The following is a 115,343-nucleotide window of genomic DNA, read 5'->3' as shown; positions in this document are numbered from 1 at the left end:
GGATAATCTTCTAACCCCAATCAACCCGAACGTACTCCCCCGTATTTTCGACCTTTCCCACATAATAACTAGGCCATAGCCGAACAATAGTGAAAAAAGCGTATAAAAGCTTGCCTGTACAAAAATATCAATAAACGTATATATTGCCTGGTCTGCAGTACCGCTCCACCATTCATATGGATCAAAATTAGGGAACGGAGAGTGAAATGTTAGCATATTAACAAGAAAAATCCCCAAAATCGCAAAGCCTCTCATAATATCCAACGAAATAATTCTTTCCTGTTCAGAAATTGAATGTAATGATTGATTCATCAAATCCCCCTTTTCTAAATATTGCCATTTAACTTATCATAGGTGATTGCTCTTTATCTTGTCTAGTTTTTCTCAGCATCACTTGAACTTTTATTGGGCTTTATTATCACATTCTTTTATTAGGCACATAGGATAAAGAAAAGCGATGTCTATTTTTTAATGGGATTTCTTTTTGGAACAAGATAATCATTTTATTTGAAGGGTGTCATGTATGCCAGCTATTGTTGGAGTTGCACAGGTTATATCTGTCGGTAGCAGTTCTATTTTCAACATCGGGGATGTTTATAAAATGATGCCAATTTCTAATGCAAAAACTTTTTCTGGTGCTGGTTCTTTCAATACAGGCGATGGGATGAATGTATATAATCATTTAAGCACTACGAACACATATGATTCGGATAATATTGATCAAGGAATTTGGTTAAATGCATAATATAAAAGGTGATGTTTATGAATTATTATATTCAGCAATCCATTCATATCAATTTAATTAGAATCGAAGGAATTTCAAACTCTTCCGTTTTGCAAATTGGCAGTTCAGGTATTATCAAGCCTGCCTCTTATCTTTATAACACAGGTGGCTTCACAGAACCTGCACCTGAAGCGGAAGTTCCAACCCCAGGAGAATTAGCAGCTACTCCAGCCGTACCATTAATTGCTCCTTCCATTACTTAACTGTCCTCTTCTCGTGGACAGTTTAAGGATATTTATCCACGAGAAGAGGACATATTTAAACAAAGGGGGGTGGTGTATTTGAGTCAGGAATTTTATTCTTATCTTCAAGGAATGCATTCCTTTATTGAAGCACAGGAAAGAAGAATTCAAAGCCTAGAAAAAATAATTAGTGAACTGCAAAAAGAAATGAAATCCCTTAAAGAGAGGCCTCCTATAAATATTGAAAGAATTGATTACAAGTTTGATCAGCTCAAGGTTGAAACATTAGAGGGAACACTTAACATTGGTTTGAATCCGAATGATTTGGAAAATATCGATGATTTTGCAGTTGATAACCAGAAAATTAATGCACCAGTCTCTCCAAAAAATTTCATGAAAAAAGCAATGGAAATTGAAGATGAAATGTATCGCTATTTAGAAAGTGATTTACCAAATATCATTGCTGAGGTACAGATGAGCTTAAATGTGCCAGCGGATGAATCCTATATTTCATTCATTAAAGAAGATATAAAAAAACAGCTGCCAAACAGAATTGATTACTATCTAAAACAATTTGATGACCCCTCCAATCAAAATCATGGGCAGGATCGCAGTTTGAATGACGAAGTGATCAATCAGCTTAAGATAGAAATCCGCAATGGTGTTCATGCCTTTATCAGCCATTTGCCTGAACATGTGAAAGGAATGAAGAAGGAATGAATTTTCAAGTATACAATAGAGACTTGTGTGTCGGAGATATTCGTGTAATTGGTGTAGCTAGTTCATCTCTACTAATGGTTGGAGATACACAAACGATCCAGCTTGCCTCTATCTTTGATACACCTGCAGAATCATTAATTATCGGACCATTTGTCCCTTTAACCCCGAAGTGACTCTTATGCTGCAGCGAACATCAGTTGTTAATTATTTAAAAGTAGAAACCTTATCCTTCTCATCTATTCTAGAAATTGGGGATGCAACCTATACTCAGGGATTCTCCCGTGCGATCGCAATACAGAGAGAGGCAGAAGCTTTTTTTGGATATGAGGCGGATTTTAAGTCTTATTCCACCTTCACTGATCCAATCCCTATTCCACCTATTACTGAAACCATCTCAATAAATACATTACAGCTAAATCCTATTATAAAAGTACAAAAAATAGATGTCATTGGTGTGTCTTCTTCCTCCATTTTACAAATCGGCAATGCCAAGCATATTTCAATGGAATCGAGAGTGGATCATATTCGTCATCTTCTATCTAATCACTCCGATGATAAATAGGATTCACAAGACTAAAGCCTACAAAAAAGGATGGTATGCCATGCCAGCAATTACCGGACCGGTGCAAATTATTAATGTTGATAGTGGCATTGTCCAATTTGGGGATGCCGTTTTTATTTCTCCTAAAAGCAGTTCAAAGTCAATTACAGGCTCAGGCGCAGGAAATACTGGGGGATTTATCATTACCAATAACGGTCTCAGTGCAAGCAATGTACTTGATACGAATCTTGTTGATCAGCCTATGGTAGGAAATAACTAAATTGGGTAATTTCAATGGAAAAGACCGGCTGGAAAAAGCGTTCCGCGCCGGTCTTTAAATATATTACATACGTATCACATGTGCGCCATCAAAGAAAAACAAATATTTCTCATTCACTTTTCTTTTCAAAATTTGTTCTAACGCTCTTCCATACATCTCGATCTGAACCCGATATCGTTCCTCGAGAACAGGCTTTGCCTCAGCAAAACCTCCTTTAAAACGGTCTGTTATTCCATCCGTTTTATAATCAAGCAGCACGAGTCCCTTCTCATCCTGAAAAACACAGTCAATGATTCCTTGGATTAGTACAGGCTCATTAGGTCCCTTCCAATCAGGATAAATTTCACTTGCCGGAAAAGCTAAGCTAAAAGGGATTTCTCGATTAATTACATTTGCTCGAGCCATCCGAAGCCCAAGATCTGTTTCAAAAAACATCATAATTTGTTCCGCTTCAATTTCTTCTCGCTGTTCTTCAGTCAAGAGTTCCTTTATGACCATCTCATCCATTTTTGTATGGATAGACTCCACAGTAACCGACTCCCGAAAATCAATATGCTGCATTACCATATGCATAGCTGTTCCACGTTCAGCAGGAGTTAACGACTTTTCCTGCATAAACCTTGGCCGACTTAGCAGTGTCTTTTGAAATTTACGGATCACTTCTGTCCCGCTCTCTTCAGCAGAAAATATTTCCTTTTGCCTCTTTACCTCGGATACAGATTGTTTTGAACGATAGCGTGATGCTGCTAATTCTGGGTATTTCCATGACAGTTGTTCCTCTACCGCACCCTTCCATTCAGATTGCACCGGAACTAGTTCCCCAGCATAAACCTTTTCCAATAAATCTTCCGTTTCAAGACTATCCTCTTCCATAATCATTGCTGCTTCTTGTGAATTTAAAATGGTTATCGCCCAGCATGATGGATGTTCAGTAATATCAGCCGAAACAAGCGAGCCTGCTGGTGATGAATCTAGCCTTAATTGCGTACAATCTTTATGCCTAACAAGGGATGGACCAATCCAATCCAAATAACTATTTACGGAAGCACGTTCATATTCATTTAAAAGCCAGTCCTGATGTTCAGTCATTTTCGCCCATTGTTTCATTTTCTTTGCCACACTTTTCAAGGATGAAACGAGGTATAATTTTTCCTTCGCTCTTGTTAAAGCCACATATAAAACACGCATTTCTTCCGCAAGCATCTCCATTTTCTTTTTCCTCTTGAAAGCTAACTGAGGAAGTGACGGAAAGGAGATTCTTTTCTCTGCGTTTACGTACTTTACTGCCAAGCCATAATCCTTATCAAGCATATAAGCTTTCTTCAGATCCATTGTATTAAAATTACGTGCAAGTCCAGCAATGAACACGAAAGGAAACTCTAGTCCTTTGCTGCTATGAATCGTCATTAAACGGACTACATCCTCTTGTTCGCCAAGCGCACGAGCAGCACCAAGATCATCTCCTCTATCTCGCATGCGTTCAATGAATCTCAAGAAACGAAACAATCCTCTAAATGAGGTGGCCTCGTACTGCCTTGCCCGGTCATAAAGAGCACGCAAATTGGCTTGTCTTTGCTTCCCTCCAGGCATTCCGCCGACAAAGTCGTAAAAATGTGTTTCCCTGAACAGCTGCCAAATAAGCTCCGAAAGAGAACCTTGTCTTGCCAATACACGCCATTCCTTTAATTGGTCAAAGAATGGACGAACCTTTTCAACAATTCCTTCCATTTCAAATGAAGGCTTATTCGTGCAAAAGGCAGTCAATGCTTCATAGAAGGAGCTCTTCTTATTTTGAATTCTTATTTGCGCTAATTCTCCCTCTGTTAGCCCAACAATAGGGGAGCGGAGCACAGCTGCAAGCGGGATATCCTGATATGGATTATCAATAATTTTCAACAGTGACATCATAATTGACACTTCTGTTGCTTCAAAATAACCTGATGAAAGGTTTGCATAAACTGGAATGCCCTGTTGCTTGAATTCCTCCATAATTTGCGGGGCCCATGTCATTGAACGAAGCAAAATAACAATATCCCGATACATCGCAGGGCGCCCTGACTTTGTTTTCGGATTGTATACTTCCTTTCGCTTCCCAATAATTTCTTTTATTTTCGAAGCCATATATCTCGCTTCCAGCTGGGACTGAGCAAGATCTGCAGCATCAAAACCATCCTGATCTAATGCTTCCTCCCTATCCTCCTCCTCTTTTTCTTCCATATCAATAATGGCTAGTTCAATCGGATAAGATTCATCTTCTGGATACGGCGCTCCTTTTACTAGTTCTGCCGCATCATCATAGTCAATTTCCCCAACAGTCGTACCCATAATTTGCCTAAAAATATAATTAGTTCCGTAAAGCACTTCTTTTCGGCTTCGAAAATTTCTTGCCAAATCAATTTTCAAGCCTGTTTCCTCACCAGTTGGAGTAAATCGAGTATACTTTCCTAAAAATAAATTCGGCTCAGCCAGCCGGAAACGATAAATAGACTGCTTCACATCCCCTACCATAAAGAGATTGCCTTCATGTTCTAAATCTTTTGTTACCAATTGAAGGATGGCTTCCTGAACCATATTCGTATCCTGGTATTCATCAACAAATACTTCTTTAAATTGCTCTCTGTAAGCAAGGGCAGCATCTGAAGGACTTATCAAACCTTCTTCATTTTGGAAAGAAAGAATTTCTAAGCAGTAATGTTCTAGGTCTGCAAAATCCACAAGCCCTTTTTCCGCTTTGACTTGCGTAAAACGATTAGAGAAAGCCTTAACTAAATAGACAAGTCCCTCGATATAATTCTTCATCTCCGCCATATCATGTATAAAACTTTCCGGTTTCCGCAAGAAAAGCTCGTCCTTCATATCCTGGATAACTTTTTTCACTTGATCCCTTTGCTTTTTTGCCTGATCGATCAGTTCCGGTTCATATTCATCGCCTTTGCAATTTTTTAGGCGGCCAAAGGAAGCAGCTTGAATAGCTGCATAAAGAGTGGTCCAAGAGTCTTTTTTTGCATCGATAAGAGTTTGGACAACATGAAGGTCATCGATAAAATTCTCAGCTCTTGGAGCAGGACCCCCTGGAAGCTTTGTCATTGCTAACCCTTGTTCTAATAGCTGTTTTGCACCTTGCAGCTGTAATTCAATATCATGCAATAACGACTGAACAAACGGCAGCTCTTCTATATTGGTTGTTTCATCCACATCATACATATGAACAATCGAATCTAAATACTGCTCAGGTGATGGGTTTGCTCTCGCAAAATCATATAGTTCACGGATGATGTCTTGAAGCGCTAAATCACTTCTATCATTTGTAAATGTATCAACAAGTTGAAAGAAGGCATCATTGCCTTCCCGTCCATATTCCTCTTCAAAAAGCTCCTCCAATACTTCATCCCTTAAAAGCTGTGCTTCCGTTTCATCTGCAATTCGGAAACTAGGATCCATATCGATTAAATAGTAATACTTTCGAATCAATTCCAAGCAGAAGGAATGCAAAGTGGAGATGGAAGCTCTATTTAATAGACTTAATTGTTTTCGCAAATGCACGGATTTTGGATTATGATCAATTGCTTTCTCTAGTGCCTCTCCAATTCTGTGCCTCATTTCTGCAGCTGATGCATTAGTAAAAGTTACAACAAGCAGTTCATCAACGTTGAGCGGCTCCTCTTCAGAAAGAATTTTATTGATAATTCTTTCGACCAATACAGCCGTTTTTCCCGAGCCTGCCGCTGCAGCAACTAAAATATCCTGTCCCTTGGCACAAATCGCCTTCCATTGGGGATCCGTCCATGTTGCATCCACCGGTTTAGGCGGGATAACCATTTTAGTCATTGTCCATCCACCTCCTTTTTAATTATGTTAATGAGTTCATCCTTTTGATGTGGGATTAGCAGGCGATATTCATTTGATTCCAGCGATTCATCAAATTGACAAACCGATTTATACGAACAAAATGTACAAGGGGTTTTCTCTTTCATTTTGTAAGGTGCGATATCCACTTGTCCACTTGTAATACGATTTCCAGTTTCCGTATACTTGCTGCGGACAAACTTACGCAAATAATCAAATTCTTGTTTGCTTGCTATCTTCGAACGTTTAGAAATCGATCCATCCTTATTAAAGCCTGCAGATATAATTGGTGAATCTCCTTTATCAAGCGTTTGGTCCATTAATTTGATTACCTTCTCATCGCCAAGCAAGAGCCCATTCATTTTAAACTTTTTAAAAATTTCCTGTTCAATATCCTCAAGTGTCAGCATTTTTGATGTGCTGATCATCGGATTATGAACATGAAAATACAAGACACCGGCTGGATCCGCCTCTACACCGATCAGTTCTTTAGAATGAGCAATGATAATATCCAAATACGTAAGCATTTGGAGAGAAATTCCATAGTAAACTTCATTTATATTTAAATCCTTTGAACTGGATTTATAATCAATGACTCGCAAGAATACACCATGATCATCCTGTGCCTTATCGACACGGTCAATCCTGCCTACAAGCTCCATCTTCGTTCCATTTTTCAGCGGGAAGGCAAGCGATGGAAGATCCCCCTTCGGACCAAATCCAAGCTCCAGACCAATGGGAGAAAATCCGCTTGATCTAGCGTGCTCACTCAGAATAAATGAGGCTCTGCTTATAATTTGCTCTAGTTTTCTTTTTATATAAAAATGGCGGTTTGAGCTTAGCAATATTTCATTCTGCAATTTTGGCGCCAGCATTTCGACTGCTTCTTTTGCTAGAATTTCACATTGTTCTCTTGTTATATCCGTCCATGATTGATTATCTTTTATTACCGTTTCGGCAATATATTTTAAGGCTGCATGGAATAAATCGCCAATATCAGGCGCTTCTAGACGGAAAACCTGACGCTCCCTTAACTTCAGCCCATGCTGAACATAGTGCGAGAATGGACAGCTAGAAAAAAGCTCCATTCTGGATACACTTGCCTGAATGTGATCCCCATATAAATCCATGCTGATTTTTTCATCCAGCCGGCTTGTCCGATTCTCATAATTCAAGCTGGAAAGGACCTTAAGAGCAGGTCTTCGCAAGCTATCATTTTCCAAATAATAATTATAAATATCCCACCAAAAATCATAGATTGGATAATTTTGCTTTTTCAGCTGCAATTGAGATGTTAAATAAGATAGTGCAGTATTTTTATTTGAAGCGTAATGCAGCTGCTCCAGCTCCGGAAGTTCAGCTGGATCTGCCATATAAAAATGCTGGTTTACATTTGGAAAAATATCGCTCATTCGCTTAATATAAGAAGATGGAATCAACGCTTTCCCTTCTTCATTAGCAAGCGGATAGCTGATGTAAAGCGATTCTGACGGTGTCACAAATGCTTTATAGGCAAGAAATTCTTCATCAAGCAGCTTCGTTCGGCTTCCGTAAGCAATTTTCAGACCGATTGACAGAAGCTGTTCCCTGTCCTCATCAGCAAATACACCTTCCTCCGAAAATTTTGCAGGAAGGACACCTTCATTCAGACCAATAACAAATGCAGCCTTTATATTTGAAAGCCGCGACCTTTCTAAATCTGCAACCATTACTTGGTCCATAGCAGGAGGAACTAAGGTGAAGCGCATGGATTCCATCCCGGCATCAAGTACTTCTGCAAACCTCTTAGTCGTTACAGTTTCCTCTCCAATCATTTCTACATATTGATCAAGAAGCTCCATAATCGCATTCCATGCCTGTCCATGTTCTCTAGCTTTAATGAGGTTCCCGCGCTCTTCCTCATATCCTTGCCATGCTTCTAATTTAGCAGGAACATCTAACTCTTCCAGAAGCAAGTAAAGCGCTTCACAATATTGCCGTCCCGTTTCTGCCTTCTTCAAACGCCGCGTGAGTCTCAATAAGGGCGACGTAATCATTTCCCGAAAATCATTGAGCTCCTGCTCCGTTTTCTTTTCACTATCCGTCTGCGCGATGGCTTCAAATTCCAGCCCTCTAATCCTGCGGTAGCTCCATCTATTTTTCCTCGTCCATCGATCCCCTTGGATTCCATAGGCAAGAACGTAATTTTCAAGTCGATCCATTTGTTCACGCAACACACTTGCTTCTAATTTAACTGGAAACAATAACTCCGTCTTTACTGCTCTGAAAATCGGCTCGTATCGCCAATTCCCATTAATAATCTCAAGACTTGAACGAATAAATTCTACCAGTGGATGATTGAGCATCGTCCTCTTTTGGTCAATGAAAAAGGGAATTTCATAATCAGTAAAGATCGTTTCAATCATGTCATTATAATCTTGTACATTCCTTGTAAGAATGGCCATATCTCTATACCGATAGCCTTTTGTACGAACCAACTGATTAATATGTCTTGCCACGCCTTCTATTTCTGCTCTTCTATTCACTGCCTGTCCAATATGAATTGCCGCTTCTCTCTTATAGCTAACTGCAGGGCGAGTATCAAAATTCGCTTCAAGATGTGCCAAAGAGGTGTCTACCCATCTTTTCGGCTCTGTTAGAAACGTTTCTTTTATTTCAAGGCCATTTCGGACCGCCATTTCATATAGTGTCTGACAGTTTTCTCCTGACATGCGAAATAGATGAAGTTCATGTGGAGGAGTATGTGTAAAAGGCTGATCAAGAGTAAGAGATATCGTTACCTTTTTACAAAGCTTCATTAACTGCTCTATGATCAAATATTCCTGTGGGGTGAAGCTATGGAACCCATCAATATACACGACTGCCTTTTTCAAATAATCGGAGTCAGCTGCTTTCTCTATGAATAAACGGAAATAATCCTCTGAATCTACGTATTTACCAAAAAGAGAATCTTCGAATGATTGATAGATTAACTCAAGATCATGCAACTTATCTTGAAGTGCCTTATTCGTTTTCCCTCCAGAGGATAATTGCGCCTGTTTCTCGGCAAGCTCTTCTGGCTGAATACAATAGCGCTTAAACTCTGTCATCATTTGTTCCATTTGCTGAACAAAGCCATTTTTATCGGCTGCACGCTGGAATAACCTTAGTTCATCTTTTTTCTCTTCAATTATTTTTCGAATCAGCATGCTGATCCCAACGCTATTTAAGTGATATCGATTCATTCCACCCGTGTCTTGAAGAATTCGCCAAGCCAGCCGGGTAAAAGAATATACCTGGCTCCTAATCATCCCGCCTAAGTCAGGTGTTGTAATTAATTTATATTCAGATTGAAATGTCATTTGTTCAGGAACTAAATATATGATTGGGTCACCCTCAGGTGCTATTCTCAATTCATCACGAATTTCATTCAAGCAGAATTCTGTTTTCCCGCTGCCTGAGCGTCCAATTATTAAGCGAACGGACATAGTTTTACCTCTCTTCCTCTCCCACAATTCGGACTATCATTTATTTACTATTTTATCATAGAAGGATCGTCTTTTTTTGTTTGGTCTCTTGTTAAAACAATGGAAATAGGTTCTACTAAGAAAAGCGCAAGTGCCTTGATCATCGCCGTACAAACTGGAGGGGCTCTTCCTTTCGATAAAGGAAACACGGTGAGCGTGAGCGAACCGATGTTGACTTATCGTAAGGAGGAGACCTGAAGTTTGATAGGCGATAGGCGCTGGAGCTAGACAGTTCCCAAATTTGAAAAATGTTATTCTTTCTTATTCTTAAATTGAAAAAGGGCTCAAATTGAGCCCTTTTCTGTTTTTTAGAAAGAAATATCCATTTCATCAATTGGCCAATATCTTAAATTTACCTTCCCTACCACTTGATCCATTGAGATGAAGCCAAAGTGGCGGCCATCCCAGCTTTCAAGCCGGTTATCGCCAAGTACAAAAAGCTTTCCCTCAGGCACTGTCTCCTCGCCCCACAACTCAGGCAATGTAAAATCACCCGTTAATTTGCTTCCGAACGCTTCTTCCCGCTGCTTTTCAAGGTAAGGTTCCTCTATCTTCTCTCCATTGATGTAAAGTTCATCATTACGATACTCGACCTTATCGCCAGGAAGCCCAATAATTCTTTTCACAAAATCCTCTTCCTTATTATGATGAAAAACGATCACATCAAAGCGATTCAATTCTCCAATTTGATAGCTGATTTTATTAACAATAAGCTTATTTCCATTTTCAAGTGTCGGCTCCATCGATTTCCCTTCTACAACATAATTGGAAATGAAAAATGTACGAATAAATACAAATATAATTAATCCAATCCCAAATGCCTTGACCCATTCAATGCCTTCTTTTTTCACTGACTCTTTCACGTTTGCATTCACCAACCTTTTTATTTCTCATAATTCCGTCGTTTTTTTGTACTTATATTCATTTTTATTTCTATCCTTTTTCCAACATACCAAAGAATGAATATAATTACTCCTACGATAGCAGTCCGAACGGGCTGTGTAATTAATGACTTAATATCATAACCTACGAAGCTCATCGTAAAAATCATCACCATTTTTCCTGTTAATACAGCTAGCATATACTGGGCAATACTAATTTTTGATAAACCAGCTACAATATTTACAACGGCAGAAGGAGTAAAAGGAAAGCATAATAGGATAAATAATGGACCGAACCCATGTCTCTCTACCCATGCCATGAGCTTTTGCACCTTTGGGCTCTTTTTAAGAAACCGCAGTATTCTTTTCTGCCCATATTTCCGAACGAGCAGAAAGACTAGAAAGGCACCGACCGTTGAACCTATCCATGATAATAAAAATCCGAACCACAATCCAAACGCATTTGCATTTGCCATGACAAATATAAAGAGTGGAAGAAAAGGCAAAAATGCTTCAAGCATTGGAAGCAAGAGCCCTGGCAACGGACCAAAAGAACGATATTTTTCGATTAAATCCATAATATTTTCAAGTGTAAACAAATCTTTAAATAATTCGTAATCCATGTAGAATCTCCTTGAATAGAGCTAGACAATATTTAAAGTTATATTTCTAATATCTTGGCTTACCTCTTGTCCTCTTATTGTACACCTAATTTCTGAAAAAGAATTTTATTTAGTGAAAAATTCACGAATTGCTTGTTTATTTTCTTCAAAGTCTACTGCCAACACAGAACCGACCCCGCTTATTCTCTTATCTTGATAGGATCCATCTACCGGAATCCGCATTGTTTCAATGTCACGATTCTTCGCAGAAATAAATTCTTTACCAATATATAGAATATCCTTTGTAGCCATATTCGTATTGACAAACGGCGTCATCACACCTACTAATTTAGGGAGCTTCGCCACTGTTTGAAAACTCATCAATTGATCAGCCAAAGCTTGCATTGTCTTTTGCTGGCGTTCAACCCTGCCGAAATCACCAATGGCATCATGACGAAAACGGACATAGCCAAGAAGATGCTTCCCATCAAGCCTTTGTAATCCAGGCTCAAGCTGCACCCCGATTTTAGCTGACATGGCCTTCTCAACTTCAATTTCTACCCCTTTAGGAAATGCCTCATCTATAAGATGTATGAATCCCTCAAAGTCGATAATGGAATAGTATTGAAGGTCAATATCAAAATTCTCTTTGATCGTTTGCCTTAATAGCTCAGGCCCGCCTAAAGCAAAGGCTGCATTAATCTTATCTTTGCCATGACCAGGAATGTCAACATATGTGTCCCTCATAATAGATAGTATTTTATATGTCCCTCTATCCGGATGATATTGGGCAACCATAATTGTATCTGCTCTTGAATTTCCTTTTCCGGGATCGTCACTTCCTAAGAGAAGAATACTTGTCCCTCCATACGGATCTTTATCACCGTTAAATTCATATTCTATTGCTTGAGTGTCTACTTTATCTTTTGATTGTGAGACTCCTTGTTTAAACTGATAATACGAATAGGCTAGGGTCCCTGCAAATAATAGAAATAGAATAAGGACGAATGTCTTCCATTTCTTCCTTTTCGATTTTTTATGTTGATATCTTTTATCTCTCATATTAAAAATTCCTTCCTGTTTTTTTCAGTTTATAACCTTCAACAATATATGACTACTTATTTAGTAAAAAAGTTTCTTTTTGTTTACTGGTATTTCTTGTATACCTCATTATCGCCATAAATATCCAATAATTGCAATTGAAGAAATAAAAGAAATGCGGAAGCACCTTGCTCACCCCCGACAAGCACAAGACAAGCCTCACGGAAAGGTTGTTCTTTACCTTTCTGGGGGGCTTGTCTTGTGACCTCGAGGGGGTAGGCGCTGAAGCTAGACAGAAATAATACCGCAAACCTATTAAAGGCTTGCGGTATTATTTCTAGTTCAAATATTCATTAAACCAGCCAGCAATGTAATTTAAACGGCTGATTCGCAGATTGGGTTTTCCACTTCTTGAAAGTTCATGATTTGCTTCAGGAAAACGGATTAATTTAGCTGCTTTCTTCCGGTCTTTTAAGGCAATAAATAACTGTTCTGCCTGTTCAATCGGACAGCGGTAATCCTTTTCACTATGAAGGATAAGGAGCGGTGTTTCCATCTTATCCACATAGGCAAGCGGTGAATGCTTCCATAGTGTTTCAATATCATTCAAGCCACTCTTAATTTGCCAATCAGTAAAATAATAGCCAATATCACTTACACCATAAAAGCTAATCCAGTTCGAAATGGAACGCTGAGTCACGGCAGCCTTAAAGCGGTTCGTATGTCCAATAATCCAGTTTGTCATAAAGCCGCCATAGCTGCCGCCTGTTACGCCTAAGCGATTTTCATCAATAAAATCAAAATTTGCTATCGCATAGTCCACCGCATCCATAAGATCCTCGTAGTCTTTTCCGCCATAATCCCCTCGTACTGCATCAACAAACTGCTGGCCATACCCATGGCTTCCCCTTGGGTTTATATACAATACAGCATATCCTTGAGCGGCTAGACATTGAAACTCGTGAAAGTACGTATTCGCATACATTGCATGTGGGCCACCGTGAATTTCAAGAATTAACGGAACCTTGTCCCCTTCTTTGAAATGAACTGGTTTCATGATCCAGCCGTGCAAGTCCCACTGATCCGAAGATGTAAATTCAATCGGCTCTGCATTAGCAAGCACTGTCTCCTGTAAAAATGCTTCATTAACGTTTGTCAGCTGCTCTAATTCACCTGATGTCACATGCAGGACAAATAGATCTCCCGGGTGCGAAGGCTTGCTTAAGGCTACGACCGCCCGATCAACTTTTCCGCCAGTGGAGAGACCATATACATGCTGAGCATCGAGCAAAGCCGGGTATAGCTCTCCTTCTAATGTTCCATAATAAACAACCGTATTGCCATGATCTGTAGCTAAGAAATAGAAGCTGTGATTATCCTCTCCCCACAGAATGCCTAGCGTGACTGCCCCCTGCTGGAAATCACCAATAGCATAATCACCAATTAGCAAATCAGAATCCTTTGTTAAGCAATCAAGCTTTTCAGCTTCCATGTCATAAATCCAAATTTTTGAGAGTGTCGCATTTTTATATTCCCTTTCATGTCCTAACATCCCAATGTATTTGCCATTAGGAGACCATGTTGCACTCCCGAAGTATCCTGTACTTTCTGTCAGCTTTCTAGCTTCTTTTGTTTCTGCATTGATGAGGTAGACATCACTCAAGAAGGACTGATCCTTTTCCTCACTTAAATCAGCGGTAACCGTCACATATTTTCCGTCAGGCGACCATGATTGCAGCTGATAGTCGTGTTCGCCTGAGGTGAGCAGACCCGTTTCCTCTGTTTGAATATCTACGAATGCGACCTGAGTGTAGTTTCCTTCCCAAAATCCATTAGCATCTGATTTATATTTCATTTTATCTACTTCAAGAGGAACAGGCCTTTTATCTTTCTTTTCTTCACTTTTATTAGATGATGATAAAGATTCACCATTTTTCAATGCCACATTAAAGGCAATTTTTGTCCCATCAGGCGACCATACAGGGTTTGATGCACCATTTGGGCATGTGGTTAATTGCCGGGCTTCCCCCCCTTTTACATCTAAGACATAAATTTGACCCTTCTGGCTTCGATCTGATACAAACGCTACCCTCTGCCCATCTGGAGACCATCTAGGTGAGTGGTTTCGAGCTTCACCAAATGTCCATTGAACTGGCTTATTTTTTTCGCTTACATTTATATAATATAAATGTGAAGAGTATTTATTCTCTTCTTCCAGCATCACTGTTTCAATAAATACACAATCCCTTCCGTTGCTAGCCAGCTGGGGATCTGCTACTGATTTTAATTGGTAAAGATCTTCCGCTTGTATGGTCCGTTTTTCTGTCATTTTACAACACCCTCCTTATACATGTTCTTTTTTATTTCGACAATAGAATTAATTTCCCTGCTTCTCTTTTATTTTCATTTAAAGTATTGGTAAATCCGACAAAGAATGCCTCTTGCAATCGGAATAGATTATCTGTAAAATTAGAACAAGTGTTCTTGTTTTGTTTTTGAATTTATGAAGGAGGAAGGGAATATGACAAGAATTCCTGAGGAAGATCGCAACATACTGGAGCAGGCTATTTATTTACCAATGGTGCTGACGATTTTAAATCGTGATCTGACTGTCATAAATAAAAGCTCTTTCAAACTCCCACAGCCTTATTTAAATTTAGTTGAGGAAACAATGAAGGTCATTCAAAAAGAATTGTCCGCAGTCAAACTTTATATGAGTAAAAATAAGCTTAAGGTACAGCAGCTAAAGCGGGATGAAGCTTTCACGATGTTCCTATTTCTTTATAAAGGTTATGAAGAACAGCACAATTACTTCAACCCACGTATTCGCAACAAAGTACAAGAGCTGATGGATTATTATTTATATAAACGGCATATAAGCAACTACACAAAGAGCCCGAAAAACTAAAGGTGAAGGAAGAGCACAAAAAATTAGGCCGCCTCAGCCCTTAAAACCTCTAATCCGATAATTGCTTGCCCTTTCTAATGCACTTATACTTCTTTTCCCATTAAAAAAATACAGTGCTTTCCGTTCTGATTCCTCAATTCTGCTGATTAGCGTTGTTCTTAAAAGAGCGGTTCTTAAAACCTGATTATTGAAGGAATTGAAGGATACCGGGATAATTTTTGACTGTTTATTTTTGAATTTCACCTCCGTATTGCCTCTATCGAAACGGTGGTAAGAAAGAATATGCTCCGATGAAATCCATATGCATTGTGAGTTGCTCGCTGAAGTAGTTGGAAAAAAATAAATGAAGTTTGTGGGGTCAATAGTAATTGGTGCTTTGTGGGTAATTCCAGTTAATTGACGGGTTCCTTCTTTGCGACCTTCATAGCTAGAACCAAAAAATGTACAGCTCTTTTTAATAATATCAATTGGTTTAAATGGTGATATAAACTCATCCTCTAGCTCCCAAATTTGCGAATAAATTTTTGAACCGTATGCCAGTGGCATGACAACCATCGTATTCGGGTTAATTTCATATTCATCAATTAAAGAGGATATTTCTTGGCCATTCATTTCTTCAACTCCCCTATATAATGTTTCGCCTCCATCATATCAGGTTTACAGTAAAATAATTCATTTTTTTCTAAATGTTACTAATTTGTTCAAATTCTCCATAAAAATATTTTCAAAAAATTCAAAATCAAGTTGAATAAATCGAAGTAACTCCATATAATAGTAAAAAGCATTGAGGTGATTTTCATGAATGAAAAATCATACACAGAGCTGATGAAAAAAAGCGCCATGAAGAAGAAGCACCTAAAAGAGTCTTTTGTATTAGATCTCTACATTGATATGCTGCTTTCAGAAATTTTACTCAAGAAAGAAAAAGCAAAGCTGATGGAAAAAATCGATGAAGCCATTGATACAAATAATAAACGAGCATTTAATCATCTATCTAAACAATATCAGGAACTTACTAGACGTTTCGGTAATTAGCTGCTATCGATTCATCCCCCGTCAATTACGACGGGGGATTTGTTTTTTTCAAGTACGCTGTAAGCAAAAAAACGAGCAGCAGCAAGCGGCCTACTCGTTTTCCTTTACTTTATGATTGATTTCATATTCCTCAAGCATCGAGATGCGTTCGAGCATCGTTGGGTGTCCATAACGGAAAATTTTCACGAGCAGCGGCGGGTTCACTTGACTTAATCCTGCTCGGGTCAATTCTTGAAATGTACCGATCGCTGCATCTGTATTCTTCGTCATTTCGATTGCATATTTATCTGCACGTGATTCCTGATATCGGGAGACGAAATTGGACAATGGGCTTGAAATAAATAATAGCATGGAAAGAATCATTAGAAACAACGGAAGAGAACGAATGTCATTTACCGCTGGAATCTTAAGCACTTTCCCCCATCTGCCAATTACATATTCCATGATCCTTGCAGTTAAATAAAGCCCAACGAGTGATAGCAGCAAATAACCGGCAATTCCGAAGTAAATATGTTTTTCAACATAATGAGCCATTTCATGCGCCATAATAAATAAAATTTGATCATCATTCAATCGGTTTAACGTTGTATCCCAAAGAACAATTCTCGAATTAGAACCAATTCCATTTACATATGCATTAAGGGAATTCGTCTTTTCCGCCATATTCACTTCAAATACATGTTCAGCAGGAATGTTCGCTTTAGCGGCCAATTCTAAAATTTTTGCTTCAAGCTCTTTGTTTTTCAATGGATAAAAATCATTGTAAAGCGGGTCGATAACAACGGGCTGAAGAAACATCATGAACAATGTAAAGGGGACAGACAGCAGCCAGGCATAGAGCCACCATCTTTTCCGGCTTTTATTAATGAGCCAGTAAAGAACGCCAACAATAATGATCATCATCCCAAAGTTAATCCAGAAATCAATAAGCTCATCCTTCATCCAGCTGCTAAAGCTTTGCGTTGAAATATTATAGCTTTTCGAAAGAGAATAGCTAATGTAACTTAACGGAGCTGTCGCAGCAAACGCAAAGAGCGAAAGCCAGAAGAGATAAATAGCAGACTGAACAAACTTCAATTTAGTAGACTGCCCTGCCCACTTTTTAAAGGCATTCCCCAGTCCAAGCAGCAGGACAAATAAGTAAAATAACCATTCAAAAGGCGTCGAAAGGAAAAATAATAAATTTCTTATTTTTGAATATTCCTCACTTAGCATAAGCTCTCTTCCGTTTAAAAAGGTAGCAGGATCGGCCCTTGTGCCTTCATACTCAAACTGCAGACTTGTATCTGCAAAATGAAATAAATACCAATAAAAAAATAGCCCATATATGACATAAGCTAGAATCCCGTAAAAGCCAATTTTTCTCGCCATTCCACTCCCCCCAATTTGTACAGCCTTTCCATATTTAGTTTAGTATAAAAAATCATATTTAGAACTACTTGTCTACCGAAATCTATCGCTCACTTTATAGTTTGTACGATTTTTACATAGCAAAACCGGTTTTCGCGAAAACCGGCCTTTGCATTACATAATAAATGAGTAGACAGATAATACAGCTATTGCCCCCAGTACGACGACAATCACATTCGCACCTAGATAAGCAACAAGAAAAGCGGCAGCAGCACCAAGTATTCCAAACCAAATATCTTCTTGGATGAATAATACTCCAGGAAAAATAAGGGCACCTAATGTAGCAGATGGTACATTCTTTAATACACCTTGAAGAAAAGGGGGCAGTTCCTTCCCTTTAAAAAGGACAAACGGAAGCATTCTTGGGATATAGGTAACCGCGCCCATTCCAAGAATCATCCAAACGATTTCACTACTCATGCCCTTCCCCCCTTTGCTTCTTCTTTACTCCTTCAATAAACTCAACCATTACAGCAGATAGCAATGTAGCAGCAACAATGGCCCATCCAGATGATAAGGCATTGGTTAACGTAAAAATTGTATTAAAGCAAGCAGCGAGAGCAGCTAGGTACACGACCTTGATGCTTCTTTTCATGGATGGAACGAGTAAACCGATAAACATCGCATAGAGGGCAACTGACATACTCTCCTGCAGTGTTTGCGGCAAACTAGCGCCAATTAAGAAGCCAATTCCCGAGCAAACGACCCAGCTCACATATGAAATGAGATTCAGCCCAAACATATACCCGGTTGTAACTGTTCCTTCCTTCATCGCCGCAACAGAAAAAGTTTCATCTGTTATCCCAAAAGAATAGATAGCCTTATTAACGAAATGATCCTCTTCACTTTTTTCATTTAATGCCGTTGACATCAGGAAATGTCGAATATTTACAATAAATGTAGTTAAAATGATTTCAAATATCCCCGTTCCGAGCGATAGTAAGCTTAACGAGATATATTGTGAGGCACCGGCAAAAACGACCAAGCTCATGAGTACTGTTTCTCCAATAGAAAGGCCAGTTGTTTTAGCTAACAGCCCAAATGTCAATGCTATCGGAGCATAGCCAATAGCAATGCTAATTCCTGCTTGTAACCCTTTCCTAAATTCTGATGCAGACCTATTTACTGCTAGTTCCGCCATGAAGTCACCGCCTTTTCCATCTGAAATTTCAAATAATTAGTTTTAAAAATATACTATAATAGCTATAATGGATAGTATAAAAGACATTTGAATAATTATAGTATACATATGTGCGTTATAATAAACAACCGTTCCGGAGGAAATAATGGAAAATATTCAAAAAAATATCGGAGTCAACCTAAAGAATATTCGTAAATCAAGAGGGTACAGTTTGGATACTGCTGCAGATATTACTGGCGTCAGCAAGGCCATGCTCGGCCAAATAGAGCGCGGAGAATCCAATCCAACCGTCACAACATTATGGAAAATTGCTACAGGACTTCAAGTCTCTTTTTCTTCCTTAATTAGTGAACAGCCTTCAGAAGTTCTTCATGTTGATTTACAGTCTATTTCACCAATTATCGAATGTAATGGAAATTATCGGGTATATCCCACTTTTCCATTTGATCCGCGAAAAAAGTTTGAAATATTCATTGTAGAAATTGAGCCTGGCTGTCAGCATACAGCCGATAAGCATAATGAAGGCGTGGAAGAGTACGTGACCGTGATGAGTGGCACACTCGAAATGCTAATCGGTGAACAGTATATTCAAATCGCGCAAGGGAACTCGCTTCGCTTCTTAGCAAATAAGGCTCATACGTATAAAAATAGCGTAACAGAGGTTATCAGACTTCAGGTAGTCATGTATTATCCATAATTGAAAGGCATATCACGAATGGCGTGATATGCCTTTTTTAGTTGAACCATTTACTAGCGGAACTTATCTAGCATTTTTTACGATTTATCTAACACATTTCTTGTTTTATCTAGCATTTCTTATATTTTATTGAGCAAGTTTAACATTTTATCAAGCATTTGCACTTTTTTATATGAGTACCGCCTTATCAGTGCTCATCTTCTCTCCACGAATCCGTTGAAATTCTTCTAATAGCTTTTCAACTGTTAAGCATTGTTTCTGTTCTTCATTTGCCTGAAAAATTAACTGTCCTTTATCCATCATGATCAAGCGATTGCCAAGATCCAATGCCTGCTGCATATTATGAGTCACCATCAAGGTGGTAAGCTGATAGGTTTTCACAATTTCTTTCGTTAGAGCGGTAATCAGTTCTGCACGAGCAGGATCAAGGGCTGCTGTGTGTTCATCAAGAAGGAGAATTTTCGGTTCAGTGAACGTTGCCATTAATAAGGATAGCGCTTGTCTTTCTCCTCCTGATAATAAACCAACCTTAGCCTGCAGGCGATTTTCCAAACCGAGATGAAGGAATTCCAGCTTTTCCTGAAAAAAGGTTCTTCTTGTTTTGGTCACGCCTTTTTTCAATCCGCGTGAAGCTGTCCGGGAAAAGGCAATAGCGAGATTTTCTTCGATCGTCATCGCTGGAGCAGTTCCAGCCATCGGATCCTGAAAGACACGTCCAATTAATCTAGACCGTTTATGCTCCTTTACCATCGTGACATCCTTCCCGTCGATGATGACTTCCCCTAAATCCGGAATCATTTTTCCGGAAATTAGATTCATAAGTGTTGACTTCCCTGCACCATTACTGCCAATTACGGTCATGAAATCACCAGGCTTTAAATGCAGTTCCATATTTTTTAAAGCCATTTTCTCATCAGGTGTACCTTCATTAAAGACTTTATGAATCTGTTTTAATTGCAGCAAGCTGTTCACCACCCTCATAAGCCTTTTGGACTACCCTGCGCTTTTTTCGTTGTCTTTCCCTTTGCTTTTCAAGAATTTTAGGGATTACTAAGGCAAACACAACAATTAACGCAGTAATAAGCTTCATATCTCCTGCTTCAAGAAATTCAACTCGAAGTGCAGCTGTAACAATAATTCGATATAGAATGGCACCGCCAATGACAGCCAATGTTGCCCTAACGATTGTTTTTGCACCGAAAATCGCTTCACCAATAATGACTGAAGCAAGACCAATCACAATCATACCGATTCCCATCCCAACATCACTGAACCCGTTATATTGCGCAACCAATGCACCTGAGAATGCGACAAGTGCATTGGAAAGTCCAAGACCCATAATCTTCAGTAAATCTGTATCTGCCGAGAAGCTGCGAATCATTGTTTCGTTATTTCCAGTTGCCCGAATCGCAAGACCGATATCTGTTGTTAAAAATAGATCGATAATCACTTTAACTATAAATGCTAGGATTAGCATTAAGATAAGAATGCCCCATGTGTTCGGAACAAAGCCAGTCACTGATAATAACGCTTGCAGTGCCTCGTCCAAACCAAGACTTTGCCAAAAGGCAGTTAACTTTGTCATTACTGTCTCTTCAGCAAGTAGAGGGACATTTGATTTTCCCATTATTCGTAAATTAATCGAATACAAGGCAATCATCATAAGAATTCCTGATAGAAGCGGGTTAATTTTACCCTTCGTATGGAGAAGCCCTGTGATACAGCCAGCTGCAAATCCTGCAATTACGGCTATCAACGTCGCAGCAAATGGGTCTGTCCCTCCGACAATAAGGACAGCTGACACAGCCGCACCTGTTACAAAGCTTCCATCTACTGTAAGATCAGGGAAATCAAGTATTCTGAATGATAGATAGACGCCTAATGCCATTAATGCATAGATGGCACCTGCTTCTATCGAACCAAAAATAGCTGTTGGCATTGTTCTCATCCCCTCTGACTGAAGTGTAAATATTTCTACTGTTTACCTTCGAAAAATTCTGCAATTTCTGCCCACTCTTGTTTTACTTCAAGTCCTTGTGCTTTAGCAGCTTTTTTATTAATAACTAGCTTTAAACTTCTAGGCAGCTCAACCGGTATTTCGGATACCTTTTTATTGCCTTTTAAGATTTCGACAGCCATTTTTCCTGTTTGATAGCCAAGATCATAGTAGCTAAATCCGCTCGCAGCAATCGCACCACGTTCCATTGAGTCTAATTCCCCAACAAATAATGGGATTTTTTCACTATTTGCGACTGAAATAACAGATTCTAACGCTGATACAACTGTATTATCTGTCGGTACATAGATAGCATTGACACGTCCGACTAAGGACTCGGCAGCCTGTTTTACCTCAGCAGAAGTTGACACTGATGCTTCGACGACAGTTGCACCTTTTTCCTCAGCAAGTTTTTTCACTTGATCCACCTGTACCTCAGAGTTTTGCTCCCCTGCATTAGAGATTACACCGATATTTTTTGCTCCTGCTTCTTCAACAATAAACTGTATTGTTTTAGCTGTTCCATCTGGATGGTTGTCTGTTGTTCCTGTAATATTGTTTCCTGGTTTATCTAAGGCTTCTACTAAACCGGCACCAATTGGATCTGTTACAGAAGTGAACAGAATCGGAATATCCTTCGTTGCATTTAGAACACTAACAGCACTCGGTGTTGCATTTGCAAAGATTAAATCAACCTTGTCACCAACAAAATTATTCGCAATCGTCTGTGTGTTATTCATATCTCCCTGCGCATTTTGGAAATCGAATTCAACATTCTCTCCCTCTTTAAACCCTTCATCCTCCAAAGCTTTTTTAAATCCTTCTGTTGCCGCATCAAGGGATGGGTGTTCAGCAAATTGTGTTAAGCCAATCTTGTAGGTTTTTCCCTTTTCACCCTCTGCAGCATTTCCTTCCGTACTTTCACTGCCACATCCGCTCAATAACGTGACACCTACTAAACTAGCTACAGCTAGTATTTTTAATTGTTTAAACATTACTTACACCCCTTTTGCACTTAAACGCTTTTGTGCTTTTATTCACTAAATTATAAATCTACTAAAGATAGAAATTCAAGTACTTTTTACTATTTTCAAAAAATCTTTAAAAATAACGATAAAAAAGAACATGGCCCATATTGCCATGTTCTTTCTTTTTAAAGCTGCTGTTTCCTTATTTTCCTTTAAATTCTGGCTTTCTTTTTTCTGAAAAGGCTTGAAGTGCCTCAATTCGATCTTCTGTCGGAATAATAACTTCATAGGCTTTTCTTTCTATTTGTAAGCCTGTCTGCAAGTCTACATTCATCCCTTGTTTGACTGCAAACTTAGCTTGCTGAAGAGCTAACGGACCGTTAGCTAACATTTGTTCAGCAAGCTCGAAGCATGTATTGAATAGGTTTTCCGCATTGACTACCTTTGTTACTAATCCGTAATTCAACGCTTCTTCAGCACTTAAACGTTTAGCTGTTAAAATTAATTCAAGTGCCTTTGCTTGACCGATTAAGCGCGGCAGTCTTTGGGTTCCCCCTGCCCCAGGAATGATCGCTAAGCTCGTTTCTGTCAGTCCCATCTTGGCACTTGAAACAGCAATCCGGAAATCACAAGATAATGCTAGTTCCATCCCTCCACCGAATGCGAACCCATTTATCGCAGCAATCGTTGGTTGAGGGAGCTGGTCAATCAGTGAAAACACCTCTCCAATCTTATATAAATTTCGGCGTACTTCCACATCTGATAACGTTTTGCGCTCCTTCAAATCAGCACCTACACTGAATGCCTTTTCACCTGATCCTGTAAAAATGACGACATGGACCTCGGGATTCGTACGTAATTTCTCAACTGAACCCTGAAGCTCGGATAAAGTTTCATAATTAAAAGCATTCAATGCATCCGGACGATTAATCGCAACGACGGCAATATGCTTTTTCAATTCAACAATGATTGAACTCAAGAATGATCCACTCCCTATTATTCGCTACATCTTCCAATTCGTGAAAATTGATGCAATTTCCTTCAAAATTCAGAAAAAAACAGGCAAGGATCCTTTGATGCCATGCCTGTACCAGTTAAAACCTATTGTAAAACTTGAGTTTTCAACGCTCTTCGCAAAATTTTTCCAGTTGTATTTTTCGGAAGCTCCTCTAAAAATTCTATGGAAGAAGGAAGTTTATATTTCGCCAAATGCTGTGTACAATAGTCCATCAGCTCATTTTCAGTTAAGCTTGGATTCTTTTTAACGACATAGCATCGTACAGCTTCGCCAAGATTTGGATCAGGAACACCGATAACCGCTGCCTCGACAACATCTGGATGGTCATAAAGCACTTCTTCCACTTCCCTTGGATACACATTATAGCCGCCAACGATGATTAACTCTTTTTTCCGGTCTACAATATAAAAATAGCCTTCCTCATCCATTCGGGCCAAATCACCTGTATAAAGCCAGCCGTCCTTAATGGTTGCAGCAGATTCTTCAGGCATTTTGTAATAACCCTTCATCACATTCGGACCGCGGACAATCAATTCCCCAACCTCACCAACAGGAACTTCATCCCCGAGCTCATTAACGACTTTATTCTCAACATTCACTATGGATTGACCAATTGAGCCTGCCTTTCTTGGTCTGTCCAGGGGGTTAAAGCATGTAACGGGGGATGCTTCAGAAAGACCGTATCCTTCAGATACCAGCACATTAAATTTCTGTTCAAAGTACTTTAATAGGGCAACTGGCATCGCTGATCCGCCAGAAATACAAAGCCTGAGCGAGCTTAAGTCTCCACCGTAGCTTTGCGCATATTGAAGAAGGAAATTATACATCGTTGGGACACCAGCAAATACGGTTGGCTTATACATCTCCACAAGCCTAAACATTTCCTTTGGACTGAATTTTGGATCGATAATAATCGTTGCTCCATTCATAAGCGGGGCATTCAAGGCAACAGTTAAACAAAATACATGGAACATGGGCAAGGTTGTCACGACACGATCATTTTCATTCATATGAAGATAATCGCTAACATCCTTCGCATTACTGTAAAGGTTTTTATGTGTCAGCATGGCGCCCTTTGGCTTACCTGTTGTGCCTGAAGTATAAAGGATGATTGCCACTTCATCATCTTCTAATTCTGGTCCTGTAAAGCTTAAATCACCCGATGCCAACACTTGTGAAAACGATTTCAATTTAGAGTATGCGGATAAAGCTGTTACATCAATGCCTGATTCCTTCCCTTGAGGTGTTTCACAAATAATATAGTTCTCTACTTTCGGCAAAGCTGGATGCATTTTTTCAACTAATGGAAGAAGTAAATCAAGGGCTACCACTGCCTTTACATCCCCATTATTAACGATATAGCCAATTTCATCAGGTGTATAAATCGGGTTGATTGGTATAACTGTTGCCCCAAGACGAAGCGCCCCATGTAGACCGATTACAAAGTGTGGAGAATTTCCTAACAATAAAGCAATATGATCCCCTTTTTTCACTCCTAATTGTTCTAGACCAGAAGCAAATTTCGTAACTGCTCCGTCTAATTCAGCATATGTACTTGATTGGTCCATAAAATAATAAGCCGGTTTGCTCCCCTTTGTTCTTGCGGTTTCATGGAGCTGTTTAGTTAAATTCATATCCCTTTCCCCCTTCTGATGAATGAATAATCATTCATTTTATTTAAATAATTTTCTAAATATATTATATTGAAAGAAAGTTATGTATTCAAGCAAAAAAGTTTTTAATGCAAATATTCAAGTTATTCTTGATTCTAAGAATGGAAATTTTTATATTAATATAAAGTTATAAAAAAACCGAACGGATGCCACCGTTCGGTTTTCTCATTAATGAATATACTCATCGCTTACTAATATATCCGAAATCACTTCAGTCGGAATGATAAACTCAGCAACTCCCATATATCCAGGAGCCACCTCGTACTTATCAAAGGATATGACTAATTTTCCATCATTATTAATATAGAAGTTTTGCTCTTTATGAATGGTTTCGAAAAGCTCGAAAAGTTCTTCGTCTTCTAATCCAGCATTAGACACCCAATAGATTATATTCTCATCCGCCTTCATTTGTTCACGCATTTGTTCTTTTATATTTTCACTAATTGTATTCACATAGCTTTCATCTTTAAATAACATTGGTAAGCTTAATAGGATTTGATTTTTCTTATCGATGGTATCGTATGTCATGATCGTTGAAGATGATGCAACTGTATTTACAACATATCTGCCGATTGATAAGATCTGATCGTTATCTGTTTTTACCTCATAGCCGCTGTCCACACCTAGATGGCCGCCGCCATTCTTCTCTAAATCCTTCATCTCAACCATGAATTCATCATATAGTTCTTTTCCCTCTTTTAAATATTTATCATTCAGACTTTGAGCCAAATCTCCATTCTCTAAATCTGATACTGCCGGTACTTTTATATCTGCTTGGTATTTTTCTTTATCCACTTTATATTCTGTAAAAGTTAATACTTTTACTATACTCCCAACAACAGGCATATCTGCTAAAGTGCTAGCCATTGCTGGGCTAATATTCAAACCTCCGATAAAAAGAACAGCAGCTGCAGCCGTCCCAGCCATCCACTTATAACCGTTTTTCTTTTTCTTCTTTTTTCCTTTTAATAATGCCCTCTCGACAATGAAATTCAATTCATCAGGTATTTGTATATTTTTATACTCCGTTTTAAGCTGGTCTAATTTTTTGTCCATTCTAGTTTGCCCCCTTAATGATTTCATCGTTCAATTCAACACGTAATAGCTTTAAGGCTTTATACAATCGTGTTTTTATCGTATTTACATTTTCATTGAGAACATCAGCGACTTCTTCAATTTTCAAATCCTCGAAAAAGCGTAAAACAATAATACTTTTATATTCAGGCGCTAATTGATCCAAAGCCCTCTCTAAATCAATATCTTCATAATGGTCTTCACTGCCTGAACTAATAAATTCCATTGTTTCCGCATCCACAATACTGACGCGTTTATGTTTCCTGAGAAAATCTAAGGAGGTATTGACCACTATTCTATAAAACCAGCTTTTAAGCGTCTTTATATCCTGAAGAGAATCCATTGAGACGATCGCTTTATGGATCGAGTCTTGTACGATATCTAAAGCATCTTCAGAATTTTTCACATAGCTGTAGGCTAGCCGATAAAAGTTCTCTTTGTTCTCCCTAATAAAGCTTGTAAATAATTCATCATGATTACATCTACTTTTCTTTCCCATGTCGCAAAAAGGCTCCTTTATTGCTATTAATTTGTATACACATAAGAGACGCATAAACGGCAGTAAAAAGTTTTTACTTTTTATTATTCTCTTTTGCTCATTAAAAAGAGCGTTCCCCGTCAGGAACACTCTCATGAATTTTAGTATATTAATTGTAGGAAATCTTCTTTTGTAATATTACCAAAATAATGTTTAATATCAATTTCTTCAAGTGCTTTTTCTAGTTCTGCCTTTTCATAGCGAACACCAATTAGTTTATTTTCGATATCGCTAACATCACCTACACCGAAAAAGTCACCGTATATTTTGCAATTTTCCACTTTGCCTTTATCCACATCCAGTCGAATATCAATGCCGCCAACTGGGAAACGATGGGAATGCTGCAAATTAAATTTAGGAGATTTCCCATAATTCCAATCCCAATTTTGGTATCTTTCCTTCGATAACTGGTGAATTTTTTCCCAATCCTCATCTGTAAGAATATACTCCTCAATTTGATCCTTGCCGCCAAAAATATTTTCAAGCAATAAGGCACGGAATTCTTCAATCGTAATTTTCTCTTTTAAAAACTCAGAAATGTTTGCTACACGGCTGCGAATCGATTTAATTCCCTTCGATTCAATTTTATCCTTTTTCACCTTTAATGCTGAAACAACACTGTCAATTTCGGAATCTAACATAAGAGTACCATGGCTAAACATTCTGCCCTTGGTTGAGAATTGCGCATTCCCTGAAATTTTTCTGCCTTCAACAGTGAGATCATTCCTGCCGCTAAGTTCAGCATTAACGCCTAGCTTTCTCAATGCATCGACAACAGGCTCGGTAAACTTCCGGAAATTATGAAAGCTTTCTCCGTCGTCTTTTGTAATGAAGCTGAAGTTCAAGTTTCCTAAATCATGATATACGGCTCCACCGCCTGATAAACGGCGAACAACATGAATGCCATTGCCTTCTACATACTCTGTATTAATCTCTTCGATTGTATTTTGATTTTTACCAATAATAATAGATGGCTCATTTATGTAAAAAAGCAGATAGGTTACGTTAATATCTAAATTTTTTAATGCGTATTCTTCTATTGCTAAATTAATTCTTGGATCTGTTATTCCTTTGTTATCGATAAATAGCATGTTGGTTCACTCCTTATAATTTAACGGACCATTGATAGGCAGCTAGCGCAATTGGCCCGCTGTACATATCCGCAGCTTCTTCCTTTAATTGCTCTATATTCCCGTAATGCGGCAGATGAGTTAGCAGAAGTTTTTTGACATTTGCTTTCTGTGCTAACGTTCCTGCATCATAGCTTGTCATATGTCCAGCATTCTTGCCATTTTGATGCTTATAAAAATTACATTCACACACTAATAAATCCGCCCCATTGCAAAAAGGAACGAATTCTTCTTTGTATGATGTATCCGCAGTATACACGAGGGATTTTCCATCCGCCTCAATTCTCATCGCAAAGCACGGAACAGGATGATCCGTCTGTAAAAATTGTATCGCAAATGGACCAATATTTAAAGTTTGATCTGATTGATAGGCAATCCCCTTAGTAATCTCTTTATATGTTAATTTTGAAAATTCATATTCATCCATCCCATGACCATAAATAGGAAGGCATTCTGTCTTCTTGCCTAAAAAGCCTTGAATAAGACGGGCATGCTGCAGCACACCTATATCTGCAATATGATCCGGATGATAATGAGAAAGAATGACCCCATTAATCTCCTCTGGCTGAAGAACCCTTTGCATTTTCGCCAGAACGCCGCTGCCGAAATCAATCATTAAATGAAATCCCTCATGTTCAAGTAAATAACCCGAGCTCGCTTCATCTGCATTTGGATACCCGCCCCAGCAGCCAATCACAGTAAATTTCATCATTTCTCCTCCTTCTATCTATTACCTTGTTATTTTCACCTAATAACGGGAATGAAAAACATTTTGTCATAACTAATATACCTGAATAAGCCTATTTTTTCACATCCATCAATTTGTATCAAGACAGTCATTGACACAAACAAACTGTTATAATACAATAAAAGAAACTTATTATTCAAAACAAACACAAATCATAGGGGGCTTTCAAAAATGATCCAAAACATTTTAGATTTCTTTAGAAATTTACCGGCAAAGCAATGTGTTGACTGCGGGAAGCCAATCGAAGAACAGCATGAATGCTATGGAAACAAATGTGATCATTGTATGGGAGTTTCGGATATATAGAATGAAAAGCGGAAGGCGCCTGCTTATCGGCGACAAGCACAAGACGAGCCGGCAGAGAGGTTGTTCTTTAACCTCCCTGTCGGCTTGACTTGTGACCTCGAGCCGATGGCGACTGGAGCTAGACATAGAAAAGCGGAAGGGGTTTGCCCAAGGGCATTAGCTACCCCTCTTTCCTTTCGTATGATTCTTAGTTTTTACCTATTTCATTATTAGGTGTTAGTGTCCATTTATTTTCTTCTCCTAAAAACAAAAAAGCACGCACACATAGAGAATTAACTCTAAGTGCGGTGCTTTCTTTTTGGATATTTTACGAAAGTTGTTTAATCCTACTTTTTATGTAATCATTGAAATGGTTATTTGCTCTTACTTTGAATATCTCTAATGAATCCTGATAAAATTCTCTTGCTTTCTTGCGATCTCCCATTAACTCATAGTTATAACCTATTTGATAAGTTAATTCTCCGTATAGATACATACAGCTATCTTCAATACATTGATTAATTCCTTCATTGCATAAATTAATTGATTCCGAGTACCTTTTAAGTCTTGATAACACTTTTGCCATATTATAATCAATTCTAAGCAAGATCTTTGTATCTTTTAAAGCTTGATTTTTTAAAATACTCCTAGCATTTTTGAAATAGTTTAATGAAGTTTCATGATCATTAATTTCTGAATAAATAACAGCAAGAGTATTTATTATTTCAAATTCTCTATCTGAATACATATGATATATTTCGGAAATAGGTCTACTCAATAACAAAGCATTCTCCAGTTCCTTAATTGCTAGCGAAGGATTATTATCAACGTAATATAAAACTATTCCCTTATGCCACCATAGAAACTGTTTTAATTCTACAAAATTTTGAAAATCAGGATTTGATTCTTCTAATAATACAAGTTCTTTAACCGTTTCATAATTTTTATTTCTGATTTCTTTTCGTATTGTATTAATAGTCTCTTTAATGTACTCGAAGTTTTTTAAATTTGCATCAACAAAGAAATATTCCATATCTACATTTAACCTTTGAGAGAGTTTATACAGAATAGGTGCCGATGGATAGGTTTCACCCTTTTCTATTTTACTTAACATTGATTGATGGCAAATTCCTTCACATAATTGTGATTGCGTAATCCTCATTTTCTCCCGTAATTTTTTCAATTCATACCCAATCCTATTATCATACATTGGACTTTCCTCCAACCTATTATTTGATTAAATAGAATCATTGACAATCTTACCTAGCTTTTATCTTTTAATATTCCTATATTCATAAATTGTAATAGGATTTTGAAATAAAAGGCGAAATTAGGTAGATTCATTTCAAATTTCAAAGAAAATCGTAAGACCAAACAAATCATTAATGATGTATTATAACTTTATAGAAACAAATTAGTAAAAAGGAGGTATTGAATAACTCGTGAAAAAGTTCTTAATTTCAATTATTTCTCTAGGGTTGTTGGTAACTATTAACCTTACATATCCTGAAACTAGCAATAATGAAATTACCTCCCTAGAATTACCATTTGAACATTAGATTGTTAAAATTCGTGTTAAAGTCCAGCTGGCATTATCATGAATTTTTCCAGTAATTTTTTCAAAAAGAGGCTATTTTTTTACTCCCATTTTTTCTTATAAGTAGTATTAACCTGATAAATACTACTTATAAGAAACCCCTTAATAAAAATATAGACCTACATAAGAAATTATATAAGAAATTGAAAAAATATAGTAGTATAATTCTAAAAAGTCCATAAATTTACAAATGAAAGTAAAAACATTGCGATTGCTTTCTTTTTTTTGCAGTTATCCCCAAAATTACTTTATCATAACATTAAAAGGTTTAACCAATCATCTCCTTAATTACTAGAATCTTTTCAAAATAACTTTTAATCCTTTTCTATAATATTCTTTTGTTTCTTCTAATTCTTTATAGTCTTGTTCTTCATTGAATAATCACTGATTACTGTTTCTTCAGATGATTTATAACTAATTAACAGATCCTTGAATAGTTCCTCAATTTCCTTTTTTTCTTCATGTTATGCTACCGCAGCTAGACATAGAAAAGCGGTGGAGGCTCGCTTATCGGCGACAAGCATAAGGCTAACTGGATGGAAGGTTGTTCTTTAACCTCCTTGTCGGTTTGGCTTGTGACCTCGAGCCGATGGCGCCTAGAGCTATAAATAAACAAAGAAAAACCAGCCGCTAACATATAACGGCTGGTTTTTTGTGTTTTACTCTGATACAGCTGCAGCAGCAAAACGTTTTTTATGCATACCTGTGAAGAATGTAATTGTGCCTGCAATAAATAACACAATGAAAATCGCTAATATTCCTACATTATGCCACATAAAGCTGAAGTCACCGCTTGAAATTACTGCCTTAAATCCTGAAACAGTATAAGTCATTGGTAAGAATGCGCTAATTGGCTGTAAGAAATTAGGAATTAACTCAAGTGGGAACGTACCTGCACTTGTTGTTAATTGCAGGATTAAGATGATAATCGCAATGAAACGTCCAGGATCACCAAATGTGGTAACAAAGAACTGAATTAATGTAATGAATGTCAGGCTTGTAATGATGGCAAAGAAAATAAATAATGGTACACTTTGCACTTCAATTTTTAAACCTACAAACATAATCAACACAGAGATTAATGCTTGAATAATTCCAATTCCCATGAGAATGAGGAATTTACTTGTAAACCAGCTCATTCCGTTCTTTGGCACGCCTGCTGGTTCACGTAATGGAAAGACTATTGACAGTAAGAGTGCACCGACAAATAGACCAAGTGATAAGAAATATGGAGCAAATCCTGTTCCATAGTTTGGAACTTTGTTAATCTTCTCATTATCCACTTTAACAGGTCCGGCCATCATGCTGAATGTATCATCATTTGCATTTACAGATGATGCTTTATCAGCACCGTCAGCTAATTTGCTAGCTAACTCCTCTGAACCATCATATAATGTTGCATTCCCATCTGCTATTTTTCCAGCACCATCTTTAAGCTGTGCTGTTCCATCTTTAAAAGCTGCAGATCCGTCTTGTAATTGTCCAAGTCCTCCAGCTAAAACAGTAGAACCATTAGCTAATTGATCTGCACCCGCTTTCGCATCTGCGAACTTCTCGCTAAATGTATTCATTCCTGCTTGGAATTCATTTTGCCCTTTCGAAATTTCCTGTGCACCGCTCTCAAGCTTTTCGCTTCCTTTTGCAAGCTCATTTACACCTTGCTGAAGCTGTTTCTGCCCTGTATTCAGTTCACCAATTTTGGCAGCAATTTCGTTTCCGCCATTCGCAAGCTGCCCAGCCGCACCGGCAAGTTCAGCTGTTCCAGTTTTGAGTTGATTCAATGCACCCTCTAATTCTAACCGCTCGGGTGAATTTTCAGGGAGCTGGCCAATCAGTCCTTGTAGCTTTTCTTGAAGAACTGCCATGCCACCATTAACTTTTTGTGCTTCTGATTGCCACTGCTGTAAAGAGGTTGATAGGGTTTTTGCACCGGCACCAATCTGCTCTGTACCAGCAACAACAGCTGGCAATTTCTCATTAACAGCCCCTAGTCCTTCTTTTGTCTGATGAATTCCTGCAGCCATTTGCTCATGGCCTGCTTTTAATTGATCAGAGGCTGACTTTAATGTATTCTGTCCTTCTTGCAGCTGACCAAGTCCATCTGCTAAAGTTTTCGAACCAGCAACTAACTCCTTAGAGCCGTTATTGATTTTTCCTACTCCATCATTAAATTCAATTGATTTATCAGCTAATAAAGAAAGCTTATCATAAATTAGCGATGAGCCATCCTTCAGTTCGGCTGCACCATCATTTATTTTAGAAGCTCCATCACTTGCTTGCCCCATCCCATCTGCAAGTTCAGTCACTTTATCAAACATTGTTTCTGCATATGTTTCGGTTATTTTCTCAGAAATAGATGATTTAATTTTTTCAATAGCTGTTTCACCTATTTGCGAAGAAAGAAAGTTATAGCTTTCATTCGGAACATAGACAAGCTTTAACTTTTCCGGATGATCATCAAGCAAAGTTGTTGCATTAGATGAAAATTCTGATGGAATTTCAATCAGCATATAATATTTTTGATTTTTAAGATCCTTATAGCCTTCCTCTTTGTTAACAAACTTAAAATTAAAATCTCCACTTTCCTTTAATTTATCAACAAGTTCATTCCCAAGCTGAAGCTCTTTCCCTTCAAAATCAGCACCTTTATCCTGATTAACAATAGCTACTGGTAAATCAGCCAAATGATCATAAGGATCCCAAAACGCCCAAAGAAACATACCGCTGTATAATACCGGAATAAATAGAACTGCAATAATTGGAATAAGAAGCTTTTTATTCCGCAAAACAGACAGCAATTCCTTTTTGAAAAGACTTTCTCTCAATGTTGTTGCCTCCTTGTTAAACTGACTGTTTTGTTCATTTAGTCAATATATTCCAAAAAACGAGGACTATCTGTTTGATAATCCCTTAAAGATATACTGTTCAAATAACTTCGCAATTTCTTCCTTTTCTAATGGTTCATTGCGCTTTTCCCAATCGAAGATGAGAGCAACATAGAGCTTCAACATAATAAATGCTGTTACCTCAGGGTTGCATTCTTGTATTTCTCCTTTATCAATTGCAGCAACGATTTTCTCCTTCAAATAACCAAGAATGGCATCCTCTAGTTTAATCATTACCTCCATAACAGCAGGAGTCCCCATCTCTTTCTCTTCTTGGAAGAGCTTAATTGTCAGCTGATGTTTTAAGCGGAATTCCAAGATTTGATAAAGCCCGCGATGAACCTTTTCATGAAAAGAAAGTGTAGAATCCATTGCTTCATCAGCTGCCCGCTTCATTTCACTAATAAGCGAGCTAATAATTTCATCAAACAGTTCTTCTTTATTTTTAAAAAAGGTATAAATCGTTCCTTTCCCTACGTTTGCAATCTTTGCAACCTGATCCATTGTTGTGGCCTTAAATCCAAATAATGAGAAAGATTTAGTAGCCGCCTCAATAATCAGTTGCTTACGATCGATTGCCATTCCCTCACCTCTTTAAGAATGCATTAGCGCTTGCACGCTGAAGCTAGAAAATAAGAACAATTGACTAAATGAGTAATTCGGTCATTTTGTACAATATGTAATTTAACATACATCCATTATAAATGCAACAAAAAATAGTAAAAAAAGCTATCACGAATGGATAGCTTTTTGATTTTTACTATATAGGAATGATAATACTTGTTGAACAGCTTTTTCACCTTGGTCAATACAGTCAGGCATTCCTAACCCATCATAGGAACTCCCTGCAATATAAACACCTGGGAGTTCAGCTTTAAGGTGGTTTATCACTTTGTCAATGCGACCCTTATGACCAACTGTATACTGCGGCATGGAATCCTTCCATCTAGATACTACTGCAAAGTCAGGAGCCATCGTAATATTCATCGTTTTATTTAAATCATTTAAGACGATTTTCACCATTTCATTATCCGAAACATCGACTATCTCTTCATCACCTGGTCTGCCAACATAGCAGCGCAGCAGAACTTTTCCAGCTGGCGCAGAATGAGGCCATTTCTTATGTGTCCATGTACAGGCAGTAATGGTGTAATCACTGTTTCGTGAGACGACAAATCCTGTTCCTTCTATATCTTTTTCAATCGCCTCTTTAGGAAAGGCAAGAGCAACTGTAGCAACAGATGTGGAAGGCATTTCCTTAAAAGCATCAAAAAAGCGATATTGTTTAAACATAGACTGGGTGATATGATGTGGGACAGATAAGACGACACTATCTGCCGTTAGCACCTCTCCATTACTTAACTCAAGTTCATACCCGTCCAGTTTTTTTTCAATCCCTTTGACCTGAACTCCTTTTATGACAGAATTCGGCTCCAATTTCTTTTCAATCGCATCGACAAATGACTGCAGCCCCGTCTTAAAAGTTAAGAACATCCCTTTGTCTTTCTTCTCATTTGAACTTTTTGGCTGAGATGGTGATGATTTTTTCATCCCCAAAATCAAACTGCGATATTTTTGTTCCACTTGATAAAACTGAGGGAAAGTTGACATTAAGCTTAAATTGTCAATATCTCCAGCATAAATTCCCGATAGTAGCGGCTCAATTAAGTTTTCAACAACTTCATCACCTAATCTTCTCCGGAAAAACTCCCCAAGTGCTTGATCTTCCTTAGCGTTTGACCGTGGCAGAACAAAATCTGCGGCAGCACGCAATTTACCAGGAAATGAAAATAATCCTGTTGTAACAAAAGGGGCAATCTGTGTCGGAATCCCCATTATGGACCCACCAGGCATCGGATGAAGACGCTCTCTCGCTAAAACAAACGATTTCCCTGCTGTATTTCGGATTAGCTCATTTTCCATACCAACCTCTTTCGCTAAACGCGTAGCACTTTGCTTTCTGGCAAGAAATGAATCAGGACCTCTTTCGATAACAAAGCCTTTCTTAACAACCGTTTGTAATTTGCCACCTAGACGTTGTGAGGCCTCAACAAGTTTCACATCAAGGGACAATCCCTTTTCACGTGCTTCTTTTTGCAAATAAAAAGCTGTTGTTAAACCTGTAATTCCACCGCCGATAATGATAACCTTCTTCTGTTCTTCCGACACAGTTCTCCGCCTTCTTTACATTAGTTTCATTTATTGGCTAATTTGTTTTGGATGACCGTTGCAAGGGCATCAATAAATTCTGATTGATCATTAGGCATTGCTGGACGATAATATGCAGCTCCAATTTCTTCTGTAACGACTTTACATTCATAATCATTATCATACAGTACTTCTAAATGATCTGAGATAAAACCAACTGGTGTATAAACAAAGGATTTATAGCCTTCTTTTTCAAAAAGTTCTCTCGTTAAATCCTGTACATCAGGTCCAAGCCATGGTTCTGGCGTATTTCCTGCACTTTGCCAGCCTACTGCGTAGTTTTTGACTCCAGCTTGCTTTGCAAGCAAATCTGCCGTTTCCTTCAGCTGACCCGGATAAGGATCTCCTAATTGTAAAATCTTTTCTGGCAAGCTATGTGCCGAAACGATGAGGACAGCCTTTTCTCGTTCTTCAGCAGTCATACTTCCAAATGTTGATTTCACACGATCTGCCCAATATTTGATGAATTTCGGCTCATTATACCAGCTCTCCACTGAATGAATGACTGGTCCTCCAAGCTTCTCTGCTTCTTCCTTCGCCCGTCCATTATACGATTTTACGCTGAAAGTGGAAAAATGAGGGGCAAGAACAAGACTTACTGCTTCTTCAATTCCATCTTCATTCATTTGTTTAACCGCATCCTCAATAAATGGCTCAATATGCTTTAATCCAAGATACATAACAAATTCATATTCATCTTGTATTTTATTTAGATAGGATTCAAGACCTTTCGCTTGATCCATCGTTATTTTTGCAAGCGGGGAGATACCGCCGATTGCTTCATATCTTCCACGTAAGTCTTCTAGCATTTCTGGGGTAGGTTTTCTTCCGTGTCTAATATGCGTATAATAGCGCTCAATATCCTCTTCTTTATAAGGCGTTCCATACGCCATTACAAGTAATCCCATCTTCTTTCTTGTCATACTTATCCACCTCTTGTTAATCTCTAGATCTATTCTTTAATAGTTTCAAAAAAACGCAAGATATCCAACTAATCTAATCGACAAGGCCTACTTGCTTAATTTTGAAGCTGAATACTCATGTACAAATGCAGTTAAGCGCTTTAATGTTTCTGGATTAACATCAGGGAATACACCATGTCCAAGATTAAAGATATACCCCGGACGCTCCATTCCTTGATCTAAAATTTCTTTAGCTTTCGCTTCGATCACTTCCCATGGTGCAAGAAGAAGTGCTGGATCAAGATTTCCTTGGACAGCCTTTGTAATTCCTCTTTCTCTCGCTTCTTTGATTGGCAATCTCCAATCTAAGCCGACAACATCAAGCGGCAGATCATGCCATTCCATTGCAAGATGGCTCGCTCCTACCCCAAACATGATTAGAGGTACATTTTCTTCTCTTAATGCAGAGAAAATTCTGTTCATCGTTGGTTTAATAAAAATGCGATAATCTTCTACATTCAACGCGCCAACCCAAGAATCGAAAATCTGGATTGCTCTTGCGCCCGCTTTAATTTGCGCTTTCACATATGTAATGGTCATTTCACTTAGTTTGTCCATTAAAGCAAACCATGCTTTTGATTCAGCATGCATAAATGCTTTTGTTTTATTGTAATTCTTTGATGGACCGCCTTCGATCATGTAGCTTGCAAGTGTAAAAGGTGCGCCAGCAAACCCAATTAGCGGCACTTCTAATTGTTCTTGTGTAAGAAGTTTAATCGTATCAAGCACATATGGTACATCCTCTTCCGGGTTGATTTCACCGAGCTTTTCAACATCAGCAACCGAACGGATAGGATTAGAAATAACTGGGCCAATCCCAGACTTGATTTCAACTTCAACTCCAAGTGCAGGAAGTGGTGACATAATGTCTTTATATAGAATGGCCGCATCATTGTTATATTGATCAACAGGCAATTTTGTCACATATGCACAAAGCTCAGGCTGATGGGTAATTTCAAATAAAGTGTATTTCTCTTTTATTGCTCTATATTCGGGCTGGGAACGTCCTGCCTGACGCATATACCAAACAGGAACATGTTCAGTCTTTTCCCCTTTAGCCGCACGTAAAAAAGTATCATTTATCATTTTCACCATTTAAATTATCCACCTTTCAAACTGTCTGTTTTACATTTTAATATATAAGTAAGGATATTTGAAATTTTGACACCTAATCATCCATACTAACTGTATCGTTTTCAGCTATACTTGTATAGATAGCGGAGAAAAATGTCGAAATTTTGTCATAGTGTGTTAACCTTTTGGCAATGAATGTTCTACAGATAATTATCGTATAGTTCTAATAAAACAAATAAGGGGATGAATCATATGAATATTTACATGACAACCGGCACGTACAATTTCTTATATAAAATAAAAGAAAAGCATCCTGGAGAATCGATGTTTCTCATGCAAAATATCGACAATGCACTATTATTGCATGAATCGGATCAACCATCCGTATTTAAAACCCCACGTTCTTTTCAAGTGATCGAATCTAAAGGAGCTCTTGAAAATAAAGGCATTGTCGTCATGAATACGATTCCCGTAATTGAAGAAGAAAGACCTTTATTGGAATACCGTTTTAATCATTTAAAAAGCCTTTTCGAAAAACACAATGGATTTTCAGCTATTCGATTTCTTCGCCCTCTTAAATCCGATACGTACGTCATCCTTTCATTATGGCAAAATGAAAAGTCATATTTAAATTGGGAGAACTCCGCATCCTATACGACATTCAAAAAAGAAATCAGCACATCTGCCAATCCCGCTAACCTATTAATAGGTTCTGCCTATGTAACAAAATACTTCATTCCCGAGGATGAATAGAAGGATAAGAAAAGCGCAAGCGCCTTGGTCATCGCCGTACAAACTGGAAGGGCCGCGACTGAGATAAAGGAAACACGGTGAGCGAGAGTGAACCGATGTTGACTTATCGTAGGGAGGGGACCTGAAGTTTGATAGGCGATAGGCGCTGGAGCTAGACAATTCTCTAAGTACAAAATTGTACTTTCTTTTCTTTGAACAAAAAAATAAAAAACTTCCTTTTTAACCATTTATATATGATAAAAGAACATTTACAAGCAGTTTGGATTCAGCTCTTGCGGCAATAAATGGAGGAAGGGCCCTTACATTTGCTTCAACCGGGAGACCAAGCCAAATCAATTGATTATCAATGATAATAAACGGAAAAGGGAGCAACTCTGATGTTTGGTTTTCTGCCCTGAGACCATCTGCTCTCTCCTCTGCTAACAAGGTCAACATCACCCCTTTTCCTCTTCTATTTAAGATGTCAATCCATTCTTCCGACAAACTGCGACCCTTAGGCAGTGATACAGTGATGGTTTTTGCTGCCCCATCAATATCTGCCTTCACTCGTTCTAGCTTTCTTGCATGCATCCATTGGAGGCTTGGATGCTGATTTTTTATCCAAGTACCAACTTCACTTGGACCTACTGCTTTTCCTCCAGTCCGTTGATGTTCAGCAAGCTTTCGCCAAGTTTTATTTTGATACACCTGATTCCGCACAAACCCATAATCACATAAGTGAATGAACTTTCCTTTTGTCCTTGTGATTGCCACATTCAGCAGCCTGTCACTCTCTTTTCCAGTTAAAAGCATTCCTGCACGGTCCTGTGGATAGCTATCTACTGTATCAAAAATCATCATGTCACGTTCGCTTCCTTGAAAGCGATGAACCGTTGCAGCAATGATGTCTGCTTCATGAACAACAGTGCTTAATAATTCATCAAGCAGCTGTTCGAGCAGCATTGCTTGAGCGCGATAGGGTGTGACATACCCAATTGACTTCATCCCCCCGAAATAAGCTTCATGAATCAACTGAACAGATAAAAGCAAATGCCATACGTTTATTCGTGAATTAGACACTCTATCCTTCATGCAATAGCTCCCAGCCCCTGATGTATCTAATAAAATGGAAGCACTATCTTTAAAAGGCATTCTCTCAGAAATTTCTAATCTAGACTTCTGAACACTTCGATGGTCACCGACAAGCGAATGGTATATAAATCGATTAGTAAACGAAGAAATATCCGGGTGCATTCTCCTCTGCTCCTTTAAGAGAAATAAATGAGGATGCAGCTTCCCCTCCTTCACCCATTCTGACACACCAGATTGATAGAAAATATCTTCTCTCAGCCATTCACTCACGAGCGGATGCCGTGCTGCAGCAATCGGAGGAATCTGTTTAAAATCCCCGCAAATAATCGCACGCTTAGCAAGTGATACGGCAAAAGCTGCCTGTGGAACATAGGCCATACTTGCCTCATCCAAAACAACAAGATCAAATTCTTTTTCATAAATGGCTGGATCACTGGCTGCCTTTGCAAGTGTTGTGCCAACAATCTTTGCCTCTTTTAAAAACTCTAGTTCTTTTTGACGAACTTTCTCAAGGATTGCCGTTAATTTTTTTTCAATTTCAAGAAGACGATTAGAGTCACTTTTACTATAGGATTTAGATAAGTCTAGTTTAATGAACCGACGTTCTTCTAACAAAGCTTTTTTGTTTTCTGCCAAGTTTGTATGATGCTTTTCTATGAGATGGCTTGCTGTTAAAAACGGCCGATTTTGAATAGCTTCCCCTGCTTGTGATCCATATCTTAGCAGATCTCCCTCACGTAAATGCCCTTTATTTTCAACAAATAATGAAACTTCCGCCATTAATACATCAACAGCCTGATTGCTATGAGAGAGTACTAGCACCCGAGCATCCTTTACATATTTATTGGCAACCACTCTAGCAAGAGTGTAAGTCTTCCCCGTTCCTGGAGGTCCCCATACAAAAGTAACGGGATTGTACTTTGAGCGGAGAATAAGCTCGTGAACATTTGATTTAATGTTATCGGCTGGGTGTTTCGCTGGCATAGATGGATCCATCAGCTTTTTTATTCTCCCTCTTTTCCGCTTGTTTTCCTTCATATCCTCCAGACGTTGAAAAAGCTGATCCAGCAGCTCCCATGGGTCATACAGCAGATAACTTTCAGATAAAATAGGGCCTAAATTTTCTTTTACTTCAATGATGAGGTTTTTTCCTTCAGATGAAAGAATCCGCCCATCCGTGAGTTTTTTTCCCCATTCAATTCTGACAATAGAACCGACAGGCACTTTTATAGAAGAAGGCGTATCAAAAAAGTAGATATAGGCATTTTCTTTCGAAAGCAACCGCCCATTTAACATCAGGTATCTTGTACTGCCCTCTTTTTTTAAATGCTGAATCTCAGCTTTTAACGCTTTTTGCCAAGCCTTTATGTAAGTCAATGTTGTCGTCATTACTAAACTTCCTTTACTTAAATAAAATTCATTTATTTTTCGTACATATACTTGCGAGACATTGTAAGTAATCATTTCATATTATTTTCCCTTATATAGCATGCCATAAAGAGAAATCCAAATGAATACCCAAATAAAACCCATCGCAAATCCAGCTGCGACGTCTGAAGGATAATGAACTTGCATCACTACTCTGCTAATCCCCATAAGGAGAATCCATATTCCAGCAACTATTCCTATTAACCACTTTACAGCTTTTGATTCCAATCCACTAATAATAAAATAGGCAATCATCATATAAAGTATCATTCCCATCATGGCATGACCACTTGGGAAGCTAAGGCTTTTTACTGCCACCAAATGCTCCAAATCAGGACGGGGTCTTCCAGCTGCACTCTTCAGCCATTTATTGATTTCATTGCCAAAAGCCACAGCAAAAACAAATACAGCCATCGCTAAGTAATTCTTCTTTTTAATCCAAAGCCATAAAACAAAGAGCAGACTAACGATTCCAATCCCCAATCTAGAGCCTATTCGATCCATTAATGTAAAAAAGGGATAAGAAAACTCCGTAAAAATTCCCGTCATAAAATTTGTCATATTTTGATCAAAGCTTAATGGACTCCTACTTTTGACAGCTATCCAAAAGTAGATAGATAAGCCTGCCGCTATAAGTAAAAATAGATAAGTTATTTTTGATTTTCTGAATTCCATTTCCTAGCTCCTTCTTTTCACAAAAATCATCTTATTAATATTTACCAATATACCCCACATGGAACTAGATAAAAATGTTATAATAATCAAAAAATTATACTTAAGGGAGAGAAGAAGGATGAATGCATTATTTGATAAGCTAGAAGAGTATTATGAAGAAATGGTTTCGATAAGAAGACATTTGCATCAGCATCCAGAGCTATCCTTTAAAGAAGAAAAAACTGCTAAGTATATTCAAACATTCTATGAAAACCTAGAGATTGAAGTAAGAGGTCAAGTAGGTGGAAATGGTGTAGTAGCAAAAATCTATGGAAGCAAACCAGGGAAAACAATCGCTTTACGGGCAGATTTTGATGCCTTGCCGATTCAAGATGAAAAAGATGTACCTTATAAATCCCTCGTTCCTGGTGTTATGCATGCCTGCGGACATGATGGGCATACAGCTACCTTACTAGTGCTTGCAAAAGTACTCCATGAAATGCGGGAGGAACTAGAAGGAAATTATGTGATGATCCATCAGCATGCAGAAGAATATGCCCCAGGGGGAGCCATTTCCATGATTGAAGATGGATGCTTAGATGGTGTAGATGTGATTTTTGGAACCCATTTGTGGGCATCAGAACCAACTGGTACGATTCAATACCGTGTCGGACCGGTAATGGCTGCTGCTGACCGCTTTGAAATTACGATTCAGGGAAAAGGCGGACATGGGGCTCAGCCGCATCGGACAAAGGATGCAATTGTAACTGCCTCACAATTGGTCATCAATCTGCAGCATATAGTCAGCCGAAAAGTAAATCCAATCGATTCAGCTGTTGTCACTGTCGGTTCCTTTGTGGCAGACAATGCCTTTAATGTCATCGCTGACAGGGCTAAACTCATCGGTACTGTTCGTACCTTTAACGAAGAGGTTCGAGCCTATATAGAAGAAGAAATTGAGCGGGTCGTAAAAGGAACTTGCTATACAGCAGATAGTACATATGATTATTTGTATGCTAAAGGCTATCCTGCGGTCGTTAACCATATGGAAGAAACGAATTACTTAGTAAGATGTGCACAGCAAATTGATAGTGTAACGAATATCGAGGAAACAGAACCCCACATGGGCGGAGAGGATTTTGCGTATTATCTTCAGCATGTGAAGGGAACCTTTTTCTTTACTGGTGCAAAGCCGGTATATACAGATGAAAACTACCCTCATCATCACCCTAAATTTGATATTGATGAAAAAGCAATGCTCATCGCAGCTAAGACACTCGGAACAGCTGCACTTAAGTATCATTCTTAGAAAAGCGTAAGCGCCTTGATCATCGCCGTACAAACGCAGAAGGGCTCTTCCTTTCGATAAAGGAAACATGGTGAGCTTGAGCGAACCGATGTTGACTTATCGCAGGGAGGAGACCTGAAGTTTGATAGGCGATAGGACGCTTGCGCTAGACAATTCTCAAACTTCAAAGTAAAAAATTCTGAAATTCTGAAAATGCAAAACAAAACAGCTCCTAATCTCATTCAGATTTTTGGGCTGTTTTGAATGTCCTTATCCGATAGGCATTTTTCGCTACTTCACCAAGATGTTCCAATAAATTATTATTAGCGTAAGCACCAACAGCCGCACCAATGCCTGGCACAAGCTGAAGCATTTTCACAAAATCGATATAATCCCGGTATTCCTGCTGAAACTCCTGCCAATCCATTTCAATAAATCCAGCTTTTCTTTGATCCCAATTCTCAACTATTTCCATTGTTTCCCTTCTCTTTTCATCACTTGAGAAGGCAAGCTTGAACACATGCAGAATAAAAAGCCTTTCTTCATATTCACTCGTATCATAGCCATAAATAGATGCAGCTTCAAAGAGGAATTTCATTTTTATGGAAAGCAGGAGCGGGAAATCGGCTAACCCGAGAAGAATGCCTCCTGCTCCTGTTCCTGCTCCTTCAACCACTGCTGTCTTTCGATAAATGGACAGTTTTTTCATTAATAGCTCATCCATCTCAGCCAGTGTGTTTAAGGTGTAATGACTCTTTTTTGTCGTCAGATTCGAGCCGATTAGTGTGGCTTTTACCATGTTTTTTATACTCTCTGTCAACATTTGATGGACCTTGTCTGGAATCCAATTATTTACCTTTGTCTGCGCTTTTTTCGAAAGTCTATTAAGAATACTAGAACGCTTCACCATTTGGCGTTTCCAATCCTCTATCTCTCGAATGACAAGTAATTCATACTCGTTCATAGGCTTCCCTTCCTTTACATTCTGTACTATTTTATACGTTAGACAGTTGGAAAGGTTTCACTTATCTAATATACAAACATTAGAAATTAAGCTTCTTCTTAATATAGAATTGAGTAAAAAGGTAAGTAAATCCAATGCCAGCTATAAATGAGAGCAGTGCGATGATCCCCTCACCCTTTGCTAAAACAGCTAGCGATAACAACAAGGCTTGTAAATATAATATTCTTGATAAAAGACTTTTAAACGATTGTTCCTTTAATCCTTCCTTAAGCGGATACAGGTTCACCCATAATTTATTTTGGTGATGATTCCATAGCGGAAGCAGTTGAAATCCTGTTAAATACATAAATAGTAAAACGAGCAGAATTTGACCGTATCCAAATGAAATGAAATAAATACCTGCAGCCCCGATAATCGTCAAACGGACGAATAGACCAAAATAATCACCAGCACGTAAAAAGGTTCTTACGAAAAGATGGCTAAACGTATTTTTCTGTACAAATGCTAGCCTGCTAAACAGCCAATCAAGCCATGAACGTCTCTTCACACGATCGCGTAAATGCGGTACGTCTGTAAACAGGTTCGCTAATCGGTAAAAGGAAGTCATCCTTCGTTCTTCCTGTTCAATTAAATACTCCCATTTCAAGCCCTTGTCCTTCGTGTTCTTGCCGTAATAAAAATACAAAATAAACAAAAGCAAGATTTCAGGCAGCAGATACAGCAAACCTTCATTAGAAAAAAGGAAAAATAAAAAGACCGCATTTACTGCATAACGGATAAAAGTATCAAAAAGATGAACAGATTTCTCAACATAGTACTGCACCTTCCAGCGAATAAGCAGATTAATCCCCTTCATCACCAAAACCGTAAGCAAAAATGGCAAAAACGGCTGAAAATCTCCATTATTTACACGTGCATACATCGGCATAAATACAGCCATGCCCATGATAAGCAAATAAGCATGCAGGAGGAAACTGACAGCTAATGAGCGTTTAAAAAAACTTTGAAGTCTATTTTCAAGCGGCAGAAGGAAAATCCGGTCAGCTTCAATAATAAACGTATAGATTGGTGTATAGGTAAGAATAAAAGCCAGAGCAATTGCCATGATAATAGCTGCAGGAAATTGCTCAGATACCGTTGTTAACCATTCCTGATAATAAAATGCCACCGTCCCAAGCAAGAAAACCAGCACTATGACATTATGTCCGTTAAAGATATACCGTAAGTAACGGCTCAGCTCTTTAATTCTCTGATTAAACCGCTCTTTCCATAATTTCTTCTCATCAAACATAATCTTCTTCCTTTGTCAGTTGAATATAGATATCATCCAATGTCGCTTCCGGCATCGAAAATTGTTCACGTAATTCAGCCAATGTCCCTTTTGCACGCACCTTGCCTTCATGTAAAATAACAAATCTGTCACAATATCTTTCAGCTGTTGCTAATATATGGGTCGACATTAAAATACCTGCCCCATTTTCTTTCATTTTTTTCATCAAATCTAACAAGGATTGAATCCCCAGTGGATCAAGTCCGACAAAAGGCTCATCAACAATATATAATGATGGCTGTACTAAAAAAGCACACATAATCATTACCTTCTGTTTCATTCCCTTAGAAAAATGGGCAGGAAACCATTTCAGCCTTTTTTCCATACGAAATTCCTTTAATAGTCTTTCCATCCGTTCCTTATATTCAGAAGGCTTTAGCCCATAAGCCATCGCCGTTAATTCTAAATGTTCTTTAAGCGTTAGTTCATCATAAAGAATCGGTGTTTCTGGCACAAAGGTGAATTGTCTTCGATACGCCTCCTTATCTTTATGAAACGCATTCCCATTAATGGTAATTTCCCCGCTATGCGGCTCCATCAGTCCAATGACATGCTTAATAGTCGTACTCTTCCCAGCTCCATTTAAGCCGATCAAGCCGACGATTTCTTTTTCCTTTACTTCAAAAGAAACATCCTTCAACACAGGATTTCTTGTATAGCCACCCGTTACTTTCTCTATTTGCAAAAGTGCCATATCCAACGTCCTTCCCTAAATGTCTACTTCTATTGTAAGAAACGGTGCATCTCCTTGTCCAATCTGGAGGAAGAATTTATATGTTGATCAAATTTTTTTAGTTCTTTTTTAAAATAATGTATATGAAATCTGAGTCCGGGAATTCTAATCTATGAAGGGGAACAAGTCATTTGATAACCTAAAGAATTATCAAAACTTGAAATGAGGTGTCTGTCGCAGACAGCTAAATTCACTTTCATGAATCGCTTCCATACGTTTAAAATCTAAGGGGATGGTTGCATTGGGCAATGTTGCTAAATGAACCGAAGATCTAGCGTTCTGATCGCCTACCCGTTGGTGGTCTAGCATGCACTTTGAAATGAGGTGTTTGTAAAAGACAATGACCTGCTTTATACGTTGTAAAACTTATAAAGATTAGGGGATGGTCAGCTTGAACAAAGATCGAAAGTCTCTAGAAGTAAACACAATCATTCATAAATGAGGTGTTTATCAAAGGGAATAACCTGAAGTAGAAACGTCATATAAGAAGCATTCCCCTTCACGAAGGCAGGATTCCACGCGGATCCTGCCTTTTAACCTTTTTTTAGATATGATAAAATAATGGAAAATAGAACAAACAGGAGTTGTTTCGAATGAGCGATTGTATTTTTTGTAAAATAGTAAATGGAGACATCCCTTCATCCAAGGTTTTTGAAAACGAACATGTGATGGCTTTTCTCGATATTAGTCAAATAACAAAAGGTCATACATTAATTATTCCAAAAATACATAATGAAAATATTTATGATTTAAGTTTAGAAGCGGCACGGAATATTTTTGAGGTTGTCCCGCAAATAGCTAACGCAATCAAGGAACAGTTTAACCCAATTGGGATGAATGTCATTACAAATACTGGGGAACAAGCTGGACAAACTGTATTCCATTATCATATGCACCTGATTCCTAGATATGGCAGCGGGGATGGCTTTGGCGCAGTTTGGAAATCTCACCAATCCGATTATACACCTTCTGATTTGCAAGAAATTGCGGATGGGATCAAAAAACATATCTAATATTATTTAACCGCAGCTTAAAACAGGGACGATAACAAAACTTTCTTTGAACCATATGGAGCAGCAAATAAACCGTTATTTTGAAAAAAGATCGTTCAAAATGACGGTTTTCTTTGATTGTAGAGTGAACTATCTCACTATTGTAAAATTTTCATCATCCTTAATAGATACATCAATCATGGTCACTTTTTTTACAGATGCCCGTTTCAATGACTGCATGCAATGAACCAGAAAATTAATTCTTGATTCCTCCCCTTGTATTTCAGCTTCAACACTTCCATCCTCTAAATTTTTCACCCATCCAGTTAATTTCATCCTATGAGCAATACAATGGATTTCTAACCGAAATCCTACTTTTTGTACTTTTCCTGAAAAAATAACTTTTTTTCTAATGATAGTACCCGAACCAAAAGCTGGAAATTTAATACGATTTGCATGCCAAATGACATATTCTTCTCTAATTTTTTTCATAACACTCATTACTTAACGGACTCCTTTTAGTTTATTACTTAATCCTCATAACCAAAATACATCAAAAGGTTAACTCCCTCTAATAAGTAAAGCTAAATATATATTCTCGATTAATAACACTTATCCTTCCTATGAAAGCAAACTACTCGTTAACACCAAATGAAAAGCTGCCATAATGACAGCTCCTGATCTTGGACCCTGATTTAAAAATCATAATACGATTTATGATTGCTGCCATTCCTCCGACACTGAAGAGAAACATGGTCATTTCCCTGGTAGATTCCTCTGCTCTTAATTGGTATTAATAAAACCATTCCGATCATATGCTTTTAAAAGAAACCTGAGAAGGAGTGTGAAAGTTTGTTGGGAAAAGTTAAAGTTCGTTTACTGCCCATTGTAAGCAGGATAAATTTACCGACCGTTTTGAAGACAGCTATACTTCCAGGTGACTCAAAAGAAGCATTATTTATTGCAACCCAGGTAGGAGAGATTTTTTACATAAGAGACGGAAGTTTAAGGACTTTTTTAGATATTCGCCCGCGAATTATAAAACTAGGTGCTTCTGGTGGAGGCTATGATGAACGGGGATTGCTAGGGCTAGCGTTTCATCCGGAATTTTACTATAACGGTCTGTTTTATCTTCATTATTCAGTAGCTGGAACTCAAGGTCCAGGTGCTCTTCCTGAGTCTATTTCACCTAACCCATGTGATCCTAAAACTTTAAACCTAAAGTGGATAAATAGAGAAACTCAATATGATCATATTGATACTGTAGAAGAATGGATTTTACCAACGAATGGTCAACCTCAAAAACGACGGACATTACTTAACTTAAGAAGACCATTTTCTAATCATAATGGGGTCAATAGTTTAAACTTTTCACCTGAAACAGGAAAACTTGTTTTAACCACCGGGGATGGTGGATCAGGATATGATCCTTTCAACTTAAGCCAGAATGATATGGAAATCGCCGGTAAAATAATTGAGATTGATGTAAATAAGCATACATTTTTCCGGAATCCGCCCGTAGTCACACGCTTCAACGAACTTCCCGTACCTATTCAGGAAACACTTACGGTGATTGCCAAAGGAGTACGGAATATATCCGGCATTTCATTTCAAAGGTTTTATAATCAATATATCAAATATGTGGGAAATGTCGGACAGGATTTGGTAGAGTCCATTTTTTCATTCACTCAGAATAAACGAATACCGGTTACCCAGCTTGTTCAAGCATTTTTAATGAAGTCTGAAGCTGAGCTAGAAAGATTTATTAACTTTGGCTGGCGAGCGTGGGAAGGTGTTTTCCCTACTCCGATTATAAGGGGCTGCTCTGCAATTCCAACTTTGGAAGAGAAAACAATTGCTTATTATGATGAAGCAGTAAAATTTTCAGTAAGGCGTCTTCACCCTGTAACTTGTTATTTTCATGAAGATCCCCGACCCGATAAATTTGGAGGAACTGCACTCACAGGAGTGCAAGCCTACATGGGGAATAGAATCCCTGCTTTAACAGGAAGTGTTGTGTTTACCGATCTTGCCCGGAAAGAAGAATCCGGGACTCCAGCTAAAGGGGTTTTAGCTTATACTAGGATAAGAACAGATTGTAAACTAAACGACTTTAGTGTTATTGAAACCGATTATGATTTTGGGGCCAGGGCAGCTTATTATGTTAGTTTGGGAACGAATCTGAATCAGTCCACACTTTATTTAGGGGTTTATGGTTCTATGAAAGTGACAGATTTTAACCAAGGGACTATTTTTGAAATTATCCCGTGATTCAAGACACAGTTAATATATTAGAAAGGGAGCTGCTGCAGCAGCTCCCTATTAGCCCTTCTTGCTATTTAACTACTACTTTTCCAACCATTCCTTCCTGGAAGTGGTACCGACAGATTAATTCAAATGTACCTGGCTTTGTCGGTTTCAAAGTAATGGTTTTTTCTTTTCCCGGCTGGACTTCGACGTCAATTCCGAGCTTTTCCACTGTGAAGGTGTGTTCTTTCTTTCCTTTGTTTTTCAATATCAACTTTGTCGTTCTTCCAGTGGAAATAGTGATGACTTTTGGATTAAAGTAGTCATCGTTCAACTCGACCTCAATATCTTTCACCGTCTCCATAGGTGGTGTTACCACACCGGTTTCGGCAAATACGCCGAGAGAGCCTGCAGTGTTCCCAACCATAATCATCGCAAGCAAAACGACCAATCCTGTTAGACACTTTTTTCCAAACATTCGCAATCACTCCTTTCCTATTCATTATTTTTTACCCATTCAGAAAAAATTATCACTATAAATTGCGGTCCAACGTGCTTTCAAATAGTTATTCTTTTTATCTGAAACAGTGACAAGAAAAAAGATCGACTCGATGACGATCTTCTGGAAACTATTCTTATTCAATTAACCCGTTTACAAAGAAAGGGTTTCTATTTAGTTGGGAGCCTTTTTGTTGTATTTTTCATAATATTCACAATTAGTTGTGTACAAATACATTTAATTTGTTACCATAGGATTATCTTTATTTCATTACCGTATGACAGATACTTTTGGAGGAGAAACTGATGAATCGAGCACTTAATTTTAATGCAGGTCCAGCTGCTTTACCGGAAGCAGTATTAGCAGAGGCAGAAAAGAACTGGCTTAACTTTAATCATTCTGGCATGGCTGTCATGGAGCTAAGCCATCGAAGTAAAGAATATGAAACCATTCATGAGCAAGCTATATTGCTATTGCGAGATCTCCTGTCCATCCCAGACAGCTATGAGATTCTCTTCCTTCAAGGCGGAGCAAGCCTGCAGTTTTCAATGGTCCCTATGAACCTCCTCACAGAAGGGAAAGCAGGCAATTATATATTAACTGGAGTATGGGCTGAAAAAGCATTGAAGGAAGCGGAGAAGGTTGGGGAAACATTCATTTCAGCTTCAAGCAAGACTCAGCAATATAAGTCTATTCCTACTGTAAATGCCAAGACATCAGAAAATGCCGCCTATCTTCATATAACAAGCAATAATACAATTTACGGCACACAATGGCAGCATTTCCCTGCAAATGAAGGGATTCCATTAGTTGCGGATATGTCTAGCGATCTATTAAGCCGAAAGTTAACTATCGAGAATTTTGATCTTATTTATGCTGGAGCACAAAAAAATCTTGGTCCGTCTGGAGTAACAGTCGTTATTATTCAAAAGGAGCTCTTATCAAGATCAAGTAATCATTTGCCGACCATGCTTAATTACAACACTTATGCAACTCACAATTCGCTTTATAACACACCGCCAACTCTTGCGATCTATTTACTGAAGCTTGTACTCGAATGGGCAAAGGAATTAGGTGGTTTAACAGTTATTGAAAAAAGGAATGAGGAGAAAGCAAAGATACTATATGATGCCATTGATTGCAGTGAAGGTTTTTATTTAGGACATGCGGAAAAAGAAAGCAGATCAAAAATGAATGTTACCTTTAATCTTCCTGATGAAGAAATAGCAAGGAGCTTTCTGCATCAAGCTAAAAAAGAAGGCTTTATTGGTCTTAACGGTCACCGATCAGTTGGCGGGTGTCGTGCTTCCATTTACAATGCGATGCCAGTGGAGCATGTCTTTCAGCTAGCAGCATTCATGAAAAAATTCAGGAGATATAACTGAAAATTACTTCTTCTTTTTCAGTTGTTTTATGTTATAATAATTACAAGTTTTTCGCTGCAGGCATAGAGCGCACTGCAGGAGAAACAAAAATTAGTTGAGTCGAGAATAGGAGAGATGAGAAATGAATACGAAAAATCTTGTAGCCCTTTCCCTTTTAGTGGGAATGGGAGCGGTATTGCATGCAGTTATGCCAGGCTTTGGTGCTGGTATGAAACCAGATATGATGTTAACGATGATGTTTTTAGGTATTATCCTTTTTCCTGATCGGAAAAGTGTATTACTTCTATCATTAGCAACAGGACTTATATCAGGGCTAACAACTACCTTCCCAGGTGGTCTATTCCCAAACATCATTGATAAACCAATTACTGCAGCGATTTTCTTCGGGCTTTTCCTTTTATTAAAGAAATTTCATCATTCAATTATAAGCGCTTCTGTTCTAACTGTTATTGGAACACTGATTTCTGGGATTGTCTTTTTAACATCGGCTTATTTCATTGTTGGTTTGCCTGGTCCATTTGCTGCATTATTTGGTGCAGTTGTCCTGCCAGCAACCATTGTCAACACAGTCACAATGGTCATTCTTTATCCGATTGCACAATCCATTATGAAACGGACGAAGCTTACAAATCAACCAACGGTTGCTGCAAAGCAATAATAATAAAAACCCGCCTCAGCGGGTTTTTTCGTTTTCATTTAAAACTATGAATAATTACCCCAATAAGCAAAAATCCGATTCCCCCTGCTGCTAAAGCGGCTGCTCTCCTTCTTAGTATATATTTAGGAGGGTATACGACGGGTCTCTTTACCGCTAGATAGAAATGAACACCTCCGGCAATTAGTAAAGCCCCGATTGTAAAGATGCCTGCAGTTAACCCTGACATTTTTCGTCCCCACCCCTTTTTCTAATAAATTCAGGTTTTGTACAATTATTAAAATGTATGCTTGTTTTCTTATAGATATGAACGATACTCCTGTCATCATTTGGACAGATCCAGCAGTATTTGTGAAAAACCTTCATATTTAAATGAAGGAATTTTCTTTTCTTTGTAGTAAAATCTATATAAGTAGAATATGAGAGGTGAAGAATAATGAAAGTAAAATCATTGCTCATTGGATTTATTATTGGAGGGACTGTAGCAGGAATAAGCACTTTATTATCCACACCAGCATCTGGCAGAGACGCCCGACAGAAAATCCAAGAAAAGAAAGAATGCATACAAAATCAAATGATCGAATTAAATAAGAAATTAATTCGAGTAAAGGATGCGACGATCATCGCATCAAAAGAAGGAAAAAAAGAAATTCTAGCTTTTTCATCTGATGTTAAAAGCTCCATTAATAAATGGAAGGCCGATGTCCTCCCTCATCAGCAAGAACTGCAGAAAGAATTACAAGCCATAGAAATTGCAATTCACGAGCTTGAACAAAATATTAATATCAAGAAAGCCTAAAATTCTCATCATTTCATGCTTTCCCTAAAAAAATCCTTACTTTTTTTAAAAAAAGAAGGATTTTTCCTTTTCAAGCCGAAAACAAATATATTAATAAAGTGAAACGGTCTTAGCTGGAGATTTATTTTGTTGATTAAATGATTGCTAATCTCCTTTTATACATTTACCCAATTTCCGTTTTTACTCATAATAAAAATCATTATATGGTTCAATTTCTAAAAATTTTGTAAATTTATATCTTTATTAATTTTTGTTTTATTGGCATAATGTTATTAGATACTTAAAAAGAAGGTGATTTTTGAATATGAATGATAAATTGTATTCTATAAAGGAAGCAATGATCTTTAGTCAAAGGATTGCTCAATTAAGTAAAGCACTATGGAAGACGATTGAGAAGGATTGGCAGCAATGGATCAAACCGTATGACTTAAATATTAATGAACATCATATTTTATGGATTTCCTACCATTTAAAAGGAGCATCCATCTCTGATGTAGCTAAATTTGGGGTTATGCACGTGTCAACAGCATTTAACTTTTCCAAAAAGCTAGAGGAACGGGGGTTACTTAAATTTTCTAAGAAGGAAAGTGATAAGAGAAATACGTATATCGAACTGACTGCTGCAGGTGAAAGTATTTTACTCAGTCTTATGGAGACGTACGATCCTGATCAAAACGCTGTCTATTCGGGGGCAAAGCCATTGCGAGATCTTTATGGAAAATTCCCTGACATTATTGAAATAATGGCGATCGTCAGGAATATATACGGTGATGACTTTATGGAAATATTTGAAAAATCATTTGCAAACCTTGAAAATGACTTTGTAGAGGAAGAAGGCAAGCTAACCAAAAAGGAGTATACACTAAAGGAAAGTGTATAAAATCAAAGATACCTTCTTAATTCAACCATTAGAGGAAGGAATAGTTGCTGTTTTATACACGCATGAATAACATCATAAGCTGTAAGATTAGGATGTAAACGCTTCTCAAATTCTTTATAAAGCGGATGAAAGTTAACAAATCCTTCCGCTTTCTGTTCTTCCCACTTTATGTTCAACTCTTCACATAGTTGATTGAATGCCTTTACATCCTTTTGCCCAAGTGATTTTTCAACCACTAATTTATAGAAGGAATGATTCGGATTTTCAATTACCTTCAAAAGCAGCTTTTGCTGATATTCTAGTTTGTTTATTTTCTCCATCAATGTGTAAATATCCACCTTTTTCCTCCGTTTATCTATCATACCGGCCACATATATTATGGTGTATGTCCATGATTATTCTTCGACAAAATCTGTGTTTTTTCCCTATTGATTTTTTCGCCTTTTCATCGTAAAGTATCTTAGTAAGTTTTGTGGAAATTTATTTTCTCCTCTTGGAGGTATGATACAATGAATTGCTGGAAGACAATTAATATTAACAAGCATTATGGATCTCATAGACTTTTCTTTATGTCTTCCTTAACAATGTTGCTAACCTTTATTATTATTTATGTACCTGCTCAATATGTGTTTGGGGTTACTTCTTTTTATGATAACTATTTCTTTTTATTTATAATATGCTTATGGATCATGTACCCGTTTCATAAGCTGCTTCATTATTTACCGCTAGCCCGACACGGCCATAAAGTTAAAAAAATAGTAACAATTAAATATGGACTATTACCAATTATTCACATTAAAGTCAATGAACCGATAGCAAAATGGAAATTTATTGTCGCATTATTTACACCGTTTGTCACGATAAATAGTTTATTGATTTTGGCATGTTTTTGTTTTCCGCATTATGTTCACTATTCTACCATTTTACTAGCCTTTCATGTTGGCATTTGTTTTTCAGATTTCGTTTGTGCCAAAAATGTGCTGTCTGCTCCAAATCGATCATATATTGAAGAAAACGATGAAGGCTTTGAGATTTTGCTGAGAAGCCACTATTCTTAATTGTTAATTAGAGGAAATAACTCATCACCTTTCCATAATAATACTTATAGAATCTTAAAGACTATCTTTTTTCAGGAATTTTTGTTATTGTAAATAACATATCAAACTTGTAGGTCATTTTTTAAATCATCTGACTGTTTAAAGGAGGGAATTTTTCTATGATCTCCATTTTTATAATTTTTGCTGTTTTTATTTTATATAATATTAACAAAATGACAAATTCCCTTTGCCTTCAAAAGGATATCCCTGAAGATCGGCAGCCTAAAGTATTTCGTACGATTAATATTTTGGTGACCATTCTTTTAATATCCTCATTTGTTGAAATTTTATATGCATAATTGACAAAGAAAAATGGCATACAGAAAAAGCGGAGGAGATCATCCCTCCGCTTTTCTACATTCTAGAGCGGATAACTTTATGTCTTTCGCCACTACAACCAAGATGCACCAATGATAATTAAAAGGATAAATAAAACGACTATTAAGGCAAAGCCTCCGCCGTTTCCATATCCAGCTCCACCAGACATATTGTTTCCTCCCTTCATTTTCTTATAGCCAAGCTGCGCCAACAATAATTAACAAGATGAATAACACTACGATTAGCGCGAAACCTCCGCCGTATCCATACCCTGCACCCATGAGAACACCCTCCTTTCATGTTGCTAACATATCCTATTCAATTGCCTCCGCGTGCGAATAGGCTCCTATCACGACTTATCCAAAATTCTTGCTCCATCTAATTTCTTCGAATGAAAGTTTTCTTTTTATCATATGACTAAACAAATACATTTGGATAGGTGAACGCATATTTTCTTACCCACATCATAGGTTATTGTTTTTGTTCTTCCTTACATTTATGGTATAGTAAGTTTTGTGAAATCGAATATAAACAAATACAATTAGGAGTGTTCAACATGAAAAAATGGATAATTACCCTATCACTTACAGCTGGGGTTTTAGGATTAACTGCTTGTAACAGCACAAATGGATCTGGAGATGTTGTTGTTGAAACTAAAGCTGGTGATATTTCAAAGGACGAGCTTTATAATTCAATGAAAGAAAAATACGGTGAACAAGCACTAAGAGAGCTTGTCTATGAAAAAGTTCTTTCAGAAAAATATAAAGTAACGGATGAAGAATTAAATGAAAAGGTTGATGAGCTGAAAGAGCAGCTTGGTGCTAACTTTGAGCTTGCCCTTCAACAATACGGATACAAAGATGAGGATGATTTAAAAGCAACATTCAAAACAGGTTTAATGCAGGAAAAGGCTGCAATTAAAGATGTAAAAGTAACAGAAAAAGAAGTTAAAGAGTACTACGATAATTACAAGCCTCAAATTAAAGCCCGTCATATACTAATAAAGGTAGATGAAGATACAACAGCTGAAGAAGCAAAGAAAAAGATAGATGAAGTCAAGAAAAAGCTAAATGAAGGCGGAAAATTTGAAGATTTAGCAACTGAATATTCGGAAGACCCAGGTTCAGCAGCAAATGGCGGTGACCTTGGCTGGTTTGGAGCTGGACAAATGGTTCCTGAATTTGAAGAGGCTGCATATGCACTGGATGTAAATGAGATCAGTGAACCAGTTAAATCACAGCATGGCTATCATATTATCCAAACAACTGAGAAAAAAGAGAAAAAGCCTTTCGATGAAATGAAAAAGGAAATGGAATATGAAGTAAAGGTTTCAAAGATTGACGGAGCAACAATTGAAAAAGCGATGGAACGTGAATTGAAAGATGCAAATGTAAAAATCAACGACAAAGATTTAAAAGATATCTTAAAGAGCAGTACAGAAGATAAACAGTAATTTCCTTTTCTTAAAAAATAGGTCCCAAGAAGGGACCTATTTTTACATTCGATAGCATGCTAACCTTTATACCCCTCTTCTTGCTTCCTTCTCCTTTTGAATTCTTTCCATGTACACCCTGCCTTCCAGTTCAATACTTTCATCCTCTAGCTTTCGTTCCTCTTTTCCCGTCCTGAAAGCCATATAAGCACTAACAAGAATCCCTGCCACTACAACATAAGCCCAAAGTGGAATCGTCATCATCTTCATTTCCCCCCTTATTGAAGGATTGTCCAAGCTTTATTAAAATTTATGCCTTCAATTGGAATTTATGATTATCCTTGCATACTTTCTATTCATAAAGTAAACTAGCCGATTGGCGAGCATTGAAAAGGTGAGGAGAGAAGCATTGTTACACGTATACTTAATTCCCAGAATCTTTGACTACGTCAAACAAACTTCATACAAAAAATTCACCATTTTTTAACGGACAAAAATAAACAGCCGCTCCATCTAAGGAACGGCTGTAAAATTTAATTATGAAAAGTCGGCTTATAGAAGGAACGATTATCTAATGCAAATACTCTTTCCGTGAACTCACCAGGCTTCACTCTATCTAATGCACGGTCAAGCATATTCATCTTCGCATCAAGATTATCAATATAATGAAGAATCTCAGCTTCCTTAATCAGTGGAGGCTTCGGACTGCCCCATTCTGCTTTTCCATGGTGGCTTAAAACTAAATGCTGCAGAATGAGTACCTCTTCTCCATTAATTGAAAGTTCATCAGCAGCTTTTCCGATTTCATTAACCATGATAGTAATATGACCAAGCAGGTTGCCCTCAATCGTGTACATGGTTGATATCGGACCAGATAACTCGATGACTTTACCAAGATCATGAAGAATGACACCGGAATATAAAAGATCTTTATCAAGGCTCGGATAAAGTCCTGCGATTGCTTTAGCCAAATCAAGCATTGAAACGACATGAAACGCAAGACCTGATACAAATTCATGATGATTTTTAGTCGCTGCGGGATACTCAAGAAATGCGTTCTGATGCTTTTTAATTAAGTGACGAGTGATTCTTTGGATATTCGGATTCTTCATTTCAAAAATATACTGCGTTATTTTCCCCATCATTTCATCCGTACTTAAAGGAGCTGTTTCAAGGAAATCTGCTAATTTAACTGGGTCAGTTGGAGATGCCGGCCGTATCTGACGGATTCGCAGCTGATTGCGCCCGCGGTAATTTAAAATCTCTCCAGTTACTTTCACAATCGTTTCAGGACTAAAGCTTTTTTCATCTCCATCAGACACATCCCAAAGCTTCGCCTCAATTTCTCCACTTTTATCCTGGAATATCAATGTTAAGAAAGGCTTCCCATTACTGGCAATTCCTTTCGTTGCATTTTTAATTAATAGAAACTGTTCAATTTGTTCTCCAACATCATAAAACATAATTCCCTTTGACATATATTCTGCCACTCTCCCTTCTATAAAAATAGTATACCATATAGATTTGTTTTTTCGTCTGATAAGGAGGGCGAGAAATCCATCCTATACTAGCAAACTGGCTGTATTATTTACGTTTAGAATTTGACTCTGTGAAAAATATGGCAGCATATGCTTGTGACATGTAAAAAATAGGATCTGCCTATTTTCAATGCTTTTTAATAGGCTCATAATCTTCTCTGTTCTTACATGGTCAAAGTTCACGAAGCTATCATCAATGATAATTGGAAAAGGGAGCTTCTCATAAATAGTTAATGCAAGAGATAGCCTAAATGCAACATAAATCTGCTCCATCGTAGCCTGACTGACTTCGTTCGCTTCAAATAATTGCTGATTGCTGCTTTCAATGAGAAAACCGCTGCTATCCTTCTTCGGATACAATCGGGTATATTTTCCATCTGTTAAGCAGGCGAGAAATTCTTCCGCTTTTTTCAGCATCCTTGGCATCCGCTCGGTTTTGAAACGCTCCACCGTCTTGTCGAGAATTTCTTTCGCAATCGCATACTTGGCCCATTCTTTTGCATCTTCCTCAAGCTCTGCCTTCATTTGTTTATATTTGTGAAGCAGCTCTGCATATGTGCCGCCTTCTTCTATGACTTGAATTTCATACTTCCTTTCAGCAAGGCCTTGTTGCAGGATAGGCATGATTTCTTTCAGTTCTTTCATCCTTACCGTATGCATTTGAATAGTTGAATCTATATTTGTAACGCTCATATATGTTTCTATCTCTTCCCCATTAAACGATGAACGTTTCAGCTGACTTGCAACGTTATTAAGCTTTTCATTCAGCTTCTCTTTTTTCTCTGCCAATTGTCCTATTTCTCGGAAGTTCTCCATATTTTCTGCCTGTGCGAGCTGCAGGAGGTTTTGCTGCTCCATTAGAAAATGATCGAGTTCTATTTTTTTTCTTTCATATTCTTCTTCAAGCTCAGAAAGCTTCGACTGCTTTTCACTTTGTTTTATTTGTTTTTCTGTTTCTTCTTTTAGTAACTTCCTTAATAAGTATGCCGTTTCCTGGATATTTGACGGGGGCGTTTGCAAATAGGCATCACTTAATGAAGAGATTCCTTCATTCATCTCTGCTATTCGCTTAGAAACAGTTTCACTGCGTTCTAGGATGTTCTTTCTTTCTCTGTATAGCTTCTTCAGCTGTTCGATAAGCTGAAAAGCATCTGCTAAATAATTTAAAGCAATATCCCGTGGAAGAAATAGTTCTTCCCCAAGTTCAATCATTCTTCTCTCAGCTTCCAATTTCGCCTTTTCCCATGATTCAAAAGCCGCTATAATTCTTTCATATTGTTCGTTTCCCTGCTCCCATAAAAGCTGATAATGGCGAAGCTGCTCAACTATTTCCCTATCATTCTCAAGCTTCATTTTATTAGCAGACATCTCATGATCATCATGATCATTCAGCTTTTGAATAAGCTGCCGCTTTTTTTCTTTTAACGTCTTCATTTCATCTGTAAAAAAGTTACCATTTGACTTCGTTATTTTTTTATAATGCAAATAGAGAGTAACAATCATGCCAAGCATACCGGCAACAACTAGCGACCACTCGGTGTTTACAATCCCCAAAACAACAAGAATCATAAAAAGAATACTAAAGAGTATTAATTGAATACGATCTTGGGCTTTCTTTCTTCTTGTCTTTTCTATTTCTTTTTTTTCTGCTAATTGGAGAAACGCAAGTCTTTCTTCTATTTGTGTTCGTTCGTATTCAATTATTTCCCTTTGATTGGTATCTTTTATTTTTTTCTCAAGATCAATTCTTACAGCTGCAGGAAGACGTCGATGTTCTAGACTTTTTATTTTTTCTTCCGTTTCTTCAAGCAACTGTCTCCCTTCATTAAATCGTTCGTCTAGATCCTGTTTTTTTGCCTTTACCCTTCGATACTGCTCTTGCGTATGAGTAATTTTCTCCTTCATAAAGACACTTGTATTAATGCTTAATAGCTCGTCTTCCTGTATGGGCAAATGAAGCTTTTCCTTAACAGAAAGTTCAGCTTGTGTTAATTCTTGTAGCTTTACTGTCAGCTCTTCCTTCTCCTGGTTAAGCTTTTCTAATAATGGGAGACCCTCAACTGCAGCCGTAATTTCTGGTTCTTTATTAATAATAGCTTCATTTGGTTTGCTGTTTTCCAGCTCAATAGTCAAACTGTTTTTTCTCTGCACAAGGCTAGCCATTTGCCCTTCAAGCGGTTTGATCATTTGCTCCAGACGGTCCATTCTTGTTAATCCGTCTATAGGAAAATGAATCTCTTCAAATGTCTTCAGCTCTTCTTCTATCTGTTGCTCTTCCATCTTCAAAGGCTGAATATGTCTCCATTCCTCTAAGCGAGTCTTTTTATCCTGAACAAGTAAAAGTTCCTCATGGCTTGCAGTAATCTGTTCTTCTAACTCCACTTTCTCCTTTAAAAATGTCCAGTACTGTTCATTTTGCTGTTCTGCTTTTTTCAGTTCTTGATGAAGCTGTTTAAGTTCCTTTAGCTTGACGTTTATAGTTGGCTTTATCCCATTCGGTTTAAAGCGTGAATCAAGCTCTTTAAGAAGTATATTTTCCGCTTGAATAAGCTGATCTGTCCCTAATGTCCCTGCAGAAAATAAAAATCTTCCTAAATCCTCCCCTTTTAATTGATGGATATTTTGTAAACCATGAACATTGAAGGAGAAAATCGATTGATAAAGTGCTTTATCTACATTTGACAATAGTTCTCTTAAGAGCTCTTCCTCACCCAGCATCCCATCCTCAAGAGTGACCCTGACATCTCCTGTTGCCTTGCCTTTTACACGCTCAATAACAACCTTTCCATGGGTTGGGAATATGGCAGTAAGCTGACCTCCATATTTTGATCCATCCTTCGGTTCATATCTAAGCTCTGACTGCTGCTTAGTCGGAAAGCCAAATAAAATGCTGTGGATGAAAGACATAATAGTTGATTTGCCTGCTTCATTTTCCCCATAGATTACTTGAAATTCATTAAAATTAGATATCTTCAGGCTAGAAAGCTTGCCATATCCATAAATATGTATATCCGTTATTTTCATCTCTTCACCTCCTTAATATGGTTTGTAAAGTAAGTTCACCAGCAGCTTCTTCGCTTCTCCCGCTAAGCTGCTCTTTTCTTCATCAGTTAAATCTTCTAAATATTTTCTCGCAGATGGATGGTCATATAAAGAGGAAATACTTTGATTTAAATAGTGAGCATTGGATGCTGTCTGAAAAAGCTCCTGATAAAAGTCAGATTCACCCGACAATTGTTCATGTGTCCATTCAAGTTTTTCCTTAATCAATAAATCTGCAATCCATACAAAAGCCTCCTCCTCTTTTTCATCCTCCTGAAGGATTTCAAGAAGTTCACCATTTTCAAGGCTTTTATAATCTTGAAGTGGAATATTTACATTTTCAAGAGTTAGAGTAAGAATAATTCCTATGTGATCCAATCGAAATTGATCTACTGTTTTTTTGCATGCTGCATAAATTTCATGAAAGGATGATAAAGCTGCAGCATCGATTGTTAATTCTCGCCAAATAACTGTGGAGGACTCGATAAACGTCATTTCCACCTCTCCGTCCGTTAGCTGAACTAAATAACAGCCCTTCTCCCCCAGTTCTTTCCGATTTCGTCCTTGGATATTGCCCGGATAAATGACAGGCGGCTGGAAATTTAGTTGATTTCGTTTATGAATATGCCCGAGAGCCCAATAATCGAAGCCCTTATCAAGTAATTCCTTTAAAGTAAATGGTGCATACTTGCCATGATCGCTATCTCCTTCTAAATGTCCATGCAAAATACCGATATGAAAATCAGCCTTATCCTTTTTTGCATACTTTTGAATCATGCGCTCATAGACATGTCTTTTTGGATAACTGAATCCATAAAGATTAACAGAGGTTCCGCAATGATTCGTAAATGTTTTTGCTGTGACGTCATGAGGGAAAATATAAACATTTTCTGGCATAGGCAAGTGTGTCCATTTTCCTTCCAGATGGTCATGGTTGCCATGAACAACAAAGACGGGTATATGCTTATCTTCTAAGCGCTTCATTTCTTTCATAAACCGGATTTGTGCACGAATACTGCGATCCTCGCCATCGAATATATCACCAGCAATAATAACAAAGTCCACATTGTGAAGGATGGCCGAATCAACAATTTTCCCGAAAGCTTCAAAGGTGCTCTCCTGAAGCCTCTTGAAAATCTGCTCTGGTAAACCTTTGAGCCCGACCATGGGACTATCTAAATGCAAATCAGCAGCATGAATAAATGTCAATCTTTTCATAAAATAATCCTCTCGTCCTCTTTTTTACCATTTTAACTGATTTCGAAAGCGAATGCACGTTCTCACCTAATTCCATTTTTTTATTTAATGAAAAAAGCTCGCCAATTTGGCAAGCCTCTCTCATGATAATTATTTATTCTTTGTTAATTGCAATGCTTTTTTAATATCCTTAAACGAATTCGATTTTCCGTACATTAATACGCCGCCCTTATATACCCTTGCACCAAAGATAGCAAGCACTACAATCGTAACGAGAAGGATCGCTATACCAAGCAGTGGCTCCCATGCAGGTAATGTCAGCATTCCTACACGCATAAACATCAGCATTGGAGTAAAAAACGGGATGTAGGAGGTAATCGTAATAAAGGTTGTTTCTGGCTGATTAAGGCCCACCATTGCGATCATAAATCCTGCAACAATCATAATCGTCATCGGAGTGATCATCTGCTGGACATCCTCAATGCGGCTTACGAGCGAGCCAAGGAAGGCTGCTAATGTCGCATATAAGAAATAGCCTAGGATAAAGAATACAACCGCATAAATAATCGTTTGTACGGGAATATCCCCAAAACCGAAGAACTCAAAAAATCCGCCTTCCATTGATTCTAAGTTTTGCTTCACAAAATAATAGCCAATTAGAAGAAATGCAGCCATTTGAGTTAAACTAAGCAAGGCAATCCCCAATATTTTGGCAAACATTTGCTTAATTGGAGAAACACTTGAAATCAGAATTTCCATTACACGTGAAGATTTCTCTGTTGCAACTTCCATTGCGATCATATTTGCATACATAACAACGGCAAAATAAATAACAAATAGCAGAACGTATACAAGTCCTCGTGCTTGATTTAATTCTTCCTCTGTTTTTGCATTTTCCTCGAGAGCTGTTTTATTAAACGCAACGGGCTCATATAGTTTTCCTAATTGCTCTTGGGATAAATTAATCTGTTCTGCGGCAGCTTGTGTTTTTATTTGCTGCAGCCCTTGCTGTAATGTGGCAGGAAGGGTAGAATCAGCAATACTCTTTGCCTTGTAGGACGCTACTGGCAAATTCTCATTATCCTGAGATAAAATGAGCAGCCCTTTATATTCATCATTCTTAACAGCTTTTTCTCCCTCTGCTTCTGAGCCTTCAAAGAGCTGTAGGTGAACATCTTTATTAATTGTCTTTATCTGTTCCTTGAAAGGAGCAAACAGCTCACCTGATTGGTCAATGACTGCTACTTTTTCCCCTTGTTCATCATCACTGAAAACATCAATAATTTTTGACATATTTGTTAAACCAACAATTAGCACAAGTGTTATAAGTGAAGTAATAATGAAAGATTTCGTTTTAATTTTGCTAAAATACGTATGCCAGAAGATAATCCAAAAATTATTCATAGGAAGCACCTACCTTTTCAATAAAAATATCATTTAATGAAGGTTCTTCAAGAACGAATTTTCGGATAAACCCTTTTCCAACAATCTCCTTCAAAATGCCTTCAGCAATTTCTTCGCCCTCAATTTGCAGATGAATCCCTTCAGTTGTCTGCCGAGATCTTGTAACCCCTGGATAGTTCTTCAAGAATTCCAGGCTGAAATCTGCATGAATGACTAGATTTTTTCTGCCGAATGCACGTTTAATTTCTTTTAAAGCCCCTTGAACGACTGGCTTCCCTTTATGCATAATGCATAAGTGCTCACACATTTCTTCCACATGCTCCATTCTGTGAGAAGAAAAAACAATCGTAGTTCCATTATTCTTCAACTCTAGCACCGCATCCTTAAGCTGCTCGACATTCACTGGATCAAGACCGCTGAATGGTTCGTCCAGAATTAATAGTTTCGGCTTATGTATCACTGCAGTAATAAATTGAATTTTTTGCTGGTTCCCTTTGGAAAGCTCTTCTACTTTTTTCTCCGCGTACTCAGGCACTTTAAAACGGCTCAGCCAATAATCAAGCTCCTTTAAGACATCTTGTTTCTGCATACCGCGCAGTCTTGCCAAATAGACAATTTGATCCTTTACCTTTAACTTTGGGTACAGCCCTCTCTCCTCGGGCAAATAGCCGATAAGCGGGCTTGTCGAATAATCAATTGTTTGTCCATCCCACGTAATTTCCCCCTCACTCGCATCGATCAACCCAAGAATCATTCGAAATGTTGTCGTTTTCCCTGCACCATTCCCTCCAAGAAACCCAAACATCTCCTTCTCAGGAATAGAGATGGACAGATCATTAACAGCAGTAAAGTTTCCAAAACGTTTTGTTACATGTTCAAGCTGTAATCCCATTGTAGTATCTCCTTTCTTTCACCAATTACTTATACGGATTAGATTGGAAAAAGGTTCATTTTCTTACGATTCATACAATAAAATAATTCTTTGCACTATGATAAAAATTATGCAAGAATAATAGTAACAATCTGAATTTTAAAAACTGGAGGGGTTAGAATGAAAACTTATAAATTAACAGCTTTCGAAGCGAATGGGGAAAAAATATTAGATGAGGCCTTTCAAGCAGGAAACGATGACGAGGCAAAAGGAATGGGCGAAAAGCTTTTAAGCGAAAAAGGATTATCTGAAAAAACACATCGCTGCACATCGCCTGCGGGGAAACTTATTTTATTTCACCGGTAAACGGCATCATATAAAAAGCAAAGAGTAACTGGCTGCTCTTTGCTTTTTATATCTATTATCTACTTTCCTATGAAAACGGGTCTCCGTTTTTCCAAAAATGCTTGAATCCCTTCCTGATGGTCCTTCGTCTGCCGCATTTTATGCTGACCTTCTTTTTCTAGCTCAAGCACTCTCAGTAATTGCGGGCTGTTTTTTTCAGCAAAGATTGTTTTTGTTTCGATCATTGCTTGTAGAGGACTGTTTAGTAATTTCTGAAGCTTGGCTTCTAGTGCTTCATCCAATCCTTCAGTAACATCATGGATGAGCCCGAGCTGATAGGCTTCTTCAGCGGATAAAGGTTTTCCTTCCCAAATGAGATGCTTTGCCCTATCCTCACCAAGGCGCTTTTCTAAGAAGTAATGCCCTCCGCCATCTGGAATTAACCCTATGCTAATAAAGTTCATCGCCAACTTACTAGATTTATCAGCGACTATGTAATCAGTTGCTAAAGCTATGCTTAAACCAAGACCTGCAGCGGCTCCTGTTACAGCACTAATTGTTAACTTAGGCATCGTATAAAGAGTGGCAACCACCTCACTAATACAATCCATAACAATCGGGAAGTCCTCTTCTTTCGCTTCAAGTAGCATCGTCTTTATATCTCCGCCAGAGGAGAACGCTCGCCCTTTTCCTTTGAGAACGACGATATCCACATCACTAGATTGGCTAATTTCCTTTAAGACAGCGGCTAATCCTTTTAACATTTCTACATTTAAAGAATTTAATGATTCTGGTCTATTTAATTCAACTGTTGCTACTCGACCATTTACATGCAATTGCACTGTATCCGTTTTAAATTCAATTGTCACAATATTCCCTCCTTTAATCTTCCTTCTCCCATTATATAGAATATTATTATATTTAAAAAGTTTTATTTAAAAAATTCTAAATATTTAAATGAAAACAACCGCAAACATATTGTTTACGGTTAAGTTTTTTAGAGTATTAGTTCGTTCCGGCGTAATTCTTATGAACCTGATCTCTTAACGCCATTTTGAGGAACTTTCCTACAGACGTTTTTGGGATTTCCTCAAGGAAAAGGATGTCATCTGGAATCCACCATTTTGCAAATTGTGGTTTTAAGAATTCGTAAAGCTCTTCTTTTTCTATTTTTCCTTTATATGCTTCTTTCAAAACGACACAGGCTACCGGACGCTCCTGCCATTGCTCGCTCGGAACAGCAATAACAGCCGCCTCGAAAACTGCTTCATGGGCCATAAGTGCGTTTTCAAGGTCAACCGATGAGATCCATTCACCGCCGCTTTTAATGAGATCCTTCGTACGATCGACGATTTTCATAAATCCTTCCTCATCAATCGTTACAACATCTCCTGTATATAGCCACCCATCATGAAAAGCGTCTGACGTTCTCTCATCCTTGTAATATTCTGAGGCAATCCACGGACCACGAATTGCAAATTCTCCCATTTCTTTTCCATCCCATGCGATTTCTCCATCCTTGCCGACTACCTTCATTTCGAGACCTGGCACAAGAATTCCCTGCTTCGCTTTAATCTCAACCTTCTCTTCATAGGATAGCTCTTCCTGATAGCTTTTGAGAGTAGATATAACAACTAACGGACTTGTCTCCGTCATCCCATACGCATGCATAAAAGGAATGTTATGCTTTTGCTCAAAAGCTTTAATCATGCCTTTTGGAGCAGCTGCCCCTCCACAAAGTACGGATCGAAGTGAACTCATATCATACGTATTTTCTTCCAGCTCTTTCAGAAGACCTAGCCAAATGGTTGGAACACCTGCTGTAATCGTCACCTTTTCATCCTGAATGAGCTCAGCAAGCAGCTTCGGTGTAAAATAAGGTCCAGGCATAACGAGATTTGTACCGAACCATACAGCAGCAAACGGCAATCCCCATGCATTCACATGGAACATTGGGACAACAGGCATGGCAATATCTTTTTCGCTCACAGCTGCACTATCAGCCATTCCTAATGCCATACTATGGAGAACAATGCCACGATGAGAGTAAACAACTCCTTTAGGATTGCCAGTTGTTGCTGATGTATAACACATACCTGCTGGAGCATTTTCATCTAAATCATCCGGATATTCATATACCCCGGTCGCTTCATCTAATAATTTTTCATAATGATAAACATTGGAAAGTGTTGTTTCCGGCAGTTCAGGCTCATCTGTCATAATGACATATGCCTTAACGGTTGGGATCTTATCCTTTACTGCCTCGATTAAAGGCAGAATATCCGCATCAATTAAGAGTACTTTATCCTCCGCGTGATTGATGATGAATACAATATGTTGCGGGGAAAGACGAATGTTAATTGTATGGAGAACTGCCCCGCTGCACGGAATCGCGAAATACGCTTCCAGGTGACGATGGTGGTTCCATGCAAGTGTGCCTACTTTATCTCCTCTTTCCACACCAAGCTTTTGAAGTGCTTCAGCCAGTTTTCTAGTTCGGTCAGCTATTTGCTTGTATGTAAATCGCTGGATGCCACTGGCTGTTCGTGAAACCACCTCTTTTTTTGGAAAAAACCTCTCTGCTCTGTTAATCATTTGCGTCATTGTCAAAGGTGTTTGCATCATCATTTTTGATTCCTCCCTTTTTAAAAGCGCTTACATCCCCAAAGAAGTTTATGAATATTTGTACCTACATATTCTCTTTTTATTAGGAAAACCCTTTATTTTTATTGAAGATTCTGAAATTAAGTTGATGCTTTCGATCGCTAGTTTTTTGATCACGTTTTTCTCCATCTATTACCATTTTCTGTTAGATAATTCTTTTTATGTTTGCCCATTTTCCTTTTTAAGGGAATTTTAGGTTCGTATTTCTTTTTACGTCACTTATTTTTCCTGTTTAAGGAAATTAAAGGTTCATATTTCTTTTTACGTGACTTATTTTTCCTTTTTGAGGAAATTGCGGGTTCTTATTTCATTTTACGCACCTTCTTATTCCTATTTAAGGAAATTATAGGTCTGTATCTCTTTTTAAGTAATCTCCTTTATCTCCACTAAAAATAAAAAATCCCCGCCGCATTTAGGCAAGGGATTCTTTGGTATTAAATAATTCATCTAAGATGTTCATTTTATCTTCTGTATATTTTTCGAAGCTGTCATTATATGTTTTCGGATCCTTTGGATTGGCAAAATGAGTGATTTTTCCTGTTTGCGGATGAATGAATTTACTTGCCGCTCCACAGCCAAGACCAATAATTGTCTGCTGCTCTTCCATAATCATAATATTATAGATGCTATCCTGATTCGGCAGCGCATACCCGACATTTTCCAGGTTGCCGAGGATATTCTTCTGTCTATATAGGTAGTATGGAGTATATTGATGGTCTTTTGTCCAATCCTCCGCCATGTTCATCATTTTCTCAATCTCAACTCGATCTGCTACTTTATACTTTTCCTTATTACGCGTCATTTCTGATGCACGTTTGAAGGATAGTGTATGAACAGTGAGTGATTCAGGCATCAGTTTTTCAGTCTCATGCAAGCTATTAGCAAATTCTGATACACCTTCACCAGGCAAGCCAATGATTAAATCCATATTAATGTTATTCATGCCCATTTCCCGTGCTAGATGGAACTTTTCAATCGTTTCCTCTACAGAATGGTGCCTTCCAATTGCTTTTAATGTTTCTTGTGTGTACGACTGAGGATTAATGCTTATCCGATCAATTTTCCATTTTTTCAGGACCTCTAGCTTCTCAGGGGTGATCGTATCCGGTCTCCCAGCTTCTACCGTCACTTCTCGGATCTTATCTACATCAGGGAAGGAAGCATACATTTCCTCATAAAGCATATCCATCTCTTCAGCAGTAATGCTTGTCGGTGTGCCTCCCCCATAATAGACGGTTGTAATTCTAACGTTGTTTTCCTTCAACCATTCCCCAACTTTTCTCATTTCATAATGTAATCCGCCTAAGAAGGAATCAACAGATCCTTGGCGGCCATTAATCGCATAAGCAGGGAAGGTACAATAGGCGCACTTCGTCGGACAAAAAGGAATGCCGATATAAATACTTACCTCATTTTGCAGCTCGTAAAGGTCTGGAACAACGGAAAGCTGCCGATCAACGATTTGCTGCATAAGTTGAATTTTCTCATCAGTTATTAAGTACTCATCCTTCAGCTGCTGATGGGCAATAGACTTAGGGATTTTCTTTTGCATCTGGCGGTGAAGAAGCTTTGTCGGCCGGATCCCTGTAAGAATTCCCCATTTCTGCGTAATGCCAGTCCAATCCTGAAGCACGGTCAAATATACATGGGCAACCGCATGTTTCACCTGTTTGAAATGCTCTTTTTCTGTTGAAGCTGGCATAAGCTCTTTTTCATACTCTGATGACTTGCTTCTGCCCTCACTGTCTACAAGATTCCCATTCACCTTAATAGACTGACTAATTTCCACTTTAAATTCTATAGTAATATCTTTCTGAACAAGTGGCTGAAAAGAAATCTCACATTCCTCAAAAAATAAATTTGCGATCAGCTGAAGCGGACGCTGAAAGCGTTCATCCTCTATTCCTTTAATTGAAATTTGCAAAATAATCACCTTTTATTAGATATAATGAAACAACCATCATCTTTGTTAAGAGGATGGCAGCAAAGAATGACGTATATTAAACATCTTTAAGTGTACAGAAATGGCAAAACAAGGTCAATTGTTTATAGCTGGGAGATATTTTTGGAAAAATAATTGCGATTCATGCTTAATTATTTTCATACTGACGATTTATCAGCGAAATTTAAAATAAATCTACGAAATTTAGAATAAATCTACGAAATCAGCTGATTTATCTACGAAATTCTCGATTTATCAATTTTTCGACAATAACAAACAAAATCGAAAAAAGAGTTAATCTCTAAGATCAACCCTTCGCTGGCCCATTATTTTAATATATTCATTTTCTTCAAAAATTCAATCGGATGCTGTTTTCTAAAGTGTTCCTTCACCATGTAAGTGACTCCCAGCTGGTCATTCGGACGTGTAATCCAGTCGGCAGCTTTTTTCACTTCAGCAGGAGCATTTCCCATGGCTACGCCAAGTCCAGCGGCCTCTATCATTTCTAAGTCATCAATTCCATCACCGATGACAACCATTTCATTTCGCCCAATTCCTAATTGTTCACCTAAATACAATAGCCCATTGAGCTTAGAAACACCAACTGGCATTATATCCATTCGGAACTCGTTCAATTGAATAATATCAACTTCCCCAAATGTTCCTTGGATGGCTGCTTTAGCATCCTTAAGATCTGTCTCATCCTCAAAATATACTTCAATCTTAGGAGGAGTTACAGGTTCTTCAAGAATGGTCTCACTAACGGAATCCACAAATTGCTGCGAATAAAAAATAGGGTCACCTGAAGAAAAGACCGTCTTTGCCAACATATTATGATTTAGCTTCGATTTATTTGCTAATGCAAATTTCTCATGCACTAATCGAATTTGACTTGGAAATCCCTCAAGTAATCTAACGATTTCATACGTAACATCCTCTGCTAACCGTTTAACAAATATCGGCTTATCCTCTTGCCCTGCAATATAGGCACCGCTATGGGCGACAAGAAGCGTATTTAGCTTTAAAGCTTTTGCCACCTTTTTCGCAGATGGGAAGCTTCTTGCAGTCACTAAGGTCACATAAATTCCTTTTTGCTGAACATATTCAATTGCTTCTTTTGTTGATTTATGAAGTCTTCCATTCGATTGAAGGAGTGTTCCGTCAATATTTATCGCTAACAGCCGATAGATCATCTCATTGCCCCCTATTCCTGATGTAAATATCTCTACTACACTTTTATGAAAAAACGAAAAGGAATAGAACGGACATGGACACAAAAATACCCCTGAGTTTTTAAATCACTCGAATACCAGCTGTTAAGGTTGGTAAAAATCACAAGGTTGGTGCCAGTAGTTTTTCGTTATTATATATTTCTTAAATAGCATTGTACATAATAACAAAAACATTAATTTTTAAGAGATTTCATTAAAAAAATATAAAGATTGGAATATTTATACTCTAGTTAATTTATAGTTGAAATGTTAATAAATGAAAATAAATAGGACAATGAAACTAAAAAACTGGAGGGCAACTTTAATGAAAACTAGTAAGCTTCATTCCATAAAAAGCAAATTAATAGTTATCTCATTTCTAATTTTAACGGTTCCTTTAATTTCTTTAGGAATTATAAGTTATAACAAAAGTAAGGAAAGTTTAGATGAGCTTGGTACAGCAAATTTAGAAAATAGTGTCAAGATGGTTATAGAAATGATTGATGTTTTGAATAAAGAAGTTAAAAAAGGGAATCTTCCGTTAGAAAAAGCTCATGAACAGGTTAAAGTCACTATTCTCGGTGAAATGAATGCTGATGGAAGCAGACCCGTCAATAATAAAATTGGTGAATATGGCTATATTTTTGTATTGGATGATAAAGGAAATCAAATTACACATCCACAATTAGAGGGGAAAAATAGTTGGGATTCTACAGACCCAAATGGAGTAAAGTCAACGCAAGAATTAATCAAAAAGGCGAATGAAGGTGGAGGACTTACCTATTTTGAATGGCCATTGCCAAATAATAAAAGCAAAATTGAACCCAAAGTAACCTATTCAGAAAAAGATCCTAATTGGGGCTGGACCATTAATGCAGGTACTTATTTGATTGATTTTAATAAACCTGCACAAGAAATATTTAATATTATTCTAATAATAATTGGCTGCACATTAGTCATCGGAATTTTAGTCATATGGGGTTTTGCCAATAATATTTCAAAGCCTATACAATTAGTGACAAAGCAAATGAATGATCTTGCTGAGGGTGATTTATCCAAGGAGATCGTACTGATTAAGAAAAGAGATGAAACTGGACAATTGGCATCTGCAATTAACTATATGCAGGAAAATTTGACGGGTATTATTTCCAACGTATCTAAAGCAACAGAAAGTATTTCAAAACAAAGCGAGGAATTGATGCAATCCGCAAGTGAAGTGCAGGAAGGCTCCATTCAAATTGCATCAACCATGCAAGAGCTAGCCTCCGGTACTGAAACTCAGGCAAATAATGTTAGTGATTTATCTTCAGCTATGCATACTTTTTCAAAAGACATTGAAGAAGCTAATACAAATGGGAAACAAATACAAGAGTCCTCGAGCGAAGTAATTATGATCACTAAAGAAGGAAGTCAATTAATGAATTCTTCAAAGGACCAAATGATAAAGATTGATCAAATTGTTCAAGATGCCGTACAAAAAGTTCAAGGTCTGGACGTTCACTCACAACAAATATCGAAATTGGTAGGAGTTATTAAAGATATTGCAGATCAAACGAATTTATTAGCGTTAAATGCGGCTATTGAAGCTGCAAGAGCAGGCGAACACGGAAAAGGTTTTGCAGTCGTTGCGGACGAAGTGAAAAAACTTGCTGAACAGGTATCAGAATCTGTACAAGATATTACTTCTATCGTTACAAATATTCAGAGTGAATCAAGTGTAGTAGTGAAATCGTTACAAAGCGGATATACAGAGGTGAAAAACGGGACAAACCAAATTGAAGCAACTGAAGAAAAATTCCAAGATATTGAGAAAGCTGTAATGGAAATGGTAAATAACATAAAATCGGTATCCGAAAAGCTGGCAAGTATTTCTATAAAAAGTCAAGAAATGAATACCTCTATTGAGGATATTGCTGCAATTTCTGAGGAATCTGCTGCCGGTATTGAGCAAACGTCTGCTTCTTCTCAGCAAACGAGCGCTTCAATGGAGGAAGTGGCAGACAGCTCTACTAATCTGGCTGACCTAGCAGAAGACTTAACTAGGATCATTCGTCAATTTAAACTACCGAAAATGCAGAAAAAGGACCACCACTTGGATTGACCTGCAGCCAATAAGTTTGACAAATTTATTAAGCAGCTATCAAGGATTGAATTCTGTAATGAACAGGACTCAATCCTTTTCGTTTTGCTTTATTCAATTATATCTCTTAAAGCCTCCTCTAAATCTGTATGCAAAAATTGAAACCCTTCTGCTTGAAGCCTTTTGGGGATGCAGTTTCTTCCGGTTAATGCAAGACTCGGATCAGCTCTCATAATGATATAGGCACCTAGCTTAACGAATGGGGCAGGTGCAGGCGGAGCCCATCCCTTATTCATCACCTTTCTTAGCGTTTTCATAAACTCTTTATTCGTTACTGGATTTGGTCCTGTTGCATTATAAATCCCTTCATAATGCTCATTCTCGATTGCCTTAACAAACATTTCATTTAAATCATCCATATGTAGCCAGCTAATATACTGCCTACCAGACCCAATGGTCCCTCCGAGTTTAAATTTTGCTAAATTCTGTAATGGACCAAGGGCACCACCGTTTTTCCCTAAGGCAAAGCCAATTCTTAATAGCACTTTTCGTGTGTGTGGCCAATCATTTTTGAAAAATGCCGCCTCCCACTTCTCACAAACCTCAACAGAAAATCCGATGCCATGAACGGAGTCTTCATGACAAATTTCAGTCGTATCACCGAAGATTGCAAGCGAGCCTGCTTGAATACATACTTGAGGAGGATTGTTACTCTTCAAAATAGCCTCCTGCAAAACTTGTACCGAAGCAAGTCTTGAAGAGATGATTTCCTCTCGATTCCTTTTTGTATAAAGACAGTTCACACTTTTACCAGTAAAATTGATAACCGCATAGCTTTCATCGATTCTGCTAGCCCATTCGTCTTCTAATCGAACGCCATCCCAATGAATATATTCAATTTGATCATTGGTGGCTGTTTTTCCCCTTGTTAAAATCGTCACCATGTATCCGCGTTCCATTAAATAGCTGGCAAGTGATTGTCCCAGAAACCCGCTTCCTCCTGCAAGTACAATTCTTTTTTTCAAGAAATCCCCTCCCCCATTTCTATTAAGTCAGAATACCAAAGGAAATAATTAATAAAGCTACTTATGAAAAATTTACCACTATAAACATTGAATAAATAGTGATAATTATTAAAAAAATAAAATTGTATTAACTATAACACCAAAGGAGATGATTTACATGGCAAGTAACAATAGTTCAAATCAGCTTTTAGTACCAGGCGTTTCTCAAGCAATTGATCAAATGAAGGTAGAAATTGCATCAGAATTTGGCGTAAATCTTGGCCCAGAAACATCTTCAAGAGCAAATGGTTCTGTTGGTGGAGAAATTACGAAGCGTCTTGTTCAAATGGCTGAGCAGCAGCTTGGCGGAAGATTTTAAATAAACCTATACTTAATGAACAAAAACAACCGTTCCTCCTAAAAGATGAACGGTTGTTTTTTTCCTTAGTTGGCTTATTGTACAGATCCGTACAGCTCTTCTAAAGGCTTCATGATAATTTTGTTCATTTCAGCAATGACCATGCTCATTCGCTGCTCTGCTTCCATCAGCTTTGAAATTTTTGCATTTTGCTGTACGAGTGCAACAGATTTTTGCGCCTGCATAACCTCTTCTTCTGAAATATCCTGTCCCATCATTTGTTTCTGCTGCAGCTGCAATTGAATGTTTCGGAAATTTTCAAACATATCCTTTGCTGATTGATCTGCGTTCACTTCATCATAAGCCTGTTTTAAAAGGCTGTATTCTTCACTTTGTCTAACCGCCTTCTCAAGCTCATAGGCTGAATCGTATAAATTAACTGGCATGTATGACACTCCTTATTCTTTTCGAGAATGACTTCACTATAACAAACTATGTTCATAAATGCGAGAAATGACATATTAGTTCATAAGAAGTGCAAGAATTCCTTGAAAAATTCCGATGATACCACCTAGCAAGGCACCTAAAAAGGTAATCATTTTTAATTCCTTGTTGATAATTGTCATTACCATTTCCTCTAGCTGCTCTAAAGAGAAAGTTTCAACCTGCTGACGAACAATTTCTTGAAGGCGAAGTCTTTCCATTAGATCATCTATACGGTTTGACAGCCATTCAACAAAAAACTGTATACCATTATGTGCAACGGTTTCAACGATTTCTTTTCGGAAGGATGCCGTTAATGTGGACAGCGGCGTTTGGAATACATGCTCCAAATTCAACAATTTCCTTACATTTGTTTTAATCATTGTGAGGATTTCATCTTTTTTAAACTGATTTTCAATCTTCTCAGCTTCCCATTCAAGAACATTGTTCCATTCCTTTTTAAGAAGCGCTGTTATCATTTCAGCAGTACCTTCATTTTTGAGAAACTTAATGATTTCTGGCTGTATTTTATCAGCGATATTCATATTCCCCATAAACATTTGCATCATGTTTCCAAGCACACCGCTTCGTTCCTTCAGGAAATCATCTGCCATTTTTTGGATCCGTCTATTCCCTTCATAGCTTGAAAAATAGTCGACCCCTTTTTGGATTATAAATTCGCTAATGGCTGGAAGCTTGGCTTCCACTTTTTCAATCATATTTTCAGGAATAATCATCCTTAAAGATTGATGACGATATTTATCGATCAGCCTTTCATATTTTTCATCTATCCATTCGTTTATACGAAATTCTGCTTTCAGATGTCCGTCTGTTATCCCTAACGTTTCAAGCAGCTCTGCTGGAGTCTTTTCGGAATCAAAAAAATTCTCCATTTCTCGTTGAACAAAGCTAGTCATCTCTTTTTGGAAGTTCTCATTTAGAAATTTTTTCTTTATTCCGTCCGGTGTTAATAAATGTCGAGTAACTACTTTTCCCATTTGCTCTGCAAGCTCACCTTGTCTCTTTGGAATTAAACCTGGTGTAAAAGGGACTCTCCATTTGCCGATATACAATGTTCTATATGGCCTAAAGAGCATTTTAATCGCTAGATAATTTGTAAAGCCTCCAATAATCGCCCCAATTGCGATCATCATAATAATTGTCAGTGCTATTTGCATAAATTTTTACATCTACCTTCCATCTGGGCTTCTCGCACCAATTTATCATTTTTTTCATATGATGCTGTTATCAGCTTTTGCCTATATAATAATGTACCATAAAGCCCATATAAATGAGGAATGATCATGACTTTTTCATTATTACCTATTACGATTATTCCAGCTAAAATGTTTCACCCTAATGATGAATGTCTAAAAATAAGCCACGCTCTCATTAATTATTGGGATATCGACACAAGTAAACCGATCACAATTTCTGTTGGCGGAAATCAAACACTAGCAATGATTGAAGGTGCAGCCATTTCAAAAAATGAAATTATTTTCGAGGAAGGGCTTTTTCAGAAACTATCAATACCCATACAAGAATCTCAATGGGTTTCCAGCTTTTCACGTACAAGTCATACACTCACATTAGGGCCAGTCATTGGCATTCTTACGGATTACACTGAATCTGAAAAAGAACCTCACTTTCGCAGTATACATGCTTTTTGTAAGGAACTGCACGACCTTGTTACCGAAATCGGCGGATTTCTATTTGTATTTCAACTAGCTGATTGGACGGATACTACGCTAGAAGGCTATTATTATCAAAATAATCATTGGCAAAAGTCTTCACTTCCCCTTCCTGCCGTTATCTATAATCGTATTCATTCACGCAGGCTTGAAGCAAGCCATTTGTTTGAAACATTTAAAACTAAAATAAAAGGGAAACAAATTTTGATTTTCAACGACCATTTTTTATCAAAGTCAATCGTCCATCATTTATTATATTCGGAAGAATACATGAAGCCATATTTACCTGAAACTTGGATGCTTACAGAGCATTCTCTTCAAGAAATGCTGAAAAAATATTCTTCTATTTTCATAAAACCGATTCATGGGAGCCAAGGAAGGAATATTATCAAAGCGATAAATGAAAACGAAGCCCTGCAAGTAAAAATATCGACTGGAACAAATAAAGATCGGACATTTCAATTTACTGACCATATCCAATTCTATCAGTGGCTGCTGCCGCATCTAAAAAAAAGAACCTATCTTATTCAACAAGCGATTCCATTAATGTCCTATAAAAACCGGCAGTTGGATTTTCGCATTCTCTGCCATAAAAACTTTCAAAATACATGGAAAGTAACCTCTGCAGTTGCCAGACTTTCAGATGACCAGCAATTTGTTTCAAATATTGCAAGAGGCGGAGAAATAATGAAACCGATTCATATTCTGTCCATACTATCAAATCGGGAGACAGCCATCCAACAGCTAAAGTTAATGAAAGAACTCGCGATTGAAGCTTCCTCAATAGTCAGCCAAATGTCCGATGGGTTCATTGGCGAACTTGGGGTTGATATCGGGGTTGATGAGGAAGGGAAGCTTTGGATCATCGAGATCAATTCAAAACCCTCCAAAAATTTCGAGGCAGAATCAAATAAAATTCGCCCTTCGGCAAAAGCTTTGCTGGAATATTGTACATTCCTATCCTTTAGCAAAGGGAGATATGACTAATGCTTTCATTCGGATTAATGACATTAAGCTTAAATAATGAAAAAGGCTATTTCTATGAACTTGCAAAACGAGCACAAGCCCACAATATTCTTTGTTTTCGTTTTGTCCCTTCTTCCATTCATCCGCTTACTCAAAAAGTAACCGGAGAACAATTTAACCCTACAACTAATGAGTGGGAACAAGGGGAATTTCCGATACCAGAAGTTATCTATGACCGATGCTTTTACATGGATGATCCACACTCTACTCAGTGTAAGGCGATTGTTAAATGGCTGAAGGCTAGAAAGGATATTTTGTTTCTAGGACATGGCCTTCCAAATAAACTTACATTATTTGAGGCCATTGTCAATACAAGCTTATCCCCGTATTTGCTGCACTCAAAGCCGGTGGCCTCAGGAAGAGAATTCATTCAAGGACTGTCACCACAACAAACAGTCGTGATTAAACCAGTAAACGGCTCCCAAGGAAGAGGAATTTACTTGCTTGAAAAGACATCTAATGAATTATTAGTTCAAACGGATATGCAGGATACTCATTTAACCCGAACATTTACTACCATTCAACATGCTATAGCTTGGATAAATAGTCTTACAAGCCAGCAAGACTATTTAGTTCAGCCTTATGTAAATCTAAGAAATGAAAACAACCATCCTTTTGATATACGGATACTCATCCAGAAAGACGAAAATGGAAACTGGCGGGAAATTTGCAGGGGAATTCGAACAGGAATGAAGGATGGAATCATTTCCAATTTAAGTGCCGGTGGTACGATAACAAGCTTTGAATCATGGATCCATACGCTTCCAATATCACAAAGTGAATTTATTAGCAAAGAGCTTGATGACTTATTATCAAAGATTCCAATCATTTTGGAGGAAAACTTCCCTCCTTTATTCGAAATAGGGATCGATATTGGAGTGAGTGATAATGGGGCTATTTGGATACTTGATATAAACTCAAAACCTGGGAGAACCATTGCCCTCACATTAAAACCTGAAGTAACTGAAGCATTGTTCAATGCCCCCCTTCTATACGGAAAAACGGTAAAATTCGGAGAAAGGAGCCATTTTGATGAGAAAGTATTTTCCAGTAGAAATTCTTGAAAATAGTGTCCAAAAGGTTTGTATTCCTAGCCATTTTAAATCAAATATTAAATTATCAAAAATAGCTTTCGGCACGCATATGATGGAAACGGAGATTGAACTGCATAACCGGCAGACCATTGCATTAAGTAAAGATATAACAGAAAAACTTCTCATTCCTCCAATAAAAGTTCCCATGCATCTTTTTGTCGAGAATGACACAATCATCATCGGTCCCTTAGTGGGTGTATTCACATCTGGATTTACCCCATTTCTATTGCGCCCCATCGGTGAAAGAAGTCTATTCTTTGCAAAGCTCCTTTCTGTTAAAAAATCCATCGGTGCACTTCCTTTTGTATTCGGGGAACAGCATATCAATTGGGAACAGGGAACAATCAATGGCTTATTCTACCATCTCGATGGATGGAAGACATATGAAGTTCCTTTTCCGAATGTCATTTATGACCGCCTTCCAAATCGGAAAAGCGAAAGACAAACTGGGTTAAAACTTGTAAAAGACCGTTTGCAAAATGAATACATGATCCCATGGTATAACCCAGGATTTTTTAATAAATTGGATGTAAATGACCGGCTTCAGCAGAATGAAAATATTAATGCTTTCTTACCGGAAACATATGCCTTCTCATCTTTTTCAGACATTGAACAAATGCTTTCAAAATATGGTCATGTGTTTATTAAACCAATAAATGGCAGCCTTGGTCTTGGCATTCATCAAATCTTATTCGATAAAGTAGAGGGGACCTATTTTTGCCGTTATCGGGATCATGCTGGAGAAAATAAATTAATAAAATTCAGCAGCCTGGAAACATTAATGGGGCATGTCTTTAAAGGAAAAAAACTTAATCGCATGCTTATCCAACAGGGAATTTATTTGCTACGAGCAGATAAGCGGCCAGTGGATTTTAGGGTTCATACGAATAAAGATGCAAATGGAAGCTGGGTTGTAACGGCGATCGCTGCCAAGGTTGCAGGTGCAGGGAGTGTAACAACTCATGTTAAAAGCGGCGGAGTCATAAAAACGATTGGAGAAGTCTTCCCAACAATTGAAGAACAAAGAGAAGTAAAAGAAAAATTAGCGGATGCCGCCATTAAACTAAGCAAAGCGATAGAAGAAAGCATGGAAGGCATTATCGGAGAGATAGGCTTTGATCTTGGACTTGACCGGAATGGGGCTGTTTGGCTGTTTGAAGCAAACTCTAAACCAGGAAGATCCATCTTTTCGAATCCTCAGCTGAAGGAGTACGATCACCTCACAAGGAAACTGTCACTTGCTTTCGCCATTTATCTGACCGAAAGAGCGATCTCACAGCCAGAGGAGATCTTCAAATGACGCATATTGACTTGAAGAATTCTACAGGTCCCTTAATTGGCATTTTAGCCGGCAAAGGAAAGAATCAGTCTGTTATCGGAAATGGACCATTTTTTAGAGAGTTGCAAAGGGAAATCATAAAAAACGGCGGGATCTCCGTCGTTTTTACTCCTGATGATATTAAAGAAAATACAATCGCTGGAGTTATCTATTCACCCGAAGATCATAATTGGACGGCTGTTACTTGCCCCATTCCGCATATTGTATTTAATCGTGTGCCGACCAGAAAGCTAGAATCCACAGATTCCTTTAAAAATGCCTTTCAATTTTTCCAAAGCAGGAACATCCCCTTTTTTAATCCAGGATTCCTCGATAAATATTCACTTTTTGAAATACTTTCACAAGATCCTATTCTTCAACCCTTTTTACCTGATACAATCAAGGTTGCTGACAAAGAATCTTTGTTTCGCTTTTTAGAAAGATATAAGTCAATCTATTTGAAGCCTGCTCAAGGGGCAAAAGGTATTGGCATACACAAGCTGTATCTACAAAAGAATCATTCAGTTGTCCAAATCAGTTTAAAAGATGAAATCACGTTTCAAGATGCTCTAACCTTTTGGAAGGAATGGGAACAAACTCTTTTAAAAAAAACATACATTGCTCAAGAATCGATAGAACCAGCTCTTTTCGAAGGAAGACGATTTGACTTTCGTATTCTTGTTCACTTCTCTGAAGAAGGATATCATGTGACCGGAGCTGGCATCCGTCAATCCCGTGATCAAGAAATTACTACTCATGTCCTAAATGGCGGCTGCATTGTTCCATATGAAGACATTCAAACAGAAGAGCATGATCGATTCTTCGCTATGATTGCTGATCGTGCTGGGAAAATATTATCAAAAGAAACGGGTTTTTTCGGTGAATTTTCAATTGATGCTGGGCTTTCAACGAACGGAAAATATGTAATATATGAAATAAATTCAAAACCCATGCGCTTTGATGAAATGGCCATCGAAGAAAAACGCATTCAAACTCTCTCCAGATTATTCTTACACATGACAAAAAATGAATATTTGCCCGATAACAATCTATAATTGCTACCGGGCATTCCCCATTTAACTTCTTCTTTTCAAAGGACCTCCAAGTGCTTGGAATTGATTTTTTAATTTTTCTCTTGCTTTGCCATTTCTCATCAAATAGGCAGCCCCGAGTGCCAAAGCAGTCATTGCTAAATTGCCACGTTTCATGTCACTTGTCCCTCCTTATTTGTCTAACCGTACAATATATCTTTTCCCCTTTTAAAAAGAAAAAAAACATGAATTAAATGTTGTTGGGTTAATAAAGAAGAACAGGTAAAATAATAGAAAGGAGGAAGGGAAATGCTCACACACTTTCAGTACAAAAAATTATATGCTAATACAGAAATACCTGGATGGAATATCTCCTTTTACTTTAATAAGCAAAAGTTTCATGGGATTTACCATCAAAATGGGCAGATCGAATGGACTTCACAGATCCCAAGTGCTGAGGATGAAATTAGGCTGATTGAACAAATTCATGAGCTCATGCTTTTTCATGTATATGACCATTAGAGTTCCTTGTATTTTTTGCTGCTTTCTTGAGTAAAGTAACACGAAAAGGAGGCATTTACATTGCATAAGGACAAGTTTAAAGAAGACTCTCATCATGAAGGCAGAGACAAGGTCTTTTTGGATGTTGACCGCATAATCAATGAAGGTATGGCTAGAGGTTCTGTTCACATAAGGGGAGGACAGTCAAATATTGAAGAAGCTCGCAAGCTTAAGCAGGAAGAACCACCTTTTAAAGTGGATGTTTGATAGGCTAAATTCAAGGAAACCCGGTACTTTTTGGCAGCAACGGGTTTCTTTTTTTACTCATTCTTTAATCAAGCTCACCTCTTCATTCCCGCAAACGGTGCATTTTAATAGATGAGGGCACTCCTTGTCCTTATAATCATTTGGGTAGCCATCTTCCATTTTCATTTGATCAATGGGCATATAAGCACTGTAATCATCATAATAGTCCATAATTCTCCCGCTATCGATTAATTCATTTCCACACGAAGAGCAATTCGCCTTCATTTCTTCAAATCCATTACATATTGGACAAATAGCCATAAGATCAGCTCCATCATTCATTTAATGAAAACCCTTTTGACACTACACTCTTAACGTTCGTTTCTATCTCATTTGTTATGTAATAATCATTAGGAAACAATTCCCATTAAGAATATTGGAATATTAAAGTGAAAAACAAACATAATAGAGAGTACACACAGCAACAACCGCTTCAACCTACTAACATCAATGGGTTAGACCATTAAGTGGTAGCAAGAAAGCTTGTACCGGTGCAATTCCGGATAACCCAGCCATAACCCAAAAAAATTTATGAGGAGATGAAGACAGAATGGCAAACCAATCAAACAGCAATTCCTCAAACCAATTATTAGTACCTGGAGTAGCGCAAGCACTCGATCAAATGAAGTACGAAATCGCCAATGAATTTGGTGTAAACCTAGGTGCGGATACAACATCTCGTGCAAATGGTTCTGTTGGTGGAGAGATTACAAAGCGACTTGTTCAATCCGCTCAACAACAAATGGCAGGCAAATTTCAATCATAATTAATGAACAATTAAATAGCATATGGCTTGGCCCCCTTCATTAGGGGGCCATTTATTTCTTAAATCATCTTTTTAGGATTAACCCATTCATCATATTGTTCACTTGAAATATAACCTGTTTTCAGTGCTGCTTCTTTTAAAGTGGTATGTTCCTTAAAAGCAAGCTTTGCTATTTCCGCCGCTTTTTCATAGCCAATATGCGGATTTAAGGCAGTAACAAGCATGAGAGAGCGGTCCACATGTTCATTGATCATCTCTTCATTTGCTTCCAAGCCTTTCATACAATTATCATTAAAGGAATTTATTCCATCCGTTAATAACTGTACACTTTGAATGAAATTATAAATAATTACTGGCTTAAACACATTTAATTCAAAATTCCCCTGGCTTGCAGCAAAGCCAATTGTCGCATCATTTCCAAATACTTGACTAGCTACCATTGTTAGTGCCTCACTTTGTGTTGGATTAACCTTCCCTGGCATGATCGAACTGCCCGGCTCATTTGCTGGAATGGAAAGTTCGCCGATTCCGCTTCTAGGTCCACTTGCAAGCCACCTGACATCATTCGCAATTTTCATTAAATCAGCCGCTAATGCTTTTAATGCCCCATGGACGTAAACAATTTCATCGTGACTTGTCAAAGCTTGGAATTTATTAGCAGAGGATCGAAAAGGAAATCCAGTTTGGGCAGCAATTTCCTTTGCTGCCTCATCCCCAAACATTGGATCAGCATTAATTCCTGTTCCAACCGCTGTTCCGCCAATTGCCAAATCAAGCAAATAGACAATGGCATCTGTTAGCATTCGTTCATTTTTATCAAGCATGGCTCTCCAGCCGCTGATCTCCTGCCCTAATGTTAATGGGGTTGCATCTTGCAAATGTGTTCGACCTATTTTTATGATATGCTTGTATGCTTCTTCCTTCGTTTGAATCGTTTCTTTCAACGCTCGAAGTGAAGGGATTAATTTCCGAGCAACTTCCATATAGGCAGCAATATGCATTGCTGTTGGAAAGGTATCATTAGAGCTTTGAGACATATTCACATCGTCATTCGGATGAACTTTAGAATCCTCTTCATTCATTTGTTCATTTGCCCTTCTTGCAATTACTTCATTTACATTCATATTTGTTTGTGTCCCGCTTCCTGTCTGCCAGACTGCAAGCGGAAAATGATCATCAAATTTCCCTTGTATGATTTCTTCAGCTGCTTCGATCATTGCAGCCTTCTTTCCTTCGTCTAATTTTCCAAGCTTGTAGTTAACAGCTGCTGCAGCTTTTTTAATTTTTGCCAGTGCATAAATGACTTCCATCGGCATCTTTTCAGAGCCAATTTTAAAATTTTGCTTGCTTCTTTCTGTCTGGGCTCCCCAATATTTTTCTGCAGGGACTTTTATCTCCCCAAATGTATCTCTTTCAATCCGAAACTTAGTCATTGCCATCCTCCTTCTAGAAATACTTGCGTGTCACAAGCTAAACAACACAAAGATACTATCTTTATAATCTATTCCCTCTTTTGCCAACAATTATTGTTCATCGAAAAACTTCTGGCATTGTTTAGCTTTTTTTCATAAAAAAAAACTGCTTTGCATATAGCAAGCAGTTTTAGTGATGAATGATTGTATATCCAACAAAGTAAGCTAGTACCATGACACTGGCAATAGCAAAAGTAACAGTTAATAATTCCATTTTGAAGCCTCCTAACAAATGCAATTTATACTTTAAAAGTACCACACAAGTTAAGGAGGACTCGTTGCATTCTGTGACAGGATAGTGAAAACTTTATGAACTTTTAATAAATATATTTTCTCGTTTTAAATCCCATCTATTCTACAACGACAGCCGTTCCATAGGCAATAATTTCAGCTGCATTTTGCATGACTGCAGATGTTTGCAAACGCATGCTAACTATGGCATTTGCCCCTTTGGCTTTGGCATCCTCAGCCATACGACCAATTGCTTTCTGTCTTGCCTCATCCATCATTTCTGTATACTCGCCAATTTCCCCGCCGACAATCGTCTTTAATCCAGCTAAGATGTCTTTACCGATATGCTTTGTTTGAACGGTACTTCCCCTAACAAAGCCTATTAATTCTTTAATTTCTTTTCCATGTACAGATTCAGTAGTTACGATAATCATTTCGATCGTCCTCCTCTTTCTCTTTTATACGTTCAATTAATAATAAGATGACAATACCAACTATCAATAAAATATAGACGAGATAAAAAATAACTGCTGCCTTCAAATTGATGAATAGCAAGATGATTGCTAGAATTTGTCCAACACCAGCTACAAGAAGAAATATCCGCTTGATTATACCCATTACTCCTTCATTCCTTCAGGATTTTTTTTATGAAATACTTTTCGTACGAAGATGAGATAAGCAAGAGTCGGCATCGGTGCCTGAATAAGACCGACGATGCCCCAAAACCAATAATTATGGCCATATTTCCTTGCATGTATGAACAGATAGATGCTTTGACTTATCAGAATGACAGCAACAATGATGAGTAATGGAACCGTAATCTCTTCATTCATGTTTCTTTCACCTGCTTAATAAGTCGGATTGAAAAGTAACCAATTATAAAAATAGCCACCAATCCTTGTAAAGCAAAGAAAACTACTGGAATATTATATAACGTAAATAGGACTACACTTAAAACTAGGAGGGCAACAATAGAAAAAATGGATACATCGAAAATTAATTTTTTTCTTAATTGCTGTTTCTTTTCCACCACCATGTTTTCAAACCATTCTAGATTTGGTGTATAGACTGGTGCATATTGCTCTACTGATTCCAAGCCGACTTCAATTTCTTTAATAGTCGTAAAGAAGCTTTCATCTAAATTTTCCTTTTCTATTTCCTCTTTCCGTTCATCCATTTAGCCTCAGCTCCTTTCTAACAGCAAGGATTCCATTATGAACCCTTGACTTAATTGTCCCTGAAGAAAGCTTCATCATCTCGCCAATTTCATCATAAGAATACCCGTAATAATGTTTTAAAATAATTGGTATACGAACATCATCAGCCAGTTTGCCTAGTGCAGATAAGGCATCTGTCCATTCTTCGTTCCTGCTTTCGAGCTGCCACTTCAGCTTCCTGTAAATTTCTTCTTGCTGCTGCCAATTTTTTTCTCTTTTCTTTTTCCGCTGCTGGTCGATATATAAATTTGTCGCGATAGAGATGAGCCAGGAGGAAAATTTTGATTTCCCCTGATATAAATGGATTTTCTCAATACATCTCGCCATTGTCTCCTGGGCAAGCTCCTCTGCTGTATCAGGATTCATCGTTACTTTCATTAAATACTTGACCAAGAAGGAATAATTTTGATGAAAAAGCATGGCAAAAGCGCTTTTATCTCCACTTTTTGCGCTTCTTATTAGCTCTCCCTCTTCCATGGCTTCTATTCCTCTCTTTCCATCATCCCATTTCCGCAATTATTGTTTCAATGATTAGACGTTTATGTGCATGATTCGTTCAATTTTTTTATGAAAAATTCTTCACTTATTTTTTTCCTGCTCAACAACTAATTCCGTAAAACGTTCCTTTGACGAAGCTTCATCAAAACTGCTATAAATGCGAAAATGATCCTCATCAATAATTCGAAAGTGCTGACTAATGATATTTTGCTGTAATAGCAGTCCATTCTTCCGGTCAATTTCCTTCCACCAGATTTTCCCGCCCATTGTTTTTTCCCTGCGGTAGTCTATCCCTTCGCGAGCAATTGTTTCCAACACTTCTAACGGTTCATCCCCAAACAAAAATCGTACCGTTTCCGTTTCCCTAAACAGAGCACATACAACGACAACCGTAGACCATCCAGCATCCACTCGCCCCTTTTCAATTTGAACAAGTGTTTTTTTTGAAATTCCAATGATTTCTGCCATTTTATCTTGTGTATATCCTGCTTCCGTACGGATCAGGCGTATTTTCTCCGTTACTTTAGAAATAATTTCATCACGTGTCAAGGCTCACTTCATTCCCTTTATGTTATTCTTTTTGTGTATTATTACACTTTAATATAATTATAAAAGAGCAACAGTAAACATAGCAAATTTAAAAAAACTGCTGTCAGAAGCGACAACAGTTTTATATGCAAAAATTCACTTCTTTAATGGGACATCAGATATTGAATGACAGGAGCTTGAACAGGAATTCTTTGTCGAACATCCTGCACACTTTCCTTGCTTTGATTTTTTAATAAATTTTACTAAGGACCAGCTGGCATACCCAAAAATAACTCCGCCAATGAAAATGTTAACGATCATCTTACTCACTCCAAACTCATGGTAAAAGTGAATTACATAAATCCTAACAGCCTACCGCCTTGGTAAATAATAAGAGCTAACAAATAAGCGATAATAAGTGCATAGCCCATAGAAAATGCTGTCCACTTTTTCGAACCTGTTTCTTTATAAATCGTTGCCACTGTTGCCAGGCAAGGAATATATAATAGGATGAAAACCATAAAGCTGTAGCCTGCCAGAGGAGTAAAGTAATCTGACAGCAATCCTTGCAGACTCGCTTCATCTGGAGCAAAATAAATAATGTTCATTGTCGAAATAATTGCCTCTTTTGCCAAAAATCCTGTTATAAGAGAAGCTCCAGCCTGCCATGTATTAAATCCAATGGGTTCAAAAAGCGGTGCAATGAATCCGCCAATTGCTGCTAAATAACTATCATCTAAAGCAACATCCGTACCACCTGGTCCTATGTAAGATAAAAGCCAAATGAATACAGAACCGGCAAAAATAAAGGTGCCTGCTTTTTTTACAAATCCCTTCCCCTTATCCCATGTGCTTCTCCACAAAGCTTGAAATTGCGGCAGACGGTATGGCGGCAATTCAATAACAAAGAAAGAAGTTTCGCCTTTTAAAATAGTAGATGAAAATAGCTTCGCTAAAACTAAGGCCACAACAATCCCTAATATATATAAGGATAGAACGATAAAGGCCTTTTGCTGCACAAAAAATGCACCCACAAACAGTGCATACACAGGTAATCGTGCGGAACAAGACATTAAGGGAGTTAATAGAATAGTTAACAGTCTTTCCTTTGGCGTCTCAATTGTTCTAGCCGCCATAATTCCAGGTACATTACAGCCGAACCCAATCATCATCGGAATAAACGCCTTCCCGTTTAACCCTACCGCCTCCATCAGACGATCCATAACAAGGGCAACTCTTGCCATATAGCCTGAGTCTTCAAGGAGTGAAATGAAAAAGAATAAAATAAAGATTTGTGGAACAAAAACAAGAACGCCTCCAACCCCGGCTACAATCCCATCAAGAATTAATGAATGGATAAAAGCAGAGGCACCGGCAGCATTTAATAGATTTTCAATCGTATTAGACAAGGTTCCTGTTATGAACGCATCCAGCAAATCTGATAATGGAAATCCAAGCCAATCAAAGGTTAGCATAAACATTAAATACATGAGCAGAAAGAAAATTGGCAGGCCAAGGATTTTATTCGTTACAATCGCATCAATTTTTTCTGATAATGGCGTTTTAATTTGTTCCCGCTTGATATACGCATCAGCCATGATTTGATCAATGGTTTCTTTCCTTTTTTGAAATATAAATTGATCGATAGAGACACCGGTGCTCCTTTTCACCGTATCTTTGATTTCTACTAAAAACTGATCGAGCTTCTCAGATTCTATATAATTTTTAACATATTTTTTTACATATTGGTTTCCCTCAAACATCTGCAAAGCAAGCCATCTTGCCGATCGACTCGATTTATTGTCTAGTAATTGTTCAAATCGTAAAATGGCTTCTTCTATTTCTATTCCATAATTGACAATCCTTGCATTTGGTTCAGACATCCTCTCACTTGTTACAGCTTCAGCTAACAGGTCGCATCCCTTCCCTGTTCTTGCAATAACAGGTGTGAGAGGAATGCCTATTTGATTCGATAGATGATTTGGTTCAATCTGAAGGCCACGTTTCAGAGCAACATCTACCATATTAAGCCCAATAACTACAGGTTTCCCATATTCCAATAGCTGGATCGTTAAATGTAGGTTTCGTTCCAATTGTGACGCATCGAGTATATTGATCATTTTATCTACATGCTCTGATAAGAGAAATTGTGTCACAACTCCTTCATCCTTCGATAAAGGGTTTAATGAATAGATTCCTGGCAAGTCTATTAACTTATCTTTCTTATTTTTAAATTGACCAACCTTCTTTTCAACTGTAACTCCACTCCAGTTTCCTACATACTCATACGAACCTGTAAGGTTATTAAAGAGTGATGTTTTTCCAGTATTAGGGTTACCGATTAGAGCGATATCCATTATAGTCTCTCCACTTCAATTTGGACGGCTTCTACTCTGCGTATCCCAATACATTGACCGCAAGATTCAACCATAATTGGGCCGCCAAACGGCATATAGCATTTAATACACACTTCCGTACCTTCAGTTATTCCTAAATCAAGCAATCTCCTCCGGACTAAAAGATCAATCCGAGAAATATCGAGAATCCTGCACTTTTCACCTTTTTTTAATTTCCCAAGCACGAAGTCCACCTGATTTCTTCTATTAATTCAATTGAGAATGATTATCTTTATTTATACCAAGTTTTTTTTATAAATTCTGCGATAAAAATCACATACCTTTTTGTTTCCTTTTCGACAGGGTCAGTGTAGTCTCGAAGTACTGTTTTTTTATTCGTACTTTTTCGACAAAGGAAATTTGCAAAATATAGCGAAGTTTATATGAATGATAGGTTATTTAACTAGTCTGGAGGTTAATATGGTAACGAGAATAAGTGAAACTGTTGTTGAATTTTTACAGAGGGAAAAAATTCAATTATTGAATGAATGGAGAAAGAATATTCTCGTCTCCCCAGAAGATCCTTATGAGGATCGAATGGAGGAAAATGGAGAAGTTATTTTTTATCTTGTCATTCAAAGTCTTACGAGGGAAAAAGAGAATTTAGATGGGGTTATTCGCAAGTTTTCTATTTCTATTGCAGATCAGCGAGTGAAAGCAGGAATGAATATTGGTGAGTTTGTCCACAATGTAAATTTAGGGCGGTCAATCTTTCAAAAACATTTAAAAAAAATGGATATAAGCTGGCAAGAGCTTCAAGCCTATTCAGAACGTATTCATGATTGTCTAGACCAATTTCTTTACTTCTCTGTCACCTATTATAGCGACGCAAAAAATCAAATTATCGAGGAAAAAACTAAATTTATCGATACGAGTCATAAGGATCGATTAACATTACTAGGGCAGATGACTTCCAGTTTTATCCATGAATTCCGAAATCCGCTCACTTCTGTACAAGGCTTTATTCAACTGCTTAAATCAGAATACCCAAACATGAAATATTTGGATATTATTTCAATTGAATTAGAGCAGTTAAATTTTCGCATTTCTCAGTTCCTCCTGCTTTCGAAAAAAGAATTAATCGGCAAGGAAAAAACAGCCTTTTCCTTAAATGAGCTGATAGAGGAAGTGCTCATATTTTTATATCCAAGTATTTTAGATGGAAAAGTAAAGATCCAGAAAAATTTAGAAGAAGATATTAACCTATTTGGTTATGCCGACGAAATTCGCCAAGTGCTAATAAATATTGTCTTTAATGCCATCGATGTACTGAATCCGAATACAAAACATCCGTTAATAGATATAAAGAGTTACACGACAGATAACAAATGGATCAAGCTGGAAATCGCTAATAACGGTCCAATGATTCCAGAGCATCTTGTACAGTCTATATTTGAACCATTTGTAACAACTAAAAAACTTGGAACGGGGTTAGGACTATTCGTTTGCAGAGAAATCATTGAAAAGCATAAAGGAAGATTAGCATGTGAAACACAAGCAGATTTAACTGTATTTACAATTACCCTTCCGATTGCTGACAAAAAATAAAACGAGGCTGGCTCATCCCATATTGAGTCGGCCTCTTGTTTTTTTCCTTTTTCAAAAATTCTGTGTACTTATTCTGAATTACCATTTATTATATAGAAATAATTCATGCAGAATAGGAGAGTTGTTTATGTTTACGTTAAAAGTTGACCAAGAAATTGAACTGCAATTATTTCAATTACATCATTCAGAAGAGCTTTATCATTTGGTAGACTCAAATCGCAATCATTTAAGGGAATGGCTGCCATGGGTTGATAGTATGTCTTCGCCTAGTCAGTATCATTCTATTATTCCAACATGGCTAAAGCAGTTTATGAATAACAACGGGTTTAATGCTGGAATTCGCTATAAAGGGACTCTTGTCGGTTCTATAGGCTTTCATCAAATCGACTGGAATAGCAGGCAAACGAGCATCGGCTATTATTTGGCAAGTGGCTATGAAGGGAAAGGAATCATGACTAGGAGTGTTCAAGCACTTCTCAACTATGCCTTCTTAGATCTTAATCTCAATCGTGTGGAAATACGCTGTGGGATTGGCAATTCGAAGAGCCGCGCGATTCCAGAAAGATTAGGATTTATTCAAGAAGGCATCATTCGAGACGGTGAATTTCTATATGATCATTATCATGATTTAGCCGTCTACGGCATGCTAGCACGAGATTGGGAAAATTAATATATAAGCACTTTTAAGGCTAAGAAAAGATAGCTCCGTTTCTAGGAGCCTTTTTTTATGGTAAGCAAAATTACTAAAAAGATAAATTTAAGGGAAAAGTACATTTTATAGGAGGTGAACGCTCCTTACATTATTTGTAAGGAAATAATTATGGCTTTAAATATTTTTTTACTCATTTTATTAATTACTTTGACGGCTTTTTTTGTTGCATCCGAATTTGCGATGGTAAAAGTGCGTTCATCCCGAATTGATCAATTAATTGCAGAAGGAAATGTCCGGGCACAGTCGGCAAGAAAAGTAGTCACAAATCTTGATGAATATTTATCTGCCTGTCAGCTTGGAATTACCATTACAGCCTTAGGGTTAGGATGGCTTGGTGAACCAACTGTTGAAAGGATATTGCATCCTCTGTTTGACAAACTGGAACTGCAGCCATCTTTAACCCAAGTCCTATCTTTCATCATCGCTTTCTCTGTGGTTACCTTTCTGCATGTCGTGATTGGTGAGCTCGCGCCAAAAACATTTGCGATTCAAAAAGCAGAGGAAATTACACTAACCTTTTCCGTTCCATTAATCTGGTTTTATAAAATTATGTTTCCATTCATCTGGGCTTTAAATGGTTCAGCAAGATATGTAACTGGATTATTTGGGTTAAAGCCTGTTTCTGAACAAGAAATAGCCCTATCTGAAGAAGAACTTCGAATTATTCTTTCTGAAAGCTTAAAAAGCGGGGAAATTAACCAATCCGAATATAAGTATGTCAACAGGATCTTTGAATTTGATAATCGGATTGCGAAGGAAATTATGGTTCCCCGAACAGAAATTATCAGCCTAGAAGAGGACGCGACTCTTTCAGAAGTACTGGAAATTATTATGAATGAGCGATATACAAGATATCCGGTAACTGGTGGAGATAAGGATAATATTCTCGGATTAATTAATGTAAAGGAAATACTGACAGATTGTATTAGAAAAAAATGTGAGGATGAAAAGCCGGTTGTTCAGTATATTAAACCCATCATACGAGTAATTGAGACGATTCCTATCCATGACCTCCTTGTGAAAATGCAAAAAGAACGCTCTCACATGGCGATTTTATTTGATGAGTATGGGGGGACGGCTGGATTAGTTACTGCAGAGGATATTCTCGAAGAAATCGTTGGGGAGATTCGCGATGAATTTGATGCAGATGAACTCCCCTTTGTTCAAAAAATGGGGCAGGATCATTATATTTTAGATGCAAAGCTCCTTATTTCAGAAACAAATGACTTGCTCGGAACAGATTTAAACGAAGATGAAGTGGATACGCTTGGAGGCTGGATTCTTACCCAAAAATTTGATTTAGAACAAGGGGATTCCATCATTCAAGACGGGTTTGAATTTATTATTAAAGAAATTGAAGGTCATCACATCTCCTATATTGAAGTAAAAAAGGAAAAAGAAATCACATCTTGAATTATAATAATGAGGGAATTGTTCTTCCAAAGCAGCAATCCCTCTAATTTATTCTATTGGTTCTCACTCATATTCGCACATAGTCAGGAATAAATATGGAAGTAATTCATATTATCAAACTGCTACGTTTGACTGTATGGTTTGAACTAACATATAATATGTATAAATACATTAAACTGGGGTGATAAGATGGGGCAGTTTATCGTATTGGCGAATTAGCAACTATAGCTAATGTATCCAAAAGAACCATTGATTACTATACAAATATCGGACTTATTCAAGCGGAGCGTACAAAGTCAAACTATCGAATCTACTCTGAGGACGTTCTTTCAGACTTACGATTTATTGAAGAATGCAAACTTATGCATATTCCATTAGATGAGATTAAGAGAAAGCTAGAATTAAAGTCCAAAACAGACATGCACACTGGGGATGTTGAAAAACAAATTGATTTGGTTACTAAGCAAATCAAGCAGCTCCATAACGAAATAGCTGTATTATTGCCGCTTATTAATCATCTTGATAAGGAACAGATCAGTGATTTATCAAGAAAACTCAATATGGAAGGCTCAACATTAATCAAATCCCTTGTAAGCTTAACGAGTTAACACATTTTTTAAATTATCAGGAGGTGACACCTTACCCGTTACTCGGGCTAAGGGAACTTATTTGGACATATTAAACTTGGTTATTATAGCCATTTTAATTGCTTTGACAGCATTTTTTGTAACTTCAGAATTTGCTATTGTAAAGATTAGAAGTTCAAGAATTGACCAGTTAATTGAAGAAGGCAATAAAAGTGCAATACCAGCAAAGAAAGTGATTAGTCATTTGGATGAGTATTTATCTGCTTGCCAATTAGGAATAACAATAACTGCACTAGGAATTGGGTGGCTTGGGGAACCAACAATTGCACATATGCTGCGTCCGGTTTTCTCGCAACTTGACATTCCAAGTTCAGCATCACATATTCTTTCCATTGGGATTGCTTTTGCTTTTATTACTTTTCTGCACGTGGTTGTCGGAGAGCTGGCACCAAAAACACTTGCCATTCAAAAAGCAGAGTTAGTAACGTTGATCACCGCTCGCCCATTGATTTTGTTCTACAAAATTATGTATCCTTTCATCTGGGCATTAAACGGATCTGCACGATTCCTAACAGGTTTATTCGGCCTAAAGCCTGCTTCCGAACACGAGTTGGCCCATTCAGAAGAAGAACTTCGAATCATCTTGTCAGAAAGCTATGAAAGTGGCGAAATCAACCAATCAGAGTTTAAGTATGTAAATAAAATTTTTGAGTTTGATAACCGAATTGCAAAAGAAATTATGGTGCCTCGAACTGAGATTGTTTCATTCTCAAAAGACGATACACTTGAAAGCTTTTTACAGACTGTGTATGAGGAAAAATTTACACGCTATCCAATCATTGATGGAGATAAAGACCATATCATCGGATTGGTGAATATTAAAGAAGTTATGACTGACCTGATTAAGAATAGAGAAATCACAACAAATACGCTTGATTCTTATACACGTCCGATTATCCGTGTCATTGATACCATTCCAGTCCATGATCTTCTCCTAAAAATGCAAAAGGAAAGGATTCATATGGCTATCTTGATGGATGAATATGGCGGCACTTCTGGACTCGTGACAGTAGAAGATATTCTTGAAGAAATTGTTGGTGAAATACGTGACGAATTCGATATGGATGAAATCCCTGAAGTTCGCAAAATTAAAGAGGGGCACTATATCTTTGATTCGAAAATTCTAGTAAGTGAAGTAAGTGACCTGCTAGGAATTGATATCGACGATGAAGACGTTGATACAATCGGCGGCTGGATCCTAACGGAGAATTACGAAGCAAAGCAGGGAGATACGATTTACCTTGACTCCTATGCTTTTAAAATTATCGATATGGAAGATCATCACATTAAATACGTTGAAGTCACACGTGTACAAGAAAATGAGCAGCAGTCGCAAACACTGCCGATAACTGAAACACAAGTTGTATAAGTTAACCTATGCGCAAGCGCCTTGATCATCGCCGTACAAACTGGAGGGACTGCGACTGAGATAAAGGAAACACGGTGAGCGTAAGTGAACCGATGATGACGCAATCGTTGCGGAGGAGACCCGAAGTTTGATAGGCGATAGGACGCTTGCGCTAGACAATTCTCAGACAAAAAGGTAGTTAAACTTCCTTATCTTTTGAAACACCCCAGCCTTTTCTCCATAAGGCTGGGGTGTTTCATTATTCCTATTTAATCTTTGGGAGACGGATGGTAAATTTCGTTCCTTCCCTTTTTTCACTGCTTACTTCAATTTCTCCATCATGTAATTGGACTAATTGTTTAACAATAGAAAGCCCAATCCCAAACTCCCCATATGCTTGGTTTGTCCTCGATAGATCTGCTTTATAAAACCGGAGCCAGATCGATTCAATTTCCTCAGGATCGATTCCTTCACCCGTATCCTCTATTTCAATAATTGTCTCATTCTCTCCTACCTTTCCTCTTAAAGTAATCATCCCACTGTCAGTGAATTGAATGGCATTCTTAACGATATTGACAATTATTTGAATGAGGCGGTCATAATCAGCAAAAACCGTAATCCCCTCGTCACATTCAATCACGATCTGATTATTTTTTTCCCCTGCCTGTAAAACAAGCTGTTCCTCCACTACCTCAAGTATCTCGGTTAATTCAATTTCTATTTTGTTTAATTTCAGTTGATTGGATCGAATTTTTTCATAATCAAGATTTTCATTGACAAGACGTATCAGCCTTTTCGCCTCTCGATCAATGAGGATCATTCCTTTTTCAATATCCCCTTCAGGAATCAACTGATCTTTAATTCCTTCTGCAAGTCCGCTAATCGTTGTTAATGGAGTCCTCATTTCATGAGAAACATCCGCAATGAACTTTCTTCGTCTATTTTCCAACCGTTCAATTTCTTCATTCGATTCTTTCAGCTTCGCAGCCATTTCATTGAAATCTGTTGCCAATTGACCAATTTCATCCGGATTTGTATCTTTGACATGCACATCATAATTTCCTGCTGATATCATTGATGTCGCATTGCGGAAGTTTTTGATTCTCCTAATAATGCTTTTAGATAAAATCAGACTGATCAAAATGGATGCTGATAAGGAAATCACAATCGTATACAATAAAAACCGGTTTAATTGCCGAATCATATCCATCGCCCCTGTAATAGGCGATAACAGCAAAACCCCTCCCGCTAAGCGATCGCCTTGCATGAATGGCAAAGCAACATACGTCACTTCCTGACCAAATCGTTTAATATCATGCTTCACTGATACCCGATTGCCTTTTGAAATGGTCTTCCACTCAGACTCCGTTAACTTTATTAAGGGTGCACTTTGTAATTGCGGATAAATGACATTCCCTTCATAGTTAAAAAGAATATATTGAATATGCCTTGTTTTCAGTATCTGGCTATATTCTTCTAAAAAACTTTCCGTTCCCTCTAGTCTTACAGTTAAATCTTTTAATATTTGTTCCCCGTAATCATCCAATTCCTCCACTTTGTTTTGAAAGATATAGTTTTCAACGAACTGTGAAAAGGAAAAGCTTAAAATAAGAAAGGCTAGAATGAGAATGCTGATATGACTTATAAGAATTTGATAAAAAAACTTAATCTTCATTCTTAACTTCCGTTTCATCAAATTTATAGCCGATTCCCCATACCGTTTGGATAAATGGCTGAGCAGGTGTGCCAATTTTTCTTCTTAATCTCTTAATATGTACATCGACTGTCCGCTCATCTCCATAAAATTCATAACCCCACACACGGTCCAATAATTGCTCCCTGGAAAAAACCTGCTTCGGATTTTTCACGAAATAATAAAGTAAATCAAATTCCTTTGGCGTTAAATTAGAAAGAATTTGCCCTTTAAAGGAAACCTCTCTTGAATCCTTGCTAATCTGAAAATATTGACTGGAAATCATATTTCCGTCTTCCTTCTCCGCTGCTTCCATTTGATAGCGGCGTGTGACGGCCTTAATTCTTGCCATTAATGTTAATGGGCTAAATGGCTTCGTCACATAATCATCTGCCCCCATTTCAAGACCAAGCACTTGATCGGATTCACTGTCCTTTGCTGTCAGCATAATAATCGGCACCTGACTCAAATCTCTGATTTTCCGGCATAGCGTGACCCCATCCATAATCGGAAGCATCCAATCAACAATAATTAAATCCCATTTCCCTTTATTAAAACGGTCAAATCCATCCTGACCATTATGCACAAATTCGCCTTCATACCCTTCCTTCATAAAAAACATTTCTAACATGGAACAAACACTTTCATTATCTTCAACGACAAGAATTTTCATCTTACACCATCCCTAACTAAAAACTGCTATTTACTCTATTTAATCGAACTGTCATTCATTTTTCAATTAAAATAACTTTTTAATAAAAGTCCCAATTTTTTCCTCATGTGTTTTCTATTTTTGGATATGCTAATAACCGGGACAAGTCTACCACAAAAAAGAAGGAGTGCATAATAATGAAGAAACTTTCAATGATCGTTTGTGCATTAAGTTTCCTGCTATTAGGCTCGGGATTTAATCAAGCACCTCAATTGACAAATGCAGAGGAAGGAAAACAACAGGAGAATCCTCACCGCCATTTTATGAATGAAGCTGATTTTCAGCGGCTCATAGATCAGGGCTATACAAAAAAGGAAATCCTTAAAGCAGCTCACATCGCAAAATTTGCTGATAAGAAGATTGATGATGTACTTAAAACATATAAAGAAAGCGATTCTTCCTGGGAGAAAACAGCTGCACATTACGGGTTAGATATGGAGAAGCTAAAGAAACAATGCCATGAGCAAAAGGAAAAATTCCTTGAAGAACATAAAGAAGACGTCATTGAAAATGTAGCTGAATATACTGGAAAAACAGAAACACAAATCAAAAGCTGGGTTAATGAAGGCATTCCACTAAGGTTTATCGTTGGCGGTGCAGCGATGGCAAAGGCGAGTGGTAAAGACATGGAAGAGCTCATCAAAATGAAAAAGAACGGCCAATCCTTTCAAGATATTAAGAAGAGCCTCCATCTTGATAAAGGAAAATTACATGAAGAAATGAAAGTTTTAATGGGAAAAATAAAAGAGGATATGAAGAACTGACTTTTCCTTCATACCTCCGTTGTATCCATTACGGTGATTTTTTCTATACTAAAAGGCTGTCCAGGGAATGGACAGCCTTACTAATCAGGATAGATAGATGAAATAAGCAATAAATGCGATACATAAACCATACATAATCGGATGAATGGCTTTCACTTTCCCTAAAGCAAGCATGGTAACAGGGTAGAGAATAAAGCCTAACGCAATGCCTGTAGCCACACTATATGTTAATGGCATCATTAAGATTGTTACAAATGCCGGAACAGCAATTTCAAGCTTGCTCCAATCGATTTGTTTCACTTCCATTGCCATTAAAGCACCAACAATAATGAGGGCAGGAGAAGTTACTTCAGCAGTAACGACACCTAGTAATGGTGAAAAGAATAGAGCCACCCCAAAACAAGCAGAGATAATAATGGAAGTAAATCCAGTTCTCCCACCTGCCGCAATCCCAGCATTTGACTCAATCATTGCTGCTGTTGTTGAGGTTCCTAGCACCGCTCCAACTACTGTCGCACTTGAATCTGCAAGCAGCGCCTTTCCCGCATTCGGAATCTCATTATTCTTCATTAACCCTGCCTGGCTTGCAATCGCAATCAAAGCACCAGCTGTGTCAAAAAAAGCAACAAATAAAAAAGTAAAAATAACGGCAATCATTTCAGGCGTAAATATTTGATCAAGATGTGAAAAAACCTCACCGAATGTAGGTGCCATGCTTGGAATGGCACCGATCATTTTTTCCGGTGTATCAATCACACCTACGACCATTCCGATTATGGAAGAGATGGCCATCCCTAAGAAAATAGCCCCTTTTATGTTTCTCACCATTAAAATAATGGTAAGGATAAAGCAAAAGATGGCAAGTAAAGTTGCGGGTGACTTTAAATTGCCGAGCGATACGAATGTAGCATCACTCCCGACAACGATGCCTGCATTTTTCAGTCCAATAAACGCAATAAAAAACCCAATTCCGGCTCCAATCGCATGCTTTAAATCTTTTGGAATCACGTTGATGATTTTTTCGCGGATCTTAAGCAAACTCAGAATGACAAATAGAATACCTGATACAAAAACACCTGTTAATGCAGTCTGCCACGGAATGCCCATCCCGATGCATACGGAAAAGGTAAAGAAAGAGTTCAAGCCCATACTTGGACCAATGCCAATCGGGTAATTTGCTAATATGCCTATCAATAAAGAACCAATAATAATCGATAAAGCTGTCGCAGTAAAAACTGCCCCTTTATCCATACCTGCTTGACTTAAAATAATCGGATTAACAATTAATATATAAGCCATGGATAAAAAAGTTGTAAAACCAGCGATTGTCTCTTGTTTATACGTTGTCCCTCTTTGCAGGAACTGAAAAAATTGTGACATTGAAGTATCCCCTTATTTGAAAATGACTGCCTGATACTAGTATTTACCGAAGCGATATAAATAAAAAAGCTCCGCTATAAGCGAAGCTGCCAAATTTTACATAAGAGAATGGATTGCTTTCTAGTTTACTAGAATAGCAACGCACTTTTTCCCATGTAGTCAAGCTATTTACGGCAGCTCGGTAGAAACGTCCAGTCCATATTACTGAACATATACAGGTAAATATGAGTCTAATATAATGTTCATCATTTTAGCAAAAAGGAGGATATACAGTCAATTTTAATATGTATTCTGTTTATTTGAATTATTACATAGGACAGCTGTCCAGCAAATGGACAGCTTTTCAAAGGATTATACCGTTTGGTTTTCTTTTCGTTTATCAGAAATTATCACATTTTCTGGCGAGTGTGAAAGAATGAGCTGGAACTTTCCTTTTGAAGTGTTGATGGATATACATAAGCTATTTTCCTTATGAACAGAAACAATAGAATCATGATCTACCTTTTGCGGTTTCATCTCTAATTCGGTTCCTTTGTTAGACATATTCACTAGAAAGATGCCATTATGTAAATTTAAAAACTCACTGACTGATGCTTGGGCTAGTTCATCTGCTTCTGTTAATTTCTCCTCTGCAAATACGGAGGCGATTTCTAAAAATACTTTTTCATCTGCTGCAAGGGCAGACCATAATGGTTTTTCCCCTATTATTTCTTGAGAAACGAGCCATTCAGCGTCTGCATTTTTTTCCTCACTTGCCTCTACATATACTTCATCATCGATAAACCGAACGATATTTTTAACAAATAAAGATACATATTCGGCATACCCCTCTTTTTCTGGATGATTCGTATGAAGGAGGCTTTCAACGATCGCACCAATATCACCGCTCTTAATCGCTTCAAATTTTTCATTAGATAAACTATGTATTCTTTTGTATTCATTGAGAGCATTCGTGAATTCTTCAATCGTCATATAGTTTTGGTCTACAACTGCTTGTGCTAAATATAAATGTTTTTTCTTTTGTGATGATAGCATGAGATCCACTTGTTCTTTCGTTAAAAATCCAAGGTCCACGGCAATTTCCCCGAATCGTTTATCCTGCTGCTTTTGTTTTTCATGGATTTCTTCTACTTGTTTTGAGGTAAGCAAGCCTTCATCAACAGCAATGACGCCGAACTTTACATGTGTTATTTTTTGGAGGTCAAGTGCATGCTTCAGCTGGTGGGCAGTAATTAGCCCATTATTTAATAAGTAATGCCCAAAATATTGGCTAAACATGTGCGTTTTCCCCCTTTTCCCCTTTGATAACCTTCTCTATAATGGCTGTTACAGCTTCTAGTGTGATTGGCTTCTGAATAAAATCATATGCACCTAGATCAAGTGCTTTTTTCAGATGAGACTGTGTTCCAGCAGATGACGCCATAACGACCTTTAAAGCAGGATCTTCGTTCATGATCTCTTCTAAAGCTTTAATTCCATCCTTGCCCGGCATGACAATGTCCATGAAAATCAAATCTGGCTTCATTTCCTTTGCCTTTTGGATGGCTACAATTCCATCTTCCGCTTCCTCTATCGAATGACATTTACAAACTTCTAATATATTTTTAAGCTTTTTTCTAATAAGTGCAGAATCATCACAAATTAATACATTCAATTGTTTTTGCATTATTCACCACTCCTATTTTTTAGTAGTTTATAGGTTAAAAGTTCTACATATTATTACAAAATTCCTTCTTCGAAGTAAAATATATTACCATTTAACTATTACTTTTGTGATATTTTTGACATTTTATAAGCTTCTCTTTATAAGAAATAATTGAAAAAATGTTATAATAGAAGGAATAAATGAGTGCTAAATTGACAAGAGTAGTTCTTGTCATACAAGAATAAGTAATTGGGGGAAACCATATGATTGAACCATCAACAGAACATGCAGTCATCCAAACCGTTCATAAAGGCTTAACAAAAACTAAGCTAATAAAGAGCATCTTCTTTATTATTCTTGGCTCTATATTAATGGGTGTTGGAATTGAGGAGTTCTTAGTTCCAAACAAAATATTAGATGGCGGGATTGTGGGCATTTCTATTATTTTATCTCATTTAACACATGTGAAACTTGGCTTGTTTATCTTCATTTTAAATATCCCCTTCTTCTATATTGGATACAAACAGATTGGCAAGACCTTTGCCTTATCCACCTTATTAGGGATTGCCGTCCTTTCTGTTTCTACCATTCTTCTTCACGATGTTCCGGTATTTACAAAAGATCCCCTTCTAGCTACTGTATTTGGAGGAATCATTCTAGGGACTGGCGTTGGAATCGTTATCCGCTATGGCGGATCCCTCGATGGGACTGAAATTCTTGCCATCATTGTTAATAAAAGGCTCCCATTCTCAGTAGGAGAAATTATCATGTTTTTTAATATTTTCATCTTTGCATCCGCTGGTTTTGTATTTGGCTGGAATCGAGCGATGTATTCTGTGCTCGCCTACTTTATTGCTTTCAAAACAATAGATGTGGTTATCCAAGGACTTGATGAATCAAAATCGGCTTGGATCATAAGTGAAGAGCATAAATTAATTGGGGATGCCATTTTGGCAAGACTTGGTCGTGGTGTTACCTATTTAAACGGAGAGGGTGCATACACCGGTGACGATAAAAAGGTTATTTTTTGTGTCATTACCCGATTGGAAGAAGCAAAGTTAAAATCAATTGTCGAAGAACTGGACCCAAATGCCTTTCTAGCTGTAGCCAATATTTCTGAGGTCAGGGGTGGGAGATTTAAGAAGAAATCGATTCATTAATATTTGCTAATAGAAAAAGGTGCCGGAACATTGCGGCACCTTTTTCTATTCTGGATATAAATTATGAAACATTCTCTTCATAAAGTAATCATCCTCACATTTTTCCCGGATATACTGAATCTTCTTCCCCTTTTTCACTTGTTCATCAAGAACTATCCAATCATTTTCTTCACGTTTTAAATGGATAACTGTGTTATTGTTACCCTTGTCTTTATAGAAAACATACGCAGTATTCGGATCCCCATGGAAAAAATAAATTCTCTTTTCCCCTATAGATTCGCCGCCTATATGATCCTTTAAATGCTCAAGCTGCTTATCCTGTTTTCCAGTTAGAACTGTATATTTCATTAAGTCAATCATATTTATATACATACTCTGATCAATAATTTCATCATACTTATGTCCAAAACTTGTAAAAATATCATTCATTACCTGTTCATTAAATTCCTTATTTCGAATATCTTTTTTTCGTTCACAATCCATTTCTTTTTCCTCTTGTGCAAAAACAGAAATCGTACTAATCATTATCAAGAAAAAGGTCAAAACTAATATAAATCTAATTTTCCTCAAAGAATCACCTCGGATTGTATTTTTCCAGTATCCAAGAAAAATATTCAAGGATCATAAAATTTTCAGTTGAACGATTGGGAAACTACATACAATCTAAGGGTTATCATTTGAAAAAACAGCTTTAAAACGGTATTATTTTTTTCGAGTCAAAAATTAGGATGGTGAAAGATGGAAAAGAAACATCGATCGGAAAGTAAGCTGCATATTATTTATCGTTACATTATGCTGCTAATCGGCGCAACGCTGGCAGCATTGGCAATTGAACTTTTTTTAATACCAAATTCAATTATTGATGGCGGAATTATCGGGATCTCCCTTCTTATTAATCATCTAACAGACATTAGTTTTGGGATCCTTGTTTTCGTATTTAATATCCCTTTTATCTACTCAGGGTATAAAAATATCGGAAAGAACTTTGCCTTTTCCTCCCTTTTCGGTATTGTCGCACTAGCTATCATTGAACCTCAATTGCATCATATTACTCCCTTTACAACCGAACCGTTATTAGCAACTGTTTTCGGTGGATTATTATTAGGAACAGGGGTTGGAATGGTTATCCGTCATGGTGGTGCTTTGGACGGAACTGAAATACTAGGTATATTATTGACAAAGAAGCTTCCGTTTTCAATTGGTGAATTTGTCATGTTCTTTAATGTTTTCGTATTTGGCTGGGCAGGCTTTGTTTTAGGCTGGGAACAAGCGATGTATTCAATCATTACCTATTATATTGCTTCAAAAATGATTGATTCTGTCGTCCAAGGACTTGAAGGAGATACGAAAGCAGTCATTATCGTTTCTGACCATTATGAGGAAATTTCCAATGCCATTATTGATCGCTTAGGACGAACAGTAACAAAACTAAAAGGCAAAGGCGGATTTAAAGATAATGAGAAAGAAGTCATTTATGTCGTCATTACTCGTTTAGAAATTTCTAAACTGAAAACGATCATCGGTGAAATTGATACAAATGCCTTTACGACGATTATGGATACGCAAGAAGCACATGGAAGCAAGTTTAAATCAGCGATACACTAGCACGAAAAATAGAAAAATGCTTGGAGCTTGTACTCTGAGCATTTTCTTTATTGATCGGCTTGTAACAAGCCGCTCGATTAAAATGTATTACTTTACTTTTGAAATGGTCATCCCATCACCAATTGGAACAAGAATGGATTCTAATTGAGGATGATTAGCTACCGTTTCATTGAATTTCTTCATCAATTCTGTATGACGTTTAGGAGGCGTCTCGTCATCGGCCACACTGCCGCCAGCAAGAACGTTATCAGAAACAATGATAGCACCTGATTCAGCCAGTCTAATGCAATAATCCAAATAATTCTCATAGTTATCTTTGTCAGCATCAATAAAGAAAAAATCAAATTGCTTATTGTCTTCTGCTAATTTTTCCAGGCTTTTCATAGCAGTGCCGGTCATATAGGATACTTGCTCACCAAAACCAGCTTTTGATAGGTTGATGTATGCCAGTTTTGCGTAGCTCTCGTTTATTTCAAGTGAAGTTAACTGGCCTTCCCCACCAAATCCTTTCGCAAGACAAATGCCGCTATAGCCCCCTAGCGCTCCTATTTCTAGAACATTTTTTGCTCCTGAAATAGAAACAAGCATGGTTAAAAGTTTTCCGGATCCAGGGGATACCGAGATATTGCGCATCCCATTTTCTTTTATCGATAAAAGGACCTCATCCAAAAGAGGATCTTGATTAGGAAATAATGAATCGATATACATATTAATTGGTTTCATTCAAATTGATTCCTTTCTCCTCATGATCTAGTGACTTTTTATTGTCTATTTCAGCAGCTTCTATTGCTTCACTTTCACGTAGTTCAAACAATTGCATAAATTCATTGATGACCATATCAATGGCTTTTAATTCACCTACTAAAATTTGATTGATCGATTGAAACTCTGGTTTTTCTAATTGCTGCTTAATTGTATCCCGTTTGAGGTTCATCATTTCTAAAAAGGCAATCGCTCTCCCTCTGCGAAAGGTTTTGGGTCCGCGCTCTTTTCCTCTGTGACGCTCACCACGGTGGTGACCTTCTCTTTTATGTTCCTTCATTTTATCACTTCTCATAATTGAGCTCCTCCTTTTTTGTATACATTCGTATACAATCTACCACACTTTCGATTGTATACATTTGTATACAAAACGTCAATATAAAAAAAACCCATCTCAAAAGAGAAAGAGGTTTAATTTTTTTATTGAATTATTTAGGTTTTTTAAGAAAAAAGATAGAATAACCTAAATTTATAACAAATTTTTTTCTTTATTTCTAGTGTTTTATTACATCTTTTTTAGTCCTAAAGCGAGGGGAAAGTCTCCCAGCAAAAAAAATAACAGTCCAATTGATATAAGATTGGACTGTTATTTTTTGCTATTCGAATGTTCGTTTAATTACACGCATTTTCACTTTCATTCCCACTAAGTACAATCGCATTTCTTCCGCGATCATACTCAATGACAAGCTCCTTCACATCATGTTCCAATTGTGGATCAATGGCAACTTGTATTCCATTAATAATTAATACTTTGTCCTCTGCATCAGGCTCATCCAGAGCCATTCCCATTTGGGGTCCGCCTCAGCCAAAGCCTGCAAAGTATATTCGTATCCCCGTAGAGTTTTGATCCCGCAATACTTGCTTTAGCAAGTCCCGAGCTTCGTCCGTAATGTTCATTTTATATTCCCCCAATTGATAAAATAACATTTTGAGGAGAATGTGTAAAATTATCTATTTTTGATTCTACAGGCTAAGCAGGATCCGATTCCCTGAGGGATCTTCCGTCATAAATTGACCGTTTTCTTGAAAAACAGCTGCCCCTATTTTTTCTAAACTGGCAACAGCAGCTTTTCTAGTTTCCTCATTAGGGTAAATAAGAGTAAAATTTTTCAATCCTACACTGTTCTCAGATGGGGCTGGGGCACCTATGCCATTCCACGTATTTAATCCTATATGGTGATGATAGCGGCCAGTTGAAATAAACAGCGCCTGTCCTCCATATCTCGTTACAATATCAAAGCCAAGCCCTTTGCAATAAAATTCCTCTGTTTTGTGTAATTCTGAAACATGTAAATGAATATGTCCCATTATCGTGTCTGAAGGAAGTCCGCTCCATGGCTTTCCATCCCCTTCAGCAAGAATGCTTTCAATATCCAACCGTTCAGTCGACATGACTACCTCGGTTTGATTCCATTTCCATGTTGTTGATGGACGGTCCGCATAGATTTCTATTCCATTCCCATCTGGGTCAGCTAAATAGAGAGCTTCACTGACTAGATGATCTGATGCTCCCTGTAATGGATAGCCAATTTTAATAAAGTGTTCAATCACTTTGGCCAAATCCGAACGAGAAGGAAGCAAAAGGGCAAAATGATATAGACCTGTCGTACGTGGCTGTTTCGGGCGAATATTTTCAGGCTGTTCAATCGTTACTAGCGCTGTTTTTCCATCTGCTGATAAACTCGCTTTGTTTTCTGTTTGCTCTATTAGTTGAAATCCAATGACTTGCTGATAAAAAGTGATGGACCTGTTCAAATCAGCTACCTTTAAATGTACCTGGCTAACGAACACATTTGGTTCACGGTGGAAATTCATAATTGTGTTCCTCCTTAACTATTTTATTCATAATTTCAATAATGTAAGTTAGTTACTTTATGTAAGTAATTATATTTTTATAAATTATATATGTCAAGTAACTTTATTATTTGCTGTAATGGAGGTTATAATGTAAGAAGGAGTGATACAAGATGAATAAATCTCTTATATGCCCAAGATTTGAAAAGGCAATGAGTATTATTAGCCAACGATGGACCGGTTTGGTTATCTATCAGCTGTTAAATGGCCCGCAGCGTTTCAGCACAATTGAAGCAGCAATTGGGATAAGCGGAAGAGTACTTTCTGAACGGCTAAAAGATTTAGAACAAGAGGGAATTGTGAAAAGAGAAGTGTTTCCTGAAACCCCTGTCCGGATTGAATACTCATTAACAGACAAAGGACTATCATTAGAGCCGCTAATGAAAGATATTGAAAAGTGGTCTCAGACTTGGCTTGAACCAGTTGCTGCTGATTCCGAAAAATAAAAAAGCAATGGAGCAAACAATCTCCATTGCTTTTTTATCTTTTTGCACCAATAAGTGAAGGAGGAAAATAGATGGACATGCAAACCGATTCAATACCTCCCATTGGTGTTTGTAATTTTATAAAATCTCTAATTTGATACTCAATACCCCTTATTGGCGCCCTTAATCCTTCAAAATCTGCTAAATCGGTAACCAATACAGCCTATTGGCGACCTTTGTCCTCTAAAATCCGTTAATTCGGTAACCAATGCAGTTTATTGGTGACCTTATTCCTTCAAAATCCGCTAAACCGGTCACCAATACAGCTTATTGGCGACCTTTGTCCTCTAAAATCCGTTAATTCGGTAACCAATGCAGCTTATTGGTTACCTTATTCCTTCAAAATCCGCTAAACCGGTCATCAATACAGCATATTGGCGACCTTAACCTTCCAAAATCCGCTATTTCGGCAACCAATATAGCCTATTGGCGACCTTTGTCCTCCAAAATCCGTTAATTCGGTAACCAATACAGCCTATAGGCGACCTTATTCCTTCAAAATCCGCTAAACCGGTCACCAATACAGCTTATTAGTGAACTTAGTCAACAAAATTTAATAAAAACTATCACCAATCAATGAATTATAAATACTTTCTATGAATGCTTTTCCCATCATACGTAAATAGCATATTTTTCCCCTCAACGATTGTTTCCATATGAACACTTCTGCCCCAGAGCTGCTGTACGTATGGGAGGACCTTTTCCAAATATTTCAGGTCTAGCTCGATGCCTTCAAACCAATGCTTTAAGTAAAGCTCGCCATTTTTCAAATAATCGCCGTCATTCACTGTTAAATAAGGGAAACCGCCATTAACACGCATACTGACTAGCTGATCACGAACATTTTCCCATTGCTTGTCAACTACCTTATAATCCTTGCCTTGTTTTTGAAATAAATACATATCCTCACGCATGACAAGGTCTTTTGTTAAATAGTTTCGCAAAAATGAGATGTCTGACTCAATTTCACGAACCTCAAACATTTTTTCACGTCCAGATCCTGGTTCCACTCCACGTTTCTTCATTTCTTCAGTCGGGTTATCAAATCTTTCTTCAATATCCTCGAAGATTTTCAAACCTAGATAATATGGGTTGATGCTTGTTCTTGATGGCTGGACGACTCCCGCATTTAACTTCGCAAATTCAAGTGCTTCGCCGCTAGTTAAATCCATTTCTCTTAAAATACGCTGGTGCCAGTAAGACGCCCAGCCTTCGTTCATAATTTTTGTTTCTAACTGCGGCCAAAAGTACAGCATTTCTTCCCGCATCATCGTTAAAATATCTCGCTGCCAATCAGATAATTCCCTGCTGTAGCTTTCAATGAATAAGAGCAAGTCTTTTTCTGGCTGTGGAGGAAATTTCTTTTTCCTTTTTCGGACAGACTTTGGTTTGTTTCTTTCATCAAGATTCCATAAATCATCATAGGGGGACGAAGCTAATGTTTCTTCTTCCTCATATTCATCATCATTCAAATTCCATGAAAGCTTCGGTCTCATAAGGGAAGGATCAATATGCTCTTCAATTGCCAAAACGGCATCGAGAAACGTTTCCACTTCTGTTTTTCCATGTTCAATTTCGTATTGTCTAATACGTTCTGCTGTAGCAGCCATGCTTTCCACCATATCGCGTTTCGTGTTCTGAAAACGCATATTATTTTTAAAGAAATCACAATGGGCCAATACATGAGCGACGATTAATTTATTCTGAATTAACGCATTGGAGTCGAGCAAAAAGGCATAGCAAGGATTTGAATTTATGACCAGCTCATAAATTTTTGAAAGCCCTAGATCATAGTGAAGCTTCATTTTATGAAACTGCTTGCCAAAGCTCCAGTGGGAAAAGCGTGTTGGCATTCCATATGCACCAAATGTATAGATGATATCAGCAGGACAAATTTCATAACGCATAGGGTAGAAATCGAGTCCGAAGCCAGTAGCAATTTCTGTAATCTCCTGAATCGCATAATTCAGTGCTTTCCTTTCGTCTTCACGCATTCACTACTCCCCCTTTTTCGTCTTATCACAATCTATGAGAAAAAGGCGGGAATGATGTATTATAAGGTCAAACTTCCAAGGATTACACAAAAAATTCCACAGGGGGATGCTCTAGAACATCACCCTATGGAATTACAAAAGATGCTACTAATCATGGACTATTCCAGGTCATTCTGACAGGCGCTGATAAAACGCTGAAATCCTACTTTTCCCTCTTCATCCCGCTTAAAAACAGCGGCATCTTCTAGTCCCTTTAAAAACTTTTTCCCGACTTCCCTGCTTATAAATAAATCAATATTTGTTTCAGGGTCAATCGATTGGTAACATCCTTTTAGTTCTTCAGCCCATGCAATATGATAGTCGGCAACCATATGAACATCACCCAGAATATACTTTTTCACTTCCTCAAGTTCCTCTTTTAAACGAGCCGGCAAGACAGCAAGCCCCATCACTTCGATCAGTCCAATGTTTTCCTTTTTAATATGATGAACATCTTCGTGAGGATGAAAAATCCCTAGTGGATGATCTTCGTTCGTGCGATTATTTCGCAGAACTACATCTAATTCAAAGAAGCTCCCGTTTTTTCTGGCAATAGGGGTAATTGTATTGTGAGGGATCTCACCAGTTCTCGCGATGATTTCAAGTGCTTCATCACTGTAATTTTGCCACTTCTCTAAAATATGCGCTCCTGCCTCAACAAGAGATTGGCTTTGTTTAGAACGAAGGCGAATCACGGACATCGGCCATTTGACAATAGAACATTCCACATCTGGAAACCCTGCCAGTTCAAAGGTATACTCGGAATCAGCCTTAGCCATCGCAAATTCGTAATGGCCCCCTTGGTAATGTTCATGGGATAAAATCGACCCGCCAACAATCGGCAACTCCGCATTCGAACCTAAAAAATAGTGGGGGAACTTCTCCACAAAGGTTAACAGCCGTAAAAACGTCTCAGCGTTGATCACCATACCGGTATGCTTATCGGAAAGCACGATACAATGCTCCTGATAATAAACATACGGCGAAAATTGAAGATACCAGCTATCCCCAAGCAAATTCAAACGAATTATCCGATGATTAGAGCGGGCAGGATGGTCAATTCTCCCCGCATATCCTTCATTCTCAATACAAAGCAGGCATTTCGGGTAGTCCATTTTTATAGCCATCTGTTCAAGCTCGATACTTTTTGGATCCTTTTCTGGCTTCGATAAGTTAATCGTAATATCCAATTCTCCATATTCAGTATCGACCTTGTATTCAATATTTTGATGGATTCTCTTCATCTGAATGTATTGGCTATTTTTACTTAATTCATAAAAATACTCGGTTGCAGACATGGGGCTCTGCTGATATTTATCATAAAAAATCTGATTAACGGTTGATGGACGTGCAATCAAGACACTCATTAGTTTGCTTGAGAAGATTTCCTTTTCATGAAAAACATCTTCTATGATTCTATGAGCACATGCGTATTCAACTATTTTTTCAAGTAAATCAGGGATATCATCGTCATTTCCCCTATCTTCATTTTCATCCTTGAACTCAGCAAGATGCAGAAGTGATAAGATTTGATTGCGGGCATAGATCACATCTTCCTGCTCAATTAAACGGGCAGCAATAGCTTGATTGATTAATTGTTGAACCCATTGTTGAATCACTTTTTTCACCTCTATCTGAAGCATACATGACTAGTCACCGCTCATAAAATTAATTTACCTTATCAAACCAGGGGCTGGCAGTCTTCCTTAATACTGCATTTAATTCCTCAATATTTCTCTTTCCTGTATTCTGCAGCCAGTCGCGTCCTGCTTTTTCCCCATCAGCGGCAAATGGAGCCACGCCATCCTTCCAAGTTGCACGCCCACATAATACCCCATTAAAAGTAGATCCCGAATTTTTAGCAAGTGTTAGTGTTTCTTGGAATAGCTTTGCACTTACACCAGCACTTAAGAAGATAAACGGAAGCCCAGTTGCCTGACTTTGTTCTTTGAAATAAGATGCTGCTTCTTCTTGACTATACACAGCCTCGCCTTTTGCATAGCCTTCTACAAAGTTCATATCTACAGGAACTTCTACTTTCAGCACATCCACATGATACTGTGGCTTAGAAAATTCCCTCATTGCTTCAATAACCTTATGAGGCTTCACTTTTGCATACTCCTTACTTTTCGCATCAGCAATTTCAGCATCATATGTAACAATTTCTAAGAAAAACGGGATGTCTTCAGCCACACACTCTGACCCAACACGCTCCATGTAAACATGTTTATAATCGTTAATTTCTTCAGACTGATCCACATCATAATAAAGCAGGAACTTAACGGCATCTGCGCCAGCTTCTTTCAAACGTTTTACTGACCATTCAGATAATAAATCCGGCAAACGTCCCACATCTGTTGCATCATAGCCCGTTTTTTCATAAGCCACTAATAAGCCGGCATTTTTATCGCGAACCTTTGCTGCAGGTAAACCATATTCAGGATCTAGCAAAATAGATGTGGAATAGGGAGTTAATTCTTCAGAAATTAACTTTTTGAAATCAATCACTCCTGCATCACCTATTTCATTCGAATGAGCGGCTATCATTTTTTTCAGTGATCCGCGCTGGTCGATCGCTAATGCACCAATTACCCCATTTTCATCTGATAAACGTTTTAGTGCTTCCAATTTATTCGTGGTAAGTTCCACCATCATCATTCTCCTCTATTAATCTATTTTTTCTACCTTCACTAAATCAAAGTATTGGTCAAACTTTTTCATATTAATAGAACCAGTTCCAGCTTCCATTGCATTTAACATTCCAGTCACCATCGCTGTTTTCAGCAGAGTTTCTGTAGATTTCTCCCGTTGCATGGCCACCGCAAAGCCCGCGACGGTCGCATCACCAGATCCTACAGGATTGATGACATCTATTTTTGGAATCGTCACCCGGTAATCGTCTGCCAGATGCCTGACGAAGGCACCCTCACTACCCATGGATACAATAATCCATTCAATTCCTCGGAACATAGCATGTTTCAAGGCTTGCTGAATACTATTTGTATCATTATTCACATCTGTACCAAGCAATTGAGATAATTCTGTTGTATTCGGTTTAATGGCAAATGGCTTTTCGTCATGCAGCAACACCTGTTTCAATGCTTCCCCTGAAGTATCCAGAATTACTGGGACGCCTCTTCCTTGGGTGATCCCCACCATCTTGCAGTAAAAATCAGGCGGTAAGCCTTTTGGCAAACTGCCTGAAATAGTCACAAGCGAAACCGAAGAAAGCAAATCTTCATATTTATCTATAAAAGCTTTCCCTTCTTCTACAGATAATGTTGGACCTGTTTCTAAGATTTCTGTTTGCATGCCTTCATGAAGAATCGCAATACAATTTCTGGATTCCTTTTCAATTTTTAAAAAGGTGTTGGGGATGGAACTTTTGTTTAATTCTTGAATGATATATTCACCAATCGTTCCTCCCAACACACCGGTTGCTAACACGTTCTCACCCATTTGTACAATTACCCTGGCAACATTTAAGCCTTTGCCGCCTGCAGTTTTTCGAACATGTTCCACACGATTGACATCATCTAATTTAAATTGGTCAACCTGATAAGATATATCAACCGATGGATTCATTGTTACAGCTAAAATCATCGCAATCACTCTTTCTGGTTGTTTAGACTCGATAACGGCAGACACCATCCAAATAAGTTGCTATTAAATCCATGGAAGGATTCAATACGATAAAGTCGGCAGCATACCCTTTCGCAATCCTTCCGCATTCACTATCCATTTGAACACTTTTTGCCGGTGCAGTACTTGCCATATAAATTGCTTCTGACGGTGTGGCTATCCCCCACTGGACAACGTTTTTAACCGCATCCTTTAATTGCAAAATACTGCCTGCCAAACTCCCGCCTTCCATTCGGGCAGCGCCATTCTTCACCTCGACAGGAAATTCTCCTAGTTGATACATTCCCTCAGGCATCCCGCCTGCCATCATACAATCCGTTACCATAACCATTGAATGTCTGCCACGAGCATTCATTAAAATGTTTGCAGCCACAGGATGAACATGGTGGCCATCACAGATAATTTCGGCAAAAACATCTTTAAGGCTCATCGCTGCACCAACCATTCCTGGCTCGCGATGGTGCAGTCCACTCATCCCATTAAACGTATGAACAAAAATGGATGCCCCTCTTTCGACCGCATGCTTCGCTTCTTCATATGTTGCATCACTATGGGCTAGCGCAACTGCAATCTTTTCTTTCACTGCATACTCAATAAATTCTGCTGCCCCTTTTCTTTCGGGAGCAATCGCAATTTTTTTTATTAATTGATTCGATCGTGCCTGCCAGATGTCCAGTTCAGCAATTGAAGGATCACGGAAATATTTTGTATTCTGAGCCCCTTTATGCTTTTCTGTAAAAAATGGCCCTTCCAAAAAGATTCCTTTAATTTTTGCCCCTTGCACCTTTGAATAATTGGCTCCAATCATTTCAACCACTTTATTTAATAATTCATGAGATGATGTTAGAGTAGTAGGCAAAAAGGAGGTGACGCCACAGGATAACAGACCTTCTGAAATCTGGTTCAATCCATCAAAGTTATGATCCATAATATCGTGATTCTTAAAGCCATGAATATGTGTGTCTACTAAACCAGGCGCAATCCAATGTCCACGATAATCGATGATTTCAGCTGCTGCATCCGGTCTCTTTTCTGTAAAAGCACCAAACTTCCCATTTTCAATTTCTAAGAAGCCTGGGCCTGCCACTTGATCATCAAGAAAAAACTGATCGGCACAAATGAATGTAGACATGTTTATTTCCCCTTACTTTTAAAAAGTTCTAGACTGCCAAATCTATTATTCATATCTATGAATAATAACGCCTTTCACTACACGGTTAACCGTTCCGGTTGGTGAGGGCGTGTCAGGGGTATTTCCTACTTTAATAGAAGCCAATAGCGAGATCGTTTGCCCCACCATCACGTATGGCACTGCCAAGTATGCATCTGGAATCGATTGGCCATCCCCATCAAAAGCAAAAGTATGCCCATCATAATTTGTCTGGCCCTTGACTTCAATGGCGCAGATATAGTCGGCAATTTCATCATGCTTTAATTCATTTAACATATCTAAGTCATATTGACGTGAATATGGATGATTTGAAACGAAAACAAAGGCTACTGTTTTTTCATTGACAAAAGATTTAGGGCCATGACGGAACCCTAGCGGCGAATCATATGCAGTAACAATTTTTCCAGCTGTTAGTTCTAAAATTTTTAATTGTGCTTCTTTTGACAAACCTTCTAAGCTGCCAGAACCAAGGTAAATAATTCGATCAAAATCGCGATCAATCATATGCTGAATGTCCTGCTCTCTATGAATGACACTTTCACCCATTCGACGAATGGCTTGAACAATTTCCATTTTTTCTTCCAAAGCTAACGAATCAAAAACAAGCAGCGCTGTTAATGTCATGCATGAGTAACTTCCAGTCATGGCAAACCCTTGGTCATTCGCTCTTTCGGGCATAAGCAATAACAGATTATTTTCGTCCCCTTTTGCTCTGCGCGCCAACTCTCCTCCAATCGCACAGGTAATTGTTAACTGATAAAGATTGGTTACAAGCTGTTCAGCTAATTCCACAGCTGCTACACTTTCCGGGCTATTGCCGCTTCGTGCAAATGAAACGAGCAAGGTTGGAAAATCCGCCTTAAAGAACTCATATGGATTGGACACTAAAGTAGTTGTCGGGATACTTGAAAATTCCCATTTATGCTCATCCACTTTCCCTTTTAAGTAAGGTGTAACCGTATCACCAACATACGCAGAAGTCCCAGCACCGGTAAAAATGACTCGAATTCGTTCATGCTTATCTGCTATTTTCTCTAAGAAAGCTTCAATTTCTTCTCGCCTCTGCTCATACAGTGTAAACGTTTCATCCCATAATTCAGGCTGCTGCTTGATTTCCTCAGTAGTAATGAACGCACCTAAGGTTGTTAATTTTTCTTTACTAAATGTAAACATTTCCGACACTCCTCTTTTATCACTTCTCAAATACTCGTAAGCCTGCGCCAACAATGCCATTATCTTGCTTTAATTTGCTGATGCTCATTTGCTCTAAGAGATGCTGCTGTTCTGGCAATTGAAGAATTTTCAGTTTTTCTTTTATTAAATCAAGCATAAAAGGATTATTAACAATGACGCTGCCGCCAAAAACCATTCTATGCGGGTCTATTAAACTAGAAATAGAATAAAGTCCTTGGGCCAAGTGATTAGCCATTTCCTCAATGATTGGCTGACATTCCTCTGATCCATTTAAATAGCCAGTAAAGACATCTTTTGCTGGTATACCCGCTATTTTCTGAATCCCAGGGCCAGCAGAGATTTTTTCTAACCGTTCATTGCCCATCTTTGAAAGAACTGGAATGAGCCCTAGTTCCCCTGCAAAACCAGCTCCTCTGATAAAGGCTCCATGATGAATAATCGAACAGGCAATTCCTGTACTGATTGTCACGTAAACAAACGTTTCATTTGTGCTTCCTTGGCCTGTTTTCCATTCAGCAAACGCAGCCATATAGACGTCGTTATCCATGGCAATTGACTTTGTGCCAAAATATTCCTTTAATCTTGCAGCAACCGAAAACTGCTTCCAAGGCAGATTGTTTTGAAAAATAGCAATGCCATTCTCACGATCGACCTTCCCAGGCACCCCGACGCCAATACCTTCGATGTCAGAAAATGGTGTCCCTTCAAGTAGTTGTTCAACCGCTGTTACGACTTGCTTAAACATGTTTTCGCGGTCAGTTGAATCACTTTTCACCTCTACACGGTGAAGCAATTCTCCTGATTCTAAAACGATTCCCGCAGCAATCTTTGTCCCTCCAATGTCAATACCAATAGCTTTTTTCATCTTTTCACCCCTAAAACGAATACGTCCTCTACATTGTAAACACTTATAAAATGAATCCCACCTTCAGCAGAATCTACATTTTAAAGTTGGGTTGTTGGTACAAGTTATACTTAATAAAAACTCATAGCTAATGTACTATGAGTCTTTTTAATGTCATTTAATATGAAGCCACTAAAAGAAAAGCCAGTCTTCACAAACTTTCCTATTATCAATGTAATTCTATAATACTACTACTTGTTGG

General features: G+C 37.9%; 119 protein-coding genes and 1 riboswitch (1 of these 120 cut by a window edge). Of the genes, 40 read left to right on the top strand and 79 right to left on the bottom strand.

What is annotated here, in order from left to right; genetic code table 11:
* On the bottom strand, positions 1-312 hold the start of the coding sequence (locus tag AN957_RS08635) for a DUF418 domain-containing protein (RefSeq protein WP_056683470.1). 876 nt of this gene lie to the left of the window's left edge; only the first 312 of its 1,188 coding nucleotides appear in the window; its start codon is at positions 310-312; the stop codon falls past the left edge of the window.
* Positions 313-523: 211 nt separating this feature from the next.
* On the opposite strand from AN957_RS08635, the gene AN957_RS08630 reads away from it, so the two are divergent.
* From AN957_RS08630 to AN957_RS08605, 6 genes are all read left to right on the top strand, one after another.
* Positions 524-745: a spore germination protein gene (locus AN957_RS08630; protein WP_053475205.1), complete on the top strand. Its 222-nt coding sequence runs from the start codon at positions 524-526 to the stop codon at positions 743-745.
* Positions 746-762: 17 nt separating this feature from the next.
* The gene (locus AN957_RS08625) at positions 763-987 is read left to right on the top strand and encodes a spore germination protein GerPB (RefSeq protein WP_056683468.1); all 225 of its coding nucleotides are present in this window, start codon (positions 763-765) and stop codon (positions 985-987) included.
* Positions 988-1,065: 78 nt separating this feature from the next.
* Positions 1,066-1,686 carry a spore germination protein GerPC gene (gene gerPC, locus AN957_RS08620; RefSeq protein ID WP_053475203.1) on the top strand — a complete coding sequence of 207 codons (621 nt, stop codon included), beginning with the start codon at positions 1,066-1,068 and terminating at the stop codon, positions 1,684-1,686.
* Complete coding sequence (locus tag AN957_RS08615; protein ID WP_053475202.1) at positions 1,683-1,859, top strand: hypothetical protein; 177 nt, start codon at positions 1,683-1,685, stop codon at positions 1,857-1,859. The genes gerPC and AN957_RS08615 overlap by 4 nt, the downstream gene beginning before the upstream one ends.
* A gap of 5 nt (positions 1,860-1,864) precedes the next feature.
* Positions 1,865-2,248 carry a spore germination protein GerPE gene (locus tag AN957_RS08610; RefSeq protein WP_053475201.1) on the top strand — a complete coding sequence of 128 codons (384 nt, stop codon included), beginning with the start codon at positions 1,865-1,867 and terminating at the stop codon, positions 2,246-2,248.
* A gap of 40 nt (positions 2,249-2,288) precedes the next feature.
* Positions 2,289-2,507, top strand: coding sequence for a spore germination protein (locus tag AN957_RS08605; RefSeq protein WP_053475200.1), 219 nt, complete (start codon positions 2,289-2,291; stop codon positions 2,505-2,507).
* A 63-nt stretch (positions 2,508-2,570) separates the two neighbouring features.
* On the opposite strand, the gene addA is transcribed toward AN957_RS08605, so the two are convergent.
* The 6 genes from addA to AN957_RS08575 form a co-directional block, all read right to left on the bottom strand.
* Positions 2,571-6,335, bottom strand: a complete 3,765-nt coding sequence (gene addA, locus AN957_RS08600) for a helicase-exonuclease AddAB subunit AddA (protein WP_056683466.1) — start codon at positions 6,333-6,335, stop codon at positions 2,571-2,573.
* Positions 6,332-9,820, bottom strand: a complete 3,489-nt coding sequence (addB, locus tag AN957_RS08595; RefSeq protein WP_056683463.1) for a helicase-exonuclease AddAB subunit AddB — start codon at positions 9,818-9,820, stop codon at positions 6,332-6,334. Before addB ends, addA begins: the two co-directional genes overlap by 4 nt.
* A 347-nt stretch (positions 9,821-10,167) precedes the next feature.
* Positions 10,168-10,722, bottom strand: a complete 555-nt coding sequence (lepB, locus tag AN957_RS08590; protein ID WP_053475197.1) for a signal peptidase I — start codon at positions 10,720-10,722, stop codon at positions 10,168-10,170.
* Positions 10,723-10,742: 20 nt separating this feature from the next.
* Positions 10,743-11,363 (bottom strand): TVP38/TMEM64 family protein, encoded by a 621-nt coding sequence (locus AN957_RS08585; protein WP_053475196.1) that lies wholly within the window; start codon positions 11,361-11,363, stop codon positions 10,743-10,745.
* Between the two features lie 105 nt (positions 11,364-11,468).
* Entirely contained in the window at positions 11,469-12,404 is a 936-nt protein-coding gene (locus tag AN957_RS08580) for an LCP family protein (protein ID WP_075209112.1), read from the bottom strand.
* Positions 12,405-12,720: 316 nt separating this feature from the next.
* Entirely contained in the window at positions 12,721-14,712 is a 1,992-nt protein-coding gene (locus tag AN957_RS08575) for a S9 family peptidase (protein ID WP_056683460.1), read from the bottom strand.
* Between the two features lie 192 nt (positions 14,713-14,904).
* Here AN957_RS08575 and AN957_RS08570 point away from each other — a divergent pair, with 192 nt between their 5' ends.
* Complete coding sequence (locus tag AN957_RS08570) at positions 14,905-15,291, top strand: YhjD family protein (RefSeq protein WP_053475193.1); 387 nt, start codon at positions 14,905-14,907, stop codon at positions 15,289-15,291.
* Positions 15,292-15,324: 33 nt separating this feature from the next.
* Here the strand turns inward: AN957_RS08570 and AN957_RS08565 are convergent, their stop codons facing one another.
* The gene (locus tag AN957_RS08565) at positions 15,325-15,903 is read right to left on the bottom strand and encodes a competence protein ComK (protein ID WP_053475192.1); all 579 of its coding nucleotides are present in this window, start codon (positions 15,901-15,903) and stop codon (positions 15,325-15,327) included.
* Between the two features lie 186 nt (positions 15,904-16,089).
* Here AN957_RS08565 and AN957_RS08560 point away from each other — a divergent pair, with 186 nt between their 5' ends.
* A complete protein-coding gene (locus AN957_RS08560) occupies positions 16,090-16,326 on the top strand; it encodes an IDEAL domain-containing protein (protein WP_053475191.1) in 237 nt (78 codons plus the stop codon).
* Positions 16,327-16,416: 90 nt separating this feature from the next.
* Here AN957_RS08560 and AN957_RS08555 read toward each other — a convergent pair whose 3' ends face one another.
* From AN957_RS08555 to AN957_RS08545, 3 genes are all read right to left on the bottom strand, one after another.
* The gene (locus tag AN957_RS08555) at positions 16,417-17,697 is read right to left on the bottom strand and encodes a M48 family metallopeptidase (RefSeq protein WP_053475190.1); all 1,281 of its coding nucleotides are present in this window, start codon (positions 17,695-17,697) and stop codon (positions 16,417-16,419) included.
* Positions 17,698-17,850: 153 nt separating this feature from the next.
* Positions 17,851-18,156, bottom strand: a complete 306-nt coding sequence (locus AN957_RS08550; protein WP_053475189.1) for an AzlD domain-containing protein — start codon at positions 18,154-18,156, stop codon at positions 17,851-17,853.
* Complete coding sequence (locus AN957_RS08545) at positions 18,149-18,877, bottom strand: AzlC family ABC transporter permease (RefSeq protein ID WP_053475188.1); 729 nt, start codon at positions 18,875-18,877, stop codon at positions 18,149-18,151. The genes AN957_RS08550 and AN957_RS08545 overlap by 8 nt, the downstream gene beginning before the upstream one ends.
* Positions 18,878-19,022: 145 nt before the next feature.
* Here AN957_RS08545 and AN957_RS08540 point away from each other — a divergent pair, with 145 nt between their 5' ends.
* On the top strand, positions 19,023-19,574 hold the full coding sequence (locus AN957_RS08540; RefSeq protein WP_053475187.1) for a helix-turn-helix domain-containing protein: 552 nt from the start codon (positions 19,023-19,025) through the stop codon (positions 19,572-19,574).
* 168 nt (positions 19,575-19,742) lie between these two features.
* On the opposite strand, the gene AN957_RS08535 is transcribed toward AN957_RS08540, so the two are convergent.
* The 9 genes from AN957_RS08535 to AN957_RS08495 all read right to left on the bottom strand — a co-directional run bounded on the left by AN957_RS08535 (position 19,743) and on the right by AN957_RS08495 (position 28,680).
* On the bottom strand, positions 19,743-20,537 hold the full coding sequence (locus tag AN957_RS08535) for an ABC transporter ATP-binding protein (protein WP_056683457.1): 795 nt from the start codon (positions 20,535-20,537) through the stop codon (positions 19,743-19,745).
* Positions 20,512-21,513 carry an ABC transporter permease gene (locus tag AN957_RS08530; RefSeq protein WP_056683455.1) on the bottom strand — a complete coding sequence of 334 codons (1,002 nt, stop codon included), beginning with the start codon at positions 21,511-21,513 and terminating at the stop codon, positions 20,512-20,514. The genes AN957_RS08535 and AN957_RS08530 overlap by 26 nt, the downstream gene beginning before the upstream one ends.
* A gap of 35 nt (positions 21,514-21,548) precedes the next feature.
* Positions 21,549-22,565, bottom strand: coding sequence for an ABC transporter substrate-binding protein (locus AN957_RS08525; RefSeq protein ID WP_056683452.1), 1,017 nt, complete (start codon positions 22,563-22,565; stop codon positions 21,549-21,551).
* A gap of 175 nt (positions 22,566-22,740) precedes the next feature.
* Complete coding sequence (locus tag AN957_RS08520; RefSeq protein ID WP_053475183.1) at positions 22,741-23,517, bottom strand: enoyl-CoA hydratase-related protein; 777 nt, start codon at positions 23,515-23,517, stop codon at positions 22,741-22,743.
* Positions 23,518-23,639: 122 nt separating this feature from the next.
* Complete coding sequence (locus tag AN957_RS08515; protein ID WP_056683449.1) at positions 23,640-25,190, bottom strand: fatty acid--CoA ligase family protein; 1,551 nt, start codon at positions 25,188-25,190, stop codon at positions 23,640-23,642.
* 207 nt (positions 25,191-25,397) lie between these two features.
* Complete coding sequence (gene rsiV / locus AN957_RS08510) at positions 25,398-26,285, bottom strand: anti-sigma-V factor RsiV (protein ID WP_056683446.1); 888 nt, start codon at positions 26,283-26,285, stop codon at positions 25,398-25,400.
* Between the two features lies 1 nt (position 26,286).
* Positions 26,287-26,802 (bottom strand): RNA polymerase sigma factor SigV, encoded by a 516-nt coding sequence (locus tag AN957_RS08505; RefSeq protein ID WP_053475180.1) that lies wholly within the window; start codon positions 26,800-26,802, stop codon positions 26,287-26,289.
* A gap of 140 nt (positions 26,803-26,942) precedes the next feature.
* Positions 26,943-27,932, bottom strand: a complete 990-nt coding sequence (gene lplA / locus AN957_RS08500) for a lipoate--protein ligase (RefSeq protein WP_056683443.1) — start codon at positions 27,930-27,932, stop codon at positions 26,943-26,945.
* Between the two features lie 13 nt (positions 27,933-27,945).
* Positions 27,946-28,680, bottom strand: coding sequence for an MBL fold metallo-hydrolase (locus AN957_RS08495; RefSeq protein ID WP_053475178.1), 735 nt, complete (start codon positions 28,678-28,680; stop codon positions 27,946-27,948).
* 210 nt (positions 28,681-28,890) lie between these two features.
* Between AN957_RS08495 and yhfH the strand changes: the two genes are divergently transcribed.
* Positions 28,891-29,025, top strand: a complete 135-nt coding sequence (gene yhfH, locus AN957_RS26755; RefSeq protein WP_075209111.1) for a protein YhfH — start codon at positions 28,891-28,893, stop codon at positions 29,023-29,025.
* A 307-nt stretch (positions 29,026-29,332) separates the two neighbouring features.
* On the opposite strand, the gene AN957_RS08490 is transcribed toward yhfH, so the two are convergent.
* The 6 genes from AN957_RS08490 to hemE form a co-directional block, all read right to left on the bottom strand.
* A complete protein-coding gene (locus AN957_RS08490; protein WP_056683440.1) occupies positions 29,333-30,214 on the bottom strand; it encodes a helix-turn-helix domain-containing protein in 882 nt (293 codons plus the stop codon).
* 1,046 nt (positions 30,215-31,260) lie between these two features.
* Positions 31,261-33,426 (bottom strand): YhgE/Pip domain-containing protein, encoded by a 2,166-nt coding sequence (locus tag AN957_RS08485; protein WP_056683438.1) that lies wholly within the window; start codon positions 33,424-33,426, stop codon positions 31,261-31,263.
* 66 nt (positions 33,427-33,492) lie between these two features.
* On the bottom strand, positions 33,493-34,068 hold the full coding sequence (locus AN957_RS08480; protein WP_053475175.1) for a TetR/AcrR family transcriptional regulator: 576 nt from the start codon (positions 34,066-34,068) through the stop codon (positions 33,493-33,495).
* Positions 34,069-34,218: 150 nt separating this feature from the next.
* Positions 34,219-35,655 (bottom strand): protoporphyrinogen oxidase, encoded by a 1,437-nt coding sequence (hemY, locus tag AN957_RS08475; protein ID WP_056683435.1) that lies wholly within the window; start codon positions 35,653-35,655, stop codon positions 34,219-34,221.
* Positions 35,656-35,681: 26 nt separating this feature from the next.
* Positions 35,682-36,617: a ferrochelatase gene (gene hemH / locus AN957_RS08470; protein ID WP_056683432.1), complete on the bottom strand. Its 936-nt coding sequence runs from the start codon at positions 36,615-36,617 to the stop codon at positions 35,682-35,684.
* 87 nt (positions 36,618-36,704) lie between these two features.
* Entirely contained in the window at positions 36,705-37,751 is a 1,047-nt protein-coding gene (hemE, locus tag AN957_RS08465; protein ID WP_053475172.1) for a uroporphyrinogen decarboxylase, read from the bottom strand.
* Positions 37,752-37,982: 231 nt separating this feature from the next.
* On the opposite strand from hemE, the gene AN957_RS08460 reads away from it, so the two are divergent.
* Complete coding sequence (locus AN957_RS08460; RefSeq protein WP_053475171.1) at positions 37,983-38,483, top strand: antibiotic biosynthesis monooxygenase family protein; 501 nt, start codon at positions 37,983-37,985, stop codon at positions 38,481-38,483.
* A gap of 219 nt (positions 38,484-38,702) precedes the next feature.
* Here the strand turns inward: AN957_RS08460 and AN957_RS08455 are convergent, their stop codons facing one another.
* Together AN957_RS08455 and AN957_RS08450 are read right to left on the bottom strand one after the other, a co-directional pair.
* Positions 38,703-40,943, bottom strand: a complete 2,241-nt coding sequence (locus AN957_RS08455) for an AAA domain-containing protein (protein WP_056683429.1) — start codon at positions 40,941-40,943, stop codon at positions 38,703-38,705.
* Between the two features lie 81 nt (positions 40,944-41,024).
* Positions 41,025-41,657, bottom strand: coding sequence for a phosphatase PAP2 family protein (locus AN957_RS08450; RefSeq protein ID WP_056683426.1), 633 nt, complete (start codon positions 41,655-41,657; stop codon positions 41,025-41,027).
* 118 nt (positions 41,658-41,775) lie between these two features.
* Between AN957_RS08450 and AN957_RS08445 the strand changes: the two genes are divergently transcribed.
* Positions 41,776-42,945, top strand: a complete 1,170-nt coding sequence (locus AN957_RS08445; RefSeq protein WP_053475168.1) for a M20 family metallopeptidase — start codon at positions 41,776-41,778, stop codon at positions 42,943-42,945.
* Between the two features lie 217 nt (positions 42,946-43,162).
* Here the strand turns inward: AN957_RS08445 and AN957_RS08440 are convergent, their stop codons facing one another.
* From AN957_RS08440 to AN957_RS08430, 3 genes are all read right to left on the bottom strand, one after another.
* On the bottom strand, positions 43,163-43,888 hold the full coding sequence (locus AN957_RS08440) for an EcsC family protein (RefSeq protein WP_053475167.1): 726 nt from the start codon (positions 43,886-43,888) through the stop codon (positions 43,163-43,165).
* Positions 43,889-43,967: 79 nt separating this feature from the next.
* Positions 43,968-45,179 carry an ABC transporter permease gene (locus AN957_RS08435; RefSeq protein WP_053475166.1) on the bottom strand — a complete coding sequence of 404 codons (1,212 nt, stop codon included), beginning with the start codon at positions 45,177-45,179 and terminating at the stop codon, positions 43,968-43,970.
* Positions 45,172-45,912 carry an ABC transporter ATP-binding protein gene (locus AN957_RS08430; RefSeq protein ID WP_053475165.1) on the bottom strand — a complete coding sequence of 247 codons (741 nt, stop codon included), beginning with the start codon at positions 45,910-45,912 and terminating at the stop codon, positions 45,172-45,174. The genes AN957_RS08435 and AN957_RS08430 overlap by 8 nt, the downstream gene beginning before the upstream one ends.
* A 632-nt stretch (positions 45,913-46,544) precedes the next feature.
* Between AN957_RS08430 and AN957_RS08425 the strand changes: the two genes are divergently transcribed.
* Entirely contained in the window at positions 46,545-46,964 is a 420-nt protein-coding gene (locus AN957_RS08425) for an HIT family protein (RefSeq protein WP_053475164.1), read from the top strand.
* Between the two features lie 129 nt (positions 46,965-47,093).
* On the opposite strand, the gene AN957_RS08420 is transcribed toward AN957_RS08425, so the two are convergent.
* Positions 47,094-47,444, bottom strand: a complete 351-nt coding sequence (locus AN957_RS08420) for an acylphosphatase (protein WP_056683423.1) — start codon at positions 47,442-47,444, stop codon at positions 47,094-47,096.
* 354 nt (positions 47,445-47,798) lie between these two features.
* Here AN957_RS08420 and AN957_RS08415 point away from each other — a divergent pair, with 354 nt between their 5' ends.
* Complete coding sequence (locus AN957_RS08415; protein ID WP_056687113.1) at positions 47,799-49,214, top strand: PQQ-dependent sugar dehydrogenase; 1,416 nt, start codon at positions 47,799-47,801, stop codon at positions 49,212-49,214.
* 64 nt (positions 49,215-49,278) lie between these two features.
* Here AN957_RS08415 and AN957_RS08410 read toward each other — a convergent pair whose 3' ends face one another.
* Positions 49,279-49,668 carry a cupredoxin domain-containing protein gene (locus tag AN957_RS08410; RefSeq protein ID WP_053475162.1) on the bottom strand — a complete coding sequence of 130 codons (390 nt, stop codon included), beginning with the start codon at positions 49,666-49,668 and terminating at the stop codon, positions 49,279-49,281.
* Between the two features lie 326 nt (positions 49,669-49,994).
* On the opposite strand from AN957_RS08410, the gene serC reads away from it, so the two are divergent.
* Both serC and AN957_RS08400 read left to right on the top strand, forming a co-directional pair.
* Positions 49,995-51,074, top strand: a complete 1,080-nt coding sequence (gene serC, locus AN957_RS08405; RefSeq protein ID WP_053475161.1) for a 3-phosphoserine/phosphohydroxythreonine transaminase — start codon at positions 49,995-49,997, stop codon at positions 51,072-51,074.
* Between the two features lie 121 nt (positions 51,075-51,195).
* Positions 51,196-51,732: a tryptophan transporter gene (locus AN957_RS08400; protein WP_056683420.1), complete on the top strand. Its 537-nt coding sequence runs from the start codon at positions 51,196-51,198 to the stop codon at positions 51,730-51,732.
* A gap of 34 nt (positions 51,733-51,766) precedes the next feature.
* Here AN957_RS08400 and yhzF read toward each other — a convergent pair whose 3' ends face one another.
* Positions 51,767-51,958 carry a membrane protein YhzF gene (yhzF, locus tag AN957_RS08395; RefSeq protein WP_053475159.1) on the bottom strand — a complete coding sequence of 64 codons (192 nt, stop codon included), beginning with the start codon at positions 51,956-51,958 and terminating at the stop codon, positions 51,767-51,769.
* Between the two features lie 207 nt (positions 51,959-52,165).
* On the opposite strand from yhzF, the gene AN957_RS08390 reads away from it, so the two are divergent.
* Both AN957_RS08390 and AN957_RS08385 read left to right on the top strand, forming a co-directional pair.
* On the top strand, positions 52,166-52,528 hold the full coding sequence (locus AN957_RS08390) for a YtxH domain-containing protein (protein WP_053475158.1): 363 nt from the start codon (positions 52,166-52,168) through the stop codon (positions 52,526-52,528).
* A gap of 304 nt (positions 52,529-52,832) precedes the next feature.
* The gene (locus tag AN957_RS08385) at positions 52,833-53,408 is read left to right on the top strand and encodes an HTH-type transcriptional regulator Hpr (protein WP_053475157.1); all 576 of its coding nucleotides are present in this window, start codon (positions 52,833-52,835) and stop codon (positions 53,406-53,408) included.
* 2 nt (positions 53,409-53,410) lie between these two features.
* Here the strand turns inward: AN957_RS08385 and AN957_RS08380 are convergent, their stop codons facing one another.
* On the bottom strand, positions 53,411-53,746 hold the full coding sequence (locus AN957_RS08380; protein ID WP_231690039.1) for a DUF1878 family protein: 336 nt from the start codon (positions 53,744-53,746) through the stop codon (positions 53,411-53,413).
* Positions 53,747-53,917: 171 nt separating this feature from the next.
* Between AN957_RS08380 and AN957_RS08375 the strand changes: the two genes are divergently transcribed.
* Together AN957_RS08375 and AN957_RS28460 are read left to right on the top strand one after the other, a co-directional pair.
* Positions 53,918-54,466, top strand: a complete 549-nt coding sequence (locus AN957_RS08375) for a DUF3267 domain-containing protein (RefSeq protein WP_053475155.1) — start codon at positions 53,918-53,920, stop codon at positions 54,464-54,466.
* 158 nt (positions 54,467-54,624) lie between these two features.
* Entirely contained in the window at positions 54,625-54,804 is a 180-nt protein-coding gene (locus tag AN957_RS28460; RefSeq protein ID WP_053475154.1) for a hypothetical protein, read from the top strand.
* A 92-nt stretch (positions 54,805-54,896) separates the two neighbouring features.
* On the opposite strand, the gene AN957_RS08365 is transcribed toward AN957_RS28460, so the two are convergent.
* The gene (locus AN957_RS08365) at positions 54,897-54,992 is read right to left on the bottom strand and encodes a YjcZ family sporulation protein (RefSeq protein WP_053475153.1); all 96 of its coding nucleotides are present in this window, start codon (positions 54,990-54,992) and stop codon (positions 54,897-54,899) included.
* A 22-nt stretch (positions 54,993-55,014) separates the two neighbouring features.
* Complete coding sequence (locus AN957_RS26750) at positions 55,015-55,104, bottom strand: YjcZ family sporulation protein (protein ID WP_075209110.1); 90 nt, start codon at positions 55,102-55,104, stop codon at positions 55,015-55,017.
* A 275-nt stretch (positions 55,105-55,379) separates the two neighbouring features.
* On the opposite strand from AN957_RS26750, the gene AN957_RS08360 reads away from it, so the two are divergent.
* Complete coding sequence (locus AN957_RS08360) at positions 55,380-56,276, top strand: peptidylprolyl isomerase (protein ID WP_056683417.1); 897 nt, start codon at positions 55,380-55,382, stop codon at positions 56,274-56,276.
* A gap of 66 nt (positions 56,277-56,342) precedes the next feature.
* Here the strand turns inward: AN957_RS08360 and AN957_RS08355 are convergent, their stop codons facing one another.
* The 6 genes from AN957_RS08355 to AN957_RS08330 form a co-directional block, all read right to left on the bottom strand.
* Positions 56,343-56,519, bottom strand: coding sequence for a sporulation YhaL family protein (locus AN957_RS08355; RefSeq protein ID WP_056683414.1), 177 nt, complete (start codon positions 56,517-56,519; stop codon positions 56,343-56,345).
* 269 nt (positions 56,520-56,788) lie between these two features.
* Positions 56,789-57,733 (bottom strand): 3'-5' exoribonuclease YhaM, encoded by a 945-nt coding sequence (yhaM, locus tag AN957_RS08350; protein WP_056683411.1) that lies wholly within the window; start codon positions 57,731-57,733, stop codon positions 56,789-56,791.
* A gap of 84 nt (positions 57,734-57,817) precedes the next feature.
* Positions 57,818-60,817, bottom strand: a complete 3,000-nt coding sequence (locus AN957_RS08345; RefSeq protein ID WP_056683408.1) for an ATP-binding protein — start codon at positions 60,815-60,817, stop codon at positions 57,818-57,820.
* Positions 60,818-60,829: 12 nt separating this feature from the next.
* Entirely contained in the window at positions 60,830-62,053 is a 1,224-nt protein-coding gene (locus AN957_RS08340) for a metallophosphoesterase family protein (RefSeq protein WP_056683406.1), read from the bottom strand.
* Between the two features lie 129 nt (positions 62,054-62,182).
* The gene (locus AN957_RS08335) at positions 62,183-63,436 is read right to left on the bottom strand and encodes an ABC transporter permease (protein ID WP_053475147.1); all 1,254 of its coding nucleotides are present in this window, start codon (positions 63,434-63,436) and stop codon (positions 62,183-62,185) included.
* Entirely contained in the window at positions 63,429-64,328 is a 900-nt protein-coding gene (locus AN957_RS08330) for an ABC transporter ATP-binding protein (RefSeq protein ID WP_056683403.1), read from the bottom strand. The genes AN957_RS08335 and AN957_RS08330 overlap by 8 nt, the downstream gene beginning before the upstream one ends.
* A gap of 159 nt (positions 64,329-64,487) precedes the next feature.
* Between AN957_RS08330 and AN957_RS08325 the strand changes: the two genes are divergently transcribed.
* On the top strand, positions 64,488-64,673 hold the full coding sequence (locus AN957_RS08325; RefSeq protein ID WP_053475145.1) for a YhzD family protein: 186 nt from the start codon (positions 64,488-64,490) through the stop codon (positions 64,671-64,673).
* Positions 64,674-64,732: 59 nt separating this feature from the next.
* Here the strand turns inward: AN957_RS08325 and AN957_RS08320 are convergent, their stop codons facing one another.
* The 4 genes from AN957_RS08320 to AN957_RS08305 all read right to left on the bottom strand — a co-directional run bounded on the left by AN957_RS08320 (position 64,733) and on the right by AN957_RS08305 (position 70,451).
* Positions 64,733-65,521, bottom strand: a complete 789-nt coding sequence (locus tag AN957_RS08320) for an enoyl-CoA hydratase (protein ID WP_053475144.1) — start codon at positions 65,519-65,521, stop codon at positions 64,733-64,735.
* A gap of 136 nt (positions 65,522-65,657) precedes the next feature.
* Complete coding sequence (locus AN957_RS08315; protein WP_056683400.1) at positions 65,658-67,280, bottom strand: long-chain fatty acid--CoA ligase; 1,623 nt, start codon at positions 67,278-67,280, stop codon at positions 65,658-65,660.
* A 448-nt stretch (positions 67,281-67,728) separates the two neighbouring features.
* Positions 67,729-69,240, bottom strand: a complete 1,512-nt coding sequence (locus AN957_RS08310; protein WP_053475142.1) for a coproporphyrinogen III oxidase — start codon at positions 69,238-69,240, stop codon at positions 67,729-67,731.
* 344 nt (positions 69,241-69,584) lie between these two features.
* Entirely contained in the window at positions 69,585-70,451 is an 867-nt protein-coding gene (locus AN957_RS08305) for a Cof-type HAD-IIB family hydrolase (protein WP_053475141.1), read from the bottom strand.
* A 343-nt stretch (positions 70,452-70,794) separates the two neighbouring features.
* Between AN957_RS08305 and AN957_RS08300 the strand changes: the two genes are divergently transcribed.
* Positions 70,795-72,570 (top strand): methyl-accepting chemotaxis protein, encoded by a 1,776-nt coding sequence (locus tag AN957_RS08300; protein ID WP_056683397.1) that lies wholly within the window; start codon positions 70,795-70,797, stop codon positions 72,568-72,570.
* A gap of 89 nt (positions 72,571-72,659) precedes the next feature.
* Here the strand turns inward: AN957_RS08300 and AN957_RS08295 are convergent, their stop codons facing one another.
* Positions 72,660-73,574 carry a TIGR01777 family oxidoreductase gene (locus tag AN957_RS08295; protein WP_053475139.1) on the bottom strand — a complete coding sequence of 305 codons (915 nt, stop codon included), beginning with the start codon at positions 73,572-73,574 and terminating at the stop codon, positions 72,660-72,662.
* 157 nt (positions 73,575-73,731) lie between these two features.
* Here AN957_RS08295 and AN957_RS08290 point away from each other — a divergent pair, with 157 nt between their 5' ends.
* Complete coding sequence (locus tag AN957_RS08290; protein WP_053475138.1) at positions 73,732-73,932, top strand: alpha/beta-type small acid-soluble spore protein; 201 nt, start codon at positions 73,732-73,734, stop codon at positions 73,930-73,932.
* Between the two features lie 74 nt (positions 73,933-74,006).
* On the opposite strand, the gene AN957_RS08285 is transcribed toward AN957_RS08290, so the two are convergent.
* Both AN957_RS08285 and AN957_RS08280 read right to left on the bottom strand, forming a co-directional pair.
* Positions 74,007-74,357 carry a YlbF/YmcA family competence regulator gene (locus AN957_RS08285; RefSeq protein ID WP_053475137.1) on the bottom strand — a complete coding sequence of 117 codons (351 nt, stop codon included), beginning with the start codon at positions 74,355-74,357 and terminating at the stop codon, positions 74,007-74,009.
* A 75-nt stretch (positions 74,358-74,432) separates the two neighbouring features.
* Complete coding sequence (locus AN957_RS08280; RefSeq protein ID WP_053475136.1) at positions 74,433-75,572, bottom strand: DUF445 domain-containing protein; 1,140 nt, start codon at positions 75,570-75,572, stop codon at positions 74,433-74,435.
* 126 nt (positions 75,573-75,698) lie between these two features.
* Here AN957_RS08280 and AN957_RS08275 point away from each other — a divergent pair, with 126 nt between their 5' ends.
* Genes AN957_RS08275 through AN957_RS08260 form a run of 4 tightly spaced genes read left to right on the top strand, consistent with a single transcriptional unit; the run spans position 75,699 to position 80,578 of the window.
* Positions 75,699-77,072, top strand: coding sequence for a YheC/YheD family endospore coat-associated protein (locus AN957_RS08275; RefSeq protein WP_231690037.1), 1,374 nt, complete (start codon positions 75,699-75,701; stop codon positions 77,070-77,072).
* On the top strand, positions 77,072-78,175 hold the full coding sequence (locus AN957_RS08270) for a YheC/YheD family endospore coat-associated protein (protein WP_053475135.1): 1,104 nt from the start codon (positions 77,072-77,074) through the stop codon (positions 78,173-78,175). Before AN957_RS08275 ends, AN957_RS08270 begins: the two co-directional genes overlap by 1 nt.
* Positions 78,144-79,505 carry a YheC/YheD family endospore coat-associated protein gene (locus tag AN957_RS08265; RefSeq protein ID WP_053475134.1) on the top strand — a complete coding sequence of 454 codons (1,362 nt, stop codon included), beginning with the start codon at positions 78,144-78,146 and terminating at the stop codon, positions 79,503-79,505. The genes AN957_RS08270 and AN957_RS08265 overlap by 32 nt, the downstream gene beginning before the upstream one ends.
* Positions 79,502-80,578 carry a YheC/YheD family endospore coat-associated protein gene (locus tag AN957_RS08260; RefSeq protein ID WP_053475133.1) on the top strand — a complete coding sequence of 359 codons (1,077 nt, stop codon included), beginning with the start codon at positions 79,502-79,504 and terminating at the stop codon, positions 80,576-80,578. The genes AN957_RS08265 and AN957_RS08260 overlap by 4 nt, the downstream gene beginning before the upstream one ends.
* A 21-nt stretch (positions 80,579-80,599) precedes the next feature.
* Here AN957_RS08260 and AN957_RS28795 read toward each other — a convergent pair whose 3' ends face one another.
* Complete coding sequence (locus AN957_RS28795; RefSeq protein ID WP_281176493.1) at positions 80,600-80,731, bottom strand: hypothetical protein; 132 nt, start codon at positions 80,729-80,731, stop codon at positions 80,600-80,602.
* A gap of 132 nt (positions 80,732-80,863) precedes the next feature.
* Here AN957_RS28795 and AN957_RS08255 point away from each other — a divergent pair, with 132 nt between their 5' ends.
* A complete protein-coding gene (locus AN957_RS08255; RefSeq protein ID WP_053475132.1) occupies positions 80,864-81,076 on the top strand; it encodes a YheE family protein in 213 nt (70 codons plus the stop codon).
* A gap of 60 nt (positions 81,077-81,136) precedes the next feature.
* The gene (locus AN957_RS08250; RefSeq protein ID WP_053475131.1) at positions 81,137-81,322 is read left to right on the top strand and encodes a hypothetical protein; all 186 of its coding nucleotides are present in this window, start codon (positions 81,137-81,139) and stop codon (positions 81,320-81,322) included.
* A gap of 57 nt (positions 81,323-81,379) precedes the next feature.
* On the opposite strand, the gene AN957_RS08245 is transcribed toward AN957_RS08250, so the two are convergent.
* Positions 81,380-81,643, bottom strand: coding sequence for a hypothetical protein (locus AN957_RS08245; RefSeq protein WP_380000142.1), 264 nt, complete (start codon positions 81,641-81,643; stop codon positions 81,380-81,382).
* A gap of 268 nt (positions 81,644-81,911) precedes the next feature.
* On the opposite strand from AN957_RS08245, the gene AN957_RS08240 reads away from it, so the two are divergent.
* Positions 81,912-82,127, top strand: coding sequence for an alpha/beta-type small acid-soluble spore protein (locus AN957_RS08240; RefSeq protein WP_053475130.1), 216 nt, complete (start codon positions 81,912-81,914; stop codon positions 82,125-82,127).
* Positions 82,128-82,186: 59 nt separating this feature from the next.
* On the opposite strand, the gene fumC is transcribed toward AN957_RS08240, so the two are convergent.
* From fumC to AN957_RS08190, 10 genes are all read right to left on the bottom strand, one after another.
* Positions 82,187-83,560: a class II fumarate hydratase gene (gene fumC, locus AN957_RS08235; RefSeq protein ID WP_056683394.1), complete on the bottom strand. Its 1,374-nt coding sequence runs from the start codon at positions 83,558-83,560 to the stop codon at positions 82,187-82,189.
* A gap of 389 nt (positions 83,561-83,949) precedes the next feature.
* The gene (locus AN957_RS08230) at positions 83,950-84,264 is read right to left on the bottom strand and encodes a YbjQ family protein (protein ID WP_053475128.1); all 315 of its coding nucleotides are present in this window, start codon (positions 84,262-84,264) and stop codon (positions 83,950-83,952) included.
* Positions 84,245-84,448: a hypothetical protein gene (locus AN957_RS08225; protein WP_053475127.1), complete on the bottom strand. Its 204-nt coding sequence runs from the start codon at positions 84,446-84,448 to the stop codon at positions 84,245-84,247. The genes AN957_RS08230 and AN957_RS08225 overlap by 20 nt, the downstream gene beginning before the upstream one ends.
* The gene (locus tag AN957_RS08220; protein ID WP_053475126.1) at positions 84,448-84,663 is read right to left on the bottom strand and encodes a hypothetical protein; all 216 of its coding nucleotides are present in this window, start codon (positions 84,661-84,663) and stop codon (positions 84,448-84,450) included. Before AN957_RS08220 ends, AN957_RS08225 begins: the two co-directional genes overlap by 1 nt.
* Complete coding sequence (locus AN957_RS08215) at positions 84,660-85,007, bottom strand: YxlC family protein (protein WP_053475125.1); 348 nt, start codon at positions 85,005-85,007, stop codon at positions 84,660-84,662. The genes AN957_RS08220 and AN957_RS08215 overlap by 4 nt, the downstream gene beginning before the upstream one ends.
* Entirely contained in the window at positions 85,000-85,524 is a 525-nt protein-coding gene (gene sigY, locus AN957_RS08210) for an RNA polymerase sigma factor SigY (RefSeq protein ID WP_053475124.1), read from the bottom strand. Before sigY ends, AN957_RS08215 begins: the two co-directional genes overlap by 8 nt.
* Before the next feature lie 102 nt (positions 85,525-85,626).
* Entirely contained in the window at positions 85,627-86,094 is a 468-nt protein-coding gene (locus AN957_RS08205; RefSeq protein ID WP_053475123.1) for a helix-turn-helix transcriptional regulator, read from the bottom strand.
* Positions 86,095-86,229: 135 nt separating this feature from the next.
* Positions 86,230-86,394, bottom strand: a complete 165-nt coding sequence (locus AN957_RS08200) for a FeoB-associated Cys-rich membrane protein (protein ID WP_053475122.1) — start codon at positions 86,392-86,394, stop codon at positions 86,230-86,232.
* 32 nt (positions 86,395-86,426) lie between these two features.
* Positions 86,427-88,430 carry a ferrous iron transport protein B gene (feoB, locus tag AN957_RS08195; RefSeq protein ID WP_053475121.1) on the bottom strand — a complete coding sequence of 668 codons (2,004 nt, stop codon included), beginning with the start codon at positions 88,428-88,430 and terminating at the stop codon, positions 86,427-86,429.
* Entirely contained in the window at positions 88,430-88,654 is a 225-nt protein-coding gene (locus AN957_RS08190) for a FeoA family protein (protein ID WP_053475120.1), read from the bottom strand. Before AN957_RS08190 ends, feoB begins: the two co-directional genes overlap by 1 nt.
* Before the next feature lie 235 nt (positions 88,655-88,889).
* Here AN957_RS08190 and AN957_RS08185 point away from each other — a divergent pair, with 235 nt between their 5' ends.
* From AN957_RS08185 to AN957_RS08165, 5 genes are all read left to right on the top strand, one after another.
* Positions 88,890-90,017: a sensor histidine kinase gene (locus AN957_RS08185; protein ID WP_053475119.1), complete on the top strand. Its 1,128-nt coding sequence runs from the start codon at positions 88,890-88,892 to the stop codon at positions 90,015-90,017.
* A gap of 127 nt (positions 90,018-90,144) precedes the next feature.
* Positions 90,145-90,687 (top strand): GNAT family N-acetyltransferase, encoded by a 543-nt coding sequence (locus tag AN957_RS08180; protein WP_053475118.1) that lies wholly within the window; start codon positions 90,145-90,147, stop codon positions 90,685-90,687.
* A gap of 150 nt (positions 90,688-90,837) precedes the next feature.
* On the top strand, positions 90,838-92,142 hold the full coding sequence (locus AN957_RS08175) for a hemolysin family protein (protein WP_380000152.1): 1,305 nt from the start codon (positions 90,838-90,840) through the stop codon (positions 92,140-92,142).
* Between the two features lie 206 nt (positions 92,143-92,348).
* Positions 92,349-92,750 (top strand): MerR family transcriptional regulator, encoded by a 402-nt coding sequence (locus AN957_RS28790; RefSeq protein WP_075209109.1) that lies wholly within the window; start codon positions 92,349-92,351, stop codon positions 92,748-92,750.
* Between the two features lie 61 nt (positions 92,751-92,811).
* On the top strand, positions 92,812-94,158 hold the full coding sequence (locus tag AN957_RS08165; protein WP_053475116.1) for a hemolysin family protein: 1,347 nt from the start codon (positions 92,812-92,814) through the stop codon (positions 94,156-94,158).
* 244 nt (positions 94,159-94,402) lie between these two features.
* On the opposite strand, the gene AN957_RS08160 is transcribed toward AN957_RS08165, so the two are convergent.
* Both AN957_RS08160 and AN957_RS08155 read right to left on the bottom strand, forming a co-directional pair.
* Positions 94,403-95,812 carry a sensor histidine kinase gene (locus tag AN957_RS08160; RefSeq protein ID WP_053475115.1) on the bottom strand — a complete coding sequence of 470 codons (1,410 nt, stop codon included), beginning with the start codon at positions 95,810-95,812 and terminating at the stop codon, positions 94,403-94,405.
* A complete protein-coding gene (locus tag AN957_RS08155; protein WP_053475114.1) occupies positions 95,802-96,503 on the bottom strand; it encodes a response regulator transcription factor in 702 nt (233 codons plus the stop codon). The genes AN957_RS08160 and AN957_RS08155 overlap by 11 nt, the downstream gene beginning before the upstream one ends.
* Positions 96,504-96,679: 176 nt before the next feature.
* Between AN957_RS08155 and AN957_RS08150 the strand changes: the two genes are divergently transcribed.
* The gene (locus AN957_RS08150; RefSeq protein ID WP_053475113.1) at positions 96,680-97,306 is read left to right on the top strand and encodes a hypothetical protein; all 627 of its coding nucleotides are present in this window, start codon (positions 96,680-96,682) and stop codon (positions 97,304-97,306) included.
* A gap of 84 nt (positions 97,307-97,390) precedes the next feature.
* Here AN957_RS08150 and AN957_RS08145 read toward each other — a convergent pair whose 3' ends face one another.
* The 3 genes from AN957_RS08145 to AN957_RS08135 form a co-directional block, all read right to left on the bottom strand.
* Positions 97,391-98,686: an NCS2 family permease gene (locus AN957_RS08145; protein WP_053475112.1), complete on the bottom strand. Its 1,296-nt coding sequence runs from the start codon at positions 98,684-98,686 to the stop codon at positions 97,391-97,393.
* Positions 98,687-98,822: 136 nt separating this feature from the next.
* A riboswitch (purine riboswitch) is annotated at positions 98,823-98,924 on the bottom strand.
* A 113-nt stretch (positions 98,925-99,037) separates the two neighbouring features.
* Positions 99,038-99,964, bottom strand: a complete 927-nt coding sequence (locus AN957_RS08140; RefSeq protein ID WP_056683392.1) for a cyclic di-GMP-binding domain-containing protein, MshE-related — start codon at positions 99,962-99,964, stop codon at positions 99,038-99,040.
* A complete protein-coding gene (locus tag AN957_RS08135; RefSeq protein WP_056683389.1) occupies positions 99,957-100,352 on the bottom strand; it encodes a response regulator in 396 nt (131 codons plus the stop codon). The genes AN957_RS08140 and AN957_RS08135 overlap by 8 nt, the downstream gene beginning before the upstream one ends.
* A gap of 242 nt (positions 100,353-100,594) precedes the next feature.
* Between AN957_RS08135 and AN957_RS08130 the strand changes: the two genes are divergently transcribed.
* Positions 100,595-101,491, top strand: a complete 897-nt coding sequence (locus AN957_RS08130; RefSeq protein WP_053475109.1) for a YitT family protein — start codon at positions 100,595-100,597, stop codon at positions 101,489-101,491.
* Positions 101,492-101,536: 45 nt separating this feature from the next.
* Here AN957_RS08130 and AN957_RS08125 read toward each other — a convergent pair whose 3' ends face one another.
* Positions 101,537-101,974: a hypothetical protein gene (locus AN957_RS08125; RefSeq protein ID WP_142107876.1), complete on the bottom strand. Its 438-nt coding sequence runs from the start codon at positions 101,972-101,974 to the stop codon at positions 101,537-101,539.
* Between the two features lie 255 nt (positions 101,975-102,229).
* Here AN957_RS08125 and AN957_RS08120 point away from each other — a divergent pair, with 255 nt between their 5' ends.
* A complete protein-coding gene (locus AN957_RS08120) occupies positions 102,230-103,096 on the top strand; it encodes a YitT family protein (RefSeq protein WP_053475107.1) in 867 nt (288 codons plus the stop codon).
* Positions 103,097-103,183: 87 nt separating this feature from the next.
* Here AN957_RS08120 and AN957_RS08115 read toward each other — a convergent pair whose 3' ends face one another.
* The 4 genes from AN957_RS08115 to AN957_RS08105 form a co-directional block, all read right to left on the bottom strand.
* Positions 103,184-103,819, bottom strand: coding sequence for an O-methyltransferase (locus AN957_RS08115; RefSeq protein ID WP_056683386.1), 636 nt, complete (start codon positions 103,817-103,819; stop codon positions 103,184-103,186).
* Entirely contained in the window at positions 103,806-104,153 is a 348-nt protein-coding gene (locus AN957_RS08110; RefSeq protein ID WP_056683383.1) for a hypothetical protein, read from the bottom strand. Before AN957_RS08110 ends, AN957_RS08115 begins: the two co-directional genes overlap by 14 nt.
* 317 nt (positions 104,154-104,470) lie before the next feature.
* The gene (locus AN957_RS27590; RefSeq protein ID WP_156319093.1) at positions 104,471-104,647 is read right to left on the bottom strand and encodes a hypothetical protein; all 177 of its coding nucleotides are present in this window, start codon (positions 104,645-104,647) and stop codon (positions 104,471-104,473) included.
* A 174-nt stretch (positions 104,648-104,821) separates the two neighbouring features.
* Positions 104,822-105,673: a VOC family protein gene (locus AN957_RS08105; RefSeq protein ID WP_053475104.1), complete on the bottom strand. Its 852-nt coding sequence runs from the start codon at positions 105,671-105,673 to the stop codon at positions 104,822-104,824.
* Between the two features lie 152 nt (positions 105,674-105,825).
* Between AN957_RS08105 and AN957_RS08100 the strand changes: the two genes are divergently transcribed.
* Positions 105,826-106,158 (top strand): winged helix-turn-helix transcriptional regulator, encoded by a 333-nt coding sequence (locus AN957_RS08100; RefSeq protein ID WP_053475103.1) that lies wholly within the window; start codon positions 105,826-105,828, stop codon positions 106,156-106,158.
* Positions 106,159-106,778: 620 nt separating this feature from the next.
* Here the strand turns inward: AN957_RS08100 and AN957_RS08095 are convergent.
* The 7 genes from AN957_RS08095 to AN957_RS08065 all read right to left on the bottom strand — a co-directional run bounded on the left by AN957_RS08095 (position 106,779) and on the right by AN957_RS08065 (position 115,102).
* Positions 106,779-108,191: a SpoVR family protein gene (locus tag AN957_RS08095; RefSeq protein WP_056683380.1), complete on the bottom strand. Its 1,413-nt coding sequence runs from the start codon at positions 108,189-108,191 to the stop codon at positions 106,779-106,781.
* Positions 108,192-108,349: 158 nt separating this feature from the next.
* Positions 108,350-109,849 carry a UDP-glucose--hexose-1-phosphate uridylyltransferase gene (galT, locus tag AN957_RS08090; protein ID WP_172797628.1) on the bottom strand — a complete coding sequence of 500 codons (1,500 nt, stop codon included), beginning with the start codon at positions 109,847-109,849 and terminating at the stop codon, positions 108,350-108,352.
* 49 nt (positions 109,850-109,898) lie between these two features.
* Positions 109,899-110,882 (bottom strand): tagatose-bisphosphate aldolase, encoded by a 984-nt coding sequence (gene lacD / locus AN957_RS08085; protein WP_056683377.1) that lies wholly within the window; start codon positions 110,880-110,882, stop codon positions 109,899-109,901.
* 15 nt (positions 110,883-110,897) lie between these two features.
* On the bottom strand, positions 110,898-111,833 hold the full coding sequence (gene lacC, locus AN957_RS08080; RefSeq protein WP_056683374.1) for a tagatose-6-phosphate kinase: 936 nt from the start codon (positions 111,831-111,833) through the stop codon (positions 110,898-110,900).
* A gap of 22 nt (positions 111,834-111,855) precedes the next feature.
* On the bottom strand, positions 111,856-113,004 hold the full coding sequence (gene nagA, locus AN957_RS08075) for an N-acetylglucosamine-6-phosphate deacetylase (protein WP_053475098.1): 1,149 nt from the start codon (positions 113,002-113,004) through the stop codon (positions 111,856-111,858).
* Between the two features lie 45 nt (positions 113,005-113,049).
* On the bottom strand, positions 113,050-114,216 hold the full coding sequence (locus AN957_RS08070) for an AgaS family sugar isomerase (RefSeq protein ID WP_056683371.1): 1,167 nt from the start codon (positions 114,214-114,216) through the stop codon (positions 113,050-113,052).
* Positions 114,217-114,235: 19 nt separating this feature from the next.
* On the bottom strand, positions 114,236-115,102 hold the full coding sequence (locus AN957_RS08065) for an ROK family protein (RefSeq protein ID WP_053475096.1): 867 nt from the start codon (positions 115,100-115,102) through the stop codon (positions 114,236-114,238).
* Between the last annotated feature and the right edge of the window lie 241 nt (positions 115,103-115,343).

The organism is Cytobacillus solani (genome assembly GCF_001420595.1).
GTDB lineage: Bacteria > Bacillota > Bacilli > Bacillales > Cytobacillaceae > Cytobacillus > Cytobacillus solani.
The sequence above is the reverse complement of the archived record's forward strand: the minus strand, read 5'-3'. Positions and strand labels throughout refer to the sequence as shown.

What these genes read in the sequence shown, in the direction of transcription:
- yhfH (WP_075209111.1), top strand. Translation starts at nt 28,891, where the DNA reads ATGATCCAAAACATTTTAGATTTCTTTAGAAATTTACCGGCAAAGCAA.
- AN957_RS08460 (WP_053475171.1), top strand. Translation starts at nt 37,983, where the DNA reads ATGAATATTTACATGACAACCGGCACGTACAATTTCTTATATAAAATA.
- AN957_RS08540 (WP_053475187.1), top strand. Translation starts at nt 19,023, where the DNA reads ATGGAAAATATTCAAAAAAATATCGGAGTCAACCTAAAGAATATTCGT.
- AN957_RS08255 (WP_053475132.1), top strand. Translation starts at nt 80,864, where the DNA reads ATGCTCACACACTTTCAGTACAAAAAATTATATGCTAATACAGAAATA.
- AN957_RS08360 (WP_056683417.1), top strand. Translation starts at nt 55,380, where the DNA reads ATGAAAAAATGGATAATTACCCTATCACTTACAGCTGGGGTTTTAGGA.
- feoB (WP_053475121.1), bottom strand. Translation starts at nt 88,430, where the DNA reads ATGGATATCGCTCTAATCGGTAACCCTAATACTGGAAAAACATCACTC.
- sigY (WP_053475124.1), bottom strand. Translation starts at nt 85,524, where the DNA reads ATGGAAGAGGGAGAGCTAATAAGAAGCGCAAAAAGTGGAGATAAAAGC.
- AN957_RS08230 (WP_053475128.1), bottom strand. Translation starts at nt 84,264, where the DNA reads ATGATTATCGTAACTACTGAATCTGTACATGGAAAAGAAATTAAAGAA.
- AN957_RS08245 (WP_380000142.1), bottom strand. Translation starts at nt 81,643, where the DNA reads ATGAATGATGGAGCTGATCTTATGGCTATTTGTCCAATATGTAATGGA.
- AN957_RS08505 (WP_053475180.1), bottom strand. Translation starts at nt 26,802, where the DNA reads ATGGGAAAGAAAAGTAGATGTAATCATGATGAATTATTTACAAGCTTT.
- AN957_RS08285 (WP_053475137.1), bottom strand. Translation starts at nt 74,357, where the DNA reads ATGCCAGTTAATTTATACGATTCAGCCTATGAGCTTGAGAAGGCGGTT.
- AN957_RS08525 (WP_056683452.1), bottom strand. Translation starts at nt 22,565, where the DNA reads ATGTTTAAACAATTAAAAATACTAGCTGTAGCTAGTTTAGTAGGTGTC.
- AN957_RS08390 (WP_053475158.1), top strand. Translation starts at nt 52,166, where the DNA reads ATGAAAGTAAAATCATTGCTCATTGGATTTATTATTGGAGGGACTGTA.
- AN957_RS08260 (WP_053475133.1), top strand. Translation starts at nt 79,502, where the DNA reads ATGACGCATATTGACTTGAAGAATTCTACAGGTCCCTTAATTGGCATT.
- AN957_RS08450 (WP_056683426.1), bottom strand. Translation starts at nt 41,657, where the DNA reads ATGGAATTCAGAAAATCAAAAATAACTTATCTATTTTTACTTATAGCG.
- lplA (WP_056683443.1), bottom strand. Translation starts at nt 27,932, where the DNA reads ATGCTATTTATCGATAACAAAGGAATAACAGATCCAAGAATTAATTTA.
- yhzF (WP_053475159.1), bottom strand. Translation starts at nt 51,958, where the DNA reads ATGTCAGGGTTAACTGCAGGCATCTTTACAATCGGGGCTTTACTAATT.
- AN957_RS08290 (WP_053475138.1), top strand. Translation starts at nt 73,732, where the DNA reads ATGGCAAGTAACAATAGTTCAAATCAGCTTTTAGTACCAGGCGTTTCT.
- AN957_RS08480 (WP_053475175.1), bottom strand. Translation starts at nt 34,068, where the DNA reads ATGGCAATCGATCGTAAGCAACTGATTATTGAGGCGGCTACTAAATCT.
- AN957_RS08330 (WP_056683403.1), bottom strand. Translation starts at nt 64,328, where the DNA reads ATGGGATTACAGCTTGAACATGTAACAAAACGTTTTGGAAACTTTACT.
- AN957_RS08605 (WP_053475200.1), top strand. Translation starts at nt 2,289, where the DNA reads ATGCCAGCAATTACCGGACCGGTGCAAATTATTAATGTTGATAGTGGC.
- AN957_RS08565 (WP_053475192.1), bottom strand. Translation starts at nt 15,903, where the DNA reads ATGAATGGCCAAGAAATATCCTCTTTAATTGATGAATATGAAATTAAC.
- AN957_RS08240 (WP_053475130.1), top strand. Translation starts at nt 81,912, where the DNA reads ATGGCAAACCAATCAAACAGCAATTCCTCAAACCAATTATTAGTACCT.
- rsiV (WP_056683446.1), bottom strand. Translation starts at nt 26,285, where the DNA reads ATGGACAAAAAATTAGACCAGCTTAAAACGGAGTATAAAAATATACAA.
- AN957_RS08185 (WP_053475119.1), top strand. Translation starts at nt 88,890, where the DNA reads ATGGTAACGAGAATAAGTGAAACTGTTGTTGAATTTTTACAGAGGGAA.
- AN957_RS08630 (WP_053475205.1), top strand. Translation starts at nt 524, where the DNA reads ATGCCAGCTATTGTTGGAGTTGCACAGGTTATATCTGTCGGTAGCAGT.
- lacD (WP_056683377.1), bottom strand. Translation starts at nt 110,882, where the DNA reads ATGGTGGAACTTACCACGAATAAATTGGAAGCACTAAAACGTTTATCA.
- AN957_RS08410 (WP_053475162.1), bottom strand. Translation starts at nt 49,668, where the DNA reads ATGTTTGGAAAAAAGTGTCTAACAGGATTGGTCGTTTTGCTTGCGATG.
- AN957_RS08270 (WP_053475135.1), top strand. Translation starts at nt 77,072, where the DNA reads ATGCTTTCATTCGGATTAATGACATTAAGCTTAAATAATGAAAAAGGC.
- AN957_RS08100 (WP_053475103.1), top strand. Translation starts at nt 105,826, where the DNA reads ATGAATAAATCTCTTATATGCCCAAGATTTGAAAAGGCAATGAGTATT.
- AN957_RS08115 (WP_056683386.1), bottom strand. Translation starts at nt 103,819, where the DNA reads ATGAAACCAATTAATATGTATATCGATTCATTATTTCCTAATCAAGAT.
- AN957_RS08110 (WP_056683383.1), bottom strand. Translation starts at nt 104,153, where the DNA reads ATGAGAAGTGATAAAATGAAGGAACATAAAAGAGAAGGTCACCACCGT.
- AN957_RS08325 (WP_053475145.1), top strand. Translation starts at nt 64,488, where the DNA reads ATGAAAACTTATAAATTAACAGCTTTCGAAGCGAATGGGGAAAAAATA.
- AN957_RS08365 (WP_053475153.1), bottom strand. Translation starts at nt 54,992, where the DNA reads ATGTCTGGTGGAGCTGGATATGGAAACGGCGGAGGCTTTGCCTTAATA.
- AN957_RS08300 (WP_056683397.1), top strand. Translation starts at nt 70,795, where the DNA reads ATGAAAACTAGTAAGCTTCATTCCATAAAAAGCAAATTAATAGTTATC.
- AN957_RS08340 (WP_056683406.1), bottom strand. Translation starts at nt 62,053, where the DNA reads ATGAAAAGATTGACATTTATTCATGCTGCTGATTTGCATTTAGATAGT.
- AN957_RS08095 (WP_056683380.1), bottom strand. Translation starts at nt 108,191, where the DNA reads ATGCGTGAAGACGAAAGGAAAGCACTGAATTATGCGATTCAGGAGATT.
- AN957_RS08070 (WP_056683371.1), bottom strand. Translation starts at nt 114,216, where the DNA reads ATGTTTACATTTAGTAAAGAAAAATTAACAACCTTAGGTGCGTTCATT.
- AN957_RS08385 (WP_053475157.1), top strand. Translation starts at nt 52,833, where the DNA reads ATGAATGATAAATTGTATTCTATAAAGGAAGCAATGATCTTTAGTCAA.
- AN957_RS08445 (WP_053475168.1), top strand. Translation starts at nt 41,776, where the DNA reads ATGAATGCATTATTTGATAAGCTAGAAGAGTATTATGAAGAAATGGTT.
- AN957_RS08515 (WP_056683449.1), bottom strand. Translation starts at nt 25,190, where the DNA reads ATGAATTTAACTAAACAGCTCCATGAAACCGCAAGAACAAAGGGGAGC.
- AN957_RS08225 (WP_053475127.1), bottom strand. Translation starts at nt 84,448, where the DNA reads ATGGGTATAATCAAGCGGATATTTCTTCTTGTAGCTGGTGTTGGACAA.
- AN957_RS08580 (WP_075209112.1), bottom strand. Translation starts at nt 12,404, where the DNA reads ATGAGAGATAAAAGATATCAACATAAAAAATCGAAAAGGAAGAAATGG.
- AN957_RS08625 (WP_056683468.1), top strand. Translation starts at nt 763, where the DNA reads ATGAATTATTATATTCAGCAATCCATTCATATCAATTTAATTAGAATC.
- lacC (WP_056683374.1), bottom strand. Translation starts at nt 111,833, where the DNA reads ATGATTTTAGCTGTAACAATGAATCCATCGGTTGATATATCTTATCAG.
- AN957_RS08575 (WP_056683460.1), bottom strand. Translation starts at nt 14,712, where the DNA reads ATGACAGAAAAACGGACCATACAAGCGGAAGATCTTTACCAATTAAAA.
- AN957_RS08355 (WP_056683414.1), bottom strand. Translation starts at nt 56,519, where the DNA reads ATGATGACGATTCCACTTTGGGCTTATGTTGTAGTGGCAGGGATTCTT.
- AN957_RS27590 (WP_156319093.1), bottom strand. Translation starts at nt 104,647, where the DNA reads ATGGGAATGGCTCTGGATGAGCCTGATGCAGAGGACAAAGTATTAATT.
- AN957_RS08120 (WP_053475107.1), top strand. Translation starts at nt 102,230, where the DNA reads ATGGAAAAGAAACATCGATCGGAAAGTAAGCTGCATATTATTTATCGT.
- AN957_RS08065 (WP_053475096.1), bottom strand. Translation starts at nt 115,102, where the DNA reads ATGAAAAAAGCTATTGGTATTGACATTGGAGGGACAAAGATTGCTGCG.
- AN957_RS08175 (WP_380000152.1), top strand. Translation starts at nt 90,838, where the DNA reads ATGGCTTTAAATATTTTTTTACTCATTTTATTAATTACTTTGACGGCT.
- AN957_RS08155 (WP_053475114.1), bottom strand. Translation starts at nt 96,503, where the DNA reads ATGAAAATTCTTGTCGTTGAAGATAATGAAAGTGTTTGTTCCATGTTA.
- hemH (WP_056683432.1), bottom strand. Translation starts at nt 36,617, where the DNA reads ATGACAAGAAAGAAGATGGGATTACTTGTAATGGCGTATGGAACGCCT.
- AN957_RS08495 (WP_053475178.1), bottom strand. Translation starts at nt 28,680, where the DNA reads ATGAAATTTACTGTGATTGGCTGCTGGGGCGGGTATCCAAATGCAGAT.
- AN957_RS08545 (WP_053475188.1), bottom strand. Translation starts at nt 18,877, where the DNA reads ATGGCGGAACTAGCAGTAAATAGGTCTGCATCAGAATTTAGGAAAGGG.
- AN957_RS08105 (WP_053475104.1), bottom strand. Translation starts at nt 105,673, where the DNA reads ATGAATTTCCACCGTGAACCAAATGTGTTCGTTAGCCAGGTACATTTA.
- AN957_RS08220 (WP_053475126.1), bottom strand. Translation starts at nt 84,663, where the DNA reads ATGAATGAAGAGATTACGGTTCCATTACTCATCATTGTTGCTGTCATT.
- AN957_RS28460 (WP_053475154.1), top strand. Translation starts at nt 54,625, where the DNA reads ATGATCTCCATTTTTATAATTTTTGCTGTTTTTATTTTATATAATATT.
- AN957_RS08275 (WP_231690037.1), top strand. Translation starts at nt 75,699, where the DNA reads ATGACTTTTTCATTATTACCTATTACGATTATTCCAGCTAAAATGTTT.
- AN957_RS08570 (WP_053475193.1), top strand. Translation starts at nt 14,905, where the DNA reads ATGACAAGAATTCCTGAGGAAGATCGCAACATACTGGAGCAGGCTATT.
- AN957_RS08440 (WP_053475167.1), bottom strand. Translation starts at nt 43,888, where the DNA reads ATGAACGAGTATGAATTACTTGTCATTCGAGAGATAGAGGATTGGAAA.
- AN957_RS08200 (WP_053475122.1), bottom strand. Translation starts at nt 86,394, where the DNA reads ATGATCGTTAACATTTTCATTGGCGGAGTTATTTTTGGGTATGCCAGC.
- AN957_RS08435 (WP_053475166.1), bottom strand. Translation starts at nt 45,179, where the DNA reads ATGTTTGATGAGAAGAAATTATGGAAAGAGCGGTTTAATCAGAGAATT.
- AN957_RS08375 (WP_053475155.1), top strand. Translation starts at nt 53,918, where the DNA reads ATGAATTGCTGGAAGACAATTAATATTAACAAGCATTATGGATCTCAT.
- AN957_RS08180 (WP_053475118.1), top strand. Translation starts at nt 90,145, where the DNA reads ATGTTTACGTTAAAAGTTGACCAAGAAATTGAACTGCAATTATTTCAA.
- AN957_RS08335 (WP_053475147.1), bottom strand. Translation starts at nt 63,436, where the DNA reads ATGAATAATTTTTGGATTATCTTCTGGCATACGTATTTTAGCAAAATT.
- AN957_RS08560 (WP_053475191.1), top strand. Translation starts at nt 16,090, where the DNA reads ATGAATGAAAAATCATACACAGAGCTGATGAAAAAAAGCGCCATGAAG.
- yhaM (WP_056683411.1), bottom strand. Translation starts at nt 57,733, where the DNA reads ATGTCAAAGGGAATTATGTTTTATGATGTTGGAGAACAAATTGAACAG.
- AN957_RS08150 (WP_053475113.1), top strand. Translation starts at nt 96,680, where the DNA reads ATGAAGAAACTTTCAATGATCGTTTGTGCATTAAGTTTCCTGCTATTA.
- AN957_RS08420 (WP_056683423.1), bottom strand. Translation starts at nt 47,444, where the DNA reads ATGAGTGTTATGAAAAAAATTAGAGAAGAATATGTCATTTGGCATGCA.
- nagA (WP_053475098.1), bottom strand. Translation starts at nt 113,004, where the DNA reads ATGTCTACATTCATTTGTGCCGATCAGTTTTTTCTTGATGATCAAGTG.
- AN957_RS08140 (WP_056683392.1), bottom strand. Translation starts at nt 99,964, where the DNA reads ATGTTTAGCCAATATTTTGGGCATTACTTATTAAATAATGGGCTAATT.
- hemE (WP_053475172.1), bottom strand. Translation starts at nt 37,751, where the DNA reads ATGGTGAAAATGATAAATGATACTTTTTTACGTGCGGCTAAAGGGGAA.
- AN957_RS08345 (WP_056683408.1), bottom strand. Translation starts at nt 60,817, where the DNA reads ATGAAAATAACGGATATACATATTTATGGATATGGCAAGCTTTCTAGC.
- AN957_RS08430 (WP_053475165.1), bottom strand. Translation starts at nt 45,912, where the DNA reads ATGGCACTTTTGCAAATAGAGAAAGTAACGGGTGGCTATACAAGAAAT.
- AN957_RS08585 (WP_053475196.1), bottom strand. Translation starts at nt 11,363, where the DNA reads ATGGATTACGAATTATTTAAAGATTTGTTTACACTTGAAAATATTATG.
- AN957_RS08305 (WP_053475141.1), bottom strand. Translation starts at nt 70,451, where the DNA reads ATGATCTATCGGCTGTTAGCGATAAATATTGACGGAACACTCCTTCAA.
- AN957_RS08145 (WP_053475112.1), bottom strand. Translation starts at nt 98,686, where the DNA reads ATGTCACAATTTTTTCAGTTCCTGCAAAGAGGGACAACGTATAAACAA.
- AN957_RS08160 (WP_053475115.1), bottom strand. Translation starts at nt 95,812, where the DNA reads ATGAAGATTAAGTTTTTTTATCAAATTCTTATAAGTCATATCAGCATT.
- AN957_RS08130 (WP_053475109.1), top strand. Translation starts at nt 100,595, where the DNA reads ATGATTGAACCATCAACAGAACATGCAGTCATCCAAACCGTTCATAAA.
- AN957_RS08610 (WP_053475201.1), top strand. Translation starts at nt 1,865, where the DNA reads ATGCTGCAGCGAACATCAGTTGTTAATTATTTAAAAGTAGAAACCTTA.
- AN957_RS08280 (WP_053475136.1), bottom strand. Translation starts at nt 75,572, where the DNA reads ATGCAAATAGCACTGACAATTATTATGATGATCGCAATTGGGGCGATT.
- AN957_RS28795 (WP_281176493.1), bottom strand. Translation starts at nt 80,731, where the DNA reads ATGAAACGTGGCAATTTAGCAATGACTGCTTTGGCACTCGGGGCTGCC.
- AN957_RS08490 (WP_056683440.1), bottom strand. Translation starts at nt 30,214, where the DNA reads ATGTATGATAATAGGATTGGGTATGAATTGAAAAAATTACGGGAGAAA.
- AN957_RS08555 (WP_053475190.1), bottom strand. Translation starts at nt 17,697, where the DNA reads ATGGCGAGAAAAATTGGCTTTTACGGGATTCTAGCTTATGTCATATAT.
- AN957_RS08265 (WP_053475134.1), top strand. Translation starts at nt 78,144, where the DNA reads ATGAGAAAGTATTTTCCAGTAGAAATTCTTGAAAATAGTGTCCAAAAG.
- AN957_RS08455 (WP_056683429.1), bottom strand. Translation starts at nt 40,943, where the DNA reads ATGACGACAACATTGACTTACATAAAGGCTTGGCAAAAAGCGTTAAAA.
- AN957_RS08215 (WP_053475125.1), bottom strand. Translation starts at nt 85,007, where the DNA reads ATGGATGAACGGAAAGAGGAAATAGAAAAGGAAAATTTAGATGAAAGC.
- AN957_RS26750 (WP_075209110.1), bottom strand. Translation starts at nt 55,104, where the DNA reads ATGGGTGCAGGGTATGGATACGGCGGAGGTTTCGCGCTAATCGTAGTG.
- AN957_RS08530 (WP_056683455.1), bottom strand. Translation starts at nt 21,513, where the DNA reads ATGCCAACAGCTATTTTTGGTTCGATAGAAGCAGGTGCCATCTATGCA.
- AN957_RS08135 (WP_056683389.1), bottom strand. Translation starts at nt 100,352, where the DNA reads ATGCAAAAACAATTGAATGTATTAATTTGTGATGATTCTGCACTTATT.
- serC (WP_053475161.1), top strand. Translation starts at nt 49,995, where the DNA reads ATGAATCGAGCACTTAATTTTAATGCAGGTCCAGCTGCTTTACCGGAA.
- addB (WP_056683463.1), bottom strand. Translation starts at nt 9,820, where the DNA reads ATGTCCGTTCGCTTAATAATTGGACGCTCAGGCAGCGGGAAAACAGAA.
- AN957_RS08125 (WP_142107876.1), bottom strand. Translation starts at nt 101,974, where the DNA reads ATGGATTGTGAACGAAAAAAAGATATTCGAAATAAGGAATTTAATGAA.
- fumC (WP_056683394.1), bottom strand. Translation starts at nt 83,560, where the DNA reads ATGACTAAGTTTCGGATTGAAAGAGATACATTTGGGGAGATAAAAGTC.
- AN957_RS08400 (WP_056683420.1), top strand. Translation starts at nt 51,196, where the DNA reads ATGAATACGAAAAATCTTGTAGCCCTTTCCCTTTTAGTGGGAATGGGA.
- addA (WP_056683466.1), bottom strand. Translation starts at nt 6,335, where the DNA reads ATGACTAAAATGGTTATCCCGCCTAAACCGGTGGATGCAACATGGACG.
- AN957_RS08550 (WP_053475189.1), bottom strand. Translation starts at nt 18,156, where the DNA reads ATGAGTAGTGAAATCGTTTGGATGATTCTTGGAATGGGCGCGGTTACC.
- AN957_RS08315 (WP_056683400.1), bottom strand. Translation starts at nt 67,280, where the DNA reads ATGATGATGCAAACACCTTTGACAATGACGCAAATGATTAACAGAGCA.
- AN957_RS08615 (WP_053475202.1), top strand. Translation starts at nt 1,683, where the DNA reads ATGAATTTTCAAGTATACAATAGAGACTTGTGTGTCGGAGATATTCGT.
- AN957_RS08425 (WP_053475164.1), top strand. Translation starts at nt 46,545, where the DNA reads ATGAGCGATTGTATTTTTTGTAAAATAGTAAATGGAGACATCCCTTCA.